Below are 115,343 nucleotides of genomic sequence, written 5' to 3'. Positions count from 1 at the left end.
CATATACGTCAGAAGACCAATTTGACCATCAAGCAGCAGTCGGATTTATTTCTTTATTTGGCTTGCCTACGAAAGTATATAGCATCGTCAATAGCCAAAAGAAGGTGAACGTGTGAAAAAGTTATGGGGTGGACGATTTACAAAAACAGCTGCACAATGGGTCGATGACTTCGGAGCATCGATCCATTTTGATCAACAGCTCGTTGAAGAAGATATAGAAGGAAGCATCGCCCATGTGACGATGCTCGGCGAGTGCGGTATTTTACCGAAAGAAGATGTCGAGACGATTAAAAAAGGATTAACAAAGTTATTAGAGAAAGCGAAAAACGGAGAACTTTCCTTTTCTGTTGCCTATGAAGATATCCATTTAAACATTGAAAAAATGTTAATTGATGAAATTGGTCCAGTTGGAGGAAAGCTTCATACTGGAAGAAGTCGAAACGACCAAGTCGCGACAGATATGCATTTATATTTGCGAAAACGGGTTATCGAGATTATCGAACTTATTCGGCAATTGCAACGTGTGCTTGTTGAAAAAGCAGAGCGACATGTGGAGACGCTTATTCCAGGCTACACGCATTTGCAGAGAGCACAGCCAATTTCATTCGCTCATCACCTTCTTGCTTACGTATGGATGTTTGAACGCGACCGTGAACGGTTTACAGAGTCGTTAAAGCGCATTAACAAATCGCCACTCGGTGCTGGAGCGCTCGCAGGGACGACGTTCCCGATTGATCGCCACTTGACCGCCAAGCTTCTTAGTTTTGACAGCATCTATGAAAATAGCTTAGATGCGGTGAGCGACCGGGACTTTATTATTGAATTTTTAAGTCATAGTTCTATGTTGATGATGCACTTATCCCGTTTTTGTGAAGAACTTATTCTTTGGTCGAGTGAAGAGTTCAAGTTTATTGAAATAGATGATACGTTTGCGACAGGAAGCAGCATTATGCCGCAAAAGAAAAATCCAGATATGGCGGAACTTATTCGTGGAAAAACGGGGCGGGTGTATGGTCACCTTATCGCGTTGTTGACCGTTATGAAAGGGTTGCCGCTCGCTTACAATAAAGATATGCAAGAAGATAAAGAAGGAATGTTTGATACCGTTCAAACGGTGATCGGCAGCTTAAAAATTTTTGCGGGTATGATTGAAACGATGACCGTTCGTGTAGATGTGATGGAAAAAGCAACGAAACAAGATTTTTCAAATGCGACAGAACTAGCAGACTATTTAGCAAAAAAGGGCGTGCCGTTTCGCGAGGCGCATGAAATCGTTGGGAAGCTTGTGCTTACATGTTTAGAGCGAGGAATATTTTTAATGGATTTGCCGCTTGATGTATATCGCCAAGCTTCGCCTTTATTTGAAGAAGATATTTATGAAGCGCTTGATCCGCACAATGCAGTGAATCGCCGCACGAGCGCGGGGGGCACAGGATTTACAGAAGTGAAAAAAGCAATTGAAAAAGTAAAACAAATGTTAGAGGCATAAAAGCAAACGCTTTTATGCCTCTGTTTGTTCAGGTGTGCGTACGACAAGCACGTCGCATTTCGCATACCGTGTAATATGTTCGGAAACGCTTCCGATGAAAAAACGTTCTACAGCGCTCATTCCTGTTGCACCACAAACAATTAAATCTACTTCATATTTCGGAGCGACTTCTTTCGAAATTTTTACTTTTGGGGAACCGTACTCAATATCTATGACGACTTCTTTGACGCCTGCATCAACAGCTTGTTTTTCATACGATTGCAATAATTCTTTCGCAAACTTTTCTGCTCGCTCGGCAACTGTATGATCGTATGCTTCGATCGTTGCGAACGAACGAACGTCGATAATGTGTGAAAGAACAAGTGAAGCATCGTTTCGTTTGGCAATTTCAATTGCTTTTTTAAACGCCCATTCCGCTTCTTTTGAGCCGTCAACTGCCACTAAAATTTTTTTATACTTGTACATATATACTCCCCCCAATAAAAAATTTTCCTTACAATTCAAGTATATCATTTTTTGTAAAACAAACACTACGTATTGTCGAAAAATTTATGACGAAAGGGGTAGAACGATGCGTGAGAAGGAACAAAAAGAACAACTTTATTATGATGAAGAAGGGATCGCGCAAGTGACTGAACAAATTACAGACGCATACATTAGCGGCGTCATTGAACAGGACGATGAACAAAAGAGGCGATGATGCCTCTTTTGTTTCTAACAAGCATAATAAGTGTGTTCCTCCGCCTGTTTGTAGTACGATAAACATAGCAAAGCATGGATGGAGGGATGAATGTGAGGCATGCGATTGTAACGGCAGGGGCGAAAGGGCTCGGAAAAAAAGTAACGGAACGATTTTTAAACAAAGGATATGCTGTTACCGTCCATTACCGAAGCGACATAAAGGCTGTTGAAGCGTTAAAAGAAATGTATCGTGGCTGTCATGAGCGTCTTCATTTTGTCCAAGGCGATGTGACGAAGAAAGAAGATTTAATTCGCATTGTTGATGAAGCAGTTGTCAAATTCGGACGCATCGATTATTTAATTCATAATGCGGGTCCTTACATATTTGAGCGAAAAAAGTTAGCCGATTATACGGATGACGAATGGTATGAAATGATTGAAGGGAATTTAAGTGCGATGTTTCATTTATTTAAGCGGGTTGTACCAATTATGAGAAATCAACGTTTTGGGCGCATTGTGACATACGGTTTTCAAGGAGCAGATCACGCACCAGGATGGATGTACCGTTCAGCATTTAGCGCGGCAAAAGTTGGGCTTGTTTCATTAACAAAAACGATTGCACTTGAAGAAGCGGAGTATGGCATTACAGCGAATATGGTATGTCCGGGGAATATTGTTGGAGAAATGAAAGAAGCAACAATTGCATATGCTCGCCAGATGAAAGACGATATAACGCCGATTGGCCGTTCAGGGACGGGAGAGGATATTGCTCGTGTTGTGGAGTTTTTATGTGATGATTGTTCTGATATGATTACAGGAGCAGTCATTGAAGTGACAGGTGGTCTTGATGTCATTCATCGTTATCGAAAATAGGCTGCCATTGTGACAGCCTATACAATTTGTAGTTCTTTTGGATATGTTGTTAAAAGAAGAGGTCCTTTTTCAGTCATATATACATCGTCTTCAATGCGTACGCCACCGACTGATGGGACGTAAATACCGGGCTCAATTGTAAATACCATTCCTGCTTGAAGTGGCATGGTATTTGTTGCGTTCATTGACGGATATTCGTCAACTACCCAACGACTAAAGCTGTGGGCTTGCAACTCCCCAGAAGTGCAAGCGGATGTTATCCTCCTTCCTTCACTTGGGGTTGCATCAGGGCAGGTTGACAACTACCCAACGACGCAGGTCATGCCTGTGTCGTTCCTTCAACGATGTACTCGATTCCTTTTCGTTGAAGGTTCATGGCACCAATTCGGTCATCGTTTGAGGTATATCCGCATGTTCGACAACAAAACGTGTGCGTTTTCTTATTTCGGTTTGCTTTCTCTGTATGTCCGCATTTTGGACATGTTTGGGATGTGTATGTTGGGTCTACCACAATCACTTTGGCTCGGTGTTTGTGTGCTTTGTACTCGATTTTTTGTCTTAAATCATAAAACGCCCAAGATACCATTTCATACCGATGGTTAACGGACACTTTTTCTGTTCTTTGGCGAACACCTGTTAAATCCTCTAACACAAACAGCGTGTTCTTACCATAACGCTCAACGAGTGCCTTACTGATGCAATGGTTGACATCTTGCATCCAACGGTTTTCTCGTTGACCGATTTTCTTTAATCTTCTACGAGCAGACGGAGTTTGCTTTTTTTGTAGTTGTCTGCGGAGTTGTTTATACTTTGCTCGTTTGTGTTTGATGTGTCTACCTTTGAAAAATAACGTCTGTCCGTTTGAATCATAAACAGTCGCAAGAAAATTTACACCCATATCTACGCCAACCACTTGGCAAATGTGATGAAGGTTTGCTTCTTCCATTTCTTTGGATACAGGGATATGGAGAAACCACTTTTGATGTTTATTCACTAACTTTGCTGTTCCAAACGTCCATGTTCCGTCGAAATACGTTTCAAGTTCTTTCGTTTGAAAAGGAACTTTGATTCGTCCTTCTAACGTATTGATGGAAAACAACCCTTTGGTTAGGCTGTAATCTCGATTAAAAACGAGGTCTATTTGCGGTTTTTTAAACGCAATCTGACAACGCTTATGTCCATTGGTTTGGTTGGTTTTATATTTTGCAATCACCGTTTTTAACACAGACTGCGCCATTTGAGATTTTAAGCCAAATGTAGAGCGAAGTTTGCGGTACGTCATCTTGTGAAGTTTGGCTTGCACAAGGGTGTTTTCTTTGTATATCACTTCCGACACCGCATTGCACGCATCACGATATGCTTGCATCGTTTTTTGAAGAAGTTGTTCCTGTTCAGATGTCGGTAAAATTTTAATTTTTGCTGTTAAAGTCAATTTCATGTCCTCACCACCTTTCACTAATTTTATTTTATATTTTTTTAGCGAAAAATAAACAAAAAAACGCATTCCTCCCCATGCTTGAAAGCAGGGGTTTCCTGCGTGATTAATCATGAACAAAAAAAGAAGGAAATAGTGAACAAATGAAGAAACAAAATCATGTCAAAAACAAAGAAAGGAGCACGAAATATGAAAGTCACTTATCACGGGCATTCAGCTGTAAAAATTGAAACGAACGGAAAAACGATTTTCATTGATCCGTTTATCACAGGCAATCCGATGACAGATTTAAAACCAGAAGATGTGCATGTCGATGTCATTTTACTAACACATGGTCATAATGATCATGTCGGTGATACGGTCTCATTAGCGAAAAAGAACGATGCCCTCGTCATTGCTCCGTATGAATTAGCTACGTATTTGAGCTGGGAAGGTGTTCGCATCCATCCGATGCATATTGGTGGATCATTTACGTTTGATTTTGGAAAGATCAAATTCACCCAAGCATTTCACGGCTCTAGCTACGTAGAAGAAAATGAAACGATTGTGTATACAGGAATGCCGAGCGGTATTTTATTTCAGGCCGAAGGAAAAACGATTTATCATGCCGGGGATACAGCGTTATTTTCTGATATGAAACTTATTGGTGAAATGAATGATATTGATGTGGCGTTTTTACCAATTGGAGATAACTTTACGATGGGACCGGAGGATGCGGCGATCGCAGCAAAATGGTTAAAGGCGAAAATGGTTGTTCCAATTCATTACAATACATTCCCTGTCATTCAACAAGATCCGCAACGGTTTGTGGCGATGATCGAAGGTGTTGGCCGCGTATTGCATGTTGGCGAAAGCATAGAACTATGAAAACGTTCATTGAATGCAGTCAGGCACACCCTTATAATATAAAGTAAGAAACTGTCGAAAAAGGGTGGGACAACTTGACGATTACGAAGCATGAACAAATTTTACAATATATCGAAAGCTTACCGGTTGGAGAGAAAATATCTGTTCGTCAAATCGCGAAAGAAATGGGAGTAAGTGAAGGAACGGCTTATCGTGCCATTAAAGACGCCGAAACAAAAGGGTATGTAAGCACGATTGAGCGTGTTGGAACGATTCGAATTGAACAAAAAAAGAAAGAAAATATTGAAAGGTTAACGTATGCCGAAGTCGTTAATATCGTGGATGGGCAAGTGCTCGGTGGGAAAGAAGGATTACATAAAACGTTAAATAAATTTGTGATTGGTGCAATGAAGCTCGAAGCGATGATGCGCTATACAGGTGCAGGGAATTTGTTGATTGTTGGGAACCGAACGAAAGCGCATGAATTAGCGCTTGAAGCTGGGGCAGGTGTGTTAATTACAGGTGGTTTTGATACGGAAGAACACGTGAAAAAATTAGCGGATGAGCGACAGTTGCCGATCATTTCGACAAGTTACGATACATTTACGGTTGCCACGATGATTAATCGCGCCATTTATGACCAGTTGATTAAAAAAGAAATCGTGCTCGTTGAGGATATTTTAACACCATTTGAAAAAACAGCATATTTGTATGTAACAGATCAAGTAGAACGGTGGTACGAGCTAAATCGAGAGACGAAACATAGTCGCTTTCCAGTCATTGATCAACAATTAAAAGTGCAAGGAATCGTGACGGCGAAAGATGTGATGGGGTATGAGCGCGATGTGCTTATTGAAAAAGTAATGACGAAACATCCGATTACGGTAAGCGGGAAAACGTCAGTCGCTTCCGCTTCACATATGATGGTGTGGGAAGGCATCGAAGTGTTGCCGGTAGTCGATGAATATGATCGGCTCCAAGGAATTATTAGTCGCCAAGACGTATTGAAAGCGTTGCAAATGGTGCAACGTCAGCCGCAAGTGGGCGAGACGATTGACGATATTATAACGACCCAATTTTTAACTGAAACAGTTGACGGCGTTTTTCGTTGCAACATTACGCCGCAAATGACAAACCATTTAGGAACGTTATCGTACGGAGTGTTTACGACGATTGTAACTGAGGCAGCTACGCGAGCTCTACGCCTCCATAAACGTGGCGATCTCGTTGTGGAGAATATTACTATTTACTTTATTAAGCCTGTACAAATTGATAGCGTCATCGATATTAAACCGAAATTGTTAGAAATTGGACGGAAATTTGGGAAAGTTGACGTTGAAGTGTTTAACGAAGGGACGCTTGTCGGAAAGGCATTAATGATGTGTCAGTTGCTTGAACGACAATAGGCTGCGCACGGCAGCCTATTTCGTTTCTTCCGCTTCTTTTACAGCAAGCGGAAAATAATAGCGATGAGCTCGGTATCCTGCCCATATGCTCCCTGCACCGACGAGAAGAAGCACAATGCCAACGATGAGAGATACTGTCGACCGATGAATGAAAAATTGATTGATCGCAAAGAAAAATACAAACGACCCGAGCGCCATGCTTGATTTTGCGCTAATCCATTTTCGTTCCATCGGCTTTTTACTGCGGACATATTTTATTTTGTAATACAAATAAAACGAAAGCGAAAAAACGATAAGTATAACAAATATTGGCATATTCAGTCCTCCAAAAGAAAAAATTGTTGCGTGATTATTTTACATCTTTTCGAATCATAATAAAATATGTTTTAATGGAGAAAAAAAGGGAGAAGCGCCATGGAACAAAAAGTTCTTGAAATTATTGATCATATTCGACAATTTGATACGATTATTATTCACCGTCACGTCCGTCCTGATCCCGACGCGTACGGTTCACAAGGAGGATTAGCGGAGCTTATTCAAGCGTCGTTTCCAGAAAAAAGAGTATATACGGTTGGAAAAGATGAGCCGTCGCTTGAATTTTTACGTAAGATGGATGTTGTTCCGGATGAAATGTATAACGATGCACTTGTCATTGTTTGCGATACAGCAAATGAAGAACGGGTATGCGATCAACGCTATAAGCTAGGAAAAAAAATTATTAAAATCGACCACCACCCAAATGAAGATCCGTACGGTGACATCTTATGGGTAGATACAAATGCAAGCTCCGTTAGCGAAATGATTTATGAGTTATACTTAATTGGAAAAGAACATGGTCTCATTTTAACGAAAGAAGCTGCTCGGCTCATTTACGCGGGCATTGTCGGTGATACAGGACGCTTTCTTTTCCCAAGTACAAATCCGAAAACATTTAAATACGCAAGCGAGTTAGTTGAATACGGGTTTTCGTTTGTCGATTTATACGATCAACTTTATCGAACGAAATTATCGATCGCACATTTAAGCGGATATGTGTTGCAAAATTTCGAGCTATCTGAATATGGAGTGGCTCATATTGTATTAACAAAAGAGTTGTTGAAGCAGTATGACGCAACGCCATCGGAGGCTTCACAACTTGTGAGCGTGCTTGGAAATATTGAAGGGATTAAAGCATGGGTGTTTTTTGTGGAAGAAGATGATCAAATTCGTGTTCGTCTTCGTTCAAGAGGTCCGATTGTCAATGAAGTGGCGAAAAAATACCGTGGCGGAGGTCATCCGCTAGCAGCAGGTGCGTCGATTTATTCGTGGGAAGAAGTTAAACGCGTATTGGCAGATTTAAACGAAGTATGCAAGCAACAGTAGAACGCTTTCTACTGTTGCTTTAATTTTAGTTCAATAGATATATTAGTGAAAAATAAAATCGTTTCGATATCGAGATGGTACGTTCGATTATCGATGATGTACGTTTTATTTTCAATTGCTTTTTTTAATAGCTCTCTGCTTTTATATACCGTTTCAATATCTTTTGCGGTGATATGTTGAATGTCTTTTTTTATATCTTCTTCCATGCGAAAAGTTGTATACGTGTCGATACCATAAGATTTGGCATTGATCACTTTTACATCAATTGATTGGATTGTTAGTCGCTTTTTATTTTCTTTGTTTAGCTGAATGTAATCTTGTTGCCAAATGTTTAAATCATGTTTTAATTGCGCAATAATTTCTTGTTGCATTTTGAGCAGGCGCACTTGTTTTTCTTGTAAAATGCCGAAGATTTGTGAGAAAACGATCCAACTGATAAGTGCACCAATTGCCGTTCCAGCGAAAAAGCGTTGCCAGCCTGGATCGCGTGTGTACGGTGGAACTCTCATGCGCCATGCTCCTGTGTAAACCAGCGAATGAATGTCATACCTGTTTGTGCCCCGCCAGTTGCCGATAAAATAAGTAAAAATTGTTTAATGACATCACGCGTTTCCCCTTGGAAAAATCCGCGTTCCATGCTGTAAAACGTATCAAACGTACCACCAATAGCTGCAATTAACGCCCAAATTTTTAAACTGCTCGCAAAGCGATACATCATCGTCAGCGGCGGTTCACCAGACAAAAAAGCCCCGAATCCTCCGATGAGCGCCCCTCCAACTAACACGCCTAAAGCAATGAAATAGCTTTGAATAAAAGCAGGTAAAAACGCCGTTTTCATCTCCATCTCGCTCACTCCTTCTGTATACTATGTATATGGGACAAATAAACAAGGTATGTTTTGCTTTTCGGCTTTTATAGAGCATATAATAGAAAAAAATAGAAAAGGTGGGAGACACATTGTCGTTTATCCATCTACAAGTGCGGAGTGGTTATAGCTTATTAAGTAGCACAGTCAAAATAGAGGAACTTGTCACGCGCGCACGTGAACTTCAATTTCCAGCAATCGCTTTAACAGATGAAAACGTCCTCTATGGCGTTATTCCTTTTTATGAGGCGTGTCAAGCGCATGGAATTAAGCCAATTATCGGCATGATGGCAACGATTATGGATGAACATGGCCATACTGATCAGCTCGTGCTGTTAGCAAAAAATAACGACGGGTATCGTCAACTTGTCCATATTGCTACAGCTATTCAAATGAATGATGGAAAGGGCATTTCTTTACTTGATTTCTCACATCATACGAGCGAACTCATCGGTATGACATGTGGGGTATACGGTCGGGTGGAGCAACATTTATTGAACGGCGAAATTGAGCAAGCTGAGGCGATCGTTCAAACGTATGCGAAGCTGTTTCAACGTGGCGATTTTTATATAAACGTGCAGCGACATGGCTTACAAGAACAAGAGCATTTGTTGTCACTACTTTTTGAACATAGTAAACGATGGGACATTCCGCTCGTGGCGACAAACGATGTACGCTACATGTATAAAGAGGATGCACTTGCTCTTGAATGTTTACTTGCGATGAAACACGGAAAGAAAATGGCTGACCCGACACGTCCGCGTTTAGCAACAAATGAATATCTTTTAAAAAGCGCTTATGAAATGGCCGCGTTATTTTCAAATGGTTATGAAGCGGTCGAGGAGACGGTACGCATTGCGCAACGATGTCATGTGACGTTTGAGTCTAAAAAATGGTTTATGCCGCGCTATCCTGTTCCTTCGGGGAAAACAGCTGACGAATATTTGCAAACGTGGTGTTGGGAGCAACTAACGAAACGGTTTCCTGATCGACCACAAGCATATGTCGCTCGATTGCAATATGAACTGCAAATCATTCAACAGATGAATTTTAGTGACTATTTTTTAATCGTTGCTGATTTTGTACGCTTTGCTCGTGAACGAGGCATACTAACGGGACCGGGACGTGGATCAGCCGCTGGATCGCTCGTCGCTTACATACTCGGTATTACCCAAGTCGACCCTTTGCAATATGGGTTATTGTTTGAGCGTTTTTTAAATCCAGCACGTTTATCTCTCCCGGATATTGATATCGATTTTCCTGATGATCGTCGTGAAGAAGTGATTCGTTACATTGAGCAAAAATACGGACCCGACCACGTTGCACAAATTGTGACGTTTGGAACTTTCGGGATGCGTTCTGCTGTTCGTGAAGTTGGTCGTGTTTTTGATGTCGATGAAAGCGAAATCCAACAAACGCTAGCAACCGGAAGCTTTGATCATACGCGCCCATGGCACTACGTTGCACAACGAATTGAAGGATTACCGAAGCATACGTCCGTTCATGCTGCCGGTATTGTGATCAGCCCCCGTCCATTAACGGACATCATCCCTCTTCAAAGCGGGCAGACGACAACATATGTGACACAATATGCAATGGATGCGCTTGAACGACTAGGACTACTAAAATTCGATTTACTTGCGCTTAAAAATTTAACGATGATCGAACAAATGATTCAAAGCATTGAACAACGTACAGGTCATCGTTTGAGTTTTGAAAACATGCCAATTGATGATCAAAAAACGTATGCTCTTTTCAGCCAAGGAGATACATTTGGCGTATTTCAGCTTGAGTCAGAAGGAATGAAGCGGGTATTGCGCGAATTACAACCGACAACGTTTGAAGATATCGTTGCAGTAAACGCCTTATTTCGTCCGGGACCGATGGAACAAATTCCAACATATATTGCTCGTAAACATGGCCGTGAACCGATCCGTTACATGCATGATGATTTGCAATCGATTTTGCAATCGACATATGGCGTCATCGTGTACCAAGAACAAATTATGAAAATCGCTGAACAAATGGCGAAATTTTCATTAGCTCAGGCAGATTTATTACGTCGAGCAATAAGTAAAAAAGACGTTGGACAAATGGAAAAAGAGAAAAAACACTTCATTGAGGGATGCATACAAAATGGGTATGATGCGCATCTCGCAAACGAATTGTATGAGCTTATCGTTCGTTTTGCTGGATATGGGTTTAACCGTAGCCACGCAGTAGCATATAGCTACATCGCATATATGCTTGCGTATATTAAAGCACATTATCCGCTTGATTTTTATGCTGCTGTACTAACAAGCGTAAGTGGGCAAAAAGAAAAAATGATGCAATGTGTACACGAACTTCGGAGCAAAAAAATACGGCTACTCCCTCCTTCCATTGCACGGAGCGAAGGGCACTTTACTGTTGATGATAACGGTATTCGCTTTGGATTGTTAGCGATTAAGCAGGTGAGCGTTGCTTTTGTCAAAGAAGTGATTCGAGAGCGTCAAAAACGTCCATTTTCCGATTTTTTTGATTTTGTTTCACGGCTACGTATGGAATCTTCACAAAAAAAAGTGGTCGAGGCGCTTATTTTTTCAGGTTGTTTTGACGAGTTTCATATTGAACGTGCCACCCTTTACGCAAGCATCGATGTCGCGATTGAGCATGCGGAGTTGATGAATTTCTCTCTTCATGTACAACCAAAATACGTTCAAGCTGAGCCGTTATCGCTTATCGATCAACTAAAATATGAAAAACAATGGCTGAACGTATACGTGTCCCCTCATCCGGTTGAATCATTTTCACATTTTTATTCGATGTGGGGAGCAAAGCGCATGTATGAATGGACGAAAGAAAATGTGAATCATGGCAAAGTAATTGTATATGTTGAGGAGGTGACGAGAAAACGGACGAAAAAAGGGGAAGAAATGGCGTTTGCTACAATTTGTGATGACAGCGATGAATGGCAAGCGGTCGTATTTCCGACGAGTTATCGGCGGTTTCATGATTTATTGCAACAAGGAAGCATACTGTATATGGAAGGAAAAATAGAACAGCGATCGAGCGGGTGGCATCTCATTGTACAACAAGTGAGAAAACCAGTATGTGTGTATATCAAAATTGATGAACAGCATGCATCGCCAGTTGTGTTAAAGCAGTTGAAGGATGTGCTAACCGCTCATCGTGGACATGCACCTGTCATTTTGTATTATGAAACGGAACGAAAAAAAGTGCAGCTCTCCCATGAGTACGCAGTATCCCCAAACGATGAGAGCATTCGGCAATTGACAGCATTGCTTGGCGATGGGAATATCGTCGTGAAATAAAATGCTTTACTATTTCTCATTTTTATTATATTTTTATAGAAGTTAAGTGGTCAGACCAGTGACCACTTGTTAGGGAGGAATATGTCGTGTCTTTGTTTAAAGAAGCACTCCATATGCATGAGCGCTATCAAGGAAAATTAGAAGTAAAGGCGAAAGTGCCGCTAAAAAACGCTTACGATTTAAGCTTAGCTTATTCTCCCGGTGTAGCAGAACCGTGCAAAGTGATCCATCAAGAACCGAGCAAAATATACGATTATACGTTAAAAGCGAATACGGTGGCGGTTGTATCGAATGGAAGCGCAGTATTAGGACTTGGAAATATTGGAGCAGAAGCAGCGTTACCAGTCATGGAAGGGAAAGCAGTCCTTTTTAAAAGTTTTGCTGGAGTTGATGCGTTTCCGATTTGTTTAAATACATCAGACGCGGAACAAATCATTCAAACAGTAAAACTACTTGAGCCGACATTTGGTGGCATTAACTTGGAAGATATCGCGGCTCCGCATTGTTTTATTATTGAAGAGCGGTTAAAGGAAGAAATGAACATTCCTGTCTTTCACGACGACCAGCACGGAACAGCGATTGTGACTGTTGCGGGTCTAGTAAACGCGTTAAAGTTAGTAAACAAAAAGATGGAAGATATTCAAGTCGTGATTAACGGAGCAGGTGCGGCAGGCATTGCGATCATGAAGTTGCTCCGCTGTTACGGAGTCAAACATATGATTATGTGCGATTCAAAAGGGGCCGTTTATGAGGGGCGTCCGTACGGAATGAATGACATCAAACATGAAATTGCGCAATGGACAAACGTAGAGAAAAAATCAGGGACGTTACAAGAAGTGATCGTTGGTGCGGATGTATTTATTGGTGTGTCTGTTGCAGGAGCATTGACAGCTGGCATGGTTGAAACGATGAATCGGGATGCGATCATTTTTGCGATGGCAAACCCGATGCCAGAAATTATGCCTGAAGAGGCGCTACAAGCAGGGGCGACGGTTGTTGGCACCGGGCGTTCTGATTATCCGAATCAAGTGAATAATGTTTTGGCATTTCCAGGTATTTTCAGAGGAGCGCTTGATGTGCGCGCAAAACAAATTAATGAACAAATGAAAATAGCCGCCGTTGAAGCGATTGCTAACTTAATTACAGAAGACGAATTGCGCGCCGATTATGTCATTCCAGCTCCGTTTGATCCTCGTGTTGCTCCAGCTGTCGCCGCTGCTGTGGCGAAAGCAGCAATCGAAACAGGGGTCGCACGCACGATGCTCGATCCAAAAGAGGTAGAACAACGAACGCGACAATTAGTAGCTATTGCAGGTGAGCACAACGATGACGACTTCTAAAGTATACATCGAAACATTTTGGCAAATTCATCGCATGATTGAGGAAGCAGGTCTTCAACCAGGTGATCGGCTTCCATCTGAACGAGAGCTAGCCGACCGATTAGGAGTCGGACGCTCTTCTGTTCGTGAAGCGTTGCGGGCGTTGGAGTTGCTCGGATTAATAGAAACGCGTCGCGGGGAAGGAACGTTTATGAAGCCGTTTGGTGACCATCAGCTTATTCAGCTTCTCGGCTCGTTTATTTTACAGGGAAATCGGGAAAAACGAGATTTAATCGAAACAAAAGTTCTTATCGAACAAATATGTTTGCAGCTTGCCTGCGAACGACTGACGGATGAGAAGCTTGAGCGTATCAAACGGGAGGAACATACGTATCATTCATTTTTTCGGCGAATTGTAGAAGCGACGGATAACTATTTGTTGCTACGCATTTGGCTCGTATTAACCGACTTTTTTAAACACATCTATACGTTGACTCTCCCTTCCGAATTTTATGAACAAATGTGGGTGGCGTTACAAAAACGGTCGTGCGAAGAAGCAATAGCGATGTATGAACAATACGTCAACAACCCAATGACTAAAGTCATGGGCTTGTAAGCCCCATGTTGACCAGACCAAGGCTTGAAACAGAGCCTACGTTATAGATGTCATGACACGTTCGGGTGCTTCTCCAGCCCGTTCCTCTGTCGTGCAAGATTAAACAAGCGTGGTGGGTGGCGCTAGTGTCTTGCACATAACAAGCATCTATAACATGGTCGAGGAGAATATGACCTGCTTTATGCAGAGGAAAGGGGAATACCCTATGGTTTTTGTGTTAGACACAAATAAGTGTCCGCTTGCTCCTTGTCACGAAGCAGTTGCGAGAAAGCTGTTGAAACAAGGGAAGGCAGCGATCTACAAACGCTATCCATTTACGATTATTTTAAAAGAAATTGTCGATAATTTTCGACCGAAAACACCGTATCGGCTCAAAATCGATCACGGAAGCAAACACACAGGACTTGCGATTTTGCGAGGACAAGAAGTGGTATGGTTAGGGCAACTTGACCATCGCACAGACATCAAGGAAAGAATGGATAAAAGGCGTGCTTTCCGTCGAGCAAGACGAAATCGAAAAACTCGATACAGAAAACCACGTTTTCTTAATCGTAGGAGAAAAGACGGGTGGTTGCCGCCATCACTAGAGAGTCGCGTGCAAAATATCCAAACATGGGTTAACCGCCTAAAGAAGTTATGCCCCATTGGGTATATATCATACGAAAATACCAAATTCGACACGCAACTCATGCGAAATCCTGAAATCAGCGGCATTGAGTATCAACAAGGCACGCTTCAAGGATACGAAGTAAGAGAATACTTGCTTGAAAAGTTTGGGCGGAAGTGTTGTTATTGCGGAAAAGAAAATGTTCCACTTGAAGTGGAGCATATCATTCCAAAATCGAGAGGTGGAACAGACCGAGTGGATAACCTATGTCTTGCCTGTCATGACTGTAATCAGCGCAAAGGAAGTAAGACAGCAGAAGAATTCGGGTATCCGCACATTCAAAAGCAAGTCAAAGAATCATTAAAAGATGCAAGTGCTGTCAACTCGACAAGGTGGAAAGTGTATGAAGTGTTAAAACAAAGCGGATGCGAAGTAGAGTGTGGAACAGGTGCACGAACGAAAATGAATCGTATTCGTTTAGACTTGCCGAAAACACACTATTTTGACGCTTGTTGCGTGGGAGAAAGCACACCAAATCACTTATATTTCAAAACAAAAGAAGTGTTATTCATTAGAGCAAAGGGGCGTGGTAGTCGTTCACGCACAAACCTAGATAGATATGGCTTCCCAAGAGGTTATCTTGCAAGACAAAAGTTCTTCTTTGGCTTCCAAACAGGGGACATGGTTAAGGCTGTTATCCCAAGAGGGAAATATCAAGGCGTTTGGTTTGGCGAAGTCGCATGTAGAAAGACTGGAAGTTTCGATATTAAAGGCAAGGACGGTAAACGTATCGCACAAGGAATAAATTATAGATATGTCCAAGTCATTCAGCGATTTGACGGATACACATATCGAAGGGAGGGAATGAACATTGCGTAAGGTGCAATTCCTCCCCGTGCCTAAAGGCAGAGGCTTCCTTGCGTAAGTTTCGTGATGCAAAAAATGTCGAAAGAGAACTGACACAATATGACAAACAAAGTTGTTTTTATTCGGTAAAGTAGAAATGGACGAAGTAGGGGAGGGAAACGTGTGCTGAAAGATTTGTTCTCCAAAAAGAAGAAATATGCGGCCATTCCATCTGAACAAGCGAAGCAAGACGTGCCAGAAGGCATTATGACGAAATGTCCGAAGTGTAAAAAAATCATGTATACGAAAGAACTAGTGAAAAATTTACGCGTTTGTATATCGTGCGGCTATCATCATCCGATGTCTGCTCCTGAACGTATTGCGTGCTTATTAGATGAAGGAACGTTTTGTGAATATGACCGTCACCTTCTTTCTAAAAACCCGCTCGACTTCCCGCAATATATGGAAAAGATTGAAGAAGATCGTGAGAAAACGAAGCTAAATGAGGCGGTTGTGACAGGGGAAGGAACGATCAACGGCTTTCCTGTCGTTGTTGCCGTGATGGATTCCCGTTTCCGTATGGGAAGCATGGGATCGGTCGTTGGAGAAAAAATTGCCCGCGCCATTGAGCGAGCGATGGAAAAATCGGTACCTTTTATTATTTTTACCGCTTCCGGTGGAGCGCGGATGCAAGAAGGTGTATTAAGTTTGATGCAAATGGCGAAGACAAGTGCTGCGTTAAAACTGTTTAGCGAACAAGGCGGGCTTATTATTTCAGTGATGACTCATCCGACGACAGGTGGTGTATCAGCAAGTTTCGCCTCGCTTGGAGATTACAATTTTGCTGAGCCAGGGGCGCTCATCGGTTTTGCAGGACGGCGCGTCATTGAACAAACCGTTCGTGAGGAATTGCCGGATGACTTTCAAACAGCGGAATTTTTATTGAAACATGGACAACTAGATGCGGTGATCCCGCGTCATGAACTAAAAGACACATTAACGAATGTATTAGACATTCACCAATCGCGAGGTGGAGACGAATGGCGTACGAGTTAGAATTCGAAAAGCCGCTTGTAGAATTGCGAAAAAAAATTAGTGAGTTAAAAGAATTTACAAAGCATCGCGATGTTGACTTTTCCGATGAAATTAATAAATTAGAAGCTCGACTTGAAAAGCTGGAAAACGACATTTATGCGAACTTAAGCCCGTGGGATCGTGTGCAAATTGCGCGCCATCCGAATCGACCAACAACGCTTGATTATATTGAACGATTGTTTACAAACTTTTTCGAATGTCACGGTGACCGTTGTTTTGGTGATGATGAAGCGATTGTAGGAGGAATTGCTAAATATCGCGGATTGCCTGTGACGGTAATCGGCCATCAGCGCGGGAAAGATACGAAAGAAAATATTCGCCGTAATTTTGGTATGCCACATCCCGAAGGATATCGAAAAGCGCTCCGTTTAATGAAACAAGCGGAGAAATTTGGGCGCCCCATTATTTGTTTCATTGATACGAAAGGGGCGTATCCGGGGAAAGCAGCAGAAGAACGAGGTCAAAGTGAAGCAATCGCACGGAACTTATTTGAAATGGCAGGCTTAACTGTTCCGGTCGTATGCATCGTGATCGGCGAAGGAGGAAGCGGTGGCGCGCTTGCTCTTGGTGTCGGCAACTACGTTCATATGCTTGAAAATTCGACGTATTCCGTCATCTCGCCGGAAGGAGCGGCCGCAATTTTATGGAAAGATGCATCGCTCGCAAAAAAAGCTGCCGAAACGATGAAAATTACAGCAAAAGATTTAAAAAAGCTCGGCGTCATTGATGAGATCGTTCCAGAAGTGCGTGGTGGTGCGCATCGAAATGTCGATGAGCAAGCGAAATATATTGACGATGTGCTGCAACGTTCCTTGCGTCAATTGCTTCCATTAAGCGCTGAACAACTGATTGCGCAGCGATATGAAAAATATAAGAAGATTGGCGATTTTATTGAATCTCAACAACATGTATCGGTTATGTAAAAAGGTCATCATCGGATGGCCTTTTTACATGAAATAGACGACTTTGGGCAAACTTGTTGTAGTGAGAAAAATCAACGTTTTGTGAAACATTTCATTATGTATTGTGTTCCATATACCTTCATGTTATCTTAAAGTAAGAGGTTATACTTCTTATTTTATTTTTTAAAGAGGTGAAGAGCGATGAAAAGAATTGGTGTGCTTACGAGCGGTGGCGATTCGCCAGGAATGAATGCCGCTATTCGTGCGGTTGTTCGGAAAGCGATTTACCACGGCTTAGAAGTGTACGGCATTTATCACGGATATGCTGGATTGATTGCCGGGAATATAAAGAAGCTTGAGATTGGCGATGTTGGCGACATTATTCATCGCGGCGGAACGATGTTATATACTGCTCGTTGCCCAGAATTCAAAACGTTAGAAGGACAGTTAAAAGGAATTGAGCAGTTGAAAAAACACGGTATTGAGGGGCTTGTTGTCATTGGTGGCGACGGCTCTTATCAAGGTGCGAAAAAGTTAACAGAACACGGTTATCCGTGTGTTGGTGTGCCGGGAACAATTGATAACGACATTCCAGGAACAGATTTTACGATTGGTTTTGATACAGCGTTAAATACGGTCATTGATGCCATTGACAAAATTCGCGATACAGCGACATCTCATGAACGTACATATGTGATTGAAGTCATGGGACGCCATGCGGGAGATATTGCGCTTTGGGCAGGTCTTGCAGGCGGAGCAGAAAGTATTTTAATCCCAGAAGCAGATTATGATATGGACGAAATAGTCGCGCGTCTCAAACGTGGACATGAGCGCGGTAAAAAACATAGTATTATCATCGTTGCAGAAGGGGTTGGCAGCGGTGTTGATTTCGGTAAACGCATTGAAGAAGCAACAGGATTTGAAACGCGTGTAACTGTGCTAGGGCACGTACAGCGCGGTGGATCACCGACAGCGTTTGACCGTGTACTTGCTAGCCGTTTAGGTGCGCGCGCAGTGGAATTGTTACTCGAAGGAAAAGGTGGACGTTGCGTTGGCATTCAAAACAATCATCTCGTCGACCACGACATCATTGAAGCGTTAGCACAAAAACATACAGTTGACCAAAAAATGTATCAACTATCAAAAGAACTTTCAATTTAGTGGTTATTTATGGTATCGTTTCCATATGCAAAGTGTAGGAGGGTATTTATGCGCAAAACGAAAATTGTTTGTACGATCGGTCCAGCGAGCGAAAGTGTAGAAAAGCTTGTGCAACTCATTGAGGCAGGGATGAATGTCGCCCGCCTCAACTTTTCGCACGGAAGTCATGAAGAACATGCAGCGCGCATTCGCAACATTCGCGAAGCATCGAGAATGACTGGAAAAACGGTTGCGATTTTATTGGATACGAAAGGTCCAGAAATTCGTACACATGACATGGAAAATGGTGCGATTGAATTGAAAGCGGGCGCTGAAGTCACTATTTCGATGACGGAAGTGCTCGGTACGCCAGAAAAATTTTCGGTTACGTATGAAGGGCTAATTGACGATGTGCATGTCGGCTCAACGATTTTGTTAGACGATGGTTTAATTGGTTTAGAAGTATTGGCTGTTGATAAAGAAGCGAAAGAAATAAAAACAAAAGTATTAAACGGTGGCGTATTAAAAAATAAAAAAGGTGTAAACGTTCCGGGTGTAAAAGTAAAACTACCGGGTATTACGGAAAAAGATGCAGAGGACATTCGTTTTGGTATTGAACAAGGGATTGATTTCATCGCTGCATCATTTGTTCGACGCTCTTCCGACGTGCTCGAAATTCGGGAATTGCTTGAGGCGCATGACGCGTTACACATTCAAATCATCCCGAAAATTGAGAATCAAGAAGGCGTAGACAATATTGATGAAATTTTAGAAGTAGCAGACGGTTTAATGGTTGCACGCGGGGATTTAGGCGTCGAAATTCCGGCGGAAGAAGTGCCACTTGTCCAAAAAGAGTTAATTAAAAAATGTAATGCGCTCGGAAAACCGGTCATTACGGCGACACAAATGCTTGATTCGATGCAACGCAACCCACGGCCGACTCGTGCTGAAGCAAGCGATGTGGCAAACGCCATTTTTGATGGAACAGATGCGATTATGCTTTCAGGTGAGACAGCGGCAGGTGCTTATCCAGTCGAAGCGGTACAAACGATGCATCGCATCGCTCTGCGCACAGAACAAGCGTTACAATATCGCGACTTATTATCGAAACGAAGCAAACAGAGCGGCACGACGATTACAGATGCGATCGGACAATCGGTTGCTCACACCGCATTAAATTTAGATGTCGCAGCGATTGTGACGCCGACAGTAAGCGGTCATACCGCTCGGATGATTTCGAAATATCGCCCAAAAGCGCCAATTATCGCCGTGACATCAAATGAAGCTGTATCGCGTAAATTAGCACTTGTTTGGGGTGTTTATCCACGCGTCGCTCAACACGCAACGTCAACGGATGAAATGCTCGATATTGCTGTTGAGGCCGCTCTTGGCACAGGCATCGTGAAACATGGTGACCTTGTTGTCATTACAGCGGGCGTTCCAGTTGGAGAAACAGGTTCAACCAACTTAATGAAAGTGCATATGATTGGCGATATGATTGCGAAAGGGCAAGGGATTGGCCGTAAATCAGCATTCGGGAAAGTTGTTGTAGCGAAAACAGCAGAAGAAGCGCTTGAAAAGATGGTTGAAGGTGGTATTTTAGTGGCGCCTGCAACGGATGTAGACATGATGAAAGCGTTAGAAAAAGCTGTCGCGATCATTACGGAAGAAGGTGGCTTAACAAGCCATGCGGCTGTTGTTGGTTTAAGCTTAGGGATCCCGGTAATTGTTGGGGTAAACCATGCGACATCTATTTTAAAAGATGGACAAGACATTACGGTAGATGCAAGCTTCGGTGCTATTTATCGCGGTCATGCGAGCGTGCTATAATAAAGAAGGGGGACATCCCCTTCTTTATTATTTTGGAGGGATGTGTGTGCGAAACATCTTTTTTCTTCTTTTTATCGTTATTCCAGCGCTAGAAATTGTCGTTCTTGTTTTGTCGGGACAGGCGATCGGGGTTTGGCCGACATTTGCGCTTATTGTCGCCACGGGCATCATCGGTGCATTTTTAGCAAAAAAACAAGGTTTGCATACGTTGCAACGGGCAAAATATGAGTTGATGAACGGGCGTATACCGAGCGATGCGCTATTAGATGGTGTTTGTATTTTAGTTGGTGGGACGTTATTGTTAACGCCAGGGTTTATTACTGATACAGTAGGTTTTATTTTACTTCTCCCATTTGCGCGTGAAAAAATAAAACCGTGGCTTGTGCGCGTATTTAAATGGATTTTTTATACAAAAACGTGGATTTACATTCGAAAATAAAAGCATAAGCTCGTCGCTTATGCTTCTTTTTTTCCGATAATAAAGTTCCAAATATCTTGAAAGACGCCAGCATGATGTAGCGTGCGGCCAATGACGAGCAATACCGGCCCAACGATTAAACCGAGAAACCCGATCAATTTGAAACCGACGAATAAAGCGATCAACGTTGCTAACGGATCGAGTCCGATATTCGAGGAAAGGAGCTTCGGTTCCATCACTTGCCGTTGTACGAGAACGACAATATACAGCACGCTAAGTCCGATCGCAAAATGAGTTTCACCACTTATTGCGGCATAAATGATCCATGGAACGAATACTAATCCCGTTCCTAAGTAAGGTAAAACATCTACAATGCCAATAATAAGGGCGATAGTAATCGCATATTCTACGCGCAAAATAAGCAATCCGACTAATACGATGAGCGTCGTAATGGAAATGAGTGTCGCCTGTGCTTTAAGAAAGCCAAATAGCGCCTTTTTTAATTCGGCAAACACTTTTGTCGTACTCGACTGCACTTTGGTTGGTAATAATTTTTGAAACAACGCTTTTAGCCGATACCAGTCTTTGCTTATAAAAAACGTGGCAAGCAACGAGAAAATAAAAATTGTTGCAAAATTAGGCAACCATCCAATAATGGAAGGAATATTTTGTAATATGTTTTGGATAAATTGCCCGACCGTTGTAGCAATTTTTGTTCCAACGGATTGAATGTTTGCCATAATCGTGTCTTGTTGAGATGTGTCTAAATTTTTAAAGAGTGCCGCTAGTTGGTTATAGAGCGGAATGATTTGGCTTGCCACAAACTGCTCTATATAAATGACAAGCTTTTGAAAATGATTTGGCACAACTGTCGCTAAATATTGTGTGCCGGTCACGATTTCCGCAACAAGGAGGGTAACGAGCCCAGCAACGAGTGCAAGTAAAAGAATTAAAACAACGATGACCGCCAACGCCCTTGGCATTTTCGCTTTTTTCTCCATTACATCGACAATCGGATTAATGAAAAAGGCGATCGCTAACGCAATTAAAAACGGATACGTTAACGTGGACAAATAATATAAGCTTGCTAATCCAGCGATGATCACCACGATCACAAATAAAAAACGCAGGGAACTGTACAAATATTGATTCGACACTCCCTCACCTCCCGTCTTTTGTCATTTACGACTATTATAATATACAATGTAAAAGAAGGAAAAGTTTCAGAGAAGGAGGGGATATTTGATGCAGCCGTTTATTTTTTTATTCATCCTTCTTGTCATTGGCATGATTGCGAAAAATCATTCTCTTATTGTGGCTGTCCTTGTTTTACTTTTTGTGAAAAGTATCGGGGTGGGTTCAAAAGTTTTTCCTTATTTACAACAAAAAGGAATAAATCTCGGTGTGACAATCATTACGATTGCTGTATTAGTTCCGATTGCATCTGGGAAAATAGGTTTTAAAGAACTGACAGAGTCCGTTCGATCGATTTACGCATGGATCGCGCTGTTATCTGGAATTGCCGTTGCTTTATTAGCGAAGGGCGGCGTGACGTTGCTTGCGAAAGATCCGCATATGACGACCGCGCTCGTGCTTGGAACGATTTTAGCTGTATCTTTATTTAAAGGTGTTGCTGTCGGTCCGTTAATTGGTGCTGGCATTGCGTATGTGATCATGAAAATTGTTGATATATTTTCATGATTGATTGCTTTTTTATAATAATATTTTTGAATTATGATCTGTAGATGAGCAAATTTACTAACATAAATTTACAACCAAACAAAAAAGAAGACATGAACCCGATTCCTTGGTTAGAATAGATGTGCCAACAAACCATTCACAAGGAGGTTCATGTCTCATGAATAGATTAGCACATCACCAAGGAATCCACAAGTTTTTGACGATGTTGGGGTTGGCCCTTTATTTCTCGAAACCTGTCATGAAGCATCTCGTTCATATCGTGGATGCGATGATTACAAAGGGCTTTTCGGGAACGCTGACCGATCTACATCATGGGAGTTTTCATCCGAACCATCGCACGACACTGAGCCATTTTTTCACGAAAAGCCCATGGGAGGAAGAGACGCTGCTTCGCAAACTCCAACAGTGGGTGCTTCATCGTGTCGAACGCAGCTCGAAACGAGAGAATCAACCCATTTTTGTTTCGATCGATGATACGATTTGCCAAAAAACGAAGCCCTCGTCACGGGCAACACACGCCATTCAAGGGTGTGATTGGCACTATTCTCACGCAGAGAAAAAGTCGATCTGGGGACATTCTCTCGTTTGGCTCATGGTTCATACGATGACCCAAGCGTTTCCTTTTGCCTTTCGCCTCTACGACAAGACGGTGGGGAAAAGCAAAGGGGAACTCGCGATCGAGATGCTTTCTTCGTTGGATGTGAGTCGACCCGTTTATGTGCTCATGGACTCTTGGTATCCATCGAAAACCCTCGTGGGAGCCTGCTTAAAAAAAGGGTTCCACGTCATCGCGATGCTGAAGACGAATCGGATTCTCTATCCAAAAGGGACGGCCATTCAAGCAAAAGAATTTGCCAAATCTATGGAGCCACGGGATACCCGCCTCGTCACGGTGGGAAAAGAGCGTTATCGGGTGTATCGCTACGAAGGCGCTCTGAACGGTCTCAAGGATGCCGTGGTGCTGCTCGCATGGAAAGCCGATCAGCCGATGACGCCGAAACATCTTCATTGCGTCTTGAGCACCGATCGCGAGCTAAGCGATGAAGAGATCTTGCGCTACTATGCTGCACGTTGGTCGATCGAATGTTTTTTCCGTCAAGCGAAAGACCAGCTGAAACTCGATGGATACCGCGTTCGCGGGCGTCGGGCGGTGAAACGGTATTGGATCTTGGTGCAACTTGCGTATGTGTACAGCATGTTCGAGTCTAACAGTGATTTTTCGGATGGGCTCGATCTCCTGCGCAAGAGAAAAGGACATAGCCTCGTGGAGTTCATTTATCGTGCAGCAAAACAAAATATTCCCATTGATACCGTGAAAAAACAGCTCCACGTGGCATAAGGGGTACCCTGTTTGTCTCTTTTTAAATGGTAATTATTGTAACGAAAATTGCTCAACTACAGTTATGATGTCTTTTAGTTCACAAAAGTCTGATAATTGTTTATAATAATAGTGGAGCATGTACGAAACTATCGTATATATTCCCCTGCTCGCTTCGTGAAGCGACTAGGTGAATATATAACAAAATGTAAGCATTTTCTTTGCATTTTTATTCAGCCGTTTTGAGCAATCGCTCGACGACGCGTTTTAACATGGGAAAAGGGGAATAAAAGAAAAAAAGGAGAGATGTAAGATGACAGTAACTCGCGGTCTCGAAGGGGTTGTAGCAACCACTTCCACAATTAGTTCAATCATCGATGATACGCTCACATATGTTGGGTATAATATCGATGACTTAGCAGAACATGCTACGTTTGAAGAGATCGTTTATTTGCTTTGGCATCGCAAATTGCCAAACAAAGAAGAGCTAGAAACGTTAACAAAGCAGTTGGCGGAACATGCCGATATTCCGCAACAAATCATTGATCACTTTAAAATGTATCCGCTTGATCAAGTTCATCCGATGGCGGCGCTTCGTACAGCGATTTCATTTCTTGGCTTATACGATGAAGAAGCGGAAGCAATGAACCCCGAAGCGAACTATCGCAAAGCTATTCGTTTACAGGCGAAAGTATCAACAATTGTTGCTGCGTTTTCGCGCGTTCGTAAAGGATTAGAACCTGTGCCACCGCGCAAAGATTTAAGTTTTGCGGCAAACTTTTTATATATGCTAACGGGTAAAGAGCCAGATCCAATTGCTGAGGAAGCGTTTAATAAAGCACTCGTGCTTCATGCGGATCACGAGTTGAATGCGTCAACGTTTACAGCGCGCGTCTGTGTTGCTACTTTGTCTGATGTATATTCAGGCATTACAGCGGCGATTGGAGCATTGAAAGGCCCGCTTCATGGTGGAGCAAATGAAGCGGTAATGAAAATGTTGACAGAAATCGGCACACTTGAAAATGTGGAAACATACATTCACAACAAATTGAATAACAAAGAGAAAATTATGGGGTTCGGTCATCGCGTTTATCGCCAAGGTGACCCACGTGCGAAACATTTGAAAAAAATGTCTGAGAAATTGACGAAGTTAACAGGTGAACCACACTGGTATGATATGTCGGTGAAAATTGAAGAGATTGTTACATCGACGAAAGGTTTGCCGCCAAATGTTGACTTCTACTCCGCTTCTGTTTACCATAGTTTAGGAATTGATCATGATTTATTTACACCAATTTTTGCGATTAGTCGCATGTCTGGATGGCTTGCGCACATTTTAGAGCAGTACGAAAACAACCGTCTCATCCGTCCACGTGCCGAATATACAGGACCTACGAGACAAGTATACGTGCCGCTTGAAGAACGTGCATAACATGCATAACAATGGTTGCTCAAGGTGAGAAACTCGCCTTTCTCACCTTTTTTATACTACATGATTTGGAGGTCGTTATTGTGATGCAAGGTGAAAAAATTACGGTTACAAACGGGGTATTAAACGTTCCAAACTATCCGATTATTCCATTTATTGAAGGGGACGGGACAGGTCCAGATATTTGGGCAGCCGCATCTCGCGTATTAGAAGCAGCTGTGGAAAAAGCTTATAAAGGGGAGCGCAAAATCGTTTGGAAAGAAGTGCTTGCTGGTGAAAAAGCGTTTAAGTTGACTGGTGAATGGTTGCCACAAGAAACGCTTGATACGATTCGTGAATACATAATTGCCATTAAAGGACCGCTGACAACACCAGTAGGCGGTGGAATTCGTTCATTGAATGTTGCGCTTCGTCAAGAGCTCGATTTATTTGTATGCTTACGCCCAGTTCGTTATTTTAAAGGAGTACCTTCTCCGGTCAAGCGTCCTGAGGATACAGACATGGTGATTTTCCGTGAAAATACGGAAGACATTTATGCGGGAATTGAGTATGCAAAAGGAACACCAGAAGTGAGAAAATTAATTGATTTCTTGCAAAATGAAATGGGTGTGCGTAAAATTCGCTTCCCTGAAACCTCGGGAATCGGTATTAAGCCAATTTCAGAAGAAGGTACGAAACGATTAGTGCGCGCAGCAATTAAATACGCCATTGAACATGGTCGCAAATCTGTCACGCTCGTTCATAAAGGAAACATTATGAAATATACAGAAGGTGCGTTCAAAAACTGGGGCTATGAATTAGCTGAGCAAGAATTCGGTGATCAAGTGTTTACTTGGGCGGAGTATGACCGCATCGTTGAAACGCACGGAAAAGAAGCTGCAAACCGCGCACAAGCAGAAGCAGAAGCAGCAGGAAAAATCATTGTGAAAGATGCGATTGCAGATATTTTCTTGCAACAAATTTTAACTCGTCCGCGCGAGTTCGATGTTGTTGCAACAATGAACTTAAACGGGGACTACATTTCTGATGCGTTGGCAGCGCAAGTAGGTGGCATCGGTATTGCACCAGGTGCAAATATTAACTATGAAACAGGCCATGCAATCTTTGAAGCAACGCACGGAACTGCACCAAAATATGCGGGGTTGGATAAAGTAAATCCATCATCGGTCATCTTATCTGGTGTCATGATGTTTGAACATCTCGGTTGGAATGAGGCAGCGAAACTGATCGTTGACTCTATGGAGAAGACGATTGCTTCAAAAGTCGTCACGTATGACTTCGCTCGTTTAATGGAGGGCGCAACAGAAGTGAAATGTTCTGAATTCGCAGATGCTCTCATTCGAAACATGGGGGAATAAAATAAAAAAGGGGATGGAAGAACGTGGGTATGAAACGAAAAAAAATCTCAATTATCGGTGCTGGATTTACGGGAGCGACGACGGCGTTCATTTTAGCGCAAAAAGAGCTTGGGGACATCGTTCTTGTCGACATTCCGCAATTAGAAAATCCGACAAAAGGAAAAGCGCTCGATATGCTTGAGTCAAGCCCTGTTCTCGGATTTGACGCTAACATTATTGGCACATCGGATTATGCGGATACCGCTGATTCGGATATTGTTGTCATCACTGCAGGCATTGCGCGCAAACCAGGTATGAGCCGCGATGACTTAGTCACGACAAACCAAGGAATTATGAAGGCGGTCACGAAAGAAGTAGTCAAGTATTCGCCGAACTGCTTTATTATCGTATTAACAAATCCTGTTGATGCGATGACATATACGGTTTTTAAAGAATCTGGCTTTCCGAAAAACCGCGTCATCGGTCAATCTGGAGTATTAGATACCGCACGTTTCCGTACATTTGTTGCACAAGAGTTGAATTTATCTGTGAAAGATATTACAGGGTTTGTTTTAGGCGGTCATGGAGATGACATGGTGCCGCTTGTGCGCTACTCGTATGCAGGTGGCATTCCGCTTGAAACGTTAATCTCAAAAGAGCGGTTAGATGCCATTGTTGAACGTACGCGCAAAGGTGGCGGTGAAATTGTCAACTTACTTGGTAACGGTAGTGCCTATTATGCGCCAGCTGCATCCCTTGCTGAAATGGTTGAAGCGATCGTAAAAGACCAGCGCCGAGTTCTTCCAGCCATCGCTTATTTAGAAGGCGAATACGGGTATGAAGGAATTTATTTAGGTGTGCCAACGATTTTAGGTGGCAACGGAATCGAAAAAGTTATTGAGCTCGAGTTAACAGAGGAAGAAAAAGCGGCATTAGCAAAATCTGTTGAGTCGGTGAAAAATGTAATGAAAGTATTACAATAACAAAAATTCGGGGGTTCCCCCGAATTTTTGCATATGGTCAAACAAAGGGGAGATCAAGGATGCTAGGGAAAAAACGCAAACTTGGACGTTTAATTTCGGACATTTCCGTTGGTGAAGAAATATTAGTTGGATCATTGCGTGTCGTTCCGCCATATCCGTTCGTTGAAGTGAAAGCGTTAGATAACTTTTAAAAAGAGGCTTTTGCCTCTTTTTTGTTTTTTTCTTTTCAAATAACTCGTTATAATAAAAATGTAACAAATTTACGTTGTTGGAGGATGGCTATGTCGAAACGTGTGTTAGTTGTCGATGATGAGCAGTCGATCGTCACGTTGCTAGAGTACAATTTAAAGCAGGCAGGGTTTATTGTATTGACAGCTTATGATGGAGAACAAGGACTTCATAAAGCGTTAGAGGAACGCCCTGATTTCATCATTCTCGATTTAATGCTACCGAAATTAGATGGAATTGAAGTATGTAAACATTTGCGTCAACAAAAAGTGATGACCCCTATTTTAATGTTGACAGCAAAAGATGACGAATTTGATAAAGTGCTTGGTCTTGAATTAGGTGCCGATGACTATATGACAAAGCCGTTTAGCCCACGTGAAGTAGTAGCACGTGTGAAGGCGATTTTACGTCGAACGGTGATTCATGAACAAGAGGAAAAGCAAAATCATAGTGACGATTCGCTCGTTGTCGGACAACTAAAAATTTTCCCTGATCGTTATGAAGCTTATTTTGCACAACAAAGATTAGAACTCACCCCGAAAGAATTTGAACTACTAGCATACTTAGCGAAATATAAAGGTCGTGTCTTAACACGTGATCAATTATTAAGTGCAGTATGGAACTACGATTTTGCTGGGGATACACGCATTGTCGATGTGCATATTAGTCATTTGCGTGACAAAATCGAACATGATACGCGAAAGCCTGTGTATATTAAAACGATACGTGGCTTAGGGTATAAACTGGAGGAGCCGAAAGCGGATGAATAAATTTCGCTCTCGCCTACTGATTGGGCTTGTTTCCGTTATTTTATCCGTGTTGTTTGGCCTAGGTTTGTTATTAGGTCAATTGTTTCAAAAATTTTATGCAGACACGGTACATGATCGAATAGAGAAAGAGGCAAAACTTTTGGCTTTATACATGGAAAATAAATCGTTCCAATCTAATATGTTTAAGCAACAATTACACGCAATTAGCGACATGTTGTCGGCGCGCATCACGATTGTTGATCGTGAAGGACAGATCATGTTTGATACAAACAATTACATATCAATTGATGAAAAACGTCATAAAACATTCATTCGAACGTTACTAAAACAAGAAGATCGTCCTGTTATTTTTCAAGAAGAACAAAATGTATATTATTATGCTGTACCATTTTGGCAGCGTGACCAGAAGCTCGGACATATTGTCATGAGTTTATCTATGGATGCGATCGAGCGGGTAGATGAACAAATTTGGCTGTTGCTTACGTTTAGCTTAAGCGTTGCTTTTTTCATTATTCTTTTATTAGGTATTAAAATTACAAATCAATATACAAAGCCGATTGAAGCGGCAACAAAAGTAGCGATGGAGTTGGCGCGCGGCAATTATAAAGCGAGAACGTATGAAAGTAGAGACGATGAAACAGGGATGCTCAGCCAGTCATTAAACATTTTGGCGCGGAATTTACAAGAGATGGTGCGTACACAAGAAATGCAACAAGATCGTTTGCGAGCCCTTATTGAAAATATAGGGAGCGGTTTAATTTTAATTGATCAACGTGGCTATATTTCATTAATGAACCGCGCATATAAAGAAATGTTCCATATCGATCCGTCTGACTATGTTCATCGTTTATATTATGAAGCGTTCCCTCATAAAGAAGTCATTGCGCTTGTAGAAGAAATATTTATGACAGAGGTAAATGTACGTAAACAAATGCTCCTTCCGATCGACATTGAACGGAAACATTTTGAAGTGTACGGAACGCCAATTATTGGGACAAACGACGAATGGAAAGGAATTATCGTTGTGTTCCATGATATTACTGAGCTAAAAAAACTTGAACAAATGCGCAAAGATTTTGTCGCCAATGTTTCTCACGAGTTAAAAACACCGATTACGTCCATTAAAGGTTTTGCAGAAACGTTGTTAGACGGGGCGATGCACGATGCTCAAACGCTTGAATGCTTTTTAACGATTATTTTAAAGGAAAGTGAGCGTCTTCAACATTTAATCCAAGATTTGCTCGATTTGTCAAAAATCGAACAGCAAGGATTTACGTTAAATATATCCGTTGTTGACTTGCATGAAGTATTGAAGGAAGTTATCGTCATGCTTGAAGCGAAAGCAAACGATAAACAAATCACATTGGAATGTACATCGAATGCACCGCTTTGTTATATGTATGGCGATTTACATCGTTTAAAGCAAATTTTTATTAATTTAATTAATAACGCGATCGCTTATACACCAGCTGGTGGACGCGTAACGGTCTATGTGGAGAAAGATGATAAAGAGATACACGTTCATGTAAGTGACACAGGAATTGGAATTGAACAAAAAGAAATTCCACGTATTTTTGAACGATTTTATCGTGTGGACAAAGCACGAAGTCGCAACTCAGGTGGTACGGGTCTTGGATTAGCGATCGTGAAACATTTAGTGGAGGCGCATCACGGTACAATTTCCGTAAAAAGCAAAGTGGGAGTAGGTACGACGTTTACTGTTCATTTCCATGTTGACGCTTACAGCAATGAATGATTTTTAACGATATATTTACAATTGATTTACCATATATTAAAAAAATATTGATAACATAACAGGTGAAAACCCCTTCATCCAAGAATCCGATTGTCTTGGAATAGGCGAGGACAGCGAACGTTCTCGTCTTTTTTCTTTTTTGGAGGCAATCATGGTAAAATAAGCGTAAATGAATACAAGAGGAGGTTTTCGGTTTGGCAAACAAACTCGTTTTAATTGATGGTAATAGCATCGCTTATCGCGCTTTTTTTGCATTGCCGCTCTTACATAACGATAAAGGCATTCATACAAACGCCATTTACGGTTTTACAATGATGTTAATGAAACTCATTGAAGAAGAAAAGCCGACGCATATGCTTGTCGCGTTTGACGCAGGAAAAACGACATTTCGTCATGAAGTATATACAGAATATAAAGGTGGGAGACAAAAAACGCCACCAGAATTATCGGAACAGTTTCCGTTTTTACGCGAACTGCTTGATGCATATAACATTCGTACGTACGAACTTGAAAATTATGAAGCAGACGATATTATCGGAACGCTTGCCACCAAAGCAGAAAAAGAAGGGTTTGACGTCGTCATTATTTCGGGAGATCGCGATTTGACACAATTAGCGTCGGAACGTATTCATGTTCATGTCACGAAAAAAGGCATAACAGATATGGAGCGATATACACCGGAATACGTATTTGAGAAGTATGGGCTAACGCCTGCACAAATTGTTGATTTGAAAGGATTAATGGGCGATGCATCAGATAATATTCCAGGCGTTCCGGGAGTCGGAGAGAAAACAGCATTAAAATTATTAAAAGAATATGGAACGATTGAACATGTACTTGCCTCACTTGAACATATTTCCGGAAAAAAATTGAAGGAAAACTTACAAACGTACCGTGAACAAGCGTTACTAAGTAAACAGTTGGCAACCATTCATCGTGATGTTCCATTGACACTATCGCTCGATGAGTTAGCATGGCAGTCGTATGATGCAGAACGGGTAGCAACGCTATTTCAAGAGCTCGGTTTCACTTCGCTTATGGACAAAATTGGTCAAATTTCACAAGAACAACTATCATTAACCGATATTTCGTTTGTTACGGTTCAAGCGATTGATGAGCACATGTTGACAAAAGAAGGTGCACTTGTTGTTGAAGTGATGGATGCGAATTATCATCAAGCGCCTATTCTTGGCTTTGCGCTTGTGAATGAGCGTGGACACTTTTTTATTCCGACGGACATAGCTCTCGCTTCATCACGATTTAAAAGATGGCTTGAAGATGAGCAATGTAAAAAAAGTGTGTTTGATGCCAAACGAGCGATCGTTGCGCTGAAGTGGAACGGTATTGAACTTAAAGGTGTCGATTTTGATCTATTATTAGCTGCATACTTGCTCAATCCGACCGATGCGAATGGGGATGTGGCGGCCGTTGCAAAAACGAAGCAATATACGGATGTACAAAGCGACGAAGAAGTATATGGAAAAGGAGCGAAACAAGCTATTCCGCCGACAAATGTATTAGCTGAACATCTCGTACGAAAGGCGAAAGCGATCGCTTCGTTGAAAGAAACATATATTCAAGAACTAAAGCGGAATGAACAATTTGAATTGCTTGTACATTTAGAATTACCGCTGACGTTCATTTTAGCACAAATGGAATTTTACGGTGTGAAAGTGGATGTTGATCGTTTGGAACAGATGGGAAAAGAGTTTACTGCCCAACTCGAACAAATTGAGCAACGCATTTATGAACTTGCAGGAACAACGTTTAACATTAATTCTCCGAAACAACTAGGAACGATTTTATTTGAAAAACTTCAGTTGCCGATTGTGAAAAAAACGAAAACAGGTTATTCTACCTCCGCTGACGTTCTAGAAAAGTTAGCGCCATACCATGAAATTATTGAGCAAATTTTACACTATCGTCAGCTCGGAAAATTACAATCCACATATGTCGAAGGATTAATGAAAGTCGTCCGAAAAGATACAGGAAAAGTGCATACGATTTTTCAACAAGCGTTGACTCAAACGGGACGTTTAAGCTCTACAGAGCCTAATTTACAAAATATCCCTATTCGTATTGAGGAAGGAAGAAAAATTCGTCAAGCGTTTGTCCCATCCTCAGACGATTGGGTTATTTTTGCAGCTGATTATTCTCAAATCGAGTTGCGCGTTTTAGCGCATATTGCTAACGATGAAAATTTAATTGCCGCGTTTCACCACGACCTTGATATTCATACGAAAACGGCTATGGATATTTTTCATGTCAAGGAAGACGAAGTGACCGCTCATATGCGCCGTCAAGCGAAAGCAGTCAATTTTGGCATCGTTTATGGGATTAGCGACTACGGATTATCACAAAATTTAGGCATCACGCGCAAAGAGGCAGCCGAATTTATTGAACGATATTTTCGAAGTTATCCGGGTGTAAAGCGGTATATGGAAGAGATCATACAAGATGCAAAACAAAAAGGGTATGTGACGACATTGCTTCACCGTCGTCGTTATTTGCCGGATATTACAAGTAGTAATTTTAATGTTCGTAGTTTTGCGGAACGGACAGCGATGAACACGCCAATTCAAGGAAGTGCGGCCGATATTATTAAAAAAGCGATGATTGATTTGGCTAATCGTTTACATGAAGAACGACTGCAAACTCGTTTGTTGCTGCAAGTACATGACGAATTGATTTTAGAAGCACCAAAAGAAGAAATTGAATTGTTGAAAAAAATCGTACCAGATGTGATGGAGAACGCAGTATCATTACGTGTTCCGTTAAAAGTCGACTATCATTTTGGTCCAACATGGTATGATGCGAAGTAACGAAAGGGGGAGCAACCATGCCAGAATTACCTGAAGTCGAAATGGTGAGGCGGACATTGCTTCCACTTGTTGTTGGTAAAACGATCGAACGTGTGAAAGTGCATTGGTCAAAAATTATTCAGCACCCTGATGTAGCTACGTTTTGTGAGTGTCTGAAAGGACAGACGATTCACGATATTCAGCGGAGAGGTAAATTTTTACTCTTTCAATTGGATGATGTCGTCCTCGTTTCTCATTTGCGGATGGAAGGACGTTATATATATGAAAAAGAAGATACTCCATTTGATCAACATACACACATTTTTTTTACATTCACAGATCAGACGGAACTTCGTTATCGCGATGTGCGCAAATTTGGTACGATGCATTTATTTAATAAAGGTGAAGAATTCCGTGTCCCTCCTTTATCAAGTATTGGGGTTGAGCCGTTCGATGAGCAATTTACGGTTGCATGGCTTACAGATCAACTTCAACGAACAAAACGCACAATAAAAGCGACATTGCTTGATCAAACGATTGTCGCAGGATTAGGCAATATTTATGTCGATGAAGTATTATTTCGTTCGTCCATTCATCCAGAGCGGACAGCAACGACGTTAACGATACGGGAAATCGAAGCATTACATGAGGCAATTGTTCAAACGATACAAGAAGCGATTGAAAAAGGTGGAAGTACCGTTCGAACATATGTGAATACGCAAGGGAAGACAGGGACGTTTCAAACGCAATTGTATGTATACGGCCGTGCCAACATGCCATGCCGTCGTTGTGGAAATCCCATTTCCAAAACAACTGTAGCCAATCGCGGCACACATTATTGTAAACATTGTCAAACGTAATGTAAGAACATTGCCTAGACCTCTTCCATATACTATGGTAGCTTTTCAAGGAAGGGGCGGGCGTATATGATTACATGGTCTTTATTTTTGCTTGCGTTTGCTGTAAGCATTGATGGGTTGACTGTCGGTATTACGTATGGTATGCGGAATGTACATGTTCCGCTTCGTTCGTTGCTGATTATTTCGTTTTTTTCATGCATGACATTTTTAGTAGCGATGGGCATTGGTCGCATGTTATATATGTTTTTTTCTCCAACCGTTGCCAACGCAATGGGTGGGGGGATATTAATCATATTAGGATTATGGATGATTATTCAATCCGTGCTCAAGAGAGATAAAAATGAAGAAAAATTTTTAATGAACGTAGAAATTCGTTCGCTCGGCATTGTCATTCAAATTTTGCGCAAACCAACGATGGCTGATTTTGACCGTTCAGGAACGATTACAGGGATGGAGGCTGTATTTTTAGGAATCGCCTTGTCGCTCGATGCGTTTGGAGCAGGCGTAAGCGCGGCGCTTTTAAACTATTCGGTAGCGTTTACCACATTTCTCGTTTGCTTGCTTAGCCTTAGTTTCTTATTTAGCGGGTTGAAAATTGGAAAATCGTTTAGAAAGTATGACTGGCTACAAAAATACTCGTTTTTACCTGGGATTATGCTTATTGTCATTGGTATTTTTAAAATGAGATAGGGGTGAAGGTGGTGTTAACGATCGGATTAACAGGGGGCATCGCAAGTGGAAAAAGTACGGTCGCGGCGATGTTCCGTGACTTACATATCCCTGTCATTGATGCAGATGAAATCGCTCACCGTGTCACAGCCATCGACGGTGAAGCGTATCAATCAATTGTTGAAACGTTTGGAAGCGACATTTTAGACTCAAATGGTGCGATTGATCGACGTAAGCTTGGTGCGATCGTATTTCATGATGAACAAAAGCGAAAACAGTTAAATGCCATCGTTCATCCGCTCGTACGTAAACATATGCTACAACAAAAAGAGCAATATGCAAGAAGAGGGGAAAAATCTGTTGTTCTCGATATCCCGCTTTTATTTGAAAGTAAATTAGAACATCTCGTTGATCGTATTCTTGTCGTATATGTAGACGAACAAACGCAGCTACGGCGTCTTTGTGAGCGTAACGGTTTTTCCGTTGAAGAAGCACGGGCGCGCATGAAAGCACAAATGCCACTTGGAGAAAAAAGAAAGAAAGCCGATGCAGTTATTGATAATAACGGAACGATTGAAGAAACGAAACGACAATTGCATGCATGTTTAATGCGTTGGGGTATCCTTGAAAAATAGGACGCCCTTTTTTTATTTTTTTATAGCATAAACACCTTAAAAATGTTATACTATTTTTGTGAATAACAGATAAATAGTATAACATATATATTGAAAGGGGCTATATAATGAAAGCGAGAGTAGCGATTAACGGGTTCGGACGCATTGGACGTATGGTGTTCCGAAAAGCTATTATGGACAATGATGTTGACATTGTAGCCATTAATGCGAGCTATCCGCCTGAAACGTTAGCTCATTTAATAAAATATGATTCGAACCATGGTAAATTTGATGGGGATGTCGTTCCTGTTGAAGATGGTTTAATTGTAAATGGAAAAAAAGTACAACTATTAAATTCACGTGATCCACGACTATTACCGTGGGGAGGGCTTCAAATCGATATCGTTATCGAAGCAACGGGAAAGTTTAACGCAAAAGAAAAGGCGATGATGCACGTCGAAGCGGGAGCAAAGCGCGTCATTTTAACTGCACCAGGAAAAGATGAAGATGTGACGATTGTAATGGGAGTCAATGAACATATGCTTTCTCCAGAGCACGTCATCATTTCAAACGCTTCATGCACAACAAACTGTTTAGCACCTGTTGTGAAAGTGCTTGATGAAGCGTTTGGTATCGAAAATGGACTTATGACAACTGTTCATGCCTACACAAACGATCAAAAAAACATCGATAATCCACATAAAGATTTACGTCGAGCACGTTCGTGTGCACAATCGATCATCCCGACAACAACAGGTGCGGCTAAAGCCTTAGCACTTGTATTGCCACATTTAAAAGGAAAAATGCACGGCATGGCGTTGCGCGTTCCGACGCCAAACGTTTCACTTGTTGACGTCGTTGTCGATGTGAAAAAAGATGTGACAGTCGATGAAGTGAATGAAGCATTTATGCAAGCAGCTCGCGGGGAGTTAAAAGGCATTTTAGACGTGACGATGGAACCGCTTGTATCCATTGATTTTAATACAAATCCACATTCTGCGATTGTTGATGGGTTATCGACAATGGTGATCGAAAATCGGAAAGTAAAAGTGTTAGCATGGTATGATAACGAATGGGGCTATTCATGTCGGGTTGTTGATTTAACAAAACTAGTTGCGGAACAATTGTTAAAAAATGAAGCGGTTGCGAATGTATAACGCTGGGGTTCCCAGCGTTATTTTTCTGCCCGTTTGATAAAAAAATAAAAAACGATATTGAAAAAAATATATAAACGAAGTATACTATGTTTCGTGAACTTCTTGAACGCGTGGTAATGTGACTACTTAAAGGGTTAGGACCTCTTTGGACTAACTTTCCCCCGTGGTAGTTATACATTCCAGAAAGCAAAAGAAATTCATCGTTTATTTTTTTCAAAATTTATAAAAGGGGGATACGATCATGGATACAATGGGTCGTCACGTTATCTCAGAACTTTGGGGATGCGATTTTGATAAGTTAAATGACATGGAGTTTATTGAGAAAACATTTGTTGATGCAGCGTTAAAGTCTGGTGCTGAAATTCGTGAAGTTGCGTTTCATAAATTTGCACCACAAGGCGTTAGCGGTGTTGTAATCATTTCTGAATCACATTTAACTATCCATAGTTTTCCTGAGCATGGCTATGCTAGCATTGATGTGTACACATGTGGTGATTTAGATCCAACGGTTGCGGCGGATTACATCGCTGAAGCATTAGGTGCGCAAACGCGTGAAACAATTGAATTGCCTCGTGGTATGGGTCCAATTGAAATTAAACAAGCAAAAGCTTTATAATAAAGTGTAAGAGAAAAAGAGGTGTAGATTCTGCACCTCTTTTTTATCATTCATTGAAAAGTGAGGAGACGAACAGTGAAATGGAAGCATATACTAACAAATCATAATGAAACATCTGAACGTCATTCGGATGAACAGCTAAAAAGCCGTTATTACAAAACGACACAATCCACTGCATTACAAGTAGTGAAAGAAATGTTTGAACAGATGGATGGGTGTCGTATTGTAGCGATATCAGAAGAACGAGGAGAAATGAGCGTATCGCTAACGAAAGGAAAAAAAGCGTTTATCGTCGTGACGGTTATTTCTGTTCGACCGTTTGAAACAGCAATTGACTTTTCAGTGACAACGGAAACAACATGGCTTCCTGTTGATTTCGGATTTAGTCGCCAGCTCATCATCCGCTTGTATGACGAATTAGCGAAACGATTAACATACATCGGGTCGGGAATATATGGAGAGAAGTAGTTGTACATCGTCCTTTTTTTGTCTACTATAAAAGTAAAATTACTGCTAGGGAGCTGATATATATGAAATGCCCGTCGTGTCACCACAACGGAACGCGTGTGCTCGACTCGCGTCCTGTTGATGAAGGGCGTTCTATTCGTCGCCGTCGTGAATGTGAACGTTGTCATTTTCGCTTTACAACGTTTGAGAAAGTGGAAGAATCGCCGCTTATTGTTGTCAAAAAAGAAGGAACACGAGAAGAATTTAGCCGTGAAAAAATTTTGCGTGGTCTTATTAAAGCGTGCGAAAAGCGTCCGGTTGCCCTTGAACAATTAGAAGAAGTAACGCGGCAAATTGAGCGGGAATTACGCAATAGCGGCATGAATGAGGTGAAAAGCGAAACGATCGGTGAAATGGTGATGGAACGATTGTCCAAAATTGACGAAGTCGCTTATGTTCGTTTTGCTTCTGTATACCGCCAGTTTAAAGATTTAAACGTCTTTATCGAGGAATTAAAAGAACTAATAAAAAAAGAACAAGGAGAAAGGGCATAATATGCTCTTTTTCATATGAAGAAGGTCGATAATATGGAATATAGTTGGAAAGAATTAATTGCGGTCGACCGATATATTGTCCACGCCAATGGTGTTTTAAGTGAACTAGATCGGAAAGTATTGACACTGTTATATCAACCGTTAATTGGTGCGCAAGCGTATAGTTTATATATGACGTTATGGAGCGAACTTGAGCAAACACGCTTATGGAGTGAAGAGACGACACACCATAGTTTAATGGCAATTATGCAATGCAGTTTGCCAACGATATACGCTGAACGTTTAAAACTTGAGGGAATCGGGTTGTTAAATACGTATATGAAGCGAACGAATGCAGATGATGAACGCGTATTTATTTACGAGCTTCGCCTTCCCCTTACACCAGAACAATTTTTCACTGATGGTGTGTTAAATGTATTTTTATATGATCGTGTAGGAAAAACGAAATTTCAAAAGTTGAAAAAGTTTTTTTCTGATCGTGCTATCGATCGCACTTCTTTTGTACCTGTGACGCGCTCATTTCACGATGTATTTTCATCGATCCAGCCTGAAAAAATGATTCATAAGTTAGGCGACGAAGCGAAGCAAGAAGTAACGCTCCAAGACGGGCATCAGTATATAGGAAAAGAACAAGCGATGTATACGATGCAAGATGATATATTTGATTTTGACGCATTTTATGCAGGACTGTCTCATCATCTCGTCCCACGTCGTGCGATTACTGCAAAAGTGAAAGATGCGATCAAAAAGCTAGCTTTTTTATATGGCATTGGCCCGCTTGACATGCAAAAAATTGTGATGAGCGTCATCGATCCCGCAGAACAAATTGATATCGAATCATTAAGAAAAGCGGCGCAAGAATGGTATCAATTTGAACGTGGTGAGGCGCTTCCGCGGCTATATGATCGCGTGCAACCGTTAGCGGAGCGGACGATGGCGCATGTCGAGCCAAAAAACGAAGAAGAATATTTAATGAAACAGCTCGAAACCGTTTCACCGAGACAGTTGCTTATGGACTTTTCTGGTGGAGCTGAACCGGCGTTAGCGGATTTGCAGCTAATTGAAGAAATGATGTTTAAGCAAAAACTGCCACCAGGCGTCATGAATGTACTTATTTATTACGTTATGTTGCGTACAGATATGAAGCTTCCGAAAAAATATGTTGAAAAAATTGCAAGTTCATGGGCTCGGAAAAAAGTGCGGACAGTGAAGCAAGCGATGGAATTAGCGAAAAAAGAAGCGCGTGAATATGAAACATTTATGAAAGAAAAAGAACAAAAAGGCTCTAAAAAGCCGATTCGTACCGAATTGTTGCCAGATTGGCTCCAAACAGATTACTCACAATTTGAGCGGAAACAAGCGAAAACGGAAGAAGAATTAGAACAAAAAAGGCGCGAGTTGGAAGAACGGTTGAAAAAGCCGAAAAGTTAGGGGATAAACGATGAAACCAATTCGGGAAACAATCCATCATTTGTTGAATCGCCATGATTTTAAAGAACGATATGAGGCGATGAAACGCGATATTTTAAACGATCCACACGTTCAATCGTTTTTACGTGGTCATGATGTGACAGATGCGATGTTAAATCGCCATCTTGGCAAATTGTATGAGTTTGTACAACAAAGTAAACATTGTGAGCGTTGTTCAAGTTTAGAACAGTGTCCTAATTTGCTGAAAGGTTATACACCACATTTAATTTGGCAAGGGAAAAACATTGATGTGCAATACGAGCGCTGTGCTCGCAAAGTGCAAGAAGATGAACGAAAAAAACAACAGTCGCTCATTCGTAGTTTGTTTATCCCGCGTGATATGTTACAAGCATCATTTGATAAGTTAGAAACGGACGATCTTGGACGTATTGAAGCGATCGAACTTGCGAATACATTTGCATCGACGTATGAAGTAGGTAAACGAATAAAAGGGTTATATTTATATGGGTCATTTGGAGTAGGAAAAACATACTTGTTAGCAGCGATGGCGAATGAATTAGCTCAAAGACATATTGCTTCATTTCTTGTGTACGTGCCGGAATTTGTTCGTTCATTAAAATCATCTCTTCAAACGGATGCGTTTCAAGATACGATTGAATATGCAAAACAAGTCCCTGTGCTTATGCTCGATGATTTAGGGGCAGAACTTATGTCAAGTTGGTGGCGCGATGAGGTGCTCGGGCCGATTTTACAATATCGCATGCTTGAGCATTTACCAACATGTTTTACATCCAATTTTGACTTAAAACGTCTTACTCATCATCTCGCCCATTCGCAGCGCGGTGAAGAAGAACAAGTGAAAGCGGCGCGAATGATTGAGCGAATTGTCTATTTAGCTACTCCGATCGAAATGAAAGGAAAAAATCGACGAATCGAAATGTGATAAACGTTCGGTGTTCCCCATATATATAAAACAAGCATGTTTTTGGAAAAGGGGGGGCACCGTTGATTTATATCGTATTTCAAGATGGACAAGATGCGCAACGACTATTTGCTGAATTAAGTAAAGCACCACAACCGTATGGGAAATTGCTTTACGATGACAAGACGATTACTATTTTCTTTCATGAACAAGATGTTGCGCACATGCGCGCATTGTTTATTCCGATTTTTACTTCATGTATCATTCGAGCGTTTGAAGCACGTTGGATTTTATCAATTATTTCACGCACGTTTTTTTATGAAAATGAAGAAGAACAACAACAAATTTTACAGCTTACTTACTCGTTTATTGACGGGGAAAGGTACGACTATCGTCTCGGAAAAAAAATGAGTACGCCGCGCGAACAACTTATTGCTAAATCTCTACATGAATGTTTACATGAAGGCGTATTTTCATTTGAGTCGCTTATGACTTTTCGTTTAAAGCCATATTATGATCGGCTTATGCATTATGTTGAATTAGCGATTGATGAATACAAACTAGAACAAGAATATCAAGCGTTCGTGCAATTGCTGCGCGAAATTGTTTCATCACGACAGCCACAAATGAACGTCCTTCATTTAGTATATGAAAATGATACGTTTCAATTTTTCGACGATTGCTTTTTTCACTTATCTTCTCAACAATTAAAGCAGTTTATTGATCGTCGTCTCATGGTGAGTCAGCCGATGTACATTGATACATCTGTATTAGCACCACTCGTGTCGATAGCACCGGAAAAAATATATATGTATACAGATGTCACAGATGTAGGGATGATTCAAACGATTCAAAACGTATTCCAAGAGCGAATTGAGCTACGACCACCTCTTGATTTTCCAAAAAAATATGCTTATAATGACATACATAATGAATAAGGTCAAAAGTGATGATGAGGACACGGGTGTATTTTTACGGTTCACAGAGAGGGAAGGCATAGGCTGAAACCTTCCTAACACGAAAAATGCACTTACCACCTCTAAACTTCAGCAGTGAACAATGGGACGATTACCCGTTTAGTAATTGCTGACGGTTTGCGCCGTTATCGAAATGAAGCCGTTTATACATTCGTTTTGCGTTTGTATAGACGGGAAGAAGGGTGGAACCACGAAACCAACTCGTCCCTCGTTTTTGGGACGGGTTTTTTTATTTTTAAAAAAGGAGTGAATAGCTTTGGCGGATGTAGTAAAAATTACATTTCCAGATGGAGCAGTAAAGGAGTTTCCGAAAGGAGTGACAACGGAAGACATTGCGGCTTCCATTAGCCCAGGACTGAAGAAAAAAGCGATTGCAGGAAAGCTAAATGAGCGCATGATCGATTTACGCACACCGATTGAAGAAGATGGTGCCATTTCAATTATTACACAAGATATGCCAGAGGCGCTTGATATTTTGCGTCATAGCACAGCGCACTTAATGGCGCAAGCGGTGAAACGACTATATAAAAATGTAAAACTTGGCGTTGGCCCTGTCATCGAAAACGGCTTTTACTACGATATTGATGTCGATGTCCCAATTACAGCGGAAGACTTACCGAAAATTGAACAAGAAATGAAAAAAATCGTAAAAGAAAACTTAGACATCGTTCGAAAAGAAGTAAGTCGTGAAGAAGCGATTCGTCGCTATGAAGAAATTGGCGATCCGTTAAAAATTGAACTCATTCATGACATTCCAGAAGGAGAAGTTGTCTCCATTTACGAGCAAGGGGAATTTTTCGATCTTTGTCGCGGTGTGCACGTGCCGTCAACAGGAAAAATTAAAGAGTTTAAACTGTTAAGCGTGGCAGGTGCGTATTGGCGTGGCGACAGTAAAAACAAAATGTTGCAACGCATTTACGGCACAGCCTTTTTCAAAAAAGAAGACTTAGACGAATATTTACGTCTTTTACAAGAAGCAAAAGAGCGCGATCATCGCAAGCTAGGAAAAGAACTTGATTTATTTATGACATCACAAAAAGTTGGACAAGGATTGCCACTTTGGCTTCCAAAAGGTGCGACGATTCGCCGAACAATTGAACGTTACATCGTCGATAAAGAGCTATCCCTCGGTTATCAGCACGTATATACACCGGTGCTTGGTAGCGTGGAATTATATAAAACGTCTGGCCATTGGGATCATTATAAGGATGGCATGTTCCCACCGATGGAGATGGATAATGAGCAGCTCGTATTACGCCCAATGAACTGTCCACATCATATGATGGTATATAAACATAAAATTCATAGCTATCGCGAACTGCCAATTCGCATCGCAGAACTCGGCACGATGCATCGTTACGAAATGTCTGGTGCGCTTACAGGCTTGCAACGTGTGCGCGGCATGACATTGAATGATGCACATATTTTCGTGCGCCCAGATCAAATTAAAGATGAGTTTAAGCGTGTCGTTAATTTAATTTTAGACGTATATAAAGACTTTGGTTTAACAGACTATTCATTCCGTCTATCGTATCGCGATCCGCAAGATAAAGAAAAATATTATGACGACGATGCGATGTGGGAAAAAGCACAAAGCATGTTAAAAGAGGCGATGGACGAGCTTGGGCTTGACTATTACGAAGCGGAAGGTGAAGCGGCGTTTTACGGTCCAAAGTTAGATGTTCAAGTGCGTACGGCGCTAGGAAAAGACGAGACGTTATCGACTGTTCAGCTTGACTTCTTGTTGCCGGAACGTTTTGATTTAACATATATCGGTGAAGATGGAAAACCGCATCGCCCAGTCGTTATTCATCGTGGTGTTGTATCGACGATGGAACGCTTCGTTGCCTTTCTAATTGAAGAGTACAAAGGAGCGTTCCCAACATGGCTAGCACCAGTGCAAGTACAAGTCATTCCGGTCGCTCCATCCGTTCATATGGATTATGCGTATGAAGTGAAACATGCGTTACAATCAGCAGGCTTGCGTGTCGAAGTCGATGAGCGTGAAGAAAAAATCGGCTATAAAATTCGTGAAGCACAAATGCAAAAAATTCCGTACATGCTTGTTGTAGGTGATAATGAAGTAAACGAACGAGCAGTGAACGTACGAAAATACGGTGAACAAAAAAGTGAAACGATGCCGCTTGATGCGTTTGTTGATTTCATCACAAAAGAAGTACGAAAATAGTTGCATTTTCTCTTCATGTTTGTTATAGTTTTACTTGTTGTGATGAATTGACATCAGTTGACAATGCGTTTTCGTTTATGGTATATATGTTAAAGTAAAAGTAAATACTTGTTTGGAAACAAGCAGAAGCACCCGCTTCTCACCTGATCGACGCCGTAGGGCTGTTAACAGGTTCATGACAAAACAAATGTTGTGAGTGAGACGTGTGGGTGTATTGTACCCACACGTTTTTTGTTGTGTGCGTTCTGCTTTAACAAACAAGTTTGAAAAAACCGTGGAGGTGGCTAGTTATTAGCAAAGATTTTATTATTAATGAGAACATTCGGGCACGTGAAGTTCGTTTAGTCGATCCAAATGGAGAGCAACTTGGGATCAAAACGAAACAAGAAGCGTTAGAAATTGCAGCGCGTTTAAATTTAGACTTAGTGATGGTTGCACCAAATGCGAAACCGCCAGTATGCCGCATTATGGATTATGGCAAGTTCCGCTTCGAGCAACAAAAGAAGGAAAAAGAAGCGCGTAAAAAGCAAAAAGTGATTAACGTAAAAGAAGTTCGTTTAAGCCCAACGATCGAAGAACATGACTTCAACACGAAATTGCGCAACGCGCGGAAGTTCCTTGAAAAAGGAGATAAAGTGAAAGCGACGATTCGCTTTAAAGGACGTGCGATTACGCATAAAGAAATTGGTCAGCGCGTGCTTGATCGATTTGCTGAAGCATGTGCGGATATTGGTACGGTTGAGACGGCTCCAAAAATGGATGGCCGCAGTATGTTTTTAGTGCTAGCACCGAAAAACGACAAATAACAAAAGGGAGGAACACCTTATGCCAAAAATGAAAACTCACAAAGGCTCAGCGAAGCGTTTCAAAAAGACAGGAACTGGTCAATTAAAACGTTCACACGCATTCACTAGCCACTTATTCGCTAACAAAACACAAAAACAAAAGCGTAAACTTCGTAAAGCAACGCTTGTATCAAAAGGCGATTTCAAACGTATTCGTCAATTGTTAGATAACGTAAAATAATTTTAGGAGGGAAATGTTATGCCACGTGTAAAAGGCGGTACAGTCACACGCAGACGTCGTAAAAAAATTCTTAAACTAGCAAAAGGATATTTCGGTTCGAAACATCGTTTATATAAAGTTGCAAACCAACAAGTGATGAAATCGTTAATGTACGCGTATCGCGATCGTCGTCAACGTAAACGCGACTTCCGTAAACTTTGGATTACGCGCATTAACGCAGCAGCGCGCATGAACGGTCTTTCTTACAGCCGTTTAATGCACGGATTAAAACTTGCAGGTATCGAAGTAAACCGCAAAATGCTTGCTGATTTAGCAGTAAACGATGCAGCGGCATTCACACAACTTGCAAACATCGCAAAAGAAAATTTAAACAAGTAATAAAGGAAATGACCATTCTCCCTTGAGGGGATGGTCATTTTTTATAAGAGGGGGAGAAAAAATGGATATAAGAAAATTATTCGATATGCAGCGGCAATTGGACGAACGAATTGAGACGGAGCGCGGATTGCGTGGTGAACGTTTAGTCGAGCGCAAGTTGTTAGCTCTTCTTGTTGAAATCGGGGAACTTGCGAATGAAACACGTTGCTTCAAGTTTTGGAGCTCAAAACCGAAAGCAGCAGATGAAACGATTTTAGAAGAATATGTCGACGGTCTTCACTTTATTTTATCGCTCGGGCTCGACCTTTCTTTACATGAGGGTGTACAATGGCCAAACGTACAAGAAAGCCGACCGCTTGTTGATCAATTTTTACGCGTATTTGAGGCGGTTCACGCGTTTCGTGGACAGCTAAATGAAGAAGCATACAATCAACTAGTGTATGCGTACGCTCAGCTTGCTCATGCTCTCTCTTTTACTGCCCAGCAAATTGAACGTGCGTACATCGCGAAAAACGAAGTAAATCATGAACGACAAAATCACAATTATTAACAACTATCGAGATGTTTAGTATAATGAATGTTGTACATAGAGAGGAGTGACAGATGTGAAAAAGCTCGATGAAACGTTAACGATGTTGAAGGCGTTAACGGATGCAAAAGGCGTTCCAGGAAATGAACGGGAAGTACGTGAAGTGATGAGATCGTATATCGCTCCGTATGCGGATGAAGTGACGACGGACCGCCTCGGAAGTTTAATTGCGAAAAAAGTAGGAAAAGAAAACGGACCAAAAGTGATGATTGCGGGTCATTTAGATGAAGTTGGTTTTATGGTGACGCAAATTGATGAAAAAGGCTTTATTCGTTTCCAACCGCTTGGCGGCTGGTGGAGCCAAGTCATGCTCGCTCAACGTGTGACGATCGTGACGCAAAAAGGCGACATCACAGGTGTCATCGGTTCAAAACCGCCACACATTTTACCTGTAGAAGCAAGAAGAAAGCCTGTTGAAATAAAAGATATGTTTATTGACATCGGAGCTTCGAGCCGTGACGAAGCGATCGAGTGGGGAGTGCGCCCTGGCGATGCGATTGTACCATATTTTGAATTTACGGTCATGAACAATGAAAAAATGTTGCTTGCGAAAGCATGGGATAACCGCATCGGTTGCGCAGTTGCTATTGATGTGTTGAAACAATTAAAAGATGTGGAGCATCCAAACGTCGTGTATGGCGTCGGAACCGTGCAAGAAGAAGTAGGCTTGCGCGGTGCGCGAACATCTGCTTTTGCGATCGAACCAGATATTGCGTTTGCGGTTGATGTTGGCATTGCTGGTGATACACCAGGTGTATCAGAAAAAGATGCGATGGGAAAACTCGGAGGTGGACCGCATATCGTTTTATACGATGCAACGCTCGTTTCTCATAAAGGATTGCGTGAATTTGTCATTAGTGTCGCAGAAGAAATGAACATTCCATACCGTTTTGACGCGATGCCAGGCGGCGGAACAGACGCTGGTGCGATCCATATGACGATGCGCGGCGTTCCAGCGCTCACCATTTCCATCCCAACGCGCTACATTCACTCTCACGCTGCCCTTCTTCACCGCGATGACTACGAACAAACAGTAAAACTACTAGTCGAAGTCATTAAGCGTCTCGATGAAGGAAAAGTGAAAGAAATTACGTTTGATTAAGAGAAGAGAAGTCGACTCGAATAGGGTCGACTTTTTACTTTTTTTCAAAAAATTTTTATTGACCTAAGTTAAATAATTTACTAAAATTTTATTAACAGAAGTAAGCGCTTACTAAAATAAAACTTAGTTCTAGGGGGAGATAACAATGAATAAGAAAAGGTTATTTAATTTCTGATTATTTAGGTAACTAGTATTAAAATAAATTTAAGCAAAAGTGGTGATCTAGAATGATTGAACATTTAAAAAATGAATATATAAAAGCATTTCAAGGGGGATATGGAAGATCATCTGTCTTCTTCGCCCCCGGCCGTGTTAATTTAATTGGGGAACATACAGATTATAACGGAGGATACGTTCTCCCGTGTTCGCTGCATATGGGGACGTATGCGGTCGCTCGGTTGAATGATGATGGGATGATTCGGCTCTATTCAAAAAACTTTCATGAAGATGGAATTGTCTCTGTGACAAAAGATGAACTTGCATATGACGAACGTCATGGATGGGCGAATTATCCAAAGGGAATCATTCGAGCACTTATGCCGAGAGATGCACAAAATGGGATTGACGTCTTATACTATGGCAATATTCCGAATGGGGCAGGCTTGTCTTCGTCCGCGTCGATTGAGCTCGTTACGGCTGTCATGTTGAACTATTTGTTTGAATTAAATATCGAGATGTTGGAATTAGTGAAGATTAGCCAACAAGTAGAAAACGAATATATCGGTGTTAATTGTGGCATTATGGATCAATTTGCGGTTGGAATGGGAAAAGCAGGTCATGCGCTACTGCTCGATTGCCAAACGCTTCAATACGAATATTTGCCCCTGTCTTTGGAAGATTGCTCGATCGTCATTGCCAATACGAATAAAAAGAGGGGATTAGCTGATTCAGCATATAACGAGCGACGTGCGACATGCGAGCAGGCGTTGACGAAATTACAACAATATGTACGCATCAACTCGCTTGGAGATATGACGATGGAACAGTTTAATCAATATGCACATGTATTGTCTCCGATCGAACAAAAAAGGGTGCGACATGTCGTTTCAGAGAATGAGCGGACAAAGCAAGCGGCTTTCGCTTTACAACAAGGTGATTTATATACGTTTGGACAATTGATGCGTCAATCACATGAATCATTGCGTGATGATTATGAAGTGACGGGAAAAGAGTTAGATACGCTTGTTGAAGCGGCATGGAAACATGAAGGTACAATAGGAGCACGTATGACGGGGGCAGGCTTTGGTGGTTGTACTGTAAATATTGTAAAGGACGATCATATTCCATCGTTTATTGAGCAAGTCGGTCAAATGTATGAAATGGAGATTGGTTATGCCCCAAGTTTTTATGTAGCTAAAATTGGCGATGGGGCAAAACAGCTTACAAAAGAAGGAGAGAGCATACGATGATTCTCGTTTGCGGTGGGGCTGGATACATTGGAAGTCATGCAGTGTATCGTTTAATCGAAAAAGGAGAAAGAGTTGCTGTCGTGGATAATTTACAAACAGGACATCGAAAAGCTGTTCATCCAGAGGCGATATTTTATGAAGGTGATATTCGGCATCGCGACTTTTTGAGTAGCGTATTTAAAAAGCATGAGATCGATACGGTTATTCATTTTGCAGCCAACTCCCTTGTTGGTGAAAGTGTGAAACAGCCGTTAGCTTATTACAACAACAACGTTTATGGAACAGAAGTGTTGCTTGATGTGATGAATGAATATGGCGTCAAACAAATTGTTTTCTCCTCAACGGCTGCGGTGTATGGGGAACCAAAACAAATTCCGATTCAAGAAACAGATGAAACAAACCCTGAAAGTCCGTATGGAGAAACAAAACTAGCGATGGAAAAAATGATGAAATGGGTGAACGTTGCACACGGTATTCGTTACATTTCTTTACGATATTTTAATGTTGCTGGAGCGTATGGAACGATGCTTGGTGAAGATCATCGTCCGGAGACCCATTTAATTCCACTTATTTTGCAAGTGCCGCTACGGAAACGAGAAGAGATCCATATTTTTGGAGATGATTACGACACGCCTGATGGCACGTGCATTCGTGACTACATTCATGTGCTAGATTTAGTCGATGCTCATCTATTAGCGGTAGAAAAACTAAGAAACGGTGGGGAAAGCAACATATACAATTTAGGAAATGGCAACGGTTTTTCTGTAAAAGAAGTCATTGAGGCTGCACGACGCGTGACGGGACATCCGATTCCTGAAAAAGTTGTGCCGAGACGACCTGGAGATCCTGCGCGTTTAGTTGCTTCATCGGAAAAAGCAAAACGTGAACTTGGCTGGAAACCGTTATACACAACGATTGAAGAAATTGTTGCTTCAGCATGGGAGTGGCATCAAGCGAATCCGAACGGATATGAAGAGGTGTAAGCGATGGTAAACATTTATGAAGAAATTGAAGCGCTTATTCAATATGCGCTACATCATCGTTTAATTGAACGAGAAGATGTCATTTATACACGCAATCGAATATTAGCGTTGTTGAAATTAGACGAATGGCAACAAGTTGACGTGATGCCTTCCTCGGATCGCCCACTTGTTTCCATCTTACAACGGATGATCCATTGGGCTGAAGAACATGGACGGCTTGTTGGAAAGACAGTTACTGATCGCGATTTATTTGATACAGAGATTATGAATTGTTTTGTAGCGCGTCCATCAACGATCATTCAAACGTTTTACGAGAAATATAAACGCAATAAGCAAGAAGCAACAACTTGGTTTTATGAGCTTAGTCAAGCATCCAATTACATTCGCGTAGACCGAGTGATGAAAAATAGACGATGGAAAGCGCGTACGAAATATGGGGATATGGATATCACGATTAACTTATCCAAACCCGAGAAAGATCCACGGGACATTGCGCGCATGAAGGATGTAAAAGAACAACGTTATCCTACTTGCTTATTATGTATTGAAAATGAAGGGTATGCAGGAACGATTCGTCATCCTGCACGAGCGAATCATCGCATCATCCCACTTCATTTATGCGGTGAACGTTGGTTTTTCCAATATTCCCCTTACGTTTATTATGATGAACATTGCATCGTATTACGCGATAAACATGTGCCGATGAAAATGGAAAGAAAAACGTTTGAGCGGTTGCTTGATTTTGTCGATCAATTTCCACATTATTTTATCGGCTCTAATGCTGATTTACCAATTGTAGGAGGATCTATTTTATCGCACGATCATTTTCAAGGTGGAAAATATACGTTTGCGATTGAAAAAGCTCCATCTGATTTTTCGTTTACATTGCCAGCTTATCCTCACGTACAAATGAGCATTGTTCGTTGGCCGATGTCAGTTATACGTATACGTGGAGCAAAGAATGATGTATTACAAGTGAGTGATTTGATTTATAAAGAATGGAAAAAATATAGCGATCCTCAAGTGGATATATATGCACAAACAAACGATGTGCCGCACAATACAGTCACGCCAATTGCTCGTCGACGTGGGGAGTTGTACGAGATGGACATTGTGTTAAGAAACAATCGCACATCAGCGCAACATCCATACGGTATTTTTCATCCACATGAGGAGCTCCATCATATTAAAAAAGAAAATATTGGATTAATTGAAGTCATGGGATTAGCGGTATTGCCTAGTCGATTAGCGGATGAATTAGAGAGTGTAGCGATATATATGACAAACAAAACACCGAAAGAACAATGGGAGCCGGCATTATTGAAACATTGGGAATGGGTGCAAGACATAATGGAAAGACACTATGTTTTTGATGATGTACATGAATTATTAAAAGAAGAAGTAGGAAAACGATTTGAACAAGTACTCGAACATGCGGGAGTGTTTAAGCGGACGGAAGAAGGAAAGCGAGCGTTTCATCGCTTTATTCAACACCTTCAGGAACGAAATGAATAAAGATGGGGAAAAAAGATGTATATCGGTGTAGACTATTATCCAGAACACTGGCCAAAAGAAATGATTGAAGAAGATATTCGAAGAATGGGTGTGAAAACGGTCAGAAGATGGGGGCAAATGGCTATTTGGAACTGTTTGTACCGTCAACATGCGATATTGATGGAAAATGTTTTCGAGGAGGTGAATTGAGGATTCAAGGGGTTGATGTAGCAGTGTTAAGAGAGCATGATGAAGCCGTGAAGGTTTAGAGAAGTCTCGTTCCGACAGTTGGCAACATAATATGCGTAAGATGATAATGTCTATAAACATTGGATCTTACGCACTTAGTGAAAAGGCTCATTTCATTAAGACAACAACTGAAAAATGTATGTTTTTCGGCTGTATATTCTTAATTAGACTCCTTTTTCACCAAAAGTTCATAAGAATTAAAAAAACAGGAGGGATTTTCTTTGAAAAAGATTTTGACACTATTTTTAGTAAGTATTCTTCTATTAACTGCTTGTTCTTCAAAAACGAAAAACGGTGGAGCTGCAGATAGCACAAAAAGTACGAATGAAATAACAGTGTGGACGTGGGATCCAAACTTTAACGTAAAAGCAATGAAAATTGCAGAAGAGTTTTATAAGAAAGAGAATCCTAATTTTAAATTGAAAATTATTGAAAATGCTCAAAAGGATGTCGTTCAAAAGCTTAATACAAGTTTAAGTTCTGGCACAACAAAAGGCTTGCCAAATATCGTATTAATTGAAGACTATAGTGCACAGAGCTTCCTTAAAGCGTATCCTGATGCATTCTATGACCTATCAAAATATTTCAAAGCGGAAGATTTTGCTGAATATAAACTTGCTTCTACTAGCTTAAATGGTAAACATTATGGGCTTCCGTTTGATACAGGGGTTGCTGGGTTATATGTGAGAACAGATTATTTGCAAAAAGCGGGATATACTGTTGATGATTTACAAGGATTGGACTGGAACAAATATATTGAAATTGGGAAAAAGGTAAAACAAGCAACGGGTAAATATATGCTTGCACTCGATCCTAAAGATCTGGGGATTATTCGTGAGATGATTCAAAGTAGTGGTTCATGGTATGTGAAAGAAGACGGAGTAACCCTGAATTTGGCAGACAATGAGCCGCTGAAGGAAGCATTTAAAACTTACAAAGAAATTGTAAACGCAGGGATATCGAAACCTGTTTCTGACTGGGGTCAATTTATTTCCTCTTTTAATAGTGGAGCAGTTGCATCGATCCCGACAGGAAACTGGATTACAGCTTCTGTTAAAGCCGAAGCTTCTCAGGCTGGTAAGTGGGCTGTTGTGCCTTTTCCGAAACAATCGGGCATTCCTAACTCTGTTAATGCTACGAACCTAGGTGGAAGTTCTTGGTATGTACTTAACATTCCTGGAAAAGAAAAGGCGGCAGAATTTCTAGCTAAAACGTTTGGATCAAATGTTGAGTTTTATGAAGCGCTAAACAAAGAAATTGGTGCAATTGGCACATACAAACCAGCTGCTAATAGTGAGGCCTATAAGGCTGCAGATGAGTTTTTTGGAGGTCAAAAAGTAACAGCTGATTTCTCCAAATGGATGACAGAAATTCCTCAAGTAAACTATGGTGCACATACGTATGTGATCGAAGATATTTTAGCAGTTGCGTTGCAAGATTACTTAAAAGGCAAAGATCTTGATAAAGTGTTGGAAGATGCACAAAAACAGGCAGAACAACAAGTTAAATAAATATACAGAACATCTATCAATTGTTTTATGAATTAAGCCTCGGGATTCCGCCGTCCTGTCTGGTTTTTATACTAGCACCATTCCGTAGGAGGCGGAGTGGTTCGGGGCTTTTCAGTGAAGAGGTGCGCCTTGAGTTGTTATTTTCATGCGCGGAAGGAGAGTAAAAGTTTGTTCATGGATTTTTTGTTATCAATAGTGATAGGGAGTTGAGATAAGATGAATATAGATTTGACGATTAAAACAGGTCGAAATATTAATCGGAAACACCGTATTAAGAGCACAATAGTTGGATGGTCTTTTGTGATATTGGCTACTATTATGATTTGCGTATTTTATTTCTATCCAATGGTTCAGGCATTGATTCTTTCGTTACAATCAGGTTCGGGTGCGAATCTAACTTTTGTTGGACTGAAAAATTATGCTCGTCTATTTAACGATCCTACCTTTTTAACAACTGTAAAAAATACAGTGATATACCTTATTATTCAAGTTCCGATTATGATTATTGTCGCTTTATTCTTAGCCGTACTATTGAATAATCCGAAATTAAAGCTGAGAGGATTGTTCCGAACAGCAATCTTTTTACCATGTGTCACTTCCCTAGTTGCGTATTCTGTCATATTTAAATATTTGTTTAGCGAAGATGGATTGATCAACGTTATGTTGACGAAATTTTCCCTTATATCTGAGCCAATCAACTGGCTAGGTGATCCTTTTTGGGCTAAAGTGACCATTATTATTGCTCTTACGTGGAGATGGGCAGGATATAATATGATTTTTTACTTATCTGCTCTACAAAATATTGATCAATCCATTTATGAAGCCGCTAAAATTGATGGTGCTTCGCCAGTTCAGCAGTTTTTTAAAATTACGATTCCATTGTTAAAGCCTGTGATTTTGTTTACGTCAATCACTTCAACAATCGGTACGCTCCAGCTGTTCGATGAAGTAGTGAACATTACGCAAGGGGGACCGGGAAATGCAACGATGACGATTTCTCAATATATCTACAATCTTTCATTTAAATATACTCCTGATTTCGGTTATGCGGCAACAGTTTCGTATGCGATTGTGATTATGATTGTATTCTTTTCTATTATTCAGTTTAAAGTGGCAGGTGATAAAAATGAGTAATCTTAAAAACGTATTCAACTATACTGTTTTAACCATTGCATCTATTGTTTCTGTGTTTCCATTTTTGTGGATGGTTGTTAGTGCAACGAATAAATCAGTAGAAGTGACGAAAGGGCGGTTATTGCCAGGTAGTCACTTTATGGAAAACTTCCGCAACCTGCTTGATAGCACTAATCTGGTCAATGCATTAATGAATTCGGCAAAAATCGCGATTGTAACAACTTTACTTGCATTGTTGGTCTCCTCTTTGGCTGGTTACGGATTTGAAATTTTTAAAAGCAAAACAAAAGATTTTGTATTTAATTTCTTGTTGCTTTCAATGATGATACCTTTTGCTGCTTTAATGGTCCCGTTGTTTAGAATGTTTGGGACAATATCACAAATATTTCCAAGCATCGGTATTGATACAATGACGGCCGTTATTTTGCCGACAGTCACAACGGCATTTCTGATTTTTTTCTTCCGCCAAAACACGAAAATGTTCCCGAAGGAAATTATTGAAGCGGGCCGAATTGATGGATTGTCTGAATGGGGGATCTTCTTCAGGCTGTATGTCCCTACCATGAAAACAACCTATGCAGCCGCGGCCATTATTACATTTATGTCGAGCTGGAACGGCTATTTATGGCCACTTGTCATATTACAGTCCCCGGAGAACCAGACGGTGCCATTGCTTATATCAAATCTCGGATCGAGTCATTATCCGGATTTTGGAATGATCATGACCGCTGTTGTGATCGCTACCTTGCCGACGGCGCTAATCTTCTTTTTCATGCAAAAGCACTTCGTTGCTGGGATGCTCGGTTCAGTAAAATGATGAGTAAGGAGTGTGGAAATAATGAAAAAAACATTAACAACCCCCACATTAGAATGGCTTTCAGATCCTCGTGTGTTCGGTGTTAATCGACTACCTGCCCATTCGGACCATATTTATTATGAGACGTTGGAAGAAGCAAAAAGTGGAGTTTCCATGTCGATGCGCTATGAGTTGAATGGGAATTGGAAGTTTCACTATGCAGTCAATCCAGCTAGCCGACCGGCGGAATTTTATCAGCTCGATTTTGACTGCTCAAACTGGAGTGATATTTCCGTACCAGGACATATTCAGTTGCAAGGTTATGGAACTCCCCAGTATGTAAATGTAATGTATCCGTGGGATGGTCATTGCGATGTTCATCCTCCAGAAGTTCCTATGGATTATAATCCAGTAGGAAGCTATATAAAAATTTTTAATCTCCCTAAAAGCATGAAAGATAAACCGGTGTATATTTCTTTTCAAGGAGTAGAGTCAGCGTTTTATGTTTGGTTGAACGGGCAGTTTGTTGGGTATAGTGAGGACTCTTTCACGCCGGCAGAATTTGAACTTACACCTTTTATAAAGGATGGAGAGAATAAGCTCGCGGTTGAGGTTTACCAGTACAGCACCGGAAGTTGGCTTGAGGATCAGGATTTCTGGCGTTTTTCTGGAATCTTTCGCGATGTATACCTTTATACAGTGCCAGATATTCATGTCTATGATTTACATGTTCGCGCCGAATTGGATTCGTCCTATACGAGAGGCATGTTAACGGCGGACCTTACCTTTTTGTCTCCGGTACCTGCCGGCTCTAGGTTTATCGCTGAACTGTATGATGCGAAAGGCGACCTTGTCGCCAAAAAAGACGGAGAGCTTCATGGCGAAAAGGGGACATTTTCCATTGCGGTCGATGAACCGGAATTATGGAGCGCGGAGAAACCGTATTTGTATAAGCTATATATTCAGATTTTTAACGAGTTTGGCCAATTGGTAGAGGTTGTTCCACAGAAGGTCGGTTTTCGAAGATTCGAGATCATCAATAAAGTTATGCACCTTAACGGAAAACGGATTGTATTTAAAGGCGTTAACCGACATGAATTTCATTGCCGAAGAGGCCGGGCGATCACAAAGGAAGATATGCTATGGGATATTAAAACGTTGAAGCGTCATAACATTAACGCAGTCCGTACGTCACACTATCCGAATCAAAGCTATTGGTATGAACTGTGCGATGAATACGGCATCTATGTCATTGATGAAATGAATTTGGAAACGCACGGAACGTGGCAAAAAATGGGCCGTGTCGACCCCACATGGAATGTTCCGGGGAACAATCGAGAATGGCAAGACATTGTTATGGACCGGGCGATTTCAATGTTTGAAAGGGATAAGAACCATCCTTCCATCCTGATTTGGTCATGTGGAAATGAATCGTATGCTGGGGAAGTTCTGTTAAACGTCGCCAACTATTTTCGGTCAGTCGATCCGAGCCGTCTTGTCCATTATGAAGGAGTATTCTACGCCCGCGAGTACAATGATATAAGCGACATAGAAAGTCGTATGTACGCAAAGCCTCATGAAATTGAAAAGTATTTAACAGAAAATCCGGATAAACCGTATATCAGCTGCGAATATATGCATGCAATGGGGAACTCGCTCGGCGGGATGTACAAATATACGGATTTGGAACAAAAGTATCCGATGTATCAAGGTGGTTTTATTTGGGATTTCATTGATCAAGCCCTTGTGAAAAAAGATCGTTATGGAAAAGAATTTTTGGCATATGGAGGGGACTTTGGCGACCGTCCAACCGATTACGGTTTCTGCGCGAACGGAATTGTCTATGCCAACCGGGAGTTGTCACCGAAGATGCAGGAAGTAAAATATCTTTACCAAAACTTTAAGCTTTCACCGGATCAATACGGTGTTAATATTAGAAATGAAAGTCTTTTCACTGACACAAGTGAATATGATTTAGAATACGTCCTATTCCTTGAAGGGAGAGAGTTGTATCGAAGCAAGCTGAATGTATCGGTAGCACCGCAGGAAGAGAAAAGAGTCGAGTTCGACTGGCCCCTTGGGATGATGGCAGATGCAGGTGAATATTGCATTCATGCATCATTTAAATTGAAAGAAAAAACACTTTGGGCTGATGCTGGTTATGAGGTGGCATTCGGCCAGTTTGTATTCCAGATTGGTTCCAAGGAATTCGTTGTTCCTAGCGGAAAGTTAAAAGTTGTCCATGGTGATGTCAACATTGGGGTGCACGGCAAAGATTTTACGATCATGTTTTCCAAACAGGCAGGAAGCCTAGTTTCAATGAATTATGCAGGCAAGGAGATGATTGCGGTCCCTCCTGCACCATTGTTTTGGAGGGCCACGACTGATAATGACCGAGGTTTTTTGCAAGACTTCTATTCGGGGCTTTGGTATGCGGCGAGTTTGGCACGTAAATGTGTAAAAGTCGATGTGAAAGAGGAAGCGGCCCAAGTAAATGTCACCTTTACCTACAAATTTTCCATTCACCCTGAATTGGAAGTGAAAATTGGTTATACCGTTTATGCTGATGGCAGCATTCGCGTGAAGGCGGTCTATCATGGAGTCGAGAATCTTCCGTCAATGCCGATTTTTGCGGTATCATTCAAGGTTCCAGCCGATTATAATCAACTCGAGTGGTATGCAATGGGGCCCGAAGAAAACTATGTCGACCGCTCAAAGGGGGCAAGACTTGGAATTTTTAGAAATCAAGTATCTGACAATGTATCGCGCTATCTCAAACCGCAGGAATCAGGAAACAGAACAGGTGTTCGTAAAGTAAGCTTAACGAACAACAATGGACAGGGAATAAAAATTTCTTCTATAACTGAACCGTTGGAATGCAACTTTTCGCCATACACAGCTTTTGAACTTGAACATGCCAATCATCATTACGAGCTGCCCAATATTCATTATACGGTTGTCACGGTAGCAGGTCGACAAATGGGAGTTGGCGGGGACGACAGCTGGGGCGCCCCAGTTCACGATGAATACGTCATAAAGGCAGATCAAGACATGGAATTTGAGTTTATGATTCATAAAGTTTAGCGACAACAGCATCATGATGTAAACTTCTCATCTTAGCGTTTTCGTTTATCTTGAAAAATAAAAATTGCCCTAACAATATGTGTTCATTAAAAACTAATCTTCTTAAATTACTCGTGCACACTCCGATGATCCTGTTCCTAAGGAAACCAATGGAAAAGGAGCAGGATCATTCATGAAGCGTTTGTGCATCACCAACGATCACGGATGGACACCTCGGACACTTCGCAAACAGGAACGGAAAATCAAAAACACCCTTCTTCGCCAACGGGTGATGGCGGTTCGCCTGGTCATGGAAGGCTATTTGGGCAAAGAGGTGGCCTCCATGGTCAACGTGTGCCGACAAACCGTTTCCCATTATGTGTCGCTGTTCAATGAAGGCGGTCTGGAGCTCCTGCTTCATCGGGATTTCGCCCCCGGGCGGGAGCCGTTTCTCACCGAAGAACAGCAGGAAGAGATCAAACAGCTTGTGTTGACCACCACTCCCGTAGAACTGGGCTGGGACGTCGCTTCGGCGTGGAACACCAAACTCCTGCAATCCTATGTCGAAAAGCACTTCGGTGTTTGCATTTCCCGCGAAGCGTTGCGAAAACTCCTGCACCGCAAAGGGCTGTCGTGGACACGGCCGACCTACACATTGGCGAAAGGCAATCCGGATCGACAAAAGAATTTTGAGAAACAGATCGACTTCATAAAAAAATTGTAACTATTCAGCCACATCATAAAGTGAGCTGAATATTTTTTGCTTTTCCTGTCTATGATGTGAATATTGATAGACAAGGAGGTGAATCGCATGTTGACGGTACAACAAGCTGTATTTACAGTTGAAAGCTTAATCAGCAAAGTCCAACAACAAAAGCAGCTCATTACTCACCAACAACAAGTCATTGAGCAACTGTTGAAAGAAAACAAACAGCTACGCAAAGAAAATGAACAACTGAAGTACCGTGTTCAAGAGCTGGAAGCACGCACGAAAAAAAACAGCTCCAATAGCCATTTGCCCCCATCTTCTGACCGTTTTGCCAACACACGTTCTTCTCGTCAACCATCTGGCAACAAGCCAGGCGGACAAGAAGGACATCAAGGAACGACGCTCCGTCAAGTGGAACATCCACATCATCGTGTCGTCCACCGTGTGCATACGTGTCAAGGATGTGGGGTTTCTTTGCGTGACGTCAAACCGTTCAAAGTCGATATCCGTCAAGTGTTTGATGTCCCTCCTGTGGCGATCGAGGTGACACAACATGAACGTGAAGTGAAATCGTGTCCGCATTGTCGATGCGTGCAACAAGCCGAATTCCCATCCCATGTCACGAATCATGTGCAATACGGTCCACGCCTTACTGCGCTCGTTGTTTATTTACATCATATCCAATTGATCCCGTACAAGCGTTTAAGTGATACAATCGAAGCGTTATATCAACACTCGATTAGTACAGGAACCCTTGCCAATATGGTGAAACGAGGACGCGAAGCGCTGGAATCAAATATGGACATCATCGAAGACGCCTTACTTGAATCCAACATCCTGCATGTCGATGAAACGAGTTTGCGCATCAATGGGAAACTCGCATGGGTGCATGTCGCGTGTACATCGAGATATACATACTTGGCTTCTCACGCTTCTCGTGGAAAGAAAGCAACGGATGAGATCGGGATTCTTCCACAATACAAAGGGACGATGATGCACGATGGGTTCGGTACGTATCCGAAATACACACATGCCACCCATGCCCTTTGTCATGCCCACCATTTGCGTGAGTTAAAAGGATTCATCGAACAAGGGCATACGTGGGCGATGCGCATGACCACGTTTCTGTTAGCCGCCAAGCAAGCCGTCGAAGCCCATCACGGTGCACTTTCCGAAGAAGAAGCGAGACGGTGGGAACGAGTGTATGATCGCATCCTAGAAAGAGCACAACATCGATTGGAAACGATGACACCTCTTCCGAAAAAAGCACTCGCTTTTGTTCGACGGCTTCAGAAACGAAAGGAAGAAGCGTTGCGTTTCTTACGTGAAGTACATGTTCCCTTTGACAACAACCAAGCCGAACGCGATCTTCGCATGGTTAAAGTCAAAGAGAACATTTCGGGTACGTTTCGCGTAGAAACATTCGCCCAGTCTTTTTGTATCACAAGAAGCATCGTTTCCACACTGACGAAACACGAAAAAAACGTGTGGGATTCGTTATGTCTTCTGTTGACGGGTGACACGCTTGATCGCGTTCTTTCTACCACTTAGGGCATTTTCTATTACGGGGATGCCCTATTTGTGTTGCGCTTCTTTACATACTACTATCGGAGTGAATAGTTACAAAAAATTTTATCCGCTCGCAGCGATAACTGAAAATGAATATGGTGATGGGAACGTTTATTATATTGGTGGGGGCATAGATGACGATGTGCTGAATGACCTTGCAAAGGAAATTGTGCAAAAACATCACATATGGCATGTAGAAAGCGACGAAGGTGTTGAAGTGTATCGACGTGTATGTGATGATGGTGAGTACATGTTCATCTTAAACCATACAGATCAAGAAAAAAGGTTTCACAATTTGACCCTCAAACCGTATGATAGTCAAATCGTTAAAATTTAGCATAATAAAGGGGTTGCATCAATGGCTACATTGAAAGAAATCGCAGAGAAGGCAGGGGTGTCCGTTGCCACTGTATCGCGTGTATTAAATTATGATACGACGTTATCTGTATCGGATGAAACGAGAAAGCGCATTTTTGAAATTGCCCAAGAGCTTAACTATAAAACGCCTAGGGAACGCAATCAAATGAGCGCGAAAGAACGGCTTCGTTTTGGCGTTGTCAACTGGTACTCGGAATCTCAAGAGCTTGACGATCCATATTATATGGCAATCCGTCTCGGTGTAGAAAAGGAATGTTTTCATCGCCAAATTGAGCTCGTCAAGTTGTTTAAGAAAGATGGTTCGTATGAATCAGAATGGTTAACAGGCTTAGATGGAATTATTGCTGTTGGGAAGTTTGGGAAACAAAATATTGACTTATTCATGTCAGTCACAAAACATATTGTTTTTGTTGACTACTCTCCCGATGAAGATCGCTTTGATTCTGTCGTTGTTGATTTTCGGAAAGCAACTGTTCGTGTTCTTCAATATTTGATGGATCTCGGTCATAAGCATATCGGTTATATTGGGGGGCGCGAATATGTTGGTGATGGTCAACTAGTTCAAGATGAGCGTGAACGTACATTTTATGAATATTTATATTTGCGCGGCATGTTCATTCCAGAGTATGTATTCACCGGACGTTTTATTGCTGAAGATGGATATATGTTAATGAAACAAGCACTTCAGCTACCAAATCGTCCAACTGCGTTTTTTATCGCAAGCGATTCGATGGCGATTGGAGCGTTGCGGGCGCTACATGAAGCTGGAATGGATGTGCCAAATGAAGTGGCCATCGTAGGCTTTAACGATCTTCCTACATCGAAATTTGTTCAACCACCGTTATCGACTGTGCAAGTTTATACGGAATTTATGGGCGAGACGGCCGTTGAATTGCTTGTTGAACAAATTCAAACGAAAAGAGAAATACCGAAAAAAATTGTTGTTCCAACAAAACTTGTTGTGAGGGAAAGTAGTTGTATCTATACGGTAAAGAAATAGCTTCCGCTTTGGCGAAGGCTATTTCTTTTATGATATGAACGAAAAGGAGAAAAAGCGCATGAAGCTTGTACAAGAACAACGAACAAAAATAAATGGTCAACCGATCATCGCATTTACGCTTGCAAATGATCATGGAATGGAAGTTACTTGTTTAAACTACGGGTGCATCATTACAAGTATACTTGTGCCTGATAAAAATGGAAAATATGAAAATGTTGTCTTAGCGTTTGATGACTTTTCTTCGTATTTGACAAACCGTCCGTATTTAGGAGCTGTCATCGGAAGGGTAGCCGGGAGAATAAAAAATAGTTGTTTTGAGTTAAATGGAAAAACGTATAGATTATATGCAAATGAAAATGGAAACCATCTGCACGGTGGAAAGAAAGGGTTTCATCACATCATTTGGCAAGCAGCAGGATTTTCGAAAAAAGAAGAAGTTGGTGTCTGTTTTTCACATCGGAGTGTTGATGGGGAAGAAGGATATCCTGGGAACGTCGATGTGCAAGTCACATATACATTAAACAATGAAAACGAACTAATTATTTCTTATCAAGCCATTTCTGATGAAGATACGCCGTTTACATTAACGAATCATACGTACTTTAATTTGAGCGGTAACGTAAAAAAAGATATTTTGCAACACGAACTAAAAATGAAAAGTGACCGTTTTTTACCGTTAGATCATGAATTTATCCCGACTGGGGAAATAAAAGATGTGACAGGTACACCTTTTGATTTACGTCAAGGGAAAAAGTTGAGAGAAGTCATTGAGTCAACTGATCCGCAAATTCGTTTAGTCGGACAAGGATATGACCATCCATTTATTTTAAATACTCATCATGATGAAGAAATTGTCTTATTTGACCGTGAAAGTGGGCGAACATTAGTTGTTGAAACGGATGAAGTTGGTGTCGTCGTATATACTGGGAACCAAATCCCTCATGGTGAAAAAATGAATGGTCTACAATCTCGAAAGTATTTAGGCATTTGTTTAGAGACACAAGCGTTGCCAGATGCGGTTCATCATCCTCATTTTCCGTCTTGTATATTGCAGGCAGGACAATTGTATTCATCGACAACAAAATATACGTTTCGTGTGTCCTATTAACATCATGGAACGTTTTATTTTACGATAAAAATAGCCTTCAATGCGAAGGCTATTTTTTTACTGCTTTTTCTAATGTTTCAAGCATCGATTGTTTTTGTTCTTCTGTCGCGTGATTCCATAGTGCTTCGAATAAGACACCAAGACCAGGTAAATATTTTTCTTCACCTTGTTGAATCGCATCAACGATCGTATGTTGAAGCTGGTCTTTTGAGCTGTTTGCAACGTTTGCCATGACGGCACCACGTAAGTTAAAGTCCATTTGACTCACTCCATTCTTTATGTATTGCGTAAGTAGTTTTTGCTATAATGATAACTACTATTCATAAAAGAGGAGAGAGAAAAATGGAAAAAGCAACATTTGCTGGTGGGTGTTTTTGGTGCATGGTTACGCCGTTTGAAGAACTTGATGGGATTTACGGCATCGTTTCTGGATACACAGGTGGACATGTCGAACATCCGACGTATGAACAAGTGAAAACAGGAACGACAGGACATTATGAAGCGGTACAAATTACGTTTGATCCCGATGTATTTCCGTACGAAAAATTGTTGGAGTTGTATTGGTGTCAAATTGATCCAACGGATGACGGGGGGCAATTTCACGACCGTGGTCCACAATATCGAACAGCGATTTTTTATCATAACGAAAGACAAAAAACATTAGCGGAGCAATCGAAAAAACAATTAGAAGAAAGCGGTCGTTTTTCCAAGCCGATTGTAACAGAAATTTTACCAGCGACAACGTTTTATCCAGCAGAAGACTATCATCAAAATTACCATAAGAAAAATCCGAAACATTATAAAGAAGACCGTGCGGCATCTGGACGCGATGAATTTATTGCGAAACATTGGGGGAAAAACGAGTGAAACGAATTGAATCGCCAAAAAATGAACGAGTGAAGCAATGGAAAAAGCTTTTAACGAAAAAAGGACGCGACAAAACCGGGCTGTTTCTCATTGAAGGATTTCATTTAGTAGAAGAGGCGGTCAAAAGTGGTGTTCATATCGAAGAACTGATTGTTGCGGAGCATGCGGTCATCCCAGCTAGTTGGAATATTTCTCATATTCCGATGACGATCGTGACCGATGAAGTGATAAAAGCGATAAGCGACACAGAAACACCGCAAGGCATTGCAGCGGTATGTAAACAAATGCATTGGAACGTGGATGATATACAAACGGCATTGTTCATTGACGCCGTACAAGATCCTGGGAATGTAGGGACGATCATTCGCACGGCAGATGCTGCTGGAATAGACGCTGTTGTCGTCGGAGAAGGAAGCGTCGATATATATAACGCAAAAGTGATTCGTGCAACACAAGGTTCGTTGTTTCATTTCCCTGTGATAAAAGGAGATATTGGACAATGGATCGCCCATTTTCAAAACAGGCATATTCCGATTTATGGAACATCGCTTCAAAACGGAGTAGACTATCGATCTGTATCTCCTTCGTCATCGTTTGCATTAATCGTTGGAAACGAAGGAAGCGGTGTGAACGATAAGTGGCTACAGCAAACAACTGCCAACTTATATGTGCCGATTTATGGGAAGGCAGAATCGTTAAACGTAGCCGTTGCAACAGGGATTTTACTTTACCATTTACAGAAAAAATAAAGTATGAGTAAAATGTTTGTGGGAGAAAAAAAGACAGGTTCCTGATTTGGTATAATAAGGAACCTGTCAGATATGTAAGCAAAATAGATGAAAAACGGGCTCTCCTCCTGGTAAGGTAGTAAGTGCGAAAAAAAATACAACCAAAGAAAGGAGTGGAGCCCATGCAGGATTATATCACAAACGGCTTGACATTAAAAGAGATCGAACAGTCTTTATTTAGACATATGCAAAAACAATATGGTCATCTCCTTCAACAGGTGTTGGAGGAGATCGACCGCACATTGGCAGAACAGCGGGACAAGAAACGATATGCGCTCAAAGATAAGCGGACGATCCGACTCCAAACGCTATTTGGAGAGGTGGAAGTGAAGCGAAACTACTACTTTGACCGTGAAAAAAAGGTGTATACGTCTTTACTCGATGTCTTTCTCCAGTTCGATGGGGCGCATGGAGTGAGTCCGCTATTAGAGGAGACAGCGATTCATCTCGCCGTGACGGGTTCTTCGTATCGACAGGCTGCGCAGTCGCTTGAAAAGCTGGTGGGGTATGCATGTATGAGTCACGAAACGATTCGCCAGTCCATCATCGAGGCAGAGGTGGAAGGGCACCGTGCGATGGAGAAAAAAGGGCGCGTGTTTTTTATCGAAGCAGACGGGTTGTACGTGAAACGTCAACGAAGCCGCATCAAAGGAAAAGAAGAAAAGATCATCACGATTCACCAAGGATGGGAGAAAAACGGGAAACGCGTATCCTTAGTGAATCGACGGTATATGGTTCATCAAACGAATGAACCGATTTGGGAAGCTGTAGAGAATTTTCTGATGAAGGAATACAGCTATGATCCGTTTGAGGATTGGGTGGTCATCAATGGAGATGGAGCCCCATGGATTACAGCGTGTCGAGAATATTTCGGGGACAGGGGGTACTTTCAGCTTGATCGGTTCCATGTGGCAAGAGAGATTCGTCAATTGTTCCGAGGTCATGCGAGATATCGGGTGATTCGAAAGAAGTTAGCATCATGGGATGAAGAAGGTGTGTTACGAGAACTCACAAGTGCCATCGGTACGTTAGAACATGAGGAGAAGGAAAAGCAACTCGAGGCGCTTGTTCGTCGAATCGAGGAGATACCAGGATGTTTACGTGACTATCGCGTATGGTTGAAGGAAAAAGGGATTGACACGACAAACATGAGGGCGATGGGGAGTGCGGAAGGAACGATGCATGTGTTTGCGAAACGAAGTAAAAACGGTCGAAGTTGGAGGGATGCAGGGATTGAAGCGATGTTGCGAGCGATCGTCGCGATAAAAGATACGTTACTCATTCGGACACGCGATGGAGTGATGTATGGCGCGGAAGAACGAGAAGAAACGAAACGAGAAACGATCGTGAAAAAGGCACTGAAGCGCGTGCAAACGCAAATGACAGAAGTGGTACGAGATAACATCCCATACCTTCGCCAATCTTCAGGGACACCGATTTACGAGGCATTGCAAGCATTGAAAGGTTTTTAAAACGAGAGAAAACGCACATACCTACAGGATGAGAGTAAGTAAAAGCGCTTACATATAACGATTTTATAAAACCATATATAACCAAAAAAATCGGTCGAGAAAAAAATCTCCCACAAAGTCTTGACTCAAACAAAAATAAACGCAACCTTGCACGTTATTCCCCATTTGCTTATAATAAATGAAGAATTTCATCATACAAAAAACGATGATCGAGAAGAGTAGCTTGCCGATCGCCATTCAGGGAGAAAACGCCATAGACTGCGAGCGTTTTTATGGTGGAAGCAAGTGAATTCACCTCGGGAGTTGGCGCTTGGACCATTTTGCGCATGCAAAATGTAAAGGCGTTCCGGTGTAAACCGTTATCTGAATGAAGTGAGCTATGCGAACGACATAGCTAACAAGGGTGGTACCGCGAGTGCACTCGTCCCTTACTTAAGGGGCGAGTTTTTTATTTTTTATACATAACAAGGAGGGATTTCCATATGAAGGAGCGGTTACAACAGCTTCAACAAGAAGCGCTTGAAAAAATTGAACAAGCAAACGATTTAAAAGCGCTCAATGACGTACGTGTGGCGTATCTTGGAAAAAAAAGCCCCATTACAGAAGTGCTGCGCGGGATGGGGGCATTGTCGCCTGAAGAGCGCCCGCTCATGGGAGCGCTTGTCAACGACGTGCGCGAAGCGATTCAAACAGCACTTGAAGCAAAGCAAGCAACGCTTGAACAAGAAGAAGTAGAGAAAAAATTGGCATCTGAAGCGATTGATGTGACACTTCCGGGTCGCCCGATCAGACGCGGCAATCATCATCCGCTCACGCTCGTTATTGAAGAAATTGAAGATTTGTTTATCGGCATGGGATATACGATTGCTGAAGGTCCAGAAGTAGAGCAAGATTACTACAACTTTGAAGCGCTCAATTTGCCAAAAGGTCATCCGGCGCGCGATATGCAAGATTCATTTTATATTACAGAGGAAATTTTATTACGTACACATACGTCTCCGGTGCAAGCGCGCACAATGGAAAAACATCAAGGGCGCGGTCCGGTAAAAATCATTTGTCCGGGAAAAGTGTACCGCCGTGACAACGACGATGCAACGCATTCCCATCAATTTACGCAAATTGAAGGGCTCGTGGTGGACGAAAACATTCGCATGAGCGACTTAAAAGGAACGTTGCGTGAATTTGCCCGCAAAATGTTTGGCGAAGATCGCGACATTCGCTTCCGACCAAGCTTCTTCCCATTTACCGAACCGTCTGTTGAAGTCGACGTATCATGTTTTAATTGCGGCGGGCACGGCTGTAACGTATGTAAAGGAACAGGTTGGATTGAAATTTTAGGGGCAGGGATGGTCCATCCGAACGTACTTGAAATGGCAGGATTTGATTCGAAAAAATATACAGGCTTTGCGTTTGGTATGGGTCCAGAGCGTATCGCAATGCTCAAATATGGCATTGATGATATTCGCCATTTTTACCAAAACGATCTTCGTTTCTTGCAACAATTTCGTCGGGTGTAAAAGGAGGGGTTGGCGATGTTCGTTTCATATAAATGGCTACAGGAATATGTGGATTTAACAGGCATTACGGCAAAACAATTAGCCGACCGCATTACGAAAGCAGGGATTGAAGTAGAAAGCGTTGAGGTGCGCAATAAAGGAATACAAGGTGTTGTCATCGGACATGTAATTGAGCGCGAACAACATCCGAACGCTGATAAATTAAGCAAATGTTTAGTCGATATCGGGGAAGGGGAGCCAGTGCAAATTATTTGCGGGGCACCGAACGTCGCAAAAGGACAAAAGGTTGCCGTTGCTAAAGTTGGTGCCGTATTGCCTGGCAACTTTAAAATTAAACGCGCAAAACTGCGCGGTGAAGAATCGAACGGCATGATTTGTTCGTTGCAAGAGCTTGGCGTGGAGTCAAAATTAGTGCCGAAAGAATACGCCGACGGCATTTTCGTTTTCCCAAGCGATGCACCGGTCGGAGCGGATGCGCTACAACTCCTTTACTTGGATGACGAAGTGTTAGAACTTAGTTTAACACCAAACCGTGCCGATTGTTTAAGCATGATTGGCGTCGCTTATGAAGTGGCAGCGATTTTAGGAAGAAGCGTGAAGCTTCCGACCATCGAACTTCACGAAAACAATGAAAATGTTCATGATTATATTTCTGTTCGCGTCGATGCACAAGAAGATAATCCTTTATATGCAGGGCGCATCGTGAAAAACGTAAAAATTGGCCCATCGCCGCTTTGGATGCAAGCGCGTTTAATGGCGGCTGGCATTCGACCGCACAACAATGTCGTCGATATTACGAACTACATTTTACTTGAATACGGTCAGCCGCTTCATGCGTTTGACTACGATCGCCTCGGCTCAAACGAAATTGTCGTTCGCCGTGCAAAAGCCGGTGAAACAATCGTGACGCTTGATGATGTAGAGCGCACGTTGACAGAAGATCATCTTGTCATTACGAACGGGAAAGAGCCTGTCGCTTTAGCTGGTGTGATGGGCGGTGCCAATTCGGAAGTATGTGATGAAACAGTAAACGTATTTATTGAAGCAGCATATTTTAACGGAGCGACGATTCGCCAAGCGGTCAAAGATCATGGATTGCGCAGTGAGTCGAGCACACGGTTTGAAAAAGGCATTGATCCTGCGCGCACGAAAGAAGCGCTTGATCGTGCAGCGGCGTTGATGGCGGAATATGCTGGCGGAGAAGTCGTTGGCGGCGTTGTGGAAGTCAACACACTGACAAAAAAAGAAGTCGTCGTTACGATTACGTTAGATCGTATCAATCGCGTGCTTGGCACAACAATTACGAAAGAAGAAGTCGCAGGCATTTTAACGAACTTGCAATTTACATTTACGGAACATGACGGCACGTTTATGATTACTATTCCGTCACGTCGTGCAGATATTACAATTGAAGAAGACATCATCGAAGAAGTAGCGCGTTTATACGGATACGACCATTTGCCAGCGACATTGCCGATCGGGGAAGCAAAGCCAGGGAAACTCACACCATATCAAGCAAAGCGTCGCCACGTGCGCCGTTATGTAGAAGATGCGGGATTATTCCAAGCGATTACGTACTCGCTCACAAACGAAGCAAAAGCGACGATGTTTGCGCTTGAAACGGCGCAACCGATCCGTCTTGCTCTTCCGATGAGCGAAGAGCGCAGCGTCTTGCGCCAAAGCTTAGTGCCGCACTTATTGGAAGCAGCAAGCTATAACCGCGCCCGCCAAGTCGAAAACGTAGCATTATACGAAATCGGCTCGGTATACTTAGCTAACGGTGAACATGAACTGCCGAGCGAAAAAGAGCGTCTCGCAGGCGTTTTGACAGGTGTATGGCACGCTCATTTATGGCAAGGAGAGAAAAAAGCAGTTGATTTTTATGTTGTCAAAGGCATTGTAGATGGCTTGTTTGCGTTGCTAGGATTAGAGAACCGCATTGCATACAAGCAAGCAAAACGCGAGCACCTTCATCCAGGGCGTACAGCAGAAATTTTATTAGATCATAAGACAATCGGTTTTGTCGGTCAGCTACATCCGAACGTGCAAAAACAATTTGATTTAAAAGAAACATATGTATTTGAGCTAGATCTTGAAGCGTTATTAAAAGAGGAAGTAGATGACATTCGCTATACAGCGATTCCACGCTTCCCATCCATTACGCGGGACATTGCTCTTGTCGTTGACGAGCATATTGTAGCAGGTGACCTCGAGCGAGCAATTATTGAAGCAGGCGGTGAACTGTTGAAAGACGTATCGATTTTCGACGTTTACAAAGGCGATCGCCTTCCAGAAGGCAAAAAATCGATCGCCTTCTCGCTCCGTTACTATGACCCAGAGCGGACATTGACGGACGAAGAAGTCACAAACGTTCACGAACAAGTCATCAAAGCGGTCGAACAACAATTCGGCGCTACATTGCGTGGGTAAAACGAAACCCCCATCTGATGCACGGGCATTGGATGGGGGTTTTTATGTCCTTGTCGGATGGGTGGGGGCGTTTTTTATCTAGTCAGCCAAAATTGGCGTGCACACCGCCAAAAGAAGGCGGGGTTCCAACATAAGTTGGCGGTGAAGAATGGAAAAAAAGTGAAGTATAATCAAACTATTAAAACGAAAGGAAGAATTTTTAAGATGATTCGTCAATTTGTAAACATAGCAGTAGCGGTAATGCTTGTTGGAGGAATTTTATTTGGCATAGGAAAAGATTCATTGGCAACTTCGAATCAAAAAGGGATAAAAGAATCGGGGGCGGTTACTCCTCAATCGATTGCATCAAAGACGAAAACAACCACGATCCAAGTTGGACAAACAGTTCAAACTTTGTATGTGACAGGAACTTTTGAAACTCAGTATAGTGATGTTCATAAAAGGCAACTGTTTTCGGGAGTTAAATCGATTTCCTCAAAAGCATCCGGCAGTGGGACGTGGACACAGACAGGATATAGTGTGGAATTAATTGACAGTGGGCGCACATATGTCATTACTGTGTCAGGAAAATATTCCTATAATGGTGCAACATATACGATTTCAACAAGTATAGAGTTTTATTGCAATGCTAATCGTTCTATTGGGTAGTAAGTGATAGCAAAGCAAAAGACTTGTCACAATCTTCGACAAGTCTTTTTATTTTTCAGGAAGGAATTTTATTGAACTTGTCGAACATTCCCTATTTGTAAATATTTGTGTAAGGTGCGATAGGATGAGTGAAAAAGAAAAAATAGCGAAAAAAATAAAGGAAATCGTGGAACAATTTATGTCGGAACCGCAACTGAAAGCACACATGTTGATGGCAATCGAGCAACATATGAAAGAGAGCGATTTGTTGTTTGGACGGTTGGCTTACTTGCATTATGACTTGTTTTCGACACAAGGAAATCACTCAACATATATCGCAGCGGCTATTGAATTGATCGTGCTTGCTGGCGATTTACTTGATGATGTAGTCGATCAAGATCGTTTCGAGGATACAGCTATTCCTCTTCATATTGCGATCGGGTTCTTGCTGCTTGGCCAGCAAGCGATTGCGAATGTACCGATTCCTAGTAATAAAAAATTAAAGGCACTGTCATATGTTACGTCTTGCTTGTTGCAAAGTGTACACGGACAACAGCTCGATGTGGCGTGTGACGTACAAACAGAAGCAGAATATATAAAAATGGTAGAGAAAAAATCAGGCTCTCTTGTTGCGATGGCTTGTGTAATCGGAGCATTATTAGCAGGAAAAGAGGACATCGCAACGCTTGAAACATATGCTCGCTACATCGGTATTGCAGCACAAATCGACAATGATCTTGATGCGCTATACAACTGGGATAAAAAAGCTGATATTCAAGCAAAGAAAAAGTCGCTTCCGATTTTGTATATGCTAGAAAGCAAGAACGATAACTTATGGAAGCAGTATTTCAACAACGATATAGACTACGATAGGATGTATGTCCAAAAAGAAAAAGCGCTTCAGCAAATGGAACAGGAAGGAGCGTTTTACTATGCAAAAGTGATGAGCCAGATTTACAAGGAAAAGGCTTTGCAAGAAATCGAAAAACTAGATGTAGATGATGCGTATAAATCTGCGCTGAAAACATTTATTTGAGAGTGGATATGAAGTCGCATGGGGTTGCACAATGGGTATATTACATCCTTTTACCGACGGTCTTCTTTTTATTTACCATCCGTTTTAGCATTTTTTTGCTTCAGTTGCGACCGCATGGTAAATCAGCGACTGTGCTTATTTATTTGTTATTGTTGATGGGGCTTTGTTATGTGAGCGCCAGCCTATCAGCAAAATATGAACCGATTGGAAGACAAGTGTTTAACGGTACATTTTTAGCTTTACCTACCGTCTTTTTACATTTTGTTTATGAATATTTTGAGAAAGAGAAAAAAGTGTGGTTTGCGAAAACAAGTGTCTTTCTTCTTTATGGATTAAATATTTTGTTAGTTTTTGTTTCGCTTACGGCACCGTTTCATTCCATCGATGAGACAAACGCGCTATTGCTCGCATATTTTATCAACATGTCATCTGTTTTTACTTCGCTAGGGAAAGGGTGGAGAAAGCTTAGGGGGGATGAACTGCAACATACGATAAAAGGAATTGTATTGGCAATTAGTTTATCGACGATCCCGTTTCTTTTCTTTTATAGTCTTCCTATGCTAGTAATGAAAAAATGGATATTGCCAGCGGAATTAACGGTTATCTTTCTTTTCGCCTTACCGACCGTTTTCTTTTATTTAATGGCAACAGATCAACTGTTTCAACTGCCATTTTCCATCGGGCGGTTGAAGTATCTCGGTTTGTTCGCATTATTCCCATCTTTTTTTATAATGATTGTGTACAATCAATGGATCCATCACTCTAGCAAATGGGCTGAACTTGTTGTTTTATTTTCTATCGTTTACATCATCGTCCTTGCTACTTTTTACATAAAAGAATGGTTAGACCGCAAATGGCGGACAAAATTACGTATGCAAAAACATTTTTATGAAGAGAGTTTGTATCGCATAAGTGAACAACTGAAAAAACAGCGTACAGTAGAAGGAGCCATGTATTGTTTGGAAAAGGAATTGCAAGAAATTTTGGACGTGGAAAAAATAAAGGTGATTCAGTCCATAGACGAACCGCTTCCTTTTGAGTACAATGAAGCATATTGGGCGAATATCGTCAAAAAAATAAATGGTGCCCCACTTTCGATCGGTCGCGTAATGGAACATCGCTCCTTATTTGTCATGTTTATCGGTTCATTTCGTCAAACACCTTTATGGCTAGTAGGGAAAAAGAAACATCCTCTTTCATTTCGCACCGAGCAAAAAGATTGGCTATCTACCATTGTTTATTATACAAGCATGACGATCGAAAACATGTTAAAAGTGGAGGATCTATTGAAAGAGTTAGATCGATTAAAAGAGAAAGAACATTCGATTTTGTTTACTCGGTTGATGTTCCAATGGTCAGAAAGGGAAAGAAAAAAACTGGCGATCGATTTGCATGATACATTGCTTCAAGATTTAATTTTGTTAAGACGAAAAGTGGAAAACTTGCTTGTTCAACCTCTATGCGTGGAAGATATACAAAAACAGCTAAACGATATCGACGAGGAGATCCTCGATATCATTGATGTAACAAGAGAAATATGTCATGAATTAAGACCGCCGTTTTTGAGTCAGATGGGACTAAAACAAGCAATCTCGCAGCTTATTGACCGATTTCATTTACGTACGAATATAAAAGTAAAGTGGAATGTTCACATACAAGCTAAATTAGGAGAAGAACAGGAACTGGCGATGTATCGGATCATACAAGAATTGTTAAACAACGCCGTAAAACATTCTCAAGCATCAACGATCCAACTCGTATTCGATGCGCAAGATGAGGCTGTTCAACTTCGTTATGTGGACGATGGAGTAGGAATAGAGATGGAAAAATTAAATGATCATCATGGTAATTTAGGATTATTTGGAATAAAAGAGCGTGTGCAAGGATTAGGTGGAACATGCAAAATCGCGTCATCGCATGGATCTGGATTAGAGATAACGGTAACCATTCCATTATAAACGTACGGAAAGGAGAAATTGATGGAATGATTCACATTTTAATCGTCGACGATCATCTCCTTGTTTGCGAAGGTACGAGAAATGTGCTTGAACGTGAAGGAGATTTTCAAGTAGACATTACGACATCTGCGAGCGAAGCAGAACAAATGATCGAGCAACGTGCGTATGATATATGTTTACTTGACTGGTGTATGTCGGATATGAGCGGTATCGAATTGAGTAAACGAATTCTCGAAAAACAGCCAACTGCGAAAATTGTCATCTATACCGGATATGATGTTGTTCCCTTTTTAAATTATTTCGTTGAATTCGGCATTACCGGTTTTGTTAGCAAAACCGCATCAAGCGAGCAATTAGTCACAGCGATTCGTTGTGCCTTACGAGATGAAGCAGTCATTCCTGTACACGTGCTATATCAGCTATATTGTTGTGGAGTAAAGGAAAAGGTGGAAGGGGACGAACAACCAGCTGTACTAGGTCATAGCGAGCTAGAGTTACTGATGGAAGTTGCCAACGGCTTATGTAATAAAGATATTGCTAAAAAATATCATATTAGTCAACGGACAGTGGAAAGACGCTTGTCACGCATCTTCATAAAGTTGCATGTATCTTCCCGAATAGAAGCGGTGGAAAAAGCAAAAAAATTAGGGCTCATTCCAGAGCATCATATGTTGTGAATGCCTTCACCGGATCGGTGAGGGCATTTTCTTTTTGAAGTCCGCCATTTCGTGTCGGTATCCGACAAAAAAATGGCGGGGTTCGACACCATGTTGGCGGTGAAAGGGGGGGAAGTGGAGGTATAATCAGGTTGAATAGGAAAAATATTTGTAAGGGAGGAGAAATCCAAGATGAAAAAAGTCAAAAAGTTTTTAGCTGGAGGAGCATTAAGTTGCGCACTCTTAATGGGAAGTGTAAGTCTAGTAGATGCTGCTACTTACAATTATGCCTCTAACTACTTTGATTATGGGGTTTATCTTGGTGGTGGATACGGACAAACATTTGAACTTGATGGCAAAGCAAGATTTATTGGAACTCAAGCTCCGTATTATAGTAACAGTGCTTGCGGAGTCGGTTATCAAATTCGTTCAACAGACGGAACCGTTTTAAAAGTAAGTTGGAAGTATGGGGCTGGTTCTATTGATACAGGAAATGACTTGAATGGTTATAATGGGAAAAAGAAAGCGTATTTAAGAAATGCATATAACGAGAGTACTCCTCAAACAGCCTCTGGAAAGTTTTATTATTAAATATTTTTTGCTTTTGCGGAGCCTATGTTTTATATGAATAGTTTGGAAATAAAGGGGCATGATCTCTGACTAGAAAGATAGATTAAGTACTAGCTACTATGAATTGAGATCATGTCCCTTTCTTTTAGGAGCATTCCTGTTAGAAAGGTTTTCAGGGACTTGAAAGAAAAAAGCCCCTTAATATAAATGTAGGGGTACACCAAACACCAACATCAGACCAAGGAAGACTACGAGATGAATTGTACACAAAATCGCAAAATTGAACAAGTGACAGAACAAATTTTAGTAATTGGAATGGATATTGCCAAACACAAACACTACGCAGCGATGGTGGATGAACGAGGAAGAGAACTGAAAAAGCCGTTTCCTGTGTTCCAATCGCGAATTGGATTCGAACAATTCTACGTGTCGATTGAAGAAGCAAAAGAGAATTTGGCAAGACGGAGATCATCGTCGGTATGGAACCGACCGGGCATAACTGGTTGCACCTCGCCTATTTCCTCGAGGAAAGATCCCATTGGTGATGGTCAACCTGATGCACGTCAAACGGTCGAAAGAGCTCGACGACAACTTACCAAACGAAGCACGATGCCAAAGATGCCCTCGTTATCGCCAGACTAATCAAAGATGGATGCTTTAGCTATCTCCGCATTTTCCAAGAGGTGAAAGTGGAATTACGGACAGGAAGCACGTTTCGAGAGTCGCTGTTCAAGGAACGGAATATCATCTACAATCAAATGATTCATTGGCTCGATCGCTATTTTCCTGAGTTTGTACAGGTGTTCCCGTCGTTTGGCAAAATGGTATTAGCGATATTAGAGAACACGCCATTTCCGGTAGATATCGCTGATCAGACGGTCGAAGGGTTCATGGAGCGGTATCGTCAAAGAGAAGGACTCAAATGTCCGCAAAAACCGAAAATTCAAAAGCTGATAGAGGTTTCACACTATGCGATTGGGATCACGGAAGGAAAACCGATGGCTCGTATCGAAATCGCCACGCTCGTCCGCCGGTATCGCCAATTGGAACAAGAGATCACTGCTTTGACCGAAGAGTTGACGGCCCTTGTGCAAACGACCGTCGAATACGAATGGCTCTAAACGATTCCGGGACTAGGAGAGGCGACGATCATGGAGCTGTTATCGGAAATCGGAAGGACAGAAGCGAATCTCGAAACGAGGACGAAAATGGCTGCGCCCCCTTCTCTTTCGGATGATGATGCCATTGATTTGCTTATAACGAAGCGTTCCGGGCCTCACACCAGTACTATATGATACGCCCCATCAACCCGTTGCGTAAGAAGCAATCGATCGTGGTGTTATGCAGTAAAGCTATGGAAGGTTCTATACGCGGTTTGCGTGAAACAGCAAGCGTTTAATGGGGAATGAATGATGCGAGATATCTTTTCTCCACTCCAAGCCTAGGCAGCCTAGAGCCGCCTCCTTTCGTGAAAAGAACGGTCTGAACAACCGGGTGGATGACACGGAGAAGCTGGCACACGATTTCATATTCGACTTTGAGTTCCTATAGGATCTTAGTCGGCCTCTGCCTGGTGAAGAGACCGAACGAAGGAATGTTGGCGCGTGGATGCCCAGAGACATGGGAGGGTTTGTACTCATCAGAAACGCAGCGATCCAAGGTGTAACGTATACATATAAACCTACAAAATATCTATAAGCGAACACGAAGCGCACCATAGACGGTTAGATATCAACAAAAATGAAAATGTGTGTATGGGTTTTTGTCGGAAAAAATTTTTTTGACACCCCCTGAGACGCCAAGAAACCTTGATATATGAACATTGCTAGAGGGAGTGAGAAAATATATGAGAGTATATTATATTTTCTTAGCATTATTCACGACCTTCTTTCTCGTTTCTTGTTCAAGGCAAGAAGAGCATGTAAAAATGGCAATATTCTTAAAAAGTGATTGGGATAAGTATGAAGTGTTTGCTAAGGAGTTTGAAAAAGCAAAAGGCATCAAAATTCAACTTGATTATATTTGGGATGATACTATTAAACATGATTATAAGCACCTTTGGTCTAAAATACATAGCGCTATTGAAAAAAAACTTAAGGACCAAGAGATTGATTTAATTGCAGGGGTGCCAACCTCTTATTTTGAAAAATTGATTAAAAAAAATCTGTTAGCTGAATTGGATACATTTATGGTTGGACAGAGTGGAATAGATGTTAAAAATTTATACAGTCCGGTTTTAGATATTGCCAAAAAGGCTGGGAATGGACATTACTATTTTCTTTCCCCAACTTTTTCTACAAAGCTATTAGTTGTTAATCTTGACATTTTCAAGACTTTGAAGGTGCCTATTCCAGAAGAAACAGTATCTTGGGGAGAATTGGAATATATAGCTGAAAAAATTAATCGGAAGAACCTAAATCCACATAACAGAAAAATTTATGCTATCTCATTTGGTCCTGGAGGAGAAGAAGGATTATTTATGGACTTTCAACTTCTAACCACTCCACTTGAGCTTCCACTTCAGGAGAAGGAAGAGATCTATAACCATCCGTCTTGGGGGAAATGGTTTAAATGGTTTATAACAATGCATCAAAAATATGGAGTACGTAATATGGCTGAAGACAGAGCTTTTTTTACAGGTAAAGTGGCAATGAGAATCACTTATCCTCACGAACTTCAATGGTTGTATAAAAAAGCAAGGGCAGATCTAGGACTAGGATTTAATCCAGCTAAGTTCGAATTTAGAATTTATCCAGCTCCTTATTATAGTAATAAACCAGAAGTTGCTAGTATTGAAGTTCATAATATCGCATTATCTAATCAATCTGAGAAAAAGAATTTGGCTTGGGAAGTTATAAGATATGCTATGGGAAAGGACTATGCTTTATCAATAATCTATAATGGGGGAAATACATTTGGTGGAAATTTTCCTGCATACTATGATTCAGACACTATTCGTGCCTATGAAAACTTATATCCAGGAATAGATGTAAAAAATGTATTTTATTATGGAAAACAAGGACCTTATATTAAAGAATCAATGACTCTGGAACAACTCTCTATTTTCCACGAACTAGAAAGGGAATATTTTCCTATTATACTAAATCCTGAATCCGTGACAAAACATCTTTACAATGGTCGCAAACCGTTGATATGATAAGGGAAAACGACGTTGACGATTCTTCATCAAGTAGGTGAATGTGATGAAAGATTTCCCGATTCGGTTTGTATTGACAGATGAAGCGATTACTCCAAGTGCTGGGCTTGCTCTCGTGGGCTACTTACTGCACCAAACGAAGCTGGATAAACGAGTAAACGCCCTTCGGCTCCCAACGGTTCGTCGAGATGTGCACATTTCCCATAGCGATGTCATTCGCTCGATGATTGGCTTGCTTGCCACAGGAAAAACGGATTTCGATCATATCGAAGCGTATCGTCAGGACGATATCTTTTCGGCATCGATGGGGATTCAGCACGTGCCTTCCTCCCCAACGTTGCGACAGCGTCTCGATCAGCTCGCTTGTCTTCCGATGACCGAAGCAATCATTTGGGAGGAATCGATGCGTCTGTTGGTTCGACAACACGCTACCTTGTCCCCTTGTTGGGCGAAAGGGAAAACGACATGGCTTCCCCTTGATATAGATGCTTCCCCATTTGACAACTCCGATACGAAGAAAGAAGGAGTGAGTCGAACGTATAAAGGATTTGACGGTTTTACGCCGTTGTTTGCGTACGCAGGGAAGGAAGGGTATATCGTTCATGCCGAGCTGCGTCCAGGGAAACAACATGTACAAGACAACATGCCTTCGTTTTTAACTACCGCTATCCGTCGAGCTCGTCCGCTGACCTCGTCTCGTCTGCTTGTCCGCATGGATGCAGGAAACGATGCGGAAGCGAATGTGCACGTATGTCTAAAGGAAGACGTGGACTTTGTCATCAAGCGAAACTTACGCCGAGAATCGAAAGCGCTTTGGTTCCAGATCGCTTCGCAAAAGGGCAGACGCGTCGATGATGGACAAACAGAAGGAGTACAAACGTATGAGTTATGCCTTCCACAGACAGCAGCAATCGATGGACACACGTATACGTACGTTCAAGTCACCCAAGTGACGGAACGAACGATGGAACGAAATGGACAGCTGATGCTCGTTCCTGATTACGAAGTCGAAAGCTACTGGGTGCGCCTCGAAGGATACGAGCATGTTCGAATGAGTGATGTGCTCGCATTGTATCACGATCATGCGACATGCGAACAGTTTCATAGCGAACTGAAAAGCGACTTAGATTTAGAGCGACTTCCATCAGGGAAGATGAAAACGAATGCGCTCGTGTTAGTCATGGGAGCATTCGTGTACAACCTTCTTCGCCTGATTGGACAAGATCTATTAAGCGATCCGAGACATCCATTACATCATAAAGTGAAACGCCGCCGCATCAAGACGATCATTCAGACGGTGATCACGATGGCAGGTCGACTCGTCCGCCGATCACGACAGATCTGGATGAAACTGACGCGAAGGAGTGGCTATAGCGAGCCCCTACTGAACATTTACATAAAATGGAGAGAAGGAGCATAACGAACGATTGTTCGCAATTCTGTACTCATCCTAACCCTCTGTCCTTTTTTGTTTTTTCTTTGGTTTATATACCTAAAAAAGATATTTATTTCATTTCTGAGAGTGAAGATGACATCTGTTTTAAACATAAAAAGGGAATGGTGGATCACACATCCATAAAACCAGCAAAAAAGTCAAAGTCGATGTCAATCCATCACGGATTCAGGTAAATAAAAATATTTCAGTCGAAGACGGTTACAAGGAACTAAAAAGGGAATACAAGCAAAGAATAAAGGAGCTGAAGCGGTAAATGATTCGAAAAACCATCACGATTATTCCTTTTGTCATGGTAGCTTGTCTCAAGACTTGGGATCATGTCTATGGAAATTTTCCTGGCATATCGGTTTGGATTGTGTTCATTCATATTTGTCTCAATCTATTGCCCATCTTTGTGTTTGTATGCTGGAGTGTGTCCAAAGTGCGGCAATGGATTGGGTTGAATATGGTGATTCACGCTTGCTTTTATGTTTACTTGTTTTTTGTTTTGTATTATACGGTTTTATATATTCCTTATTGGCGCTTTATGACCCAACCAGTGCTGCCGCCAGAGGAACAGGTGTTTCCCCATTATAATTTAATCCCGTTTAAAACGATTTTGGAAACAAGTATTACTCCTGTGAATATTTGGGGAAACATCTTTCTGTTGCTTCCGTTGGGCATCTTTGTTCCTTTGATTCATCCCTATTTTGCACGTATCAAACCGTTTCTTCTCCTTGCCTTGCTGGTTTCGAGCGGTATTGAATCCGTTCAATTTATGACAGCGTTGATGGATGGAAAATTTGCTGAATACCCTAGTGAAAGAAGCCTCGATGTTGATGATATCATTTTGAACATGAGTGGAGCCGTTATCGGTTTTGGTCTGTACAAATTACGAGGGCGAATGAAAAGCTTGATTTCTTGATCACACTGCTTGCCATCTGACCGTTGATTGCATACATGCAGTCATCAGAAATTCAACGTTGTTTGGGGGATGTCAATGATCACTTTCTTTATAAATGAAGTCAACTGTAGTTGAGTATTTTTTATAATAATAACTGTAGTTGAGCGATTTTTGTTACAATAATTACTATTTAAAAAAGGAACAAACAGGGCACCCCTTATGCAACGTGGATCTGTTTTTTCACGGTATCAAGGGGAATATTTTGTTTCGCTGCGCTGTAAATGAACTCCACGAGGCAATGTCCTTTTCGCTTGCGCAGGAGATCGAGCCCATCCGAAACATTGCTGTTCGACTTGAACATGCTGTACACATACGCAAGTTGTACCAAGATCCAATACCGTTTCACCGCCCGTCTGTTCTTATTTTGGATGAACCAACAAACGGACTGGACCCGGCCGGCATTCGTGAAATTCGCGACTATTTGCGCAAGCTAGCAAGGGAGGAAAGATTGGCAGTCGTCGTATCGAGCCATCTTCTATCAGAAATGGAGATGATGTGCGACCGCTTTGTGATCATTCAGCATGGCAAGCTTGTGACGATCGAATCGGTACAAGAGCTGTCGCAACAAACGGAGAAGGTGCTGTTTATCGTCGGGCCGAAGGAGAAGGCGGCGCAAATGGTGAAAGCGCACGATCCGCATCTCGATGTTCGCCTCGTCGAACAAGGATTGGAAGTGACGCTCGATTATAAAGATATTCCTCGGCTAAATGCTATGCTTGTCGCGGAAGGAATCAACGTATACGGCATTCATGTGCTCGCGAAATCGTTGGAAGAAAGATTTCTAGAAATGACGGGAGGAAACGAAATTGCCTAATCTTTTTTCGCTCGGTAGTGTCAAAAAATCTATGAAAAGACCTTTTTACATTCCTTTTTAAGGTATTTAAAAAGGGTGATGGCATCGGATTCGCCCTTGACCAACACTCTCCAAAGGGGAGGAACGGTCAATAAGGGCATGGAGGGGAAGGGAGGAAGCCGAATGAATCGATATCAGAAAATTGCCATAGGAGTAATGTTGTTCGTGCCGTTGATTTTCTTAGTCATTTCCTTATTGACAAACAGGTGGGGATTTTTCCTTTGGAGTTTGGCACCAAGCTTTACTGTGGGGATGACGGGATTTTTCGTAGCGAAAGATAAATAACACGCATATGTTGTACACCTAGCTCCCTTGTCCATTTTCATAATATTAAGATTTTTTAACACCTCAAACCATATCAATGGAAGAGATTAATTCTCAACTAGCACTACGAGTTGGTTATCAAATTTTTAAAGCTCGTTCTGTTTTTAATGCGGTGACATGGTGGATGTTCCAAAAACGCGACGTCGCGGCTTAAATGATAAAAAGAAAAAGGCTGCCCAATTCGCTTGTTATGCGGTTATTGGCAGCCTTTTTTATTGAAAAAATAATTGCTTCGCTTCGAGAGAAAAGTTTGTAAATATAAAGGACGTGATTGTGTCGTTTTCTCCAAATGCCTCTCTTTTTTTAAAAAAACCATCCTCTAATCCAAATACTTCAACTGTTCTATACAAAGGATCAACAATCCAATATTCTTGCACGTTAAACTGCTCGTATAGCTTAAATTTTTCATTTCGGTCTTTTAAAGCTGTAGATGGAGAAAGAACTTCGACAATGAGTGTCGGTGCGCCTAAACAGCCGTTTGTTGTTAAGCTGTTTTTGTTGCAAATAACAGAAATATCTGGTTGTACGACATGTTTTGCATACGTGTAGTCGTCGCTTTCGGAGAGACGAACATCAAACGGAGCTATGGCAACGTAGCAATTTTTATTTTGAAAATGCGAACGAAACGCAAACGATAGTTCCATGACAGCAAATTGATGCTCCCATGTTGGTGAAGGGCTCGTGTTGTAAGCTTTCCCGTCAATGAGCTCCCAACGCCCGTCCCATTGAACATAATCGGCATACGTATACAGTTTGGATGATTGTGGATTCATCGCGTATCCCTCACTTTTTTCAATATTATACCACACATCACTTCGTCATTGACCATTTCGTGTTTCATCGTTATATTGTTAAATAGTTAAACAATTGAACTATATGGATGGGAGGCATTGACCGATGGAGCGAAGCATACAACAATTTATTGAGCGATATTTATCCGTTTCGTTTCTTGTCAATAAACGAGGGGCTGCGTTGATGAAGTGTGAATTAGACGATATTACGCACGATCAATATTATGTATTGCGCTACATATATAAGCGTGGGGTGTGCACATCGACGGAATTGGCGGACGTGTTTGCGGTAAATAAAAGTGCGATTACGGCGATGACAAACCGTCTTGTTGAAAAAGGAATGATTGCACGTGGCAAAGATGAAGACGATCGTCGCGTCATTTCTCTTACACTGACAGAAAAAGGAAAGATGTGGCTCGTTGAAACAGAACGAAAAGTATATGAACTTGTTGAAACAATGATGACAAAGCTTTCACATGAAGAAATTGAACAGTTTATTCAAACGTATGAGAAGCTAGCAATGATTTTACAAGAAATGGAGGAGAAAAAATGAAAACGATTATTCGCGGAAAATGGGTCGTTTTACTCGCGTGGGTTGTCGCCACTGTCGTGCTCGTTATGACTGCTCCGAATATGGCACAACTTGTGCGTGAAAAAGGGCAAATTACCGTCCCAGACGGCTATTCGTCTTCGCTTGCTAGCGAGTTATTAAAAGAAGTACAAAAGCAAGAAAATAAGGAAGGGGAAATGAGCACCGTCCTCGTCTTTCATCGCAAAGAAAGATTGCAAGAAAAGGATTGGAATGAAATTGAGAAGGCTATTGAACAACTACAAGCGAAAAAAGAATCGCTCGGTTTAATACAAATTGTTTCGCCACTTGATGACAGCTCGCTCAAAGAAAAGCTCGTTTCAAAAGATGAAACAACGGTACTCATTTCGCTTCAATTAGAACGAAACAAACGCACCGCAAAAGAAATAAGCACAGCGCTTTATGATGTGATCGAGAATATTGATGTACCGCACTATTATACAGGCAGTTGGATGATCGATGAAGATGTCGTACAAAGTTCACAAGAAGGATTGAAAAAAACAGAAGGCATTACGGTCGTGTTTATTTTAATTGTTTTATTTCTTGTATTTCGTTCGCTCGTTGCTCCGTTTGTGCCGTTGCTGACGGTTGGATTGACGTATATCGTATCGCAATCTGTTGTTGCTTTTCTTGTCGATCGAGTGGACTTTCCGCTTTCTACGTTTACGCAAACATTTTTAGTTGCCGTTTTGTTCGGGATTGGAACGGATTATTGTATTTTATTGTTAAGCCGCTTTAAAGAAGAATTAGCGAAACGAGAAGACCGAACAGAAGCGATTATCGCGACGTATAAGACGGCTGGAAAGACGGTTATTTTCAGCGGATTGGCGGTCATGATCGGATTTGCGTCCATCGGCTTATCGACGTTTAAACTGTATCAGTCTGCATCAGCCGTAGCGGTCGGTGTCGTTGTGTTGCTTGTCGCGCTTGTTACGCTTGTGCCGTTTTTTATGGCTACACTTGGTGAAAAGCTGTTTTGGCCGATGAAAGGAGCTCTTGAACATAAACCGAGCAAATTATGGGATGTGGCAGGTCGTTTTTCTTTCGCTCGTCCGCTATGGGCGCTTGCAATTGTCGCGATCATCACATTGCCGATTTTATTGACGTACGATGGCAAACTTTCTTTTAATTCGATGGCCGAAATCGGAGATCGTTACGCGTCTGTTAAAGCATTTAACATCATTTCAGCCCACTTTAGTGAAGGGGAAGCGATGCCGACGAAAATCGTCATGAAAAATGATGAAGCGATGGATGATGAACAATATTACTACTTGATTGAAAAAATTAGTCGCGAAGTAGCAAACATTGATGGTGTGAACGCTGTTCGCTCGGTGACGCGTCCGCTTGGAGAGCCGATTGATCAATTGTTTGTGACAAAGCAAGCGGAACAGTTAAAAGATGGACTTGGAAAAGGAGCGGACGGCATCGGACAAATTCGTTCCGGTTTAAGTGAAGCGAGCAGCGAAATGGCAAAGTCAGCTCCGAAGCTAGAGCAAGCGACCGGAGGTATTCGCGAGCTCGTCAACGGAACGTCAAAATTGAAAACGGGAATGACTGATTTACAACAAGCATTGAAGCAGCTCGAAGATGGGGTGCGAAGCGGAGCGATCGGAGCTGCTGATCTTGAAAAAGGATTGCAAACGATACAAACGAATATGAAAAAGCTGCATGATGGAGCGGATGAATTGCGAAAAGGATATGAGCAAGCAACCGGTGGACTGCGTCAATTAAGTGAACGATATGAACAAATTGAAAGTGGATTGCAAGCTATTTCTGAACAGTTGCCGCTTCTTTCTCAGTCGTTGAATCGTATTGAAGAGCGTCATACGGGCTTGCGTGAAGATGCGGAGTATGCACATGTAAAGCAAGCTGTTCAACAGATGAGCGCACAAATGAATACGTTATCTGATGCACTTGTTCAAGTGAACGACGCGTTACAAAATGTTCAACGTGGTTTACAACAAGCAAATGAATCATTTGCGACAATAACAAACGGACAGCAAGCGCTTATTACTGGAATGGATGAAGTGATCTCTGGACTTGGAAAGCTTCGTTCTGGATTAGAGCAAGCAGCGGATGGTCAAGGGCAAATTGTTCAACGATTGCCAGAAGTGACAAACGGGCTAGCGAAAGTAAACGACGGACAACAGCAATTGCTTACAGGTTTTTCGCAACTCAATGGTCAAATGGATCAACTCATTTCAGGACTAAATCAAAGCGTCGATGGATTGCGACAAGTGGAAAATGGATTACAGTCCGCAAAACAGTACGTTTCTGACTTAGCGAATGCGCCAGATGAAGAAATGGCGGGATGGTATATGCCGCCACAATTGTTGACGAGCGAGGAATTTGCGCAAGCGAAGGAAGCATATATGTCGAAAGACGGAAAAGTCGTGACGTTCGATGTTGTCTTTTCATCCAACCCGTATGAAACGACGACGATGAAAAAAATCGCAGAAGTGAAAGAAGCGATTGGTCGGGCGGTGAATGGCACAAAACTTGAGCATGCGAAAGTAGGCGTTGGAGGCGTGACGAGCATTTATTCCGATTTGCGCGACATTTCTGCTGCTGATTATGCTCGAACATCTATATTTATGCTTGCGGGCATTGCGGTCATTTTAATCATCCTTCTTCGCTCGTTTATTATGCCAGTATATTTAATGTTATCCCTAATTTTAACATATTATACATCGATGGCGTTTACTGAACTTGTGTTTGTCGATGTGCTCGGATACGAAGGGATAAACTGGGCTGTTCCGTTTTTCGCATTCGTCATTTTAATGGCGCTCGGTATTGACTACAGCATTTTCTTAATGGACCGCTTTAACGAATACCGTGACAAAACCGTTCAAGAAGCGATGCTTGAAGCGATGCGTCATATGGGAACAGTCATCATTTCTGCTGCCATCATTTTAGGTGGAACGTTTGCGGCGATGTATCCATCTGGCGTATTATCGCTATTGCAAATTGCAACGATTATTTTAACAGGGTTATTTTTATACGCCCTTGTCGTTTTGCCATTATTTATTCCGGTGATGGTGAAAACGTTTGGACGGGCGAATTGGTGGCCATTTATGAAGTAAGAGCGGGTGTCGATGCCCGCTCTTTTGTGATATAATGTAAAAAAATAGTTGTTGGAGTGAAACGAAGTGAGAAAAATGAATATGTCTGAACTAAACGATTGGATTTTTTCACGCAAAGGAAGTGTGGAACGAGATATATTAAAAGATGGAAGAGAGCAACATGTACGTTTACGTCCACGCGACAAAGAGGAAATGCGTATATTAGATGAATTATGCATAAAACGATGGAAAAAAGCGGAGCAAGAAGGAAAAATTAAATATTTGAACGAACGAGTGTGGTATTATGAATTCGATTAAAGAGGCGAAAGAAAAACTTCAGTCGCTTCGAACGAAAACATCGTTTGAAAAAATGGTTCAAGTTACAGCCATTTTAACGAAGCTGTTGGAGCCACATCGCATACGTCCGATTATTGTTGGCGGGCTTGCGGTTGAAATATATACGCGTGGCGATTACACGACCGTAGACATCGATTTAATTGTTAGTGATCGTGAAAAAGCGGGACAATTGCTCACTAAACTTGGTTTCACTCCGTCAGGAAGACATTGGTATCATGATGAATTGTTTGTTAGTGTGGAAATCCCAAATGATATGTTAGAAGACGCTGATGATGATAAAGTGATCGAGTTAAGATTAGAGGATGGGTTTTATGTATATGTCATCGGGATTGAAGACATTATATTAGATCGCCTGCGCGCATGTGTCCATTGGAAATCGAAATCCGATTGCGAATGGGCAAAAAGAATGGTTCTTCTTCATAAAGAGCGGCTGGATTGGACATATATGAAACAAGTAGCGAAAAAAGACGGAACGAGCGAACAACTGAAGCAATGGTTTTAGGTAAGAGCGGGATCATGCCCGCTCTTATTTTCGTATATCTTTTCATGTATCTACAAATCATGTTAAGATAAAAGGTAGAATTTTGCCGGAACGGGAGATCGGATGAATGGGGGAAATAATTTGGCGGAGCAGAAAAAAACGCGTATTACGGTAGATATATACGGACAACAATATTCGATCGTCGGAACGGAAAGCTCCAGCCATATTCGGCTTGTTGCTTCCATTGTCGATGACAAAATGCGTGAAATTAGTGCCAAAAATCCGACGCTTGATACGAGTAAACTCGCTGTATTAACGGCAGTCAATATCGTTCATGAATATATTAAACTAAAAGATGAATACGAACGCCTTTTGCGAAAAATGAATAAAGAAAAGGATGATGACAGCGATGATTGATTTGCTTATTTGTTTCATCCTTCTCATGGGACTGTTGATTGGATTGAAACGAGGATTCATTTTGCAATTTATTCATATGACCGGTTTTTTGATCGCGTTTATTGTTGCATATAACTATTATGATCAACTAGCACCAAGACTAAAATTATGGGTGCCATATCCGAGTTTTGGCGATGGGGAAACGATGAAATTGCTCATTGAAAGCACAAATTTAGATGAAGCGTACTATCGTGCGATTGCGTTTGCTGTTTTATTTTTCGCTGCAAAAATTGTGATGCAAGTGATCGGCTCAATGCTAGACTTCATCGCACAGCTACCCATTTTAAAAAGCGTAAACCGTTGGGCTGGTGGGGCGCTTGGTTTTATAGAAGTGTATTTGCTTTTATTTGTACTTTTATATGTGAGTGCACTTGTTCCTATGTCTATCATTCAACAGCCACTTCACGACTCATTCATCGCAAGTTTAATCGTCAAACATACACCTTTTTTATCAAATTTTGTAAAAAATATACTCGTGCAATATATGGCGTAAAAACTTCTCCGTCCGAGAGAAGTTTTTTCGTCGAAAGGAAGTGAAAGGGATGGAAAAAAATAAAAAAGAGGCGATTCGCCTGCTTGAAACGATCGCTTTATATATGGAAATCAAAGGGGAAAATCCATTTAAAGTATCCGCTTTTCGTAAAGCAGCTTCAGCGCTAGAACGTGATGAACGTGCTTTGACCGACATTGATGATTTTACGTCCATTGCTGGCATCGGAAAAGGAACAGCTGCCGTTTTACAGCAATGGTTGCAGACAGGAACGAGTGATGTGCTTGAACAGTTAAAAAAAGAAATTCCAGCAGGGCTATTTCCACTTTTAAAATTGCCGGGACTTGGCGGCAAAAAAATTGCCAAACTGTATCATGAGCTAGGCGTGACCGATATAGAAACATTAAAAGAAGCATGTTTAGCTCAACGTGTGCGACAATTAAGCGGCTTCGGTGCAAAAACTGAAGAAAATATTTTAGCTGCACTTGCCCACATGAATGCACGCCCTGAACGTTTACCAATTGCGTTTATGTTGGAAGTTGCTTCTGACATCGAGCGTCAGCTAGAAAACTTCGCTGGCATTATTCAGTTTTCACGGGCGGGCAGTTTGCGCCGCGTATGTGAGACGGTGAAAGATTTAGATTTTATTATTGCAACAACAGACGATGCGCTCGTTCGAAAGCAGTTGTTGCAACTTGAGCATATTTATGACGTTGTTGCAAGCGGTGAAACGAAAGTATCGTTGCAATTGCAATACGATTATGTTGTCAATGTCGATTTTCGCCTCGTTTCTCCTGAACATTTTGCTACAACGCTCCATCATTTTACCGGTTCAAAAGAACATAACGTGCGCATGCGTCAGCTCGCAAAAGAACGCGGTGAAAAAATTAGTGAATACGGTGTAGAAAACATTCAGACAGGCGAAGTGAAAACGTTCGCGACAGAAGAGCAATTTTTTGCTCATTTTCATTTGCCGTTCATCCCGCCAGAAATGCGTGAAAGTGGAATAGAAGTCGATGCATATGACGGCACGCCGCTCCTTTCTTTATCTGATATACGCGGCGATTTACATATGCATACGACGTGGAGCGACGGGGCGTTTTCAATTGAGCAAATGGCAGAAGCATGTCGTCAGAAAGGATATCGGTATATTGCGATTACCGATCATTCACAGTTTTTAAAAGTAGCCAATGGACTAACGGTTGAACGATTAAAACGGCAGCAAGAAGAAATTGCCCGCCTAAACGAAAAGTACGACGATTTTCTTATTTTATCTGGCATTGAGATGGATATTTTACCAGATGGAACGTTAGATTTTCCAGATGATGTATTACAAACGGTCGATTTTGTCATTGCGTCGATTCATTCTGCTTTTTCACAACCAGAAGAAGCGATTATGAAACGTCTAAAAGAAGCACTTATGAATCCATACGTTCATATGATCGCTCATCCGACAGGAAGATTAATTGGGGAGCGAAGCGGATACGCTGTAAATATAGACGAATTGTTGCAGCTTGCGAAAGAAACAAACACGGTGCTAGAACTGAATGCGAATCCACACCGTCTCGATTTAACGTATGCCTATTTACAAAAAGCACAGCAGCTTGGTGTGAAAATAGCGATTAATACAGACGCACACAACGTTCGTATGCTTGATGATATGAAGCTCGGGGTTGCGTTTGCTCGAAAAGGTTGGATTCGAAAAGAAACGGTCATCAACACATGGGAGATCGAACAACTTATCTCTTTTTTGCGAAAATAAACAGCTGGAGGGTTACTTAGTGCACGCAAAAACATTACACATTCTTGAGTTTGATAAAGTGAAAGCACAGCTTGCGGAATATGTATCTTCCTCGTTAGGAAAAGAAAAAGTCGTAGCGCTTATGCCATCATCACATGTAGAAGAAGTGGTGCGCTGGCAAGAAGAAACGGACGAAGCAGCAACGGTTCTTCGCTTACGTGGTCACGTCCCACTTGGTGGTATATTTGACGTACGGATGCAAACGAAACGTGCAAGCATCGGAGGAACGCTTAGCCCACATGAATTGCTTGATATCGCAAGTACGATGCGAGCAGCAAGACAACTGAAAAAATTTTTAGAAGCAACAGAGGCAGATCTTCCGCACATGATCGCATATGCGGCGCAAATCGTTCCTTTGCCTGAACTTGAACAACGTATATATCATTGTATTGATGAAAGCGGAGATGTGCTTGATGGAGCGAGCGACCGCCTGCGTTCATTGCGCCAACAGTTGCGCACGATTGAAGGACGAGTGCGCGATAAGTTAGAGAGTATTATTCGTTCATCATCAGCGCAAAAAACATTGTCAGATGCAATCATTACGATTCGTAACGATCGGTACGTCATCCCAGTGAAACAAGAATATCGCCATACGTATGGCGGCATTGTACACGATCAGTCTTCATCTGGGGCTACGTTATTTATCGAGCCGCAGTCGGTTGTCGAATTAAACAACGAGCTCCAACAATTGCGTGTGAAAGAAAAACAAGAAATTGAACGTATTTTAAGCGAATTATCTGCCTCCGTGGGTGAGCAGGCGACAACAATTATTGAGAACGTCGAGTTGCTTGCGCAGCTTGACTTTTTGTTTGCAAAGGCGAAATACGCAAAAGCGATTAAAGCAACAAAACCAGCTATCAATGAACGTGGATATATCCGTCTCATACAAGCACGTCATCCGCTTATTCCATCGGACGAAGTCGTTCCAAACGATATTGAACTAGGGAGCAACTATACGACGATGGTGATCACAGGACCGAACACAGGGGGAAAAACAGTCACGTTAAAGACAATCGGCTTGTTCACCGTTATGGCGCAAGCAGGATTGCAAGTGCCGGCGTTAGATGGATCACAATTAGCTGTATTTCGCGCGGTGTATGCTGATATTGGCGATGAACAGTCAATTGAACAAAGTTTAAGTACGTTCTCGTCTCATATGGTAAATATTGTTGACATTTTAAAACAAGTGGACGAGCATAGCCTTGTTTTATTTGATGAGCTTGGAGCAGGAACGGATCCACAAGAAGGTGCAGCATTAGCAATTGCCATTTTAGATGAAGTGCACAATCGCGGTGCGCGAGTTGTAGCAACGACGCATTATCCGGAATTAAAAGCGTACGGATACAATCGTCGTGGCGTCATGAATGCAAGTGTCGAATTTGACATCGAAACGTTAAGTCCAACGTATAAACTATTGATCGGTATTCCAGGACGAAGCAATGCGCTTGATATTTCTCGTCGCCTCGGCTTAGACGAGCATATTATTGCGCGTGCCCGTACGTACATTAGCGCGGAAAGCAATGAAGTTGAAAATATGATTGCTTCATTAGAACAAAGTAAAAAGCGCGCGGAAGAAGAATGGGAGAAGGCTGAGCGGCTCCGCCACGAAGCAGAACAATTGAGAAATGAACTAGAAAGGCAGTGGAACGAGCTGAATGAACAGCGCGATCGCTTGTTGGAAAAAGCGAAAGAGCAAGCTGAAGAAATTGTAAAAAAAGCGATGAAAACAGCGGACGAAGTCATTCAACATTTGCGCGATATGCAAAAACAACAAGCGGCTGCCATTAAAGAGCACGAGTTGATTGAAGCACGAAAAAAACTGGAAGAAGCAATACCGCAAATCAATACGAAAAAGAAAAAGCGAGCGCAGCAGACAAAACAGCCTTTACATCCGGGTGATGAAGTGAAAGTCGTTCATCTCAATCAAAAAGGACAGCTTATCGAGAAAGTATCAGACAAAGAATGGCTTGTGCAAATCGGCATTTTAAAAATGAAAGTGCACGAAGAAAACTTACAGTATGTAAGCAGCCCAGCACCGATTGAAACAAAGCCAATTGCGACCGTAAAAGGACGCGACTATCACGTTCCACTAGAATTAGATTTGCGTGGTGAGCGATATGAAGATGCGTTGCTTCGCGTCGAAAAATATATTGACGATGCGGTGTTGGCAGGATATCCGCGCGTGTCTATCATTCATGGAAAGGGAACAGGCGCGCTTCGGAAAGGGGTACAACAATATTTACAAAACCATCGCTCAGTAAAAAGCATTCGTTTTGGTGAGGCGACTGAAGGGGGAACAGGCGTCACCATTGTCGAATTAAAATGACAGGAGGAACTATGAGCGCTTTTTGGGAAAATGAGATCATTTATATTGCGGCTAATTTTAGCGTGGTGATTTTATGTTTAGTTTTATTTTTAGCGATTTTTGAACTTGTGACGAAATATAAAAATTGGGAAGAAATCAAAAAAGGAAATATGGCAGTAGCGATGGCAACCGGGGGGAAAATATTTGGTATTGCAAATATTTTCCGTTACGCGATTGACCATCACGATTCACTGTTAACGATGATCGGTTGGGGCGTTTATGGATTTGTTTTATTGTTAATCGGTTATTTTATTTATGAATTTTTAACGCCAAAGTTCAACATTGACGACGAAATTGCCAACGATAATCGCGCGGTAGGATTTATTTCTATGGTCATTTCTATCGGCTTGTCGTTTGTCATCGGAGCAAGTATAAGGTGAGAGGAGAAACAGATGGAAACGTTAGCGAAAGTATTGCTCGTATTGTGCGGTGTATTTTTGCTTATTGGTGTCATATATCTCACGTTTTTTGCATAAAAGGGTGTCAGCAGGCACCTTTTTTATTTTTTAATACAAAAATTTCTGAAAATATTATAAAATATAAATAATCTTATAACAAAGGGGGAAACGAAATGGAGAAGCCATGGCTAGCGTTATATCCTCAGCAAGTTCCTCATTCAATTGATTATCCGCGCAAGCCGTTGCAACAATTTTTGCAAGAAGCAGCGGAGCAGTTTCCGCAAAAAACAGCTATTCACTTTTTGGGGAAGGAGCTGACATATAAAGAAATATACGAGCAAGCGATCAAGCTAGCCTCATATTTGCAACAGCTCGGGTTACAAAAAGGCGATCGCGTATCGATTATGTTGCCGAATTGTCCACAAGCGGTCATTAGCTACTACGCTGTTTTATTTGCAGGTGGTATTGTCGTACAAACAAACCCATTGTATACTGAACGAGAGTTAGAATATCAGTTAAATGATAGCGGTGCGAAAGTCATTATTGCCCTTGATTTACTTTATCCAAGAATTACAAAAGTGAAAGCGCATACAAAAATTGAACATGTGATCATTACAAGTATAAAAGATTATTTACCGTTTCCGAAAAATGTGTTATATCCATTTGTACAAAAGAAACAAACAGGGATGATTGTACGCGTCAAACATGAAGGAGATTGCCACTTATTCACAAAAGCCTTATCGCTTGCGAGTGGGAAAGTGAAAGAGACGGATGTGGATCCGATAGAAGACATTGCCCTCCTCCAATATACTGGCGGAACGACCGGATTTCCAAAAGCTGCTATGTTAACACATTACAACTTAACAGCAAACACGTTTATGTGCACGAAATGGATGTATAAATGTGAACGCGGAAATGAATCGATTCTTGGTGTACTTCCGTTTTTCCACGTATACGGGATGACGGCTGTCATGAACTTATCCATTATGGAAAGATATAAAATGATTTTATTACCGAAGTTTGATGTCGAAACGACGTTAAAAACAATTGAAAAACAACGACCAACGTTATTTCCAGGCGCTCCAACGATTTATATTGCGCTGCTCAACCACCCGAATTTAAAAAAATATGATTTATCGTCAATTAAAATATGTATTAGCGGTTCAGCTCCGCTTCCAGTTGAAGTGCAAGAACAATTTGAAACAGTAACAGGTGGGAAGATTGTTGAAGGTTACGGCTTAACCGAAGCATCCCCTGTGACGCATTCCAACTTTATTTGGGACGGAAAACGAATCAAAGGAAGTATCGGTGTGCCTTGGCCAGACACAGAGGCGATGATCGTCTCGTTAGAAACGGGAGAGAAAGCAAACATAAATGAAATTGGTGAAATCGTTGTACGTGGTCCACAAGTAATGAAAGGATATTGGAATCGACCAGAAGAAACAGCAGCGACACTTCGTGACGGTTGGTTGTATACGGGCGATTTAGGGTATATGAATGAAGAAGGTTATTTCTTTGTCGTCGACCGAAAAAAAGATATGATTATCGCAAGCGGTTATAACGTATATCCACGCGAAGTAGAAGAAGTGTTGTATGAGCATCCGAAAGTGCAAGAAGCAGTCGTCATTGGTGTACCAGATGCTTATCGTGGCGAGACGGTGAAAGCGTTTATTGTGCTCAAAGAAGGAGAACAGTGTACAGAAGAAGAACTTGACCAATTTATGAGAAGTAAATTAGCTGCTTATAAAGTGCCGCGCATTTATGAATTTAGAAAAGAATTGCCAAAAACAGCAGTTGGTAAAATATTGCGCCGTGCGCTTGTGGAAGAAGAAAAAGAAAAACAAAAATGAGCGGCGATTGTTTTTACTTGACACGCTTTTGGCCTCTCTTTAAAATAAAAATATGAATGATTATTCATTCATATTTTTGAAAGGGAGAATGCAAAGTTGAAACGCGACAAACCGAAGTTTAAACAAATTATTGATGCAGCTGTGATTGTCATTGCTGAAAACGGCTACCATCAAGCGCAAGTATCGAAAATTGCGAAACAAGCCGGTGTAGCGGATGGGACGATCTATTTGTATTTTAAAAATAAAGAGGATATTTTAATTTCATTGTTTCAAGAAAAAATGGGCTACTTCATCGAAAAAATTGAAGAAGAAATAGAAGGGATTTCGAGTCCGTCGGAGAAGTTATTTTTGTTGATTCAAAAACATTTTCAAATGTTAGCGGCGGATCCGCATTTAGCAATTGTGACCCAATTGGAACTTCGCCAATCGAATAAATCGTTACGTCTGAAAATTAATGAAATTTTGAAAGGATACTTAAAAGTTGTCGATCGCATTGTGCAAGAAGGAATTGACAAAGGGGAATTTCGTTCAGATTTAGATGTGCGTCTCACTCGTCAAATGATTTTTGGAACGATTGACGAAATGGTGACAACATGGGTCATGAATGAGCAAAAATATGATCTCGTTGCATTAGCGAAACCGGTTCATCAATTGTTAACGAAAGGTTGTTGTGTGTAAACACGACAACCTTCCGATATACACGAAGGAGGGGGAACATGTTTTCCGTTCAACAAGAGGGGTATGTGGCGATTTTAGCACTTCACCGTCCACCAGCAAACGCTTTAGCATCTTCTGTTTTGAAAGAGCTTTCAGAACGACTTGATGCATTAAAAGAAGACGAACAAGTACGTGTCATCGTTCTTCGCGGAGAAGGAAGATTTTTCTCAGCTGGTGCCGATATTAAAGAGTTTACAGCGATTGAGGCGAGCGAACAAGCAGCGGAGCTTGCTCGAGCTGGACAACAAGTGATGGAGAAAATTGAACAGTTTCCGAAACCGATTATTGCCGCGATTCACGGTGCTGCACTTGGCGGAGGGCTCGAGTTAGCTATGGGTTGCCATCTGCGCATCGTAGCGGAAAACGCCAAACTTGGCTTACCAGAATTGCAGCTCGGCATCATTCCGGGATTTGCAGGAACACAACGCTTATTGCGTCATGTCGGTATGGCAAAAGCGCTAGAAATGATGTGGACAAGCGAACCGATCACAGGTACAGAAGCTGTTCAATGGGGACTAGCAAACAAAGCCGTCCCAGAAGAACAATTGCTTGATACAGCGAAGCAACTTGCACAAAAAATTGCTCAAAAGAGCCCGATTTCTGTTCAAGCGGTATTGAAGCTAGTTAATGAAGCTCGCACAAAAACGTTCCATGAATGCGTTGAAAAAGAGGCGCAACTGTTTGGACAAGTTTTTGTCACGGAAGATGCGAAAGAAGGCATTTCAGCATTTATCGAAAAACGGACACCACAGTTTCAAGGAAAATAAAAGGGGGAGAGAATCATGAACATTTTCGTATTAATGAAGCGTACATTTGATACGGAAGAAAAAATTGTCATTCAAAACGGAAAAGTAAGCGAAGAAGGAGCCGAATTCATCATCAACCCATACGATGAATATGCGATTGAAGAAGCGATTCAAGTGCGCGATCAGCACGGTGGCGAAGTGACAGTTGTTACAATTGGGAACGAAGATGCAGAAAAAGAGCTTCGTACAGCGCTTGCCATGGGGGCAGATAAAGCCGTGCTCATTAACATTGAAGATGATGTAGAAAATCGTGACCAATATACAACGGCAAAAGTGCTTGCGGAATATTTAAAAGATAAAGAAGCTGATTTAATTTTAGCTGGAAATGTAGCGATTGACGGCGGATCTGGACAAGTTGGACCACGCGTTGCTGAATTGCTAGGTATTCCTTATGTCACGACAATTACGAAGTTAGAAATTGACGGAACAAACGTGAAAGTTGTGCGCGATGTTGAAGGTGATGAGGAAGTTATTGAAACATCTTTACCATTATTAGTAACAGCACAACAAGGATTAAATGAGCCGCGTTATCCGTCATTGCCGGGCATTATGAAAGCGAAAAAGAAACCGTTAGAAGAACTAGAGCTTGATGATTTAGATTTGGAGGAAGAGGACGTAGAAGCGAAAACGAAAACGATTGAAATCTTTTTACCACCGAAAAAAGAAGCGGGAAAAATTTTGCAAGGAGATATTGCCGATCAAGTAAAAGAACTCGTTTCACTTCTTCATACAGAAGCAAAAGTCATTTAATAGGGGGATGGGGAGCATGGCAAGAAAAGTATTAACATTAGCAGAAGTGCGTGACGGTGCGTTGCGTAACGTATCATTTGAAGCAATTTCCGCTGCAAAAACGATCGCTGAAGGCGGAGAAGTTGTCGCTGTCGTTGTCGGAGCGAGCGTTCGCTCATTAGCTCCTGAGCTGATTGCTTACGGTGCGGATCGAGTGATTGTTGTTGAACACGAAAAATTGGCGACGTATACGCCAGACGGTTATGCCCAAGCATTGCAAGCTGTTGTTGAGCAAGAGAAACCAGAAGGAATCGTCTTTGGGCATACAGCGCTTGGAAAAGACTTATCGCCAAAACTTGCTGCGAAATGGCAGTCTGGTCTTGTGTCTGATGTTGTCGCTGTTGAAGCAACAGGTGGAAATATCGTCTTTACAAGACCGATTTATTCTGGTAAAGCGTTTGAAAAGAAAATCGTGACAGACGGTCTTATGTTTGTGACTGTTCGTCCGAACAATATCGCTCCACTTGAAAAAGATGAAAGTCGCACAGGTGCGGTTGTCGATGTGCAAGTAGACATTAAAGACTTACGCACAATCGTTCGTGATATTGTGAGAAAAACAGCGGAAGGCGTCGATTTATCTGAAGCGAAAGTGATCGTTGCCGGCGGTCGCGGCGTGAAAAGTGCGGAAGGATTTGAGCCGTTGAAAGAATTAGCGAACGTGCTTGGCGGTGCGGTTGGAGCATCGCGTGGGGCATGCGATGCAGGATATTGCGATTATTCGCTTCAAATTGGTCAAACAGGAAAAGTTGTTACGCCAGATTTATACATTGCGTGCGGCATTTCAGGGGCGATTCAACATTTAGCAGGCATGTCTAACTCAAAAGTAATCGTGGCGATTAATAAAGACCCTGAAGCGAATATTTTTAAAGTGGCGGATTATGGGATTGTTGGTGACTTGTTTGAAGTCGTTCCACTTTTAATCGAAGAATTTAAAAAATTAAAAGTACATTCATAAGGCAGAGCATGATGCTTTGCCTTTTCTTTTCAGCATATTTTTTTGCGACAAGGAAATAGTAGAAGCGAAGCAAAAGATTGGCGCAATGAATACGTTCAATGGTATACTATGTGCATGGAACGGAAATATTTAAGGAGGAATGAAACATGGCTATTGTAAATGCAACAGATCAAACATTTGTTAACGAAGTAAAAGATGGTGTTGTGCTCGTTGATTTCTGGGCACCTTGGTGCGGACCTTGCAAAATGATTGCACCTGTATTGGAAGAAGTAGATCGCGAGCTTGCCGGCAAAGTGAAAGTAGTAAAAGTCAATGTAGATGATAACCCAGAAACAGCTGGAAAATACGGTGTGATGAGCATCCCAACACTATTCGTGTTCAAAAATGGAGAAGTAGTCGACAAGACTGTTGGCTTCCAACCAAAAGAAGCGCTTGTTGGTCTTTTAAGCAAACATTTATAATCGACATGCCTCGGAGACATCCGAGGTATTTTTTTTGAAATTTTATATTGACACTGAAAATCGTTCTCTACTATAATGATAACGGTTAATGATAATCGTTATCAAAAAAGGGGGATACATACCATAGCCATCAAGTTAAGCATTTGGGCCTTTGTACACCGTTAAAAACATGGTATCCTTTCTAGCGAATACTCTTCGTTAGAAAGGATTTTTTCTATGGAAAATCAAATGCAAGCATGGATGAAAACCATCCGCCAACTTTTCTCGCCTGAGACATTGACTCATCTTGCTCAAGAAACAGGATTTATCCAACGAAAACGAGCATTAACGGCAGAAGCATTTTTGACTCTTTGTGCATGGGGAGATGGCTCACTGGCACAACAATCACTCCAACGGTTATGTACGTCTCTCACGCTCCGCCATGACTGTTCCCTGTCCAGCGAAGGATTGAATCAGCGCTTTACCGAGCGAGCCGTGGCGTTTTTGCGAGAAGTGTTTTTCCTTCTCCTCCAACGACAACGCCCATTGCTTTGGTCCACCATCCAAACCTACCGGACGTGTTTTACTCGCTTGCGGATTTTGGATTCGACCAGTTTTTTGGTTCCTGCCGACTACGGGGAGGACTACCGAGGTTCCGTCTCATCAGGAGCGAAAATTCAGTTTGAATATGACTTGTTGTCTGGTGCCTGTCTTCAACTATGCGTTCAATCGGCCAATGACTCGGACGCCCGTTTTGCCTATCATGCCCAGCACACGATTTTGCCGAATGACCTATGTATTCGGGATTTGGGCTTTTTCTCCGTTGCCGCACTAACCGAGATCGACGCCCGAGGAGCGTATTATATTACTCGGCTCCGTTCCGATATGAAAGTGTATATCAAAGAGAATAGCCAGTGGAAGGAATGGGATTGGGAATCTCTTGGGAATCAATTAAAGGAAGGGGAATCAGTAGAAATGGAACATGTATACATCGGGCATGAGCGTTTGTATATCCCACGCTTGATTTTTCGACGTTTGACGGAAGAAGAATGGCAAAAACGGATGGCGTATGTGCGAAAAAGGGAAAAAAGAAAAGGGAAGGCGCTGACACGCCAAACCCTCGAACAAAAGAAATACCACATCTTACTGACTAATTTACCACAAGAGTCGTTTGATGGGCAACAGGTTTATGGGCTTTATTCTTTGCGGTGGCAAATTGAACTGCTGTTTAAAGCGTGGAAGTCCGTTTTTGATTTGGAGAAAGTGAAGAAGATGAAGAAAGAACGGTTCGAATGCCATGTATATGGGACGTTGATTGCCATTTTGGTGACTCAAACCTTTCTGTTTCAAGCTCGAACGTATTGGCAACAAACAGAAGGGATTCAAATCAGCGAACGGAAAGCACTAGATGTTCTCCAATCCTATTGGCAACAACTGCTTTTGCGCCTATCCAAGGAAGAAATCAGCCTTTCTTCTCCCCTCCTTCTATTGAGAAAACATGGAAGAAAGGATCGAAGGAAAGGAAAAGAAACGGCATCGGATCTCTTGGTTAAATTGGGTATTTATTGATTAGATTCATAAAAACGCCAAATAACCCTCTCCAAGAGGGTTATTTGGCATGCCTAAAACATGTGGTATTCTTTTTCTTCAGCTAATGATCACAAACATTGCGTATGGACACAACGACCCTTAACACTAAACTTGACGGGTATGGGGATACATACGAAATGAAAAAACGTCAATTAAAAGCTGTGTTTGCCATGTTTTTATTAGCAGGTGGCGTGCTGGCTGGTTGCGGAAATGCGGAGAAAACAGAAACGACAGAGAAGAAGGAAGAAACAAAAGTAGAAGAAAAACAGGAAGAGCAACAACCTGCTGAAACCGAACAAGCGGAAGAACAAGTAAATGTTCAAACGTTCATTGATGCTTATAAAGCAATCAAAACAGAAACAGCAAAAGCGAAAGAAGGACAACCTGTGGATTGGAGCATCGTAGAAAAAACATATACAGAGCAATTACAAAAGCCAATTAATGAACTAGATGGTACATTTGCTCAAACGATTGAAGCAGCGATTCAAGGCGGAAAAAGCGGAGAATTAAACGTTCATCCAGCACGTCAAATTGTTGATAAAGTGACGCAATCGTATTTTTATCAATTGCAAAAGAAGTTACAAAAAGATGTTGTAGCGGCGCTTGAAGCTGGTGATCAACAAAAAGCGACAGCACTGTTTGAACAAATTAAATTGCTTGCAGCAGAAATTTTTGTTCCAACGGCAATGAAACGTGATGAATATTATCAATTAACGGGAGAATCTAGCCTCGAACAAAGCATTAACGCTGGTTTAGCAGCGCAAGAAGAAGCGTTAAAAGCGAATAACGTAGATGATTTTAAAGTGTACATTCAGTTGACAGATAAATCGATCTATCGCAGCTACTATTTGGCGTCTAAATCATATGCTGAAAAAATTGAAGCCGGTGTGAAAGAAGGTAAGGCAGAAGATGAGCTAAAAGGACAACAAGCAGAAGCATGGGGCTTTTTCCAAGCGATTAAAGGTTCTTTGGCTAAAGGTGATGAAGCTGCGACAGCACGTTTAGATGAAATTTTATCATTAAATAACGATTATAAAAACATTAAAGCAGAAGAAGTGGGTGCATTATTCGCCAAAGCGTTGTTTGGTAAAATGAAAGGCTATCATGAAAAAGCACCGGCGCAGTTAGATGAGAATAACGTTGTTGAAGCGAAAGTAAAAGCGTTAGAAGGAAACATGTTCTTAAAGGCAATTGAATTAGATGTGAAAGCAAAATTGGGCGAGCAAAAAGCAGCAGACGTGTTTGCGACAGCAGAAAAATGGTATAACGCGATTGCGGAAAACAAAAAAGAAGAAGCTGCCCAACATAGCAAAGCTGTGCTTGATGCGGTAAGTGCGATCATTCAATAAAAAAGCCGCGCATAACACGCGGCTTTTTTGTTGTGATACAATAGTAGGGCATGAAAGGTGAAGGAGTCGAACGGATGGCGAAAGTATGTATCACAGGTGGGGCAGGTTTTATCGGTAGTCATTTAGGGAAAAAATTGCTTGAACTTGGACATGAGCTGATTGTAATCGATAATTTTCATTCTTACTATTCCATTTCAAGAAAACAACGTCAGCTCCAACAAATAAAAGATGTTGGTTTTTTTCATTTTTATCATACAGACATTCTTCAATTCGATGCATTAAAACAAATTTTTTTCGAGCATCAACCTGATATGGTTTTCCATTTGGCTGCGTTGCCAGGAGTGCAACCATCGTTAATAGACCCGCTGGCATATATCGATTACGATGTAAAAGGTACAGTGAACGTGTTACGAGCGGCAGGAGAAGCGGGAGTTCAGCACGTTTTGTTTGCCTCTTCTTCTTCTGTATACGGCAATCAAGCGTTTCAACCGTTAAAAGAAGAAATGGCAAACGGTCAAGTGATTTCCCCTTATGCAGCGGCGAAATATAGTGCGGAATCGTTTTGTCACGCGTATGCCCATATATATGGTTACACGATGACGATTTTTCGTTATTTCACAGTATACGGACCGTGGGGGCGGCCGGACATGGCGATTAGTAAATTTATTCGTCAGTTACTACGTGATGAGGTCATTACCGTTTACGGAGATCATACAGCACGGGATTATACGTTTATTGATGACATCGTTGGCGGTATGATTCAAGCGTTAGAACGAAAAGGAGAAAGCAATGTGTTTAACCTTGGTGCTGGACAACCGGTAACAATGAAGCAGTTGCTTGCAGAGTTGCGCGTACATTTTCCGCGTATGCGCATTCGTTATGAGCTGCCGCGTCTCGGTGATGTCGTCGCCACGTGGGCCGATATTACGAAAGCGAAAGAAAAGCTTGGCTATGAGCCGCGCGTATCGTTGCGTGAAGGGCTAGCAAAAACGGTTGAATGGGCGAAACGATATGAAAACTAAACAAATAAAAATTTTGATACGAATCATAAGTTTTATATGTATTGCGTCATTTATATGGATAACGATTCATCATTTTGACGCTCATGTGTTGTTTGATCTTGCATATAAGATTGTTTCGCAACCGTGGCATGCCAGTTATATGGTCATCATGTATGGTCTGGCTTTCGTTTTACGTGCAATAGCATGGAAATGGTATTTGCCCCAAGCACGTTTCCAAACGTGTATCGTTGGGATATTTGCTAGTTTATTTGTTAATCATATATTACCAATTAAAATTGGCGATGTCCCTCGCATCGGCATATGTGTAAAGCAGGAGCGTATTCCATTTTCGATGGTTACTCATTCTGTTATTGTGTTACGCTTTCTTGATTTCATCATTTTATTTTTCTTTGCTTTTCTTGGTGCAATCATTTATATGCATACGGTTGTTCGTTCTGCCCTTATTTTTCCGCTCGCTTTTGGCGGTGTAGTTGCGTTGTTTTTCGTGCTTCGGCGCATGGATCCGTCATGGTTACAAAAACATAAGCAGCATTGGAGCATGATATGGAAGAGCCGTCGCTTTGTACCAATCAGCGTTGTAGTTGTATTTAGTTGGATATGTGAATCCGTTGTTTTATTTGAAATGGCGAAAATGATCGCCTTTCCTCTTTCTTTTACCGAGGCATTATGGGTAAATAGCATGGCTGTTGGCGGACAAGTATTTCAAATGACGCCAGGAGGAGTAGCGACATATGAAGCAGTGATGGCGTTTGCGTTAACGCGCGTCCATTCTCATTGGGAACAAGCATATGCGCTTGCTTTAGCAACGCATGCATTTAAATTTGTATTTTCTTATGTCGTCGGGTTATATGTGTGGTGGCGTATCCCGACGTTATGGACATTCGTTCGAAAGGAGGAGGCAGCGTGAAAAAGGCATCAAAATTTGAAAAAGTAGCAGCAAGATGTTGGAATTTATTAAATGAAGGAAAGCCATTTACTCCCATTTTTGTTATAGGAACGATGCTTCTTTTTCATTTGTTTGATGGCATCACATTTGAAGAAGCAAAAAGGATATTGAGTAGTTTTTTGTTTACTGTTCCGTTTTTTGTATTGTACTACGTATATGACTATCCGCTATTTTTACGTAACTATTTATGGGTTCCGTACGTTGTGTTTCTAATGATTTGGTCGTTTGTTCCGACAGGTTTACTTTTGCTTGCTGTTAGTCTTTATTTCTTTTTCACCGTTTTCTTTTGGGGAACATTATACTATCATTTACGTATTGGAACAACGTGGTTGAATTTTACTCGTTTTTGGAAACTTGTATTGAAAAATAGTGATTCAACAAGTGGGAATGCACAGGAACAATTACCGAAAGTATTGCTTCTTCTTTCTATATGGGAATATGGAATACAAAACGATATACATGTCGTGTCATGGGGAACATTTTATGTATTTGTTTTTGTATGGTCGTTTATTTTACACCGTTACTTATTTGATTGGAAACCGAAAATCATTGACCATTATACAAATAACGTTTCACCAAATGATCAACCGTTAAGCGATCGCGTCATCGTGCTCGTTGTTGACGGAATGAGAAAAGATCGTTTTGAACAAGCAAACGCTCCGTTTTTGAAATCACTTCGTGCGAATGGAACAGATTTTACGCAAATGGAAACGGTATATCCGGCACGAACGGTCGTTTGCTTTACATCGATGCTTACGGGGACGTACCCGTTTGAGCATGGCATTCGCTCGAATATGGTATGGAAGCTCGGCATTCGTGTTGAAAGTATTTTCGACTCCCTTCGAAAAGTAGGGAAAAAAGGGAAAGTGCTCGGCATTGCTCATCTTGTCGATTCCCTAGGAAACGATGTCGAAACGGTAACGGCTGTCATGCATAATGATGTCGCTGATCGCAATATTATGGAGCGAGCAAAACAACTGATGGCTGAACAAGATTTACATTTATTTGTCGTTCAATTTATTGGAACGGATCAAACGGGTCATAGCCGTGGTGTACACTATGATGAGTATGTGCAAAAAATTGAAGAGGTGGATCAATTGATTCAACAATTTGTCGAATGGTTGCATGAACAAGGGAAAATGGAAAATACGACGTTAATCGTTTGTGCAGATCATGGACAAGCAGATGGAATTGGCGGACACGGTCATTTAGATGAAGGAGAACGGTATGTCCCATTTTTCATGTACGGCCCAATGATCGAAAAAGGGAAGCGTGTAGATGATAAACATAGTCTCGTTTCTCTCGCCCCAACGATCGCTTATTTGTTAGGGGCGCCATATCCGAGCCATAGCCGTGGCCCTGTGTTAGTTGAAGCGCTAAAGAAAGAGGGAAAACGATGAAATTAATTGTCTTTTTACCTGCACATAATGAAGAAGGGGCGATTGGGGATGTGATTCGCCGCATTCCAAGACACATTCAACCGAATATCGATGTGTATGTGCTTGTCGTTGACGATGGGTCAACAGATCGTACAGTAGATGTAGCGAAACGAGCGGGAGCGGATTTTATTTACCGACACGAACAAAATCGAGGGCTAGGCGCAGCTGTACGTACCGGCTTACAACAATGCGTCGAACTTGGTGCGGATATCGGTGTGATGATTGATGCGGATAACGAATATCCACCGGAGCAAATTCCTGACCTTATTATGCCTATTTTACATGGAGAAGCCGACTATACGATGGGGTCGCGTTTTTTAGGAACGATTCGGGGAATGAAGTGGCATCGGCGAATTGGAAACTATATGTTTACGTTACTTCAATCGCTTTTATTAAAAACATGGATTTACGACGGTCAATCAGGTATGCGAGCATTTTCGCGTCAGGCGATGGAAGAAGCAGAAATCATTCATGATTACAACTATGCGCAAGTGTTGACGTTAAATTTAGTTCGCAAAGGCTTTCGCTTAAAAGAAGTGCCGATTGTATATCAAGTGCGAACGACTGGACAATCGTTTATTAAGTTTACCGCTTATTTAAAACATGTCATTCCGGCTATTGTGAAGGAGATGTGTCGTTCTGTCAAACGGAAGCATATGAGTTCTTCCGTTCAAAAACGCTAGAGAGTCGATCTCAAGCATTTTTTATTGACATAAATTATGATAATTATTATCATTCCTGAATCCGTGACAAAACATCTTTACAATGGATGCAAACCGTTGATACGATAAGGGAAAACGACGTTGACGATTCTTCATCAAGTAGGTGAATGTGATGAAAGATTTCCCGATTCGGTTTGTATTGACAGATGAAGCGATTACTCCAAGTGCTGGGCTTGCTCTCGTGGGCTACTTACTGCACCAAACGAAGCTGGATAAACGAGTAAACGCCCTTCGGCTCCCAACGGTTCGTCGAGATGTGCACATTTCCCATAGCGATGTCATTCGCTCGATGATTGGCTTGCTTGCCACAGGAAAAACGGATTTTGATCATATCGAAGCGTATCGTCAGGACGATATCTTTTCGACATCAATGGGCATTCGGCACGTACCTTCCTCCCCAACGTTGCGACAGCGTCTCGATCAGCTCGCTTGTCTTCCGATGATCGAAACCATCATTTGGGAGGAATCGATGCGTCTGTTGGTTCGACAACACGCTACCTTGTCCCCTTGTTGGGCGAAAGGGAAAACGACATGGCTTCCCCTTGATATAGATGCTTCCCCATTTGACAACTCCGATACGAAGAAAGAAGGAGTGAGTCGAACGTATAAAGGATTTGACGGTTTTACGCCGTTGTTTGCGTACGCAGGGAAGGAAGGGTATATCGTTCATGCCGAGCTGCGTCCAGGGAAACAACATGTACAAGACAACATGCCTTCGTTTTTAACTACCGCCATCCGTCGAGCTCGTCCGCTGACCTCGTCTCGTCTGCTTGTCCGCATGGATGCAGGAAACGATGCGGAAGCGAATGTGCACGTATGTCTAAAGGAAGACGTGGACTTTGTCATCAAGCGAAACTTACGCCGAGAATCGAAAGCGCTTTGGTTCCAGATCGCTTCGCAAAAGGGCAGACGCGTCGATGATGGACAAACAGAAGGAGTACAAACGTATGAGTTATGCCTTCCACAGACAGCAGCAATCGATGGACACACGTATACGTACGTTCAAGTCACCCAAGTGACGGAACGAACGATGGAACGAAATGGACAGCTGATGCTCGTTCCTGATTACGAAGTCGAAAGCTACTGGGTGCGCCTCGAAGGATACGAGCATGTTCGAATGAGTGATGTGCTCGCATTGTATCACGATCATGCGACATGCGAACAGTTTCATAGCGAACTGAAAAGCGACTTAGATTTAGAGCGACTTCCATCAGGGAAGATGAAAACGAATGCGCTCGTGTTAGTCATGGGAGCATTCGTGTACAACCTTCTTCGCCTGATTGGACAAGATCTATTAAGCGATCCGAGACATCCATTACATCATAAAGTGAAACGCCGCCGCATCAAGACGATCATTCAGACGGTGATCACGATGGCAGGTCGACTCGTCCGCCGATCACGACAGATCTGGATGAAACTGACGCGAAGGAGTGGGTACAGTATACTCCTACTGAATGTGTATCAAAAATGGAAAGAGGCAAGATAACAAACAGATGTTCGGGTACTCATATCCATCACTCCCCCCTGTACTTTTTTTGTCTCTTTTTTGGTTTGTATCTCCATAAAAGAGGATTTATCTCGTTTTCAAACATGAAAGTGGTGCAGGGAATCATCAAAAAAAGGGATGTATGGATCATATATCCATAGAACTAACACCAAAATCAAAGTTGATTTCCAACCATCACGGATTCAGGATCATTATCAAATAAGGAGGAGATCAGGGTGAAAAAGCTTTTATTTTTTAGTTTGATGCTGCTTGTTATTTTGACTTCTGTTCCTATTTCTTCATTCGCTTATTCGTATGGTGATCCGAACGAGGAAACGATAGCTGAAGCGTACAAAGAGATGGTAGCGAAAGTACGAGAGAAAAAGTTTGATGAAGCCAAAGCGATTTACGAAACGGTTCAAGGAGAAATTGATATGCATATGGGGCCTGAACCGTCAGCCATTATTTTAGAAGCAATTGAAAATAAAGATGGGGATACGATCATTTCAGCGATGCAAAAAGTGCTTGTGCTAAACGTTGCGCGCCGTTTAGAAAACGTGGAAAAAAATTTCGATCATTACGATACGAGCAAACGATTATTAGCGAAAGCATTTGCTACATATAAAGTGCTTTCTCCAATTGTACAACAAAAAGATGCACAGCTAGATGAAAAGTTAAAACAACAGTTTGATATCGCACTTCAATCACTCGGAAATCCAGGTCTGTTTGGAGTAGGAAAAAAACAATCGAACATCAATCAATTTAAAGAAAGTAAAGACACGATTTTACAAGCATTGCAAGATCAATTTGAGTTAGAGAGCATTGAAACGGGTCATTTTACGGAAGAAGATTTAGGGCGGTTAGCCGCGGCCAAAAAGAGGGAATGGACAGATTTGTCGAATGTAAAGAACTGGATTCCAATTGTCGTTATTGTCGGAGTGATTGTTGCAGTTGTGGTATATGCGATAAGAAAGCGAAAGTAAAGAAAGGAGGCGTGTTGCGTTGGAAGTTCAAGCGTTGCTCATTACGTTTCGTGAAGCGTTAGAAGCACTGCTAATCGTTGGGATTATTACGTCGTATTTAAAGCGCATTGATCAATCGCGTTATGTGAAATATGTTTGGTTCGGTGCAGCTTTAGCTGTTTTTGCGAGTGCAATCGTCGCTTTATTATTTCAAGTCGTACTTACCGGCTTTTCAACGATGGCGAGCGAAATGTATTTAAAAGTAAGCATTATTTTTATTTCTTCCATCTTGTTGACGCAAATGGTTTTTTGGATGGCAGAGCATAGCAAAGATATAAAAAGCAGTATGGAAGGAAAAATGAGCAAATACGTGTCAAAAGGCGACGTGTTTGGCATGGTTATGCATTCATTTTTAGTTGTATTGCGTGAAGGAGTAGAAACTGTCTTTTTCTTTGCTGCCATTACCGGCGGAACCATCGGGGCAGCGGTACAAGGTTGGGGAGCGATTACAGGTTTAACGATTGCGGCTATTGTAAGCTATATGTTCTTTAAAGGTACGATGCGCGTACCATTAAAAACGTTTTTCAAAGTCACAGGCGCATTCATCATCTTGATTGCGGCGGGATTGCTTGTGCAAGGTATTTCGATGTTGCAAGATTTAAAAATTATTGGCAGCGTCATGCCACATGTTTACGATATTACGTGGTTTATGCCAGAACATCCGATTGATCATGAGCATTTCGTTCGTGACACAGGACAAGAACCCATTCTTTCTGGCGATGTCGGCATTTTTCTTAAGGCGCTATTTGGTTATTCATCGATGCCTTCGCTTGAAGCAGTGTTGGCGTACATCGGCTATTTCATTGTCATTTATTTACTTGTGAAAACACGTTATGGCAAAAAAGAAGAAAAAAACGAACAAAATGAGAAGGTGCTTGAACAACAAGTGATGTAAAGTACAAGGGGAACCTTGTACTTTTTTGCTTAGGAGGGTTTATTGTGCGAATCGTTTCAATTATTGCGCTAGTTGTTGTGTATATATCATGTTTCGTCTATGCTAGCCCGTTTGCTGCAACGTGGGATGAAGTGGACTTTGCTTTGGCGCTTGATCGGTATGATTTGCTTGCGATGCAGCCGCATTTCCCAGGGTATCCGTATTTTATTTTTGGGGGGATGCTTGTTCATTTATTTGTCGACAATCCTGCTAAAGCGCTGGCCATTTGGAACGGTTTGCTCATGATGAGTGCGACGATCCCTATTTATTTGCTTGCCAAAATATTTGTGGAAAAAAAGTGCGCATGGGTCGTTACTGCACTCGTCCAATCGCTTAGCTACGTCATGTTAATCGCTTCACAACCGATGTCGGAAGGAAGCGCACTCGCTGTTTTATGGTGGTATGTATGGAGTTTACAACGTGCGCTTCACTCGGATCGTGTCGGTGTGCAATTGCTTCCGTTATGGCTATTTAGCGTTATGCTTGGTATTCGTTTATCGTACATTCCTTTTGGGATTGGTATTTTATATGTTTGGTGGAAGCGAGCATATCGCTTCAAGAAACTTCTGCTATACAGTCTCATTGCGGTTGCATTTCAATTTATTTGGATTATGGCAGTGGCTACGACGGAGGGAGAGGGGTTTTTGCAGTTAGCTTTTTCATTTACAACAGGGCATTTTACACAATGGGGTGGAGCGATTTCAACAGATGAAGCACCGTTTTGGAAACGAGCTATTATGCTTATTTTTTATAATATCATTTGGACAGGTATGGCTAAGCAGTCAATATGGTTGCTGAGTTGCTTTATTGTTTTGTTGGTTATGACTTGGAAACGAATAACGCTTCCACCTTTGTATCGTTTATTTTTATTGACATATTTTTTATGGGCGTTGTTTGCGCAAAACATTGAAAAGCCAAGACATATATTGCCGATTGTCGTCATTGTTTCATTCTTTTTGTTTGTCAGTGTCCTTCAATCGTCATCACGTTTTCGATTGACTGTTATGCTTATTTTACTTCTCTCACAAACGATTATCGGCATACAAGGGGTTAAGCGTCAAGCGACACAGTTGCCAGCGACATATCAGTTGGCGTATGATTTTGAACAGAAAGAAAAGCCTTTTATTTTACTCACATGGGAGGAAACGCGCGTGCTTGAATATTTGCGTGTTTCTTTTCCGCATGAACGTGTATTCTCTTTTGATGTTTTTCAACGTGAAAAAGCGGCATTTCCACATGCGAAAGTGTATGTTACTGATCATGTCGTTAAAGGGTTTCAAGCGCAAGGCATAGACGTTCGTCCATATATTCATTTTGTTCGAACGTATGAATCGAGTTTATTATCTGACCCTGTGTATGGGCGCATCACCGTATATGAATGGAGAGAGGAGGAAAAACGTGAATGAACAATTAAAACAAAAGTTGGCCATTTTACCTGATCAACCGGGATGTTATTTAATGAAAGACGCTCATGGCACAGTCATTTATGTCGGAAAGGCGAAGGTGCTGAAAAATCGTGTTCGATCTTATTTTACCGGCACACATGATGGAAAAACGCTCAGGTTAGTGAATGAAATTACTGATTTTGAATACATTGTGACGTCCTCGGATTTAGAAGCGCTTATTTTGGAAATGAATTTAATTAAAAAATACGATCCGAAATATAACGTCATGTTAAAAGACGACAAAAGCTATCCGTTTATTAAAATTACAGGGGAAACGCATCCGCGTCTCATCATTACGCGAACGGTAAAAAAAGATAAGGGGAAATATTTCGGTCCGTATCCAAATGCCCAAGCGGCCCATGAAACGAAAAAATTGCTTGATCGTTTATATCCATTAAGAAAATGTGAGAAAATGCCAAAAAAAGTTTGTTTATATTATCATATGGGACAATGTTTAGGACCGTGCGAATATAAAGTGTCAGAGGAAGAAAATAAACAAATTGTTGAACAAATTACGCGTTTTTTAAACGGTGGGTATAAAGAAGTAAAAGAGGCATTAACAGAAAAAATGATGGAAGCAGCCGAACAGTTACAGTTTGAGCGGGCGAAAGAATATCGTGACCAAATTGCGTACATTGAGGCATTGATGGAAAAACAAAAAATGATTTTACATGACTTTGTTGATCGAGACATTTTTGGGTATGCGTACGATAAAGGATGGATGTGCGTACAAGTTTTTTTCATCCGGCAAGGAAAGCTCATCGAACGAAATGTATCAATGTTTCCACTATATCAAGAACCAGAAGAAGAATTTTTAACATTTTTAGGCCAATTTTACAGTAAACATTACCATTTAAAGCCACGTGAAATCGTATTACCTCGAGAAATCGATGGTGAAATGGCGATGAAATTGCTTGAGGTGAGCGTCACGCAGCCGAAGAGCGGGAAAAAGAAAGAACTCGTTGATTTAGCATGTAAAAATGCACAAATTGCTTTGCAAGAAAAATTCTTTTTAATCGAACGTGATGAAGAACGGACGATTCGTGCGGTTGAGAAATTAGGCGAAGCAATTGGGATTTCAACTCCTCATCGCATCGAGGCGTTTGACAATTCAAATATTCAAGGGACAGACGCTGTCGCCGCGATGGTCGTATTTATTGATGGAAAGCCGGAAAAAAAAGAATATCGCAAATATAAAATAAAAACGGTGCAAGGGGCGGACGATTACGAGTCGATGCGCGAAGTGATTCGCCGGCGATATACGCGCGTGTTGCGAGAACGCTTGCCCCTTCCAGACATCATTGTTGTCGATGGCGGAAAAGGACAAATGCAAGCCGCAAAAGAAGTGTTGGAATGCGAACTCGGGTTATCGATTCCTGTCGCTGGTTTAGTGAAAGATGATAAACATCGAACGTCACATTTATTGTTTGGTGATCCGCCAAGCGTCATTTCGTTAGAGAAAAATAGTCAAGAATTTTATTTGTTGCAACGCATTCAAGAAGAAGTGCATCGTTTTGCGATTACATTTCACCGCCAAGTGCGATCAAAATCTGCGTTTCATTCCATTCTCGATCAAATTCCAGGGGTCGGAACAAAAAGAAAGCAGGCGCTACTACAATATTTTGGCTCGATTAAAAAAATAAAAGAAGCAACCGTTGAACAACTGCAGGAAGCAAATATTCCAAAACATGTCGCTCAAAAAATTTACGAGACGCTCCAAACGTACGAAAGCTGACCATCATCGGTCAGCTTTCATCTTTACGGTCCCATTTCACCGTAAACAAAACGGTTTTTGCGCGCCGCTTTTGCTGTTCAAACGCTTCTGTGACATATCCTTTTTGTTGCTCAAACTGTTGGGCTAGAAAGCCTGCTTCAAGGTGAAACGTGCACTCCCCACCATAATCGAACCGCATCGCAACAAGCGGCCCTTCTAATTGAAGTTCACATTCATCTTTTTTCTCTTCAAGTACCGATAACTTCCCCCAGCCAGCTTGTTCGAAAAAAGAAATGACATCGTCGATTGTAGCTAGTGGGTATTTTCTCGCTAAATCTTTTCCTGCCCAATATAAAATAAATGGAGTTTCTTTTCCAAATAAATTTGGTAGTAGTTCTTGCCGAAATAAAAAGTCGCTAAAAGCAGAAATGCTCGTTTGTTTCCATTGTTCGTATCCGCTCACGATCAAATCCCCTCTCTATTTTTCATTATAACGAACAACAATGTGAAAAACAGTATTGACTTTTTTTTCATTTCGAATTTCACTAGAATTATAGTTGTTTTAAAATTTGAAATGATTGAATATTTCGTGAACACCTTTTCTTGACGCTCCTACATTCTGGGAGTACAATGAATGTGACAATGATCAATGGAAATGGAAGTGTTTACACTTCTGTTGGTCATAGTCTAGTAGATGTGGATGGGAGCACATAGAAAAGGAAGATGACAAATTTAAGGGGGGTTATGTATGGCACAAAATCGCGAGTTTTTTTATCGTCGACTCCATTCATTGCTTGGAGTTATTCCAGTCGGGCTGTTTTTAACACAGCATCTAGTTGTTAACCATTTTGCAACAAGAGGAGCAGATGCATTTAACAAGGCGGCAGCTTTTATGGAGCAGCTACCGTTTCGGTATTTTTTAGAAATTTTCGTTATTTTTCTTCCGCTATTGTTCCATGCCATCTACGGACTGTACATTGCGTTTACAGCGCAAAATAATGTAAGTCGCTACGGGTATTTCCGTAACTGGATGTTTATGTTGCAACGCTTAACGGGGATTATTACGCTCATTTTCGTCGTCTGGCACGTATGGGAGACGCGCGTTCAAGCTGCGTTTGGTGCAGATGTGAACTATGACATGATGGCGAACATCGTTGCGAACCCATTTATGCTTGCATTTTATATTGTTGGAATCGTTTCGGCGGTGTTTCACTTTGCGAACGGGCTATGGTCGTTTTTTGTTAGCTGGGGAATTACAGTAACTCCTCGTTCACAACAAATTTCTACATACGTGACAATGGGGATTTTTGTCGCGCTTTCGATCGTTGGTATACGCGCGATTTTAGCATTCGTTTAATCCACAAGGAGGAGTGAGGAGACATGAGTAAAGGAAAAATTATTGTTGTTGGTGGAGGTCTTGCCGGCTTAATGGCAACGATTAAGATTGCCGAAGCAGGCGTAAAAGTAGATTTGTTTTCGTTAGTTCCGGTGAAGCGATCTCACTCTGTTTGTGCACAAGGTGGCATTAACGGTGCAGTTAACACAAAGGGAGAAGGAGATTCTCCGTGGGAGCATTTCGATGATACAGTGTACGGAGGAGACTTTTTAGCTGACCAGCCTCCGGTAAAAGCGATGTGCGAAGCTGCTCCAGGCATTATTCATTTGCTCGATCGTATGGGTGTCATGTTCAACCGTACGCCGGAGGGATTGCTTGATTTCCGTCGTTTTGGTGGAACGCAACATCACCGTACAGCATATGCAGGGGCAACAACAGGCCAGCAGCTTCTTTACGCGCTTGATGAACAAGTGCGCCGTCATGAAGTCGCTGGACTTGTGACAAAATATGAAGGTTGGGAATTTTTAGGTGCAGTTTTAGATGATGAACAAGTATGTCGCGGTATTGTCGCGCAAAACTTGACAACGATGGAGATTAAAGCATTCCCGGCTGATGCTGTCATCATGGCCACAGGTGGTCCGGGGATCATTTTTGGTAAGTCAACAAACTCTATCATTAACACAGGATCAGCAGCATCGATCGTCTATCAACAAGGTGCGTATTATGCAAACGGAGAATTTATTCAAATTCACCCGACAGCCATTCCAGGCGATGATAAACTCCGCTTAATGAGTGAATCAGCACGCGGAGAAGGTGGACGAGTTTGGACGTATAAAGACGGGAAGCCTTGGTATTTCTTAGAGGAAAAATATCCGGCTTACGGAAACCTTGTTCCGCGCGATATTGCAACGCGTGAAATTTTCCATGTTTGCGTAGACTTAAAGCTCGGCATTAACGGCGAAAACATGGTTTATTTAGATTTGTCGCACAAAGATCCGAAAGAGCTGGATATTAAGTTAGGCGGCATTATTGAAATTTATGAAAAGTTTATGGGTGAAGACCCAAGAAAAGTGCCGATGAAGATCTTCCCAGCTGTTCACTACTCAATGGGTGGATTATGGGTGGACTACGATCAAATGACAAACATTAAAGGGTTGTTTGCAGCGGGCGAGTGCGATTTCTCGATGCACGGTGCAAACCGTCTCGGTGCGAACTCGTTATTATCTGCCATTTACGGCGGAATGGTAGCAGGTCCAAAAGCTGTTGAATATATGAAAGGACTTGAGAAATCTGCCGATGCGATGCCTTCTTCTTTATACGACCGCTATTTAAAACAAGAAGAAGAAAAATGGGCGCAAATTATGGCGATGGATGGTACAGAAAACGCCTACGTTTTGCATAAAGAGCTCGGTGAATGGATGACGGATAACGTCACAGTCGTTCGTTATAACGATAAATTATTAAAGACGGATGAGAAAATTCAGGAATTACTTGAGCGTTATAAAAATATTAACATTAACGACACAGCGAAATGGAGCAACCAAGGTGCGTCGTTTACACGCCAACTTTACAACATGTTGCAACTTGCTCGCGTCATTACGCTTGGTGCTTACAACCGTAACGAAAGCCGTGGAGCGCATTATAAGCCAGAGTTTCCTGAGCGAAACGACGAAGAATGGTTAAAAACAACGATGGCAAGCTTTACACCGGATGGTCCATCGTTCCATTATCGTGAAGTGGATACATCGCTTATTAAGCCACGCAAACGCGATTACACGAAAAAGAAAGGGGAAGTGAAATCATGAGCGAAAATAAAACGATTCGGATTATCGTCACAAGACAAGACCGTCCGGATACAGCCCCTTATGAAGAAGAGTTTGTCATTCCGTATCGTCCGAATATGAACATCATTTCGGCGCTCATGGAAATTCGGCGCAATCCGGTCAATGCGAAAGGGGAAAAAACGACGCCTGTTGCTTGGGAAATGAACTGTTTGGAAGAAGTGTGTGGCGCTTGTTCAATGGTCATTAACGGCAAGCCACGCCAATCGTGTACCGCACTGATCGATCAGCTCGAGCAACCGATTCGTTTAGAGCCGATGCGCACATTCCCGGTCATTCGTGACTTACAAGTGGATCGTAGTCGCATGTTTGATTCGTTGAAAAAAGTGAAAGCGTGGATCCCAATCGATGGAACGTACGATTTAGGTCCGGGACCGCGCATGCCAGAGCGTAAACGACAATGGGCATACGAGCTATCAAAATGTATGACGTGCGGGGTATGTTTAGAAGCTTGTCCAAACGTCAATAGTAAGTCAAACTTTATCGGTCCAGCGCCGCTATCGCAAGTACGTTTATTTAATGCACATCCAACAGGAGCGATGCATAAAGCAGAGCGTCTCGAAGCGATTATGGGTGATGGTGGATTAGCGAATTGCGGAAATTCACAAAACTGTGTGCAATCTTGTCCGAAAGGCATCCCGCTTACAACATCGATTGCGGCATTGAACCGCGCAGCAACGATTCAAATGTTCCGCAATTTCTTCGGTAGCGATGAAGTGTAACAAAAAGGTCGGCTCTTCAAGAGTCGGCCTTACGTTTCATCTATGATGCTAGATTGCTTTATAGAGGGGGAGAGGGAAATTGAAAGTATCTTATATTGATGACATAAAAGAATGGGAACAACGTTTTTCTTTTTTTCATCCGGTGCGCGTTCGTTTTTCAGAAACGGATATGTTTGGTCATTTGAACAACACGGTACCTTTTGTATATTTTGAAGAAGCGCGCATCGCATTTTTCGAACATCTTGGTTTTATGAATGACTGGTTAGGAAAAGAACACGATGCGATCCCAGTCGTTGCTAATCTACAATGCGATTTTTTACAACAAGTATATTTCGGTGAACAGTTACAAATCGGTGTAAAAGTTGCACATATCGGCAACTCTTCTGTTGATTTACATTATGTAGGAAAAAAACAAAATGGAGCGATTGCATTTACAGGTCGGGGAACGATGGTGCAAATGTCTAAAAAGACAGG

General features: G+C 41.7%; 108 protein-coding genes, 3 pseudogenes and 2 other annotated features (2 of these 113 only partly in view). Of the genes and pseudogenes, 100 read left to right on the top strand and 11 right to left on the bottom strand.

The window, feature by feature from the left end; all coding sequences use genetic code 11:
* Together NST18_RS11300 and argH are read left to right on the top strand one after the other, a co-directional pair.
* On the top strand, positions 1-116 hold the final stretch of the coding sequence (locus tag NST18_RS11300) for an argininosuccinate synthase (protein ID WP_192951023.1). It extends 1,093 nt beyond the left edge of the window; only the last 116 of its 1,209 coding nucleotides appear in the window; its start codon lies off the left edge, out of view; its stop codon occupies positions 114-116.
* Positions 113-1,489 carry an argininosuccinate lyase gene (argH, locus tag NST18_RS11295; protein WP_064214081.1) on the top strand — a complete coding sequence of 459 codons (1,377 nt, stop codon included), beginning with the start codon at positions 113-115 and terminating at the stop codon, positions 1,487-1,489. The genes NST18_RS11300 and argH overlap by 4 nt, the downstream gene beginning before the upstream one ends.
* 12 nt (positions 1,490-1,501) lie before the next feature.
* Here argH and NST18_RS11290 read toward each other — a convergent pair whose 3' ends face one another.
* A complete protein-coding gene (locus NST18_RS11290; RefSeq protein ID WP_064214082.1) occupies positions 1,502-1,954 on the bottom strand; it encodes a universal stress protein in 453 nt (150 codons plus the stop codon).
* Between the two features lie 106 nt (positions 1,955-2,060).
* Between NST18_RS11290 and NST18_RS11285 the strand changes: the two genes are divergently transcribed.
* Both NST18_RS11285 and NST18_RS11280 read left to right on the top strand, forming a co-directional pair.
* Positions 2,061-2,189: a hypothetical protein gene (locus NST18_RS11285; protein ID WP_255573176.1), complete on the top strand. Its 129-nt coding sequence runs from the start codon at positions 2,061-2,063 to the stop codon at positions 2,187-2,189.
* A gap of 74 nt (positions 2,190-2,263) precedes the next feature.
* Positions 2,264-3,043 (top strand): SDR family oxidoreductase, encoded by a 780-nt coding sequence (locus tag NST18_RS11280; protein ID WP_192951162.1) that lies wholly within the window; start codon positions 2,264-2,266, stop codon positions 3,041-3,043.
* A 17-nt stretch (positions 3,044-3,060) separates the two neighbouring features.
* On the opposite strand, the pseudogene NST18_RS11275 reads toward NST18_RS11280, so the two are convergent.
* Together NST18_RS11275 and NST18_RS11270 are read right to left on the bottom strand one after the other, a co-directional pair.
* A pseudogene (locus NST18_RS11275) lies at positions 3,061-3,246 on the bottom strand (M24 family metallopeptidase); the annotation flags it as partial.
* Positions 3,247-3,362: 116 nt separating this feature from the next.
* Positions 3,363-4,481, bottom strand: a complete 1,119-nt coding sequence (locus tag NST18_RS11270; protein WP_004889056.1) for an RNA-guided endonuclease InsQ/TnpB family protein — start codon at positions 4,479-4,481, stop codon at positions 3,363-3,365.
* Between the two features lie 186 nt (positions 4,482-4,667).
* Here NST18_RS11270 and NST18_RS11265 point away from each other — a divergent pair, with 186 nt between their 5' ends.
* Both NST18_RS11265 and NST18_RS11260 read left to right on the top strand, forming a co-directional pair.
* Positions 4,668-5,345 (top strand): metal-dependent hydrolase, encoded by a 678-nt coding sequence (locus NST18_RS11265; protein ID WP_004889057.1) that lies wholly within the window; start codon positions 4,668-4,670, stop codon positions 5,343-5,345.
* A 74-nt stretch (positions 5,346-5,419) separates the two neighbouring features.
* Entirely contained in the window at positions 5,420-6,730 is a 1,311-nt protein-coding gene (locus NST18_RS11260) for a CBS domain-containing protein (RefSeq protein ID WP_192951108.1), read from the top strand.
* Between the two features lie 15 nt (positions 6,731-6,745).
* On the opposite strand, the gene NST18_RS11255 is transcribed toward NST18_RS11260, so the two are convergent.
* The gene (locus tag NST18_RS11255; RefSeq protein WP_006320844.1) at positions 6,746-7,045 is read right to left on the bottom strand and encodes a YtpI family protein; all 300 of its coding nucleotides are present in this window, start codon (positions 7,043-7,045) and stop codon (positions 6,746-6,748) included.
* Positions 7,046-7,144: 99 nt separating this feature from the next.
* Here NST18_RS11255 and NST18_RS11250 point away from each other — a divergent pair, with 99 nt between their 5' ends.
* Positions 7,145-8,092, top strand: coding sequence for a DHH family phosphoesterase (locus tag NST18_RS11250; protein ID WP_004889060.1), 948 nt, complete (start codon positions 7,145-7,147; stop codon positions 8,090-8,092).
* Between the two features lie 8 nt (positions 8,093-8,100).
* Here NST18_RS11250 and ytrI read toward each other — a convergent pair whose 3' ends face one another.
* Positions 8,101-8,601 (bottom strand): sporulation membrane protein YtrI, encoded by a 501-nt coding sequence (gene ytrI, locus NST18_RS11245; RefSeq protein ID WP_004889061.1) that lies wholly within the window; start codon positions 8,599-8,601, stop codon positions 8,101-8,103.
* Positions 8,598-8,936 carry a YtrH family sporulation protein gene (locus NST18_RS11240; RefSeq protein WP_004889062.1) on the bottom strand — a complete coding sequence of 113 codons (339 nt, stop codon included), beginning with the start codon at positions 8,934-8,936 and terminating at the stop codon, positions 8,598-8,600. The genes ytrI and NST18_RS11240 overlap by 4 nt, the downstream gene beginning before the upstream one ends.
* Positions 8,937-9,049: 113 nt before the next feature.
* Here NST18_RS11240 and dnaE point away from each other — a divergent pair, with 113 nt between their 5' ends.
* From dnaE to NST18_RS11195, 9 genes are all read left to right on the top strand, one after another.
* Entirely contained in the window at positions 9,050-12,271 is a 3,222-nt protein-coding gene (gene dnaE / locus NST18_RS11235) for a DNA polymerase III subunit alpha (RefSeq protein WP_340721445.1), read from the top strand.
* Between the two features lie 86 nt (positions 12,272-12,357).
* A complete protein-coding gene (locus NST18_RS11230) occupies positions 12,358-13,611 on the top strand; it encodes an NAD(P)-dependent malic enzyme (protein WP_004889064.1) in 1,254 nt (417 codons plus the stop codon).
* Positions 13,598-14,206, top strand: coding sequence for a FadR/GntR family transcriptional regulator (locus NST18_RS11225; RefSeq protein ID WP_004889065.1), 609 nt, complete (start codon positions 13,598-13,600; stop codon positions 14,204-14,206). The genes NST18_RS11230 and NST18_RS11225 overlap by 14 nt, the downstream gene beginning before the upstream one ends.
* A 205-nt stretch (positions 14,207-14,411) precedes the next feature.
* Positions 14,412-15,692: an RNA-guided endonuclease IscB gene (gene iscB, locus NST18_RS11220; protein WP_192953346.1), complete on the top strand. Its 1,281-nt coding sequence runs from the start codon at positions 14,412-14,414 to the stop codon at positions 15,690-15,692.
* A 150-nt stretch (positions 15,693-15,842) separates the two neighbouring features.
* Positions 15,843-16,715, top strand: a complete 873-nt coding sequence (gene accD, locus NST18_RS11215; protein ID WP_004889068.1) for an acetyl-CoA carboxylase, carboxyltransferase subunit beta — start codon at positions 15,843-15,845, stop codon at positions 16,713-16,715.
* A complete protein-coding gene (gene accA / locus NST18_RS11210) occupies positions 16,700-17,677 on the top strand; it encodes an acetyl-CoA carboxylase carboxyl transferase subunit alpha (RefSeq protein WP_004889069.1) in 978 nt (325 codons plus the stop codon). The genes accD and accA overlap by 16 nt, the downstream gene beginning before the upstream one ends.
* Positions 17,678-17,857: 180 nt before the next feature.
* Positions 17,858-18,817, top strand: coding sequence for a 6-phosphofructokinase (gene pfkA, locus NST18_RS11205; RefSeq protein WP_003397971.1), 960 nt, complete (start codon positions 17,858-17,860; stop codon positions 18,815-18,817).
* Between the two features lie 48 nt (positions 18,818-18,865).
* Positions 18,866-20,626, top strand: a complete 1,761-nt coding sequence (gene pyk, locus NST18_RS11200) for a pyruvate kinase (RefSeq protein WP_004889070.1) — start codon at positions 18,866-18,868, stop codon at positions 20,624-20,626.
* A gap of 46 nt (positions 20,627-20,672) precedes the next feature.
* Positions 20,673-21,065 carry an FxsA family protein gene (locus tag NST18_RS11195; RefSeq protein WP_128356969.1) on the top strand — a complete coding sequence of 131 codons (393 nt, stop codon included), beginning with the start codon at positions 20,673-20,675 and terminating at the stop codon, positions 21,063-21,065.
* 17 nt (positions 21,066-21,082) lie between these two features.
* Here NST18_RS11195 and ytvI read toward each other — a convergent pair whose 3' ends face one another.
* Positions 21,083-22,201 (bottom strand): sporulation integral membrane protein YtvI, encoded by a 1,119-nt coding sequence (gene ytvI / locus NST18_RS11190; RefSeq protein WP_004889072.1) that lies wholly within the window; start codon positions 22,199-22,201, stop codon positions 21,083-21,085.
* An 88-nt stretch (positions 22,202-22,289) separates the two neighbouring features.
* On the opposite strand from ytvI, the gene NST18_RS11185 reads away from it, so the two are divergent.
* The 38 genes from NST18_RS11185 to NST18_RS11000 all read left to right on the top strand — a co-directional run bounded on the left by NST18_RS11185 (position 22,290) and on the right by NST18_RS11000 (position 62,300).
* Positions 22,290-22,745: a DUF441 domain-containing protein gene (locus NST18_RS11185; RefSeq protein ID WP_004889073.1), complete on the top strand. Its 456-nt coding sequence runs from the start codon at positions 22,290-22,292 to the stop codon at positions 22,743-22,745.
* Between the two features lie 157 nt (positions 22,746-22,902).
* Positions 22,903-24,084, top strand: coding sequence for an IS701 family transposase (locus NST18_RS11180; protein ID WP_088223189.1), 1,182 nt, complete (start codon positions 22,903-22,905; stop codon positions 24,082-24,084).
* Positions 24,085-24,376: 292 nt separating this feature from the next.
* The gene (gene citZ, locus NST18_RS11175; protein ID WP_004889075.1) at positions 24,377-25,495 is read left to right on the top strand and encodes a citrate synthase; all 1,119 of its coding nucleotides are present in this window, start codon (positions 24,377-24,379) and stop codon (positions 25,493-25,495) included.
* A gap of 80 nt (positions 25,496-25,575) precedes the next feature.
* The gene (gene icd, locus NST18_RS11170) at positions 25,576-26,850 is read left to right on the top strand and encodes an NADP-dependent isocitrate dehydrogenase (protein ID WP_041637930.1); all 1,275 of its coding nucleotides are present in this window, start codon (positions 25,576-25,578) and stop codon (positions 26,848-26,850) included.
* A gap of 23 nt (positions 26,851-26,873) precedes the next feature.
* Positions 26,874-27,812, top strand: a complete 939-nt coding sequence (mdh, locus tag NST18_RS11165) for a malate dehydrogenase (RefSeq protein WP_035018471.1) — start codon at positions 26,874-26,876, stop codon at positions 27,810-27,812.
* 59 nt (positions 27,813-27,871) lie between these two features.
* Complete coding sequence (locus NST18_RS11160; RefSeq protein WP_268915706.1) at positions 27,872-28,003, top strand: hypothetical protein; 132 nt, start codon at positions 27,872-27,874, stop codon at positions 28,001-28,003.
* A gap of 90 nt (positions 28,004-28,093) precedes the next feature.
* Positions 28,094-28,810: a response regulator transcription factor gene (locus NST18_RS11155; protein WP_004889078.1), complete on the top strand. Its 717-nt coding sequence runs from the start codon at positions 28,094-28,096 to the stop codon at positions 28,808-28,810.
* Positions 28,803-30,566: a two-component system histidine kinase PnpS gene (gene pnpS / locus NST18_RS11150; protein WP_064213948.1), complete on the top strand. Its 1,764-nt coding sequence runs from the start codon at positions 28,803-28,805 to the stop codon at positions 30,564-30,566. The genes NST18_RS11155 and pnpS overlap by 8 nt, the downstream gene beginning before the upstream one ends.
* Positions 30,567-30,760: 194 nt before the next feature.
* Entirely contained in the window at positions 30,761-33,388 is a 2,628-nt protein-coding gene (gene polA, locus NST18_RS11145; protein ID WP_064213947.1) for a DNA polymerase I, read from the top strand.
* A gap of 17 nt (positions 33,389-33,405) precedes the next feature.
* A complete protein-coding gene (gene mutM, locus NST18_RS11140) occupies positions 33,406-34,227 on the top strand; it encodes a DNA-formamidopyrimidine glycosylase (protein WP_064213946.1) in 822 nt (273 codons plus the stop codon).
* A gap of 66 nt (positions 34,228-34,293) precedes the next feature.
* Positions 34,294-34,917: a sporulation membrane protein YtaF gene (gene ytaF / locus NST18_RS11135; RefSeq protein ID WP_064213945.1), complete on the top strand. Its 624-nt coding sequence runs from the start codon at positions 34,294-34,296 to the stop codon at positions 34,915-34,917.
* A gap of 8 nt (positions 34,918-34,925) precedes the next feature.
* Positions 34,926-35,531 carry a dephospho-CoA kinase gene (gene coaE, locus NST18_RS11130; protein WP_064213944.1) on the top strand — a complete coding sequence of 202 codons (606 nt, stop codon included), beginning with the start codon at positions 34,926-34,928 and terminating at the stop codon, positions 35,529-35,531.
* 107 nt (positions 35,532-35,638) lie between these two features.
* Positions 35,639-36,667 (top strand): glyceraldehyde-3-phosphate dehydrogenase, encoded by a 1,029-nt coding sequence (locus tag NST18_RS11125; protein ID WP_004889084.1) that lies wholly within the window; start codon positions 35,639-35,641, stop codon positions 36,665-36,667.
* A gap of 241 nt (positions 36,668-36,908) precedes the next feature.
* Positions 36,909-37,283, top strand: coding sequence for an adenosylmethionine decarboxylase (gene speD / locus NST18_RS11120; protein ID WP_004889085.1), 375 nt, complete (start codon positions 36,909-36,911; stop codon positions 37,281-37,283).
* 75 nt (positions 37,284-37,358) lie between these two features.
* Entirely contained in the window at positions 37,359-37,751 is a 393-nt protein-coding gene (locus NST18_RS11115; protein WP_004889086.1) for a hypothetical protein, read from the top strand.
* Positions 37,752-37,813: 62 nt separating this feature from the next.
* Positions 37,814-38,284: a transcriptional regulator NrdR gene (nrdR, locus tag NST18_RS11110; protein WP_004889087.1), complete on the top strand. Its 471-nt coding sequence runs from the start codon at positions 37,814-37,816 to the stop codon at positions 38,282-38,284.
* A 33-nt stretch (positions 38,285-38,317) separates the two neighbouring features.
* The gene (locus NST18_RS11105; RefSeq protein WP_004889088.1) at positions 38,318-39,715 is read left to right on the top strand and encodes a replication initiation and membrane attachment family protein; all 1,398 of its coding nucleotides are present in this window, start codon (positions 38,318-38,320) and stop codon (positions 39,713-39,715) included.
* A gap of 10 nt (positions 39,716-39,725) precedes the next feature.
* Positions 39,726-40,658, top strand: coding sequence for a primosomal protein DnaI (dnaI, locus tag NST18_RS11100; protein ID WP_004889089.1), 933 nt, complete (start codon positions 39,726-39,728; stop codon positions 40,656-40,658).
* A 62-nt stretch (positions 40,659-40,720) separates the two neighbouring features.
* Positions 40,721-41,575, top strand: coding sequence for a putative sporulation protein YtxC (gene ytxC, locus NST18_RS11095; RefSeq protein WP_004889090.1), 855 nt, complete (start codon positions 40,721-40,723; stop codon positions 41,573-41,575).
* A gap of 295 nt (positions 41,576-41,870) precedes the next feature.
* On the top strand, positions 41,871-43,802 hold the full coding sequence (gene thrS / locus NST18_RS11090) for a threonine--tRNA ligase (RefSeq protein ID WP_004889091.1): 1,932 nt from the start codon (positions 41,871-41,873) through the stop codon (positions 43,800-43,802).
* A gap of 114 nt (positions 43,803-43,916) precedes the next feature.
* Positions 43,917-44,040, top strand: a sequence feature (ribosomal protein L20 leader region).
* Positions 44,041-44,065: 25 nt separating this feature from the next.
* The gene (infC, locus tag NST18_RS11085; protein WP_004889092.1) at positions 44,066-44,608 is read left to right on the top strand and encodes a translation initiation factor IF-3; all 543 of its coding nucleotides are present in this window, start codon (positions 44,066-44,068) and stop codon (positions 44,606-44,608) included.
* Between the two features lie 19 nt (positions 44,609-44,627).
* Positions 44,628-44,828, top strand: coding sequence for a 50S ribosomal protein L35 (gene rpmI / locus NST18_RS11080; protein WP_003397838.1), 201 nt, complete (start codon positions 44,628-44,630; stop codon positions 44,826-44,828).
* A gap of 18 nt (positions 44,829-44,846) precedes the next feature.
* Positions 44,847-45,206, top strand: a complete 360-nt coding sequence (rplT, locus tag NST18_RS11075) for a 50S ribosomal protein L20 (protein ID WP_003397837.1) — start codon at positions 44,847-44,849, stop codon at positions 45,204-45,206.
* Positions 45,207-45,267: 61 nt separating this feature from the next.
* A complete protein-coding gene (locus NST18_RS11070; RefSeq protein ID WP_004889093.1) occupies positions 45,268-45,756 on the top strand; it encodes a dUTP diphosphatase in 489 nt (162 codons plus the stop codon).
* A gap of 55 nt (positions 45,757-45,811) precedes the next feature.
* On the top strand, positions 45,812-46,897 hold the full coding sequence (locus NST18_RS11065) for a M42 family metallopeptidase (protein ID WP_004889094.1): 1,086 nt from the start codon (positions 45,812-45,814) through the stop codon (positions 46,895-46,897).
* Between the two features lie 227 nt (positions 46,898-47,124).
* Positions 47,125-48,306, top strand: a complete 1,182-nt coding sequence (locus NST18_RS11060) for a galactokinase (RefSeq protein WP_004889095.1) — start codon at positions 47,125-47,127, stop codon at positions 48,304-48,306.
* On the top strand, positions 48,303-49,289 hold the full coding sequence (gene galE, locus NST18_RS11055) for a UDP-glucose 4-epimerase GalE (protein WP_004889096.1): 987 nt from the start codon (positions 48,303-48,305) through the stop codon (positions 49,287-49,289). The genes NST18_RS11060 and galE overlap by 4 nt, the downstream gene beginning before the upstream one ends.
* A 3-nt stretch (positions 49,290-49,292) precedes the next feature.
* Positions 49,293-50,804: a UDP-glucose--hexose-1-phosphate uridylyltransferase gene (gene galT, locus NST18_RS11050; protein ID WP_004889097.1), complete on the top strand. Its 1,512-nt coding sequence runs from the start codon at positions 49,293-49,295 to the stop codon at positions 50,802-50,804.
* Positions 50,805-50,819: 15 nt separating this feature from the next.
* The gene (locus tag NST18_RS11045; protein WP_004889098.1) at positions 50,820-50,993 is read left to right on the top strand and encodes a hypothetical protein; all 174 of its coding nucleotides are present in this window, start codon (positions 50,820-50,822) and stop codon (positions 50,991-50,993) included.
* A 260-nt stretch (positions 50,994-51,253) separates the two neighbouring features.
* A complete protein-coding gene (locus tag NST18_RS11040; protein ID WP_004889099.1) occupies positions 51,254-52,543 on the top strand; it encodes an ABC transporter substrate-binding protein in 1,290 nt (429 codons plus the stop codon).
* A 216-nt stretch (positions 52,544-52,759) separates the two neighbouring features.
* Positions 52,760-53,677: a carbohydrate ABC transporter permease gene (locus NST18_RS11035; RefSeq protein ID WP_004889100.1), complete on the top strand. Its 918-nt coding sequence runs from the start codon at positions 52,760-52,762 to the stop codon at positions 53,675-53,677.
* Complete coding sequence (locus NST18_RS11030) at positions 53,670-54,494, top strand: carbohydrate ABC transporter permease (RefSeq protein ID WP_004889101.1); 825 nt, start codon at positions 53,670-53,672, stop codon at positions 54,492-54,494. The genes NST18_RS11035 and NST18_RS11030 overlap by 8 nt, the downstream gene beginning before the upstream one ends.
* A 21-nt stretch (positions 54,495-54,515) precedes the next feature.
* The gene (locus NST18_RS11025) at positions 54,516-57,557 is read left to right on the top strand and encodes a glycoside hydrolase family 2 TIM barrel-domain containing protein (protein ID WP_004889103.1); all 3,042 of its coding nucleotides are present in this window, start codon (positions 54,516-54,518) and stop codon (positions 57,555-57,557) included.
* 172 nt (positions 57,558-57,729) lie between these two features.
* Positions 57,730-58,260: a helix-turn-helix domain-containing protein gene (locus tag NST18_RS11020; protein WP_340721443.1), complete on the top strand. Its 531-nt coding sequence runs from the start codon at positions 57,730-57,732 to the stop codon at positions 58,258-58,260.
* A gap of 87 nt (positions 58,261-58,347) precedes the next feature.
* A complete protein-coding gene (gene tnpC, locus NST18_RS11015; protein WP_088223283.1) occupies positions 58,348-59,796 on the top strand; it encodes an IS66 family transposase in 1,449 nt (482 codons plus the stop codon).
* Positions 59,797-59,857: 61 nt separating this feature from the next.
* The gene (locus NST18_RS11010; protein WP_340721441.1) at positions 59,858-60,151 is read left to right on the top strand and encodes a Beta-galactosidase C-terminal domain; all 294 of its coding nucleotides are present in this window, start codon (positions 59,858-59,860) and stop codon (positions 60,149-60,151) included.
* Positions 60,152-60,172: 21 nt separating this feature from the next.
* Positions 60,173-61,192 carry a LacI family DNA-binding transcriptional regulator gene (locus NST18_RS11005; RefSeq protein WP_004889105.1) on the top strand — a complete coding sequence of 340 codons (1,020 nt, stop codon included), beginning with the start codon at positions 60,173-60,175 and terminating at the stop codon, positions 61,190-61,192.
* 58 nt (positions 61,193-61,250) lie between these two features.
* Positions 61,251-62,300, top strand: coding sequence for an aldose epimerase family protein (locus tag NST18_RS11000; RefSeq protein ID WP_004889106.1), 1,050 nt, complete (start codon positions 61,251-61,253; stop codon positions 62,298-62,300).
* A gap of 49 nt (positions 62,301-62,349) precedes the next feature.
* Here NST18_RS11000 and sspI read toward each other — a convergent pair whose 3' ends face one another.
* Positions 62,350-62,559, bottom strand: a complete 210-nt coding sequence (sspI, locus tag NST18_RS10995) for a small acid-soluble spore protein SspI (protein WP_035018475.1) — start codon at positions 62,557-62,559, stop codon at positions 62,350-62,352.
* An 83-nt stretch (positions 62,560-62,642) separates the two neighbouring features.
* Between sspI and msrA the strand changes: the two genes are divergently transcribed.
* From msrA to NST18_RS10925, 14 genes and pseudogenes are all read left to right on the top strand, one after another.
* On the top strand, positions 62,643-63,167 hold the full coding sequence (gene msrA, locus NST18_RS10990) for a peptide-methionine (S)-S-oxide reductase MsrA (RefSeq protein ID WP_004889108.1): 525 nt from the start codon (positions 62,643-62,645) through the stop codon (positions 63,165-63,167).
* Positions 63,164-63,916 carry a TrmH family RNA methyltransferase gene (locus NST18_RS10985; protein ID WP_004889109.1) on the top strand — a complete coding sequence of 251 codons (753 nt, stop codon included), beginning with the start codon at positions 63,164-63,166 and terminating at the stop codon, positions 63,914-63,916. Before msrA ends, NST18_RS10985 begins: the two co-directional genes overlap by 4 nt.
* Positions 63,917-64,077: 161 nt before the next feature.
* Positions 64,078-65,427 (top strand): ISLre2 family transposase, encoded by a 1,350-nt coding sequence (locus NST18_RS10980; RefSeq protein ID WP_340721139.1) that lies wholly within the window; start codon positions 64,078-64,080, stop codon positions 65,425-65,427.
* Between the two features lie 196 nt (positions 65,428-65,623).
* Positions 65,624-65,859: a binding site (T-box leader), on the top strand.
* 50 nt (positions 65,860-65,909) lie between these two features.
* The gene (pheS, locus tag NST18_RS10975; RefSeq protein WP_004889110.1) at positions 65,910-66,944 is read left to right on the top strand and encodes a phenylalanine--tRNA ligase subunit alpha; all 1,035 of its coding nucleotides are present in this window, start codon (positions 65,910-65,912) and stop codon (positions 66,942-66,944) included.
* A 15-nt stretch (positions 66,945-66,959) separates the two neighbouring features.
* On the top strand, positions 66,960-69,374 hold the full coding sequence (gene pheT, locus NST18_RS10970; protein WP_340720644.1) for a phenylalanine--tRNA ligase subunit beta: 2,415 nt from the start codon (positions 66,960-66,962) through the stop codon (positions 69,372-69,374).
* Between the two features lie 204 nt (positions 69,375-69,578).
* A complete protein-coding gene (locus NST18_RS10965; RefSeq protein WP_231110079.1) occupies positions 69,579-70,022 on the top strand; it encodes a hypothetical protein in 444 nt (147 codons plus the stop codon).
* 124 nt (positions 70,023-70,146) lie between these two features.
* Entirely contained in the window at positions 70,147-71,037 is an 891-nt protein-coding gene (locus NST18_RS10960) for a polyprenyl synthetase family protein (protein WP_004889114.1), read from the top strand.
* A 95-nt stretch (positions 71,038-71,132) separates the two neighbouring features.
* Entirely contained in the window at positions 71,133-72,995 is a 1,863-nt protein-coding gene (locus NST18_RS10955) for a sensor histidine kinase (RefSeq protein WP_340721440.1), read from the top strand.
* Positions 72,996-73,021: 26 nt separating this feature from the next.
* Positions 73,022-73,672 carry a response regulator transcription factor gene (locus NST18_RS10950; protein ID WP_004889118.1) on the top strand — a complete coding sequence of 217 codons (651 nt, stop codon included), beginning with the start codon at positions 73,022-73,024 and terminating at the stop codon, positions 73,670-73,672.
* Between the two features lie 171 nt (positions 73,673-73,843).
* Positions 73,844-74,242, top strand: a complete 399-nt coding sequence (locus NST18_RS10945; RefSeq protein ID WP_004889120.1) for a hypothetical protein — start codon at positions 73,844-73,846, stop codon at positions 74,240-74,242.
* Positions 74,243-74,476: 234 nt separating this feature from the next.
* A pseudogene (locus NST18_RS10940) lies at positions 74,477-75,630 on the top strand (IS110 family transposase).
* Positions 75,631-76,148: 518 nt separating this feature from the next.
* The gene (locus tag NST18_RS10935) at positions 76,149-77,378 is read left to right on the top strand and encodes an ABC transporter substrate-binding protein (protein WP_340721438.1); all 1,230 of its coding nucleotides are present in this window, start codon (positions 76,149-76,151) and stop codon (positions 77,376-77,378) included.
* Positions 77,379-77,424: 46 nt separating this feature from the next.
* On the top strand, positions 77,425-78,798 hold the full coding sequence (locus NST18_RS10930; protein ID WP_088223330.1) for an IS1380 family transposase: 1,374 nt from the start codon (positions 77,425-77,427) through the stop codon (positions 78,796-78,798).
* Positions 78,799-79,255: 457 nt separating this feature from the next.
* The gene (locus tag NST18_RS10925; RefSeq protein WP_231106971.1) at positions 79,256-79,738 is read left to right on the top strand and encodes a VanZ family protein; all 483 of its coding nucleotides are present in this window, start codon (positions 79,256-79,258) and stop codon (positions 79,736-79,738) included.
* 196 nt (positions 79,739-79,934) lie between these two features.
* Here NST18_RS10925 and NST18_RS10920 read toward each other — a convergent pair.
* Positions 79,935-80,132 (bottom strand): annotated as a pseudogene (locus NST18_RS10920) (IS701 family transposase); the annotation flags it as partial.
* Positions 80,133-80,141: 9 nt separating this feature from the next.
* On the opposite strand from NST18_RS10920, the gene NST18_RS10915 reads away from it, so the two are divergent.
* Both NST18_RS10915 and NST18_RS10910 read left to right on the top strand, forming a co-directional pair.
* A complete protein-coding gene (locus NST18_RS10915; protein ID WP_004889125.1) occupies positions 80,142-80,591 on the top strand; it encodes a hypothetical protein in 450 nt (149 codons plus the stop codon).
* Positions 80,592-80,753: 162 nt separating this feature from the next.
* Positions 80,754-80,915 (top strand): hypothetical protein, encoded by a 162-nt coding sequence (locus NST18_RS10910; protein WP_164875862.1) that lies wholly within the window; start codon positions 80,754-80,756, stop codon positions 80,913-80,915.
* A 251-nt stretch (positions 80,916-81,166) separates the two neighbouring features.
* On the opposite strand, the gene NST18_RS10905 is transcribed toward NST18_RS10910, so the two are convergent.
* Positions 81,167-81,727 (bottom strand): Uma2 family endonuclease, encoded by a 561-nt coding sequence (locus tag NST18_RS10905; RefSeq protein ID WP_004889126.1) that lies wholly within the window; start codon positions 81,725-81,727, stop codon positions 81,167-81,169.
* Between the two features lie 124 nt (positions 81,728-81,851).
* On the opposite strand from NST18_RS10905, the gene NST18_RS10900 reads away from it, so the two are divergent.
* From NST18_RS10900 to uvrC, 26 genes are all read left to right on the top strand, one after another.
* A complete protein-coding gene (locus tag NST18_RS10900; protein ID WP_004889127.1) occupies positions 81,852-82,298 on the top strand; it encodes a MarR family winged helix-turn-helix transcriptional regulator in 447 nt (148 codons plus the stop codon).
* Positions 82,295-85,417, top strand: a complete 3,123-nt coding sequence (locus tag NST18_RS10895; protein ID WP_192951063.1) for an MMPL/RND family transporter — start codon at positions 82,295-82,297, stop codon at positions 85,415-85,417. The genes NST18_RS10900 and NST18_RS10895 overlap by 4 nt, the downstream gene beginning before the upstream one ends.
* Positions 85,418-85,492: 75 nt before the next feature.
* Positions 85,493-85,714, top strand: coding sequence for a hypothetical protein (locus NST18_RS10890; protein WP_194947686.1), 222 nt, complete (start codon positions 85,493-85,495; stop codon positions 85,712-85,714).
* Positions 85,701-86,255 (top strand): DUF6036 family nucleotidyltransferase, encoded by a 555-nt coding sequence (locus NST18_RS10885; RefSeq protein WP_064221054.1) that lies wholly within the window; start codon positions 85,701-85,703, stop codon positions 86,253-86,255. Before NST18_RS10890 ends, NST18_RS10885 begins: the two co-directional genes overlap by 14 nt.
* A 120-nt stretch (positions 86,256-86,375) precedes the next feature.
* Positions 86,376-86,651 (top strand): cell division protein ZapA, encoded by a 276-nt coding sequence (gene zapA, locus NST18_RS10880; RefSeq protein WP_041637971.1) that lies wholly within the window; start codon positions 86,376-86,378, stop codon positions 86,649-86,651.
* Positions 86,644-87,183, top strand: a complete 540-nt coding sequence (locus tag NST18_RS10875) for a CvpA family protein (protein ID WP_004889132.1) — start codon at positions 86,644-86,646, stop codon at positions 87,181-87,183. Before zapA ends, NST18_RS10875 begins: the two co-directional genes overlap by 8 nt.
* 49 nt (positions 87,184-87,232) lie before the next feature.
* Positions 87,233-88,942, top strand: a complete 1,710-nt coding sequence (gene polX / locus NST18_RS10870) for a DNA polymerase/3'-5' exonuclease PolX (protein WP_004889134.1) — start codon at positions 87,233-87,235, stop codon at positions 88,940-88,942.
* Positions 88,943-88,961: 19 nt separating this feature from the next.
* Positions 88,962-91,307 (top strand): endonuclease MutS2, encoded by a 2,346-nt coding sequence (locus NST18_RS10865; RefSeq protein ID WP_004889136.1) that lies wholly within the window; start codon positions 88,962-88,964, stop codon positions 91,305-91,307.
* A gap of 11 nt (positions 91,308-91,318) precedes the next feature.
* Entirely contained in the window at positions 91,319-91,726 is a 408-nt protein-coding gene (locus NST18_RS10860; RefSeq protein ID WP_064214126.1) for a DUF350 domain-containing protein, read from the top strand.
* 191 nt (positions 91,727-91,917) lie between these two features.
* Positions 91,918-93,594 (top strand): long-chain-fatty-acid--CoA ligase, encoded by a 1,677-nt coding sequence (locus NST18_RS10855; protein ID WP_192948164.1) that lies wholly within the window; start codon positions 91,918-91,920, stop codon positions 93,592-93,594.
* Positions 93,595-93,690: 96 nt separating this feature from the next.
* The gene (locus NST18_RS10850; RefSeq protein ID WP_004889140.1) at positions 93,691-94,272 is read left to right on the top strand and encodes a TetR/AcrR family transcriptional regulator; all 582 of its coding nucleotides are present in this window, start codon (positions 93,691-93,693) and stop codon (positions 94,270-94,272) included.
* Between the two features lie 38 nt (positions 94,273-94,310).
* A complete protein-coding gene (locus NST18_RS10845; RefSeq protein ID WP_004889141.1) occupies positions 94,311-95,078 on the top strand; it encodes an enoyl-CoA hydratase in 768 nt (255 codons plus the stop codon).
* A gap of 15 nt (positions 95,079-95,093) precedes the next feature.
* Positions 95,094-95,867, top strand: a complete 774-nt coding sequence (locus tag NST18_RS10840) for an electron transfer flavoprotein subunit beta/FixA family protein (RefSeq protein ID WP_004889143.1) — start codon at positions 95,094-95,096, stop codon at positions 95,865-95,867.
* Between the two features lie 16 nt (positions 95,868-95,883).
* Positions 95,884-96,861, top strand: a complete 978-nt coding sequence (locus NST18_RS10835) for an electron transfer flavoprotein subunit alpha/FixB family protein (protein ID WP_004889145.1) — start codon at positions 95,884-95,886, stop codon at positions 96,859-96,861.
* Positions 96,862-97,007: 146 nt separating this feature from the next.
* Entirely contained in the window at positions 97,008-97,322 is a 315-nt protein-coding gene (trxA, locus tag NST18_RS10830) for a thioredoxin (protein WP_004889146.1), read from the top strand.
* 216 nt (positions 97,323-97,538) lie between these two features.
* Positions 97,539-98,870, top strand: a complete 1,332-nt coding sequence (locus tag NST18_RS10825; protein ID WP_340720650.1) for an IS4 family transposase — start codon at positions 97,539-97,541, stop codon at positions 98,868-98,870.
* A gap of 158 nt (positions 98,871-99,028) precedes the next feature.
* On the top strand, positions 99,029-100,240 hold the full coding sequence (locus NST18_RS10820) for a hypothetical protein (protein WP_064214118.1): 1,212 nt from the start codon (positions 99,029-99,031) through the stop codon (positions 100,238-100,240).
* 74 nt (positions 100,241-100,314) lie between these two features.
* On the top strand, positions 100,315-101,262 hold the full coding sequence (locus NST18_RS10815) for an NAD-dependent epimerase/dehydratase family protein (protein ID WP_004889149.1): 948 nt from the start codon (positions 100,315-100,317) through the stop codon (positions 101,260-101,262).
* Complete coding sequence (locus NST18_RS10810; protein WP_004889152.1) at positions 101,252-102,169, top strand: lysylphosphatidylglycerol synthase transmembrane domain-containing protein; 918 nt, start codon at positions 101,252-101,254, stop codon at positions 102,167-102,169. The genes NST18_RS10815 and NST18_RS10810 overlap by 11 nt, the downstream gene beginning before the upstream one ends.
* Complete coding sequence (locus tag NST18_RS10805) at positions 102,166-103,608, top strand: alkaline phosphatase family protein (RefSeq protein ID WP_004889153.1); 1,443 nt, start codon at positions 102,166-102,168, stop codon at positions 103,606-103,608. Before NST18_RS10810 ends, NST18_RS10805 begins: the two co-directional genes overlap by 4 nt.
* Entirely contained in the window at positions 103,605-104,330 is a 726-nt protein-coding gene (locus NST18_RS10800; RefSeq protein WP_004889154.1) for a glycosyltransferase family 2 protein, read from the top strand. Before NST18_RS10805 ends, NST18_RS10800 begins: the two co-directional genes overlap by 4 nt.
* A gap of 151 nt (positions 104,331-104,481) precedes the next feature.
* Positions 104,482-105,855: an IS1380 family transposase gene (locus NST18_RS10795; RefSeq protein ID WP_088223251.1), complete on the top strand. Its 1,374-nt coding sequence runs from the start codon at positions 104,482-104,484 to the stop codon at positions 105,853-105,855.
* 236 nt (positions 105,856-106,091) lie between these two features.
* Positions 106,092-106,838, top strand: a complete 747-nt coding sequence (locus tag NST18_RS10790) for a hypothetical protein (protein WP_004889155.1) — start codon at positions 106,092-106,094, stop codon at positions 106,836-106,838.
* Positions 106,839-106,857: 19 nt separating this feature from the next.
* Positions 106,858-107,772, top strand: coding sequence for an FTR1 family iron permease (locus NST18_RS10785; RefSeq protein WP_004889156.1), 915 nt, complete (start codon positions 106,858-106,860; stop codon positions 107,770-107,772).
* Between the two features lie 44 nt (positions 107,773-107,816).
* Positions 107,817-109,217: a hypothetical protein gene (locus NST18_RS10780; protein ID WP_004889157.1), complete on the top strand. Its 1,401-nt coding sequence runs from the start codon at positions 107,817-107,819 to the stop codon at positions 109,215-109,217.
* Positions 109,210-110,991: an excinuclease ABC subunit UvrC gene (uvrC, locus tag NST18_RS10775; protein ID WP_004889159.1), complete on the top strand. Its 1,782-nt coding sequence runs from the start codon at positions 109,210-109,212 to the stop codon at positions 110,989-110,991. The genes NST18_RS10780 and uvrC overlap by 8 nt, the downstream gene beginning before the upstream one ends.
* Before the next feature lie 10 nt (positions 110,992-111,001).
* Here uvrC and NST18_RS10770 read toward each other — a convergent pair whose 3' ends face one another.
* Entirely contained in the window at positions 111,002-111,433 is a 432-nt protein-coding gene (locus NST18_RS10770) for a YslB family protein (RefSeq protein ID WP_004889160.1), read from the bottom strand.
* A 285-nt stretch (positions 111,434-111,718) separates the two neighbouring features.
* Between NST18_RS10770 and NST18_RS10765 the strand changes: the two genes are divergently transcribed.
* The 4 genes from NST18_RS10765 to NST18_RS10750 form a co-directional block, all read left to right on the top strand.
* Positions 111,719-112,327, top strand: coding sequence for a succinate dehydrogenase cytochrome b558 subunit (locus NST18_RS10765; RefSeq protein ID WP_004889161.1), 609 nt, complete (start codon positions 111,719-111,721; stop codon positions 112,325-112,327).
* Positions 112,328-112,350: 23 nt separating this feature from the next.
* Positions 112,351-114,111, top strand: a complete 1,761-nt coding sequence (gene sdhA / locus NST18_RS10760; protein WP_004889163.1) for a succinate dehydrogenase flavoprotein subunit — start codon at positions 112,351-112,353, stop codon at positions 114,109-114,111.
* Positions 114,108-114,869, top strand: a complete 762-nt coding sequence (gene sdhB, locus NST18_RS10755) for a succinate dehydrogenase iron-sulfur subunit (protein WP_003396476.1) — start codon at positions 114,108-114,110, stop codon at positions 114,867-114,869. Before sdhA ends, sdhB begins: the two co-directional genes overlap by 4 nt.
* A 79-nt stretch (positions 114,870-114,948) precedes the next feature.
* Positions 114,949-115,343, top strand: partial view of an acyl-CoA thioesterase gene (locus NST18_RS10750; RefSeq protein ID WP_064214117.1) — the 5' portion only. It continues 55 nt past the right edge of the window; 395 of the gene's 450 nt are visible here — the first part of the coding sequence; its start codon is at positions 114,949-114,951; its stop codon lies beyond the right edge, outside the window.

This window comes from Anoxybacillus sp. FSL W8-0104, from assembly GCF_038004465.1.
In the GTDB taxonomy this organism is placed as follows: Bacteria; Bacillota; Bacilli; order Bacillales; family Anoxybacillaceae; genus Anoxybacillus; species Anoxybacillus flavithermus_G.
This window is presented reverse-complemented; position numbering and strand designations above follow the sequence as displayed.

What these genes read in the sequence shown, in the direction of transcription:
- NST18_RS11290 (WP_064214082.1), bottom strand. Translation starts at nt 1,954, where the DNA reads ATGTACAAGTATAAAAAAATTTTAGTGGCAGTTGACGGCTCAAAAGAA.
- NST18_RS11285 (WP_255573176.1), top strand. Translation starts at nt 2,061, where the DNA reads ATGCGTGAGAAGGAACAAAAAGAACAACTTTATTATGATGAAGAAGGG.
- NST18_RS11280 (WP_192951162.1), top strand. Translation starts at nt 2,264, where the DNA reads ATGGATGGAGGGATGAATGTGAGGCATGCGATTGTAACGGCAGGGGCG.
- NST18_RS11270 (WP_004889056.1), bottom strand. Translation starts at nt 4,481, where the DNA reads ATGAAATTGACTTTAACAGCAAAAATTAAAATTTTACCGACATCTGAA.
- NST18_RS11265 (WP_004889057.1), top strand. Translation starts at nt 4,668, where the DNA reads ATGAAAGTCACTTATCACGGGCATTCAGCTGTAAAAATTGAAACGAAC.
- NST18_RS11255 (WP_006320844.1), bottom strand. Translation starts at nt 7,045, where the DNA reads ATGCCAATATTTGTTATACTTATCGTTTTTTCGCTTTCGTTTTATTTG.
- NST18_RS11250 (WP_004889060.1), top strand. Translation starts at nt 7,145, where the DNA reads ATGGAACAAAAAGTTCTTGAAATTATTGATCATATTCGACAATTTGAT.
- ytrI (WP_004889061.1), bottom strand. Translation starts at nt 8,601, where the DNA reads ATGAGAGTTCCACCGTACACACGCGATCCAGGCTGGCAACGCTTTTTC.
- NST18_RS11240 (WP_004889062.1), bottom strand. Translation starts at nt 8,936, where the DNA reads ATGGAGATGAAAACGGCGTTTTTACCTGCTTTTATTCAAAGCTATTTC.
- NST18_RS11225 (WP_004889065.1), top strand. Translation starts at nt 13,598, where the DNA reads ATGACGACTTCTAAAGTATACATCGAAACATTTTGGCAAATTCATCGC.
- iscB (WP_192953346.1), top strand. Translation starts at nt 14,412, where the DNA reads ATGGTTTTTGTGTTAGACACAAATAAGTGTCCGCTTGCTCCTTGTCAC.
- accA (WP_004889069.1), top strand. Translation starts at nt 16,700, where the DNA reads ATGGCGTACGAGTTAGAATTCGAAAAGCCGCTTGTAGAATTGCGAAAA.
- pfkA (WP_003397971.1), top strand. Translation starts at nt 17,858, where the DNA reads ATGAAAAGAATTGGTGTGCTTACGAGCGGTGGCGATTCGCCAGGAATG.
- pyk (WP_004889070.1), top strand. Translation starts at nt 18,866, where the DNA reads ATGCGCAAAACGAAAATTGTTTGTACGATCGGTCCAGCGAGCGAAAGT.
- NST18_RS11185 (WP_004889073.1), top strand. Translation starts at nt 22,290, where the DNA reads ATGCAGCCGTTTATTTTTTTATTCATCCTTCTTGTCATTGGCATGATT.
- NST18_RS11180 (WP_088223189.1), top strand. Translation starts at nt 22,903, where the DNA reads ATGAATAGATTAGCACATCACCAAGGAATCCACAAGTTTTTGACGATG.
- citZ (WP_004889075.1), top strand. Translation starts at nt 24,377, where the DNA reads ATGACAGTAACTCGCGGTCTCGAAGGGGTTGTAGCAACCACTTCCACA.
- NST18_RS11160 (WP_268915706.1), top strand. Translation starts at nt 27,872, where the DNA reads ATGCTAGGGAAAAAACGCAAACTTGGACGTTTAATTTCGGACATTTCC.
- NST18_RS11155 (WP_004889078.1), top strand. Translation starts at nt 28,094, where the DNA reads ATGTCGAAACGTGTGTTAGTTGTCGATGATGAGCAGTCGATCGTCACG.
- pnpS (WP_064213948.1), top strand. Translation starts at nt 28,803, where the DNA reads ATGAATAAATTTCGCTCTCGCCTACTGATTGGGCTTGTTTCCGTTATT.
- mutM (WP_064213946.1), top strand. Translation starts at nt 33,406, where the DNA reads ATGCCAGAATTACCTGAAGTCGAAATGGTGAGGCGGACATTGCTTCCA.
- ytaF (WP_064213945.1), top strand. Translation starts at nt 34,294, where the DNA reads ATGATTACATGGTCTTTATTTTTGCTTGCGTTTGCTGTAAGCATTGAT.
- NST18_RS11125 (WP_004889084.1), top strand. Translation starts at nt 35,639, where the DNA reads ATGAAAGCGAGAGTAGCGATTAACGGGTTCGGACGCATTGGACGTATG.
- speD (WP_004889085.1), top strand. Translation starts at nt 36,909, where the DNA reads ATGGATACAATGGGTCGTCACGTTATCTCAGAACTTTGGGGATGCGAT.
- nrdR (WP_004889087.1), top strand. Translation starts at nt 37,814, where the DNA reads ATGAAATGCCCGTCGTGTCACCACAACGGAACGCGTGTGCTCGACTCG.
- NST18_RS11105 (WP_004889088.1), top strand. Translation starts at nt 38,318, where the DNA reads ATGGAATATAGTTGGAAAGAATTAATTGCGGTCGACCGATATATTGTC.
- dnaI (WP_004889089.1), top strand. Translation starts at nt 39,726, where the DNA reads ATGAAACCAATTCGGGAAACAATCCATCATTTGTTGAATCGCCATGAT.
- rpmI (WP_003397838.1), top strand. Translation starts at nt 44,628, where the DNA reads ATGCCAAAAATGAAAACTCACAAAGGCTCAGCGAAGCGTTTCAAAAAG.
- rplT (WP_003397837.1), top strand. Translation starts at nt 44,847, where the DNA reads ATGCCACGTGTAAAAGGCGGTACAGTCACACGCAGACGTCGTAAAAAA.
- NST18_RS11070 (WP_004889093.1), top strand. Translation starts at nt 45,268, where the DNA reads ATGGATATAAGAAAATTATTCGATATGCAGCGGCAATTGGACGAACGA.
- NST18_RS11060 (WP_004889095.1), top strand. Translation starts at nt 47,125, where the DNA reads ATGATTGAACATTTAAAAAATGAATATATAAAAGCATTTCAAGGGGGA.
- galE (WP_004889096.1), top strand. Translation starts at nt 48,303, where the DNA reads ATGATTCTCGTTTGCGGTGGGGCTGGATACATTGGAAGTCATGCAGTG.
- galT (WP_004889097.1), top strand. Translation starts at nt 49,293, where the DNA reads ATGGTAAACATTTATGAAGAAATTGAAGCGCTTATTCAATATGCGCTA.
- NST18_RS11045 (WP_004889098.1), top strand. Translation starts at nt 50,820, where the DNA reads ATGTATATCGGTGTAGACTATTATCCAGAACACTGGCCAAAAGAAATG.
- NST18_RS11035 (WP_004889100.1), top strand. Translation starts at nt 52,760, where the DNA reads ATGAATATAGATTTGACGATTAAAACAGGTCGAAATATTAATCGGAAA.
- NST18_RS11030 (WP_004889101.1), top strand. Translation starts at nt 53,670, where the DNA reads ATGAGTAATCTTAAAAACGTATTCAACTATACTGTTTTAACCATTGCA.
- NST18_RS11025 (WP_004889103.1), top strand. Translation starts at nt 54,516, where the DNA reads ATGAAAAAAACATTAACAACCCCCACATTAGAATGGCTTTCAGATCCT.
- NST18_RS11020 (WP_340721443.1), top strand. Translation starts at nt 57,730, where the DNA reads ATGAAGCGTTTGTGCATCACCAACGATCACGGATGGACACCTCGGACA.
- tnpC (WP_088223283.1), top strand. Translation starts at nt 58,348, where the DNA reads ATGTTGACGGTACAACAAGCTGTATTTACAGTTGAAAGCTTAATCAGC.
- NST18_RS11005 (WP_004889105.1), top strand. Translation starts at nt 60,173, where the DNA reads ATGGCTACATTGAAAGAAATCGCAGAGAAGGCAGGGGTGTCCGTTGCC.
- NST18_RS11000 (WP_004889106.1), top strand. Translation starts at nt 61,251, where the DNA reads ATGAAGCTTGTACAAGAACAACGAACAAAAATAAATGGTCAACCGATC.
- sspI (WP_035018475.1), bottom strand. Translation starts at nt 62,559, where the DNA reads ATGGACTTTAACTTACGTGGTGCCGTCATGGCAAACGTTGCAAACAGC.
- msrA (WP_004889108.1), top strand. Translation starts at nt 62,643, where the DNA reads ATGGAAAAAGCAACATTTGCTGGTGGGTGTTTTTGGTGCATGGTTACG.
- NST18_RS10980 (WP_340721139.1), top strand. Translation starts at nt 64,078, where the DNA reads ATGCAGGATTATATCACAAACGGCTTGACATTAAAAGAGATCGAACAG.
- pheS (WP_004889110.1), top strand. Translation starts at nt 65,910, where the DNA reads ATGAAGGAGCGGTTACAACAGCTTCAACAAGAAGCGCTTGAAAAAATT.
- pheT (WP_340720644.1), top strand. Translation starts at nt 66,960, where the DNA reads ATGTTCGTTTCATATAAATGGCTACAGGAATATGTGGATTTAACAGGC.
- NST18_RS10965 (WP_231110079.1), top strand. Translation starts at nt 69,579, where the DNA reads ATGATTCGTCAATTTGTAAACATAGCAGTAGCGGTAATGCTTGTTGGA.
- NST18_RS10960 (WP_004889114.1), top strand. Translation starts at nt 70,147, where the DNA reads ATGAGTGAAAAAGAAAAAATAGCGAAAAAAATAAAGGAAATCGTGGAA.
- NST18_RS10950 (WP_004889118.1), top strand. Translation starts at nt 73,022, where the DNA reads ATGATTCACATTTTAATCGTCGACGATCATCTCCTTGTTTGCGAAGGT.
- NST18_RS10945 (WP_004889120.1), top strand. Translation starts at nt 73,844, where the DNA reads ATGAAAAAAGTCAAAAAGTTTTTAGCTGGAGGAGCATTAAGTTGCGCA.
- NST18_RS10935 (WP_340721438.1), top strand. Translation starts at nt 76,149, where the DNA reads ATGGCAATATTCTTAAAAAGTGATTGGGATAAGTATGAAGTGTTTGCT.
- NST18_RS10930 (WP_088223330.1), top strand. Translation starts at nt 77,425, where the DNA reads ATGAAAGATTTCCCGATTCGGTTTGTATTGACAGATGAAGCGATTACT.
- NST18_RS10910 (WP_164875862.1), top strand. Translation starts at nt 80,754, where the DNA reads ATGAATCGATATCAGAAAATTGCCATAGGAGTAATGTTGTTCGTGCCG.
- NST18_RS10905 (WP_004889126.1), bottom strand. Translation starts at nt 81,727, where the DNA reads ATGAATCCACAATCATCCAAACTGTATACGTATGCCGATTATGTTCAA.
- NST18_RS10900 (WP_004889127.1), top strand. Translation starts at nt 81,852, where the DNA reads ATGGAGCGAAGCATACAACAATTTATTGAGCGATATTTATCCGTTTCG.
- NST18_RS10895 (WP_192951063.1), top strand. Translation starts at nt 82,295, where the DNA reads ATGAAAACGATTATTCGCGGAAAATGGGTCGTTTTACTCGCGTGGGTT.
- NST18_RS10890 (WP_194947686.1), top strand. Translation starts at nt 85,493, where the DNA reads ATGAATATGTCTGAACTAAACGATTGGATTTTTTCACGCAAAGGAAGT.
- NST18_RS10885 (WP_064221054.1), top strand. Translation starts at nt 85,701, where the DNA reads ATGAATTCGATTAAAGAGGCGAAAGAAAAACTTCAGTCGCTTCGAACG.
- NST18_RS10875 (WP_004889132.1), top strand. Translation starts at nt 86,644, where the DNA reads ATGATTGATTTGCTTATTTGTTTCATCCTTCTCATGGGACTGTTGATT.
- polX (WP_004889134.1), top strand. Translation starts at nt 87,233, where the DNA reads ATGGAAAAAAATAAAAAAGAGGCGATTCGCCTGCTTGAAACGATCGCT.
- NST18_RS10860 (WP_064214126.1), top strand. Translation starts at nt 91,319, where the DNA reads ATGAGCGCTTTTTGGGAAAATGAGATCATTTATATTGCGGCTAATTTT.
- NST18_RS10855 (WP_192948164.1), top strand. Translation starts at nt 91,918, where the DNA reads ATGGAGAAGCCATGGCTAGCGTTATATCCTCAGCAAGTTCCTCATTCA.
- NST18_RS10845 (WP_004889141.1), top strand. Translation starts at nt 94,311, where the DNA reads ATGTTTTCCGTTCAACAAGAGGGGTATGTGGCGATTTTAGCACTTCAC.
- NST18_RS10840 (WP_004889143.1), top strand. Translation starts at nt 95,094, where the DNA reads ATGAACATTTTCGTATTAATGAAGCGTACATTTGATACGGAAGAAAAA.
- NST18_RS10835 (WP_004889145.1), top strand. Translation starts at nt 95,884, where the DNA reads ATGGCAAGAAAAGTATTAACATTAGCAGAAGTGCGTGACGGTGCGTTG.
- trxA (WP_004889146.1), top strand. Translation starts at nt 97,008, where the DNA reads ATGGCTATTGTAAATGCAACAGATCAAACATTTGTTAACGAAGTAAAA.
- NST18_RS10825 (WP_340720650.1), top strand. Translation starts at nt 97,539, where the DNA reads ATGGAAAATCAAATGCAAGCATGGATGAAAACCATCCGCCAACTTTTC.
- NST18_RS10820 (WP_064214118.1), top strand. Translation starts at nt 99,029, where the DNA reads ATGAAAAAACGTCAATTAAAAGCTGTGTTTGCCATGTTTTTATTAGCA.
- NST18_RS10815 (WP_004889149.1), top strand. Translation starts at nt 100,315, where the DNA reads ATGGCGAAAGTATGTATCACAGGTGGGGCAGGTTTTATCGGTAGTCAT.
- NST18_RS10810 (WP_004889152.1), top strand. Translation starts at nt 101,252, where the DNA reads ATGAAAACTAAACAAATAAAAATTTTGATACGAATCATAAGTTTTATA.
- NST18_RS10800 (WP_004889154.1), top strand. Translation starts at nt 103,605, where the DNA reads ATGAAATTAATTGTCTTTTTACCTGCACATAATGAAGAAGGGGCGATT.
- NST18_RS10795 (WP_088223251.1), top strand. Translation starts at nt 104,482, where the DNA reads ATGAAAGATTTCCCGATTCGGTTTGTATTGACAGATGAAGCGATTACT.
- NST18_RS10765 (WP_004889161.1), top strand. Translation starts at nt 111,719, where the DNA reads ATGGCACAAAATCGCGAGTTTTTTTATCGTCGACTCCATTCATTGCTT.
- sdhA (WP_004889163.1), top strand. Translation starts at nt 112,351, where the DNA reads ATGAGTAAAGGAAAAATTATTGTTGTTGGTGGAGGTCTTGCCGGCTTA.
- sdhB (WP_003396476.1), top strand. Translation starts at nt 114,108, where the DNA reads ATGAGCGAAAATAAAACGATTCGGATTATCGTCACAAGACAAGACCGT.